A 115343-nucleotide genomic window follows, 5' to 3' on the forward strand; every position below is an offset into this window, starting at 1 on the left:
GTGGTAAGAACCTGAATGGTTTAAATGCTGTGGTCGAAAAGGCGAAGGCTTTAGTGAAAAAATAATTCTATAGATACAAGGGATGGATAAAGCAATACGCGATAAATATACGGCGGTAATAGGGTTGGAGGTTCACGCCCAACTTTTAACAAAAAGCAAGATCTATAATGCAGATGCTGCTGCTTATGGAAATTCTCCTAATACCAATGTTGGCGTAATCACACTCGCGCATCCCGGAGTATTACCAAAGCTCAATAAAAAGTCTATCGAGTATGCCATTAAGATGGGGCTTGCCTGCAATTGCGAGATTAGCAGATTTAATATATTCGATCGAAAGAATTACTTCTATCCGGACCTTCCGAAAGGCTACCAGTTAACACAGGACCGGACACCTATCTGCAAGGGAGGATACATTGCAATCAGTACAAGTAACGGCGAAAGAAACATCACACTAAACCGTATTCACATTGAAGAAGACGCAGGGAAATCAATCCATCTGGAAAATGAGAATGATACACTGGTAGATCTTAACCGTGCCGGAGTTCCATTAATTGAAATTGTTACGGAACCTTCCATCAGAAGTTCGGAAGAAGCATCGGCATTGCTTACTGAAATCAGAAAAATAGTTAGGTACTTAGAAATTTGTGATGGCAATATGGAGGAGGGTTCGCTTCGCTGTGATGCCAATGTTTCGGTCATGCTTAAAGATGCAAAGGAATATGGCAAGAAGGTTGAGGTTAAGAATATGAACTCAATCAGAAATGTTCAGCGGGCCATAGATTATGAAATAGAGCGACAAATTGAATTAATTGAAAGCGGCGCTAACATCACCTCCGAGACAAGGACGTTTGATGCGGGGAGTGGCAAGACTTATGGTATGCGGGAAAAGGAAGAACTTAACGATTATCGTTATTTTCCTGATCCTGATTTAAGTCCATTAGTGGTATCAGAAGAATGGTTAGCGAGTATAAAAGCATCTATGCCGGCTTTACCAAGAGAACTTGTTACAAAGTACGTAAAATCGTTTCACCTTCCTGAATATGACGCACAGGTGATAACGGATTCAAAAGATGTAGCACACTATTTTGAAGAAGCATGTCAATATACAGTAAACTATAAAGCAGTCTCTAACTGGGTAATGGGTACAGTGAAGTCGTATCTAAATGAAACTAATTCACTGGCGTCAGATTTACCAGTGAGCCCCAAAACGCTTGCTGAGGTGATAAATCTTATTGATGGTGGCAAGATTAGTTATACAATGGCTCAGCAAAGGCTGTTTCCGGCTTTATTAGAAAATAGTAATAAGGTCCCTATAACTTTGGCTCAGGAATTGAATATATTACAAGATAGCAGCGCAGATTCTATTTTGCCCATAGTGGAAGAAGTTATAAAGGAATTTCCGCTCAAGGTAGAAGAATTTAAGAACGGCAAAAAGGGAATTATAGCCATGTTTATGGGAGAGGTAATGAAAAGATCCAAGGGGAAAGCCGATCCAAAAGTTGCTAATGAATTACTTACAAAGAAGTTAAAAGAAGTACAATGATAGCTGAAAGTAAAAAGCAAAAAGTACAAAGCATTACTTTGTCTAAAGGTAAGCATAACATCGGAAAAGTATTGGATATAAAAGCTTTATGCTTCATGCTCTTAGCTTTATGCTTTTCATGCAATACCTCAGGAAAGGAAGAAAAAGATCTTCCTCAGGGTGCGTGGCAAGTAACAGTTAAAGGGAAAGTAGGATTTCCTCAGCAGCAAGGGCGCATCATAATCCAGGAGTTGAAGGAAGGAGCAACTGGCTGGCAGGACACAATTCAATTGAAAAGTAACTATACTTTTGCCAAGAAAATTACACTAACAGAACCTGGTTATTACCGATTAAACTTCTACGATAAGCAGGTAATGAACATTATACTTGATAGAACAGATATCGAGGTAGTTGTTGATGGTAATAATCCTCAGGGTTTTTATGAGGTTAAAGGTTCACCAGACCTTGACCTGATCAGACAGGTTCAGGATATGCTTGAAAAAGCAAACAACTCTCCGGACATAGCAAAACTAAATGAGGAGTTTACAGTTGCCGCCCAGAAACAGGACCAGGCGACCATGGGGCAGTTGCAGGAGAAATATCAGCAACTCATAAAAAAGGAACACGATAAGGTTGCTCAATTGCTTGAACAGAAAGCGCCATCACTCGCTGTAATAAACCTGCTTCAGAATAACACGCTTGATAAGGACAAATATTACCAGACGTATATTAATGTAGCGGATAAGCTTCGGAAAGCCTGGCCTAACTATACACAGTCAAAGAATTTTATTGCTTTTGTAGATAAAATGAAAGCTACTGCTATTGGGCAGCCAGCACCTGAAATTGCATTACCGAATCCTGAGGGGCAAATTGTAAAGCTTTCTTCCATGAAGGGAAAATATGTGCTTGTTGACTTTTGGGCAAAATGGTGTGGCCCATGCAGGCAGGAGAATCCAAATGTAGTGAGAGTGTATAACAAATATAAGGACAAAGGATTTACTGTTTTTGGAGTATCTCTTGATAGAAAAAAGGAAGACTGGGTTCAGGCAATTCAACAGGATGGATTAACCTGGACACATGTTTCCGATCTTAAATTCTGGCAATCTGAAGCCGCTAAGACTTATAACATAAGCGCAATACCGTTTTCACTTCTTGTAGATCCTGATGGTATAATTATAGATAAAAACCTTAGAGGAGCAGCCCTTGAGAAAAGGCTAGCCGAGGTATTAGATAAAAAATAGAAATGGTGTTACGATTATTTGCGCTTATTAGCTTTTGTTTTCTTATAGTTTCATGTGCAGTTCAGGAAAAGGCAGTAGATCCAGTAGGCATAACGTATTCAATGGATATGTTCTCCAGGTCTTCTACCTGTAAAGATTCGTCAAACTGTGCTAGGTACACGGTGAGTTATCCTGTTTTTGAAAACCTGGATTCTACAAACCAGCGCCTGATCAAATCAAAAATTGATGCTATTGTATCTATGGGAAACCCTGAGGCTAAGGGATGGACGATGGAGAAGATAGCAAATGAGTTTATAAAGGAATATGAAAATTTCTACAAACAAAGTCCTGACCTCACTGCTGGACCCTGGCATTACAAAGCCCAAATAGATGTAGAATCTTCTTTAGATACATTAATAAGTTTATCAGTAAAGGATGAATATTTTACCGGAGGTGCGCACGGCGGATCAGGAACATATTTTATTAACGTAAATCCAAAGGCAAAGAAGTATTTTACCCTTGATGATTTTTTCAAGCCTGGTTATCGTGATGCCCTTATAAAGGAAGGGGAGAAGCTGTTCAGAAAGGAAAGACAATTAGCGGATACAGCGAGTTATGTCAATAATGGTTTTGAGTTCGCAGATGATGTGTTTCAGCTTAATGAGAACTACGGCTTTACAGCCACGGGAATTACTTTTGTTTTTAATAACTATGAAGTTGCACCTTATGCAGCAGGGCCAACAACAATTGAGATTCCATATGATAGAATGAAAGACTGGTTCAAGTAAACCGGTCTTTCATCCACAGTTTTAAAGTTTATATTTTATTGGGATTACAAATCGTGTTCTAACGACCTGACCGTTTTGTTTCCCAGGTGTCCATTTAGGAAATGATTGTACTACGCGCAGTGCTTCTGCATCACACGCAGCATCAAAGCCTTTTGCAACTTGTGTCTCCGAAATGCCTCCATCTTTTTCTACAACAAAAGAGATGAAAGACGTACCCTCAATTCCTTTTGATTTTGCGCTTTCAGGATATCGCAGCGTTCCTTGCAGGAAAGAGACCATTGATTCAAACCCACCTGGATATTCGGGTACTTCATCAACCTTGGTAAAAATCTCATTTGACTCAGAAGTTGATTGCTCCGCGGTGCTATTGATGCCTGCGCCAGCATATTGAAGCATTGAAAAACTCCGTTGCTCTCCTTTATCAGTTATGGTAAATAACTCGATGTGAGTGGCTCTACCATATTTATTCTCAAGTTGTGTAAGCTTCTGGTTGGCGTTTTTATCATACTCTACAATAAATGTTTCGCCGGCATAGTTTTTCTTAAAAGTCTCAAACTTACTGGCAGCTTCAGCTGGTAAATTCTTACTGTCTTGATTTTCATTACCAAGCTGGTCCTGGCAGGCAATTACAAAAAATAACAATGGAATCATGAGCAAACATGCTGCTATTTTCCATATCTTGATATTCGATTTGATCGTTCTCATCATTTGAATTCGTTTAATAGTTAAAGAATTATTAAAGTGATTGCCGAGAGAAAGCCCGGCAGATTGTAAAGCAACCCTGGCCAGAAGGTTGCAGTACCTGTTCACATCCTGATTCTCAACAGCGCGCGCATCTGCCTCGAACTCATGAAGCTGAACAAAGATCTTTTTGTATGTATGTATAAATGGATTGAACCAAAAGCCAATTTTCAAGAGACTGAGAAGAAAAATATCAGCAGAGTGCCATTGCCGGGAGTGAATTTCTTCATGGCGAATGATTTGCTCTTTCTCCAAGTCACTAAGTGCTGACTTATTTCCTATTAAAATGAAATTGAAGAATGAAAAGGTTAACGTTGAGTGCGAATGTTCTAGAATTCTTAGATTTCCTTTCCGTCTAATTGCGTTACCAGCGTTCAATAGCCGGATGATTTTGACCACCTGAAAGAGAAAGAATAGCAACGAAATAACAACTCCTGTTATGTACAACATCCCAACCAACTGTATACTTTTTGTTTCTAAAAGTGCACTTACTGCGCTACCACTTTTCCCTAAATCTGTTATTACTACCTCAGGCAATAGATAAGAAGAGAAGGTGCCGATAGAAGGAACAATTTGAGAAGCGGTATTACTTTTAAAATGAAACAGCGGAAATGCTGTTGAAGCCAGCACACCTAAAAGCATGACAAGACGCACTACTGTGAAATTGGTCTCTTTCTTCAAAAGAAATTGGTAGAACAGCAGAAACAAAAGAAGACCCAGGTTGGCTTCAACAATATAATTAAGTAGTGTACTCATATTTAATTATTTAAAGCTTCACTTCTTTTCATTTTTAATTTCCGCGAGGAGTTTTTCAAGATCTTGTACATCTATCTCATTCTCTTTTGCGAAAAAGGAAACCAAACTTGGGAAGGACCCATTAAAGTATCCTTTTACAAGGTTGTTAAGGTAGAATTTGGTGTACTTCTCTTTTGAAATGACCGCGTAGTATTCGTGTGTTTTTCCATAAGCCTTATGATCAATAAAGCCTTTGGTCTCAAGTATCCTCACTATTGTTGAAACTGTATTATACGCAGGTTTTGGCTCTGGCATTTCTTCGATAATATCTTTTACAAAAGCTTTTTTCAGCTTCCATAAAATCTGCATCACCTGATCTTCAGCTTTCGTAAGTTCCTTTAAATCTTCCATGCTTTGCATTGAACCTGCCATCTCCTAATTATATAGTTATAAAACTAAATATTTAGTTCATCATATCAAAGGCGTTATGGAAATATTATTGAGCGACAATAACATTCTAGGTACCAAATTAGGCAGTTATAAAATCTGAATGGTTTTTATACCCTTGTCTTGCTCATGGGTAGTACAATGCACTGGTTAATAATAATATTAAAATTTAGAAGGAGCTTGTAAAGCTATAGGCAATAAGGTTTGCCCCCATACGTAATGCTTGCTGTCTTATTTCTTCGGGGTCATTGTGTATGCGCTGGTCTTCCCAGCCATTTCCCAGATCACATTCATAAGAGTAGAAGACAACCAACCGTCCCTGGTAAAACAAACCTAAGCCCTGCGCTGGTTTTCCATCGTGTTCATGGATCTTAGGCAGTCCTTTCGGGAAGTCAAACTTCTGGTGATAAACAGGGTGATCAAAAGGGATAGCGACCAGTTCGAGGTCAGGAAACACCTTTTTAAGTTCGATGCGAATAAACTTGTCCAAGCCATAATTGTCATCGATATGTAAAAAACCACCCCCTTGAAGATATTTTCTAAGGTTTTCAGCGTCGCCTTCAGAAAACACTACATTGCCGTGGCCGGTCATATATATATAAGGATAAAGAAATATATCTGAGCTTCCCACCTCTACAATATCCTCTTCTGGAAAGAGGCTCATGTTTAGTTCCTGATTACAGAATTTAATGAGGTTGGGCAACGCTGTTTTGTTTGCATACCAATCGCCACCGCCATTATATTTCAATTTGGCTATCTTGATACCCTTTTGAGCAAAAACGATATGGGTTGAAAAAAACAGTAATAACAGTATAGATCTCACAACATTAGTTCTCATCTCAGTTTCGCTTATCTCTTGTACTTTAAACAAATATATTCACTGACGGTTAAACCTTTGGGTTGATTCTCAATCTAAAGTAACGAAATACAAAAAACAACAGGTATGAACTCCAAATCCTATTTTAAGCGCTTATTCTTTATTTCGGCGTTATTCGTATCACTAATATCATGTAGAGAGGAAGAAGAACGGCTAACATTGCAAGATTCACAGACGATTTCAGAAGAATCTCTCGTGGATTCTTATTTTCAGGATGTGGATGATATCGCGCAGATTGTTATTGATGCTCCAACACAGCAACAACTGGGTGAGGGCAGGTCAGCAACTTCCATCAGTATTCATGATAATCGCTTTTTGTGTTCAGGAGTTGCAGTTACTCTGACGCAGGATGCATCATCTACACCTGAAATTCCAAAGGGAAATATTACTGTTGACTTTGGTGCTAACGGCTGTATTGATAACCGCGGAAATGTAAGGAAGGGGAAGTTGATTTTTGCTTATCACGGGAGAAGATTTGCGCCTGGGTCAACAGTGATAACAACTACTTCAAACTATAGCATTAATGATGTTAAACTTGAAGGAGTTAGAACATTAACCAATATTCAATCAAGCACGGAAACGGCACCGTCTTTCCGTGCTGTGCTTTCAGGTGGCAAGGCTACATTTACAGACGGATCTCTTGCTGAGCGAACTTCCGATATCACCTGGACTTGGGTTAGGGGAGCCAATCGGGTTGACGACTATCTCCTTGTAGACCAAAGTAGTAAGGCAGAGGGAAAAGCTAGATCAGGGAAACCATATTCTGTTGCATTATTAAGTCCATTAAAATACAAACGCTTTTGCGGAATAGCAGTGGAAGGAGAGAAACAAATTACCGTAGATAGGGATAAAAAAGTAAGCATTGATTATGGCGATGGCTCGTGCGATCGAATGATAGTACTCACTATAAATGGAGATTCTCGCGAAGTGGTTGTGAATTAAACTATTAGAAAAAAGATATAAAGCCTCGTTTAAGCGCGGCTTTTTTATTATCAGTGATTAATTTAGCACCTGATTCCTACTACATTTAAGCAATATGAAGCAGTACCTGGATTTGATGAAGGATATTCTTGAGAATGGCACAAAGAAGACAGATCGGACAGGTACAGGAACACTTTCTGTTTTTGGGAGACAACTACGGTTCGACCTTTCAAAAGGATTTCCGCTCGTTACTACGAAAAAACTTCATTTGCGCTCCATTATCTACGAGCTTTTGTGGTTCTTAAATGGGGATACTAATATTAAGTATCTCAATGATAATGGTGTTACAATCTGGGATGAATGGGCCAATGAGCATGGAGAGCTTGGCCCTGTATATGGCCACCAATGGAGAAGCTGGCCAGCACCTGATGGCCGGTCAATCGATCAAATCACCCAAGTATTAGATCAACTTCGGAAGAAGCCTGACTCACGCAGGCATATTGTAACAGCCTGGAATCCGTCAGAAGTTGATAAGATGGCACTGCCTCCATGTCATGCTATGTTCCAGTTTTATGTAGCGGATGGAAAATTGTCTTGTCAATTATATCAACGCAGCGCTGATTATTTCTTAGGAGTACCTTTTAATATAGCATCTTATGCTTTGATGACACATATGTTTGCTCAACAATGTGATTTGGAGCCAGGTGATTTTGTATGGACAGGCGGAGATGTGCATTTATATCTTAACCACATAGAGCAGGCCCAACTTCAGCTTACCAGAGAACCACACCCACTTCCCAAACTTAACATAAAAAGGAAGCCTGAATCTTTGTTTGAGTATTCTTTTCAAGATTTTGAAATCCTGAATTATCAGGCACATCCGTCCATTAAAGCTCCAATAGCAGTTTAGTACTTTCAATTATTATTTTTCATACTGCTTAAAAATTCTGTAACATTTCGATTTTTTTGTCGACAAATGAGATATTAAAATCAAATGGCAGAAAAAAGCAGCGTTTTTGATATGATTGGACCTGTAATGATAGGTCCTTCTAGCTCACATACCGCAGGTGTGGTGCGTATAGCAAGAACTGCATTACGAATTCTGGGAGGTAGGCCTGATGAGGCAGACATAATCTTCTATAACTCTTTTGCCAGAACGTATGAAGGCCATGGGAGTGACAGAGCCATAATAGCAGGCTTGCTTGATTTTAAAACCGATGATAAGCGTATTAAAGATTCTTTAGACATAGCTGCTCAGGAAGGATTAAAATACAAATTCAAGTCTATTGGCAATGCTTCGGCTCTTCATCCTAATACAATACGTCTTGTTCTTACAAGAGCGGAAAAGAAGGTTGAAGTACTGGGTGAAAGTAAAGGAGGGGGAGTAATAAATATAGCAGAGGTAAACGGATTTAAGGCAGATTTCAGTGCAAGTTTACATACGATCATTATTACCGCTGCAGATGTAAAAGGTAGCATTGCTTTCATTGCTGACGTGCTTGCCCACGATGATTGTAACATTGCGACAATGTCAGTTTCAAGAAAAGGTAAAAATGATCTGGCATGTTTAGTCATTGAGATGGATTCTGGAATAAAGCCTGTAACATTGGAGTATCTTCGGAGTCTTAGCTGGGTAAGAGACATTATTTACATACCTGATATTGATCGCTAATTATATTCATGAAAACAAAAACTCTGCTTTTATTAAGCTTTTCATTTATTGCTTTTAACACATTTTCTCAACAGGATTCTGTTAGCAATAACAATGTGTGGTCGTTAAAGCAATGTATTGATTATGCACTTGCCAATAACCTTAGTGTGAAGCGAAGCAATTATGATGTTGAGACTGCTTCTCTTAATTATAAGCAGGCAAAGTGGGCAATGATGCCAAACCTAAATGGTAGCATTTCCTATGGATATAACTGGGGGCGTTCTCTTAACCCTGTAACGTATGAGTTTACGACGCAGGAGTTAAATTCTATTAATCCTGGGGCATCTAGTTCTGTTACATTATTTAACGGTTTTAGAATACAGAATACAATTAAGCAGACTCAAAGAAGTTATCATGCATCAGAACAAGATCTAGCAAAGACAAAAAATGATGTTATGCTTAACATAACCTCTTACTACATAAATGTAATTTTTAATAAGGAGCAGCTAGAAAATGCGCGTTTTCAACTTGCATCGAGTCAATCGCAGCTTGACCGGGTTAAAAGGCAGGTTTCTGCAGGGGCGTTACCGCGGTCTGAAGAGTTAAATATCGACGCACAGGTAGCAACGAATGAGGTAAACGTTGCAAATCAGGAAAATGCTTTAGTGCTTTCATTATTACAATTGAAGCAGGCTCTGTTGCTGCCGGCATCAACCCCTCTTGATGTTCAACTGATTGAAATTGAGGTAGAGGATTTTGTATTGGATCAATCGCGCGATCAGATTTATGATTTGGCTCGTCAAATTATGCCAGAGATTAGGAGTGCAAATTTGCGGGTTGAAAGCTCTTACTATGCTGCAAAGGCGGCAAAGGGCAACTTATATCCTAGACTTAGCTTAAACGGGTCAATTAACAGTAACTACTCAAGCGCTTCAGATCGTCCAAGATTTATTCCTGATGGTGGAGATCCTATTCCAACGGTAGAACCCATTGGATTTATAGAGGGAACAAACACAAGAGTTGTAAGAAACTCATCCATTCCCTCGGGCACTATGGAGGATGGATATGGGAGAAGAGAACAGTTGAAGGACAATATATACAGATCGTTAGGCCTAAGTCTAACAATACCAATATTTAATGGATTTCAGGCGAGATACAACTGGCAGAGTACTGTAATCAATCGTGAAGTAGCAAAGATAGCTTATACTGAAGTTGAACAGGCACTAAGACAGAATGTGGAAACAGCGTATAACAATGCCGTTGCAGCATCAAAGACCTACAATGCTTCATTAAGACAAGTAGAGGCGCGTGAAGAGGCATTTCGTATGATGGAGCAGCGGATGAACGCAGGTGCAGCAAACTCCTTTGAGTATCAGGTGTCTCAAAATGATCTTTTTAGAGCTAAAAGTGATTTAACTCGAGCTAAATACGATCTTATTTTTAGAAAGAAACTACTTGACTTCTACCAAGGTAAACCACTAGAATATTAATATCCTTTAACACAAATGGCAAAGCAAACCCGTAAATCAAACAAAACGATCTACTGGCTCATTGGAGCTGTGGTCATTCTTCTGATCTTTATAGTTGTAGGTAAATCTGCCGGTTGGATTGGAAAACCTAAAGAGCTAGAGGTGGATCTGGCAAAAGCGAAACGCGCAACTATTATTGAAAAAGTAAGCGCATCAGGTACAGTACAACCGGTTACAGAAGTAAAAATAGCTCCCGAGGTTTCAGGTGAAATCATTGATCTTTTGGTGGAAGAAGGAGACTCTGTAACACGTGCGCAAACCCTGGTTAAGATTCGTCCTGATACATGGCAAAGTCAGCTTGAAAGGGCAGAGGCGGGACTAAGTCAGCAACGTGCTAATCTCGAGCAATCTGTTGCTTCCTTGGAAAGGGCAAAGGCTACTTTTATCCGCGCGGAACAGGATTTCAAGCGTCAGGAGAAGCTTTATAATGAGAAGGTTATCGCTGATGCAGACTGGCAGCTCGCAAAGCAGAACTATGAAATAGCGAAAAGCGATAGAGCATCTGCTGAACAAGCTGTTGAAGCTTCAAAGTATATTATAAGAAGCACGGAAGCGTCACTCAGAGAGGCGAGGGAAAACTATAGAAAGACATCAGTTGTCGCCCCCATGAATGGGATTGTTTCCAAGCTTATCGTGAGAAAGGGTGAACGTGTAGTAGGGACTGCGACGATGGCTGGAACTGAAATGTTAAGAATAGCTGATCTTAACCAAATGGAGATTAGGGTTAATGTAAATGAAAATGATATTGTTCGTGTATCTGTAGGCGATACGGCCATAATAGATGTGGATGCATATTCAAATGTAAATAAGCAATTTAAAGGTGTGGTAACACTTATTGCCAATACAGCAAAGGATAAACTTTCTGCTGATGCAATTACTGAATTCGAAGTAAGGATTCTGATTCTTAGAGATTCTTACGCAGATTTGATAAAAGAAGGAAATCGGTTCCCCTTTAGACCCGGGATGACAGCCAGTGTAGATATTATTACTACCAGAAAAGACAATGTCTTGTCTGTTCCCTTAGCGTCTGTTACAACACGTGGTGCTGATGGATCGAAGGCAGAGGGAGGTAATAATCAAGGTCCTCAACAAAACGGTCAGAATCAAGGTTCTCAACAAGAGAAGCAGGTAAAACAGGCCGATAAGGTGGTACTGTTTATAAATGACAAGGGAACGGCCAAAATGATTGAAGTTAAAACTGGAATTAGCGACTTTGATAATATCGAGATACTTTCAGGAATTAGTGACAGTACGGAAGTAGTTACCGGTCCATTCCTGGTGGTATCGAAACGGTTGAAAGATGGTGATAAAATTCGACCAGTTCAGAAGAAAGAAGAAAATAAACAGGAAACCGCATCGAAATAACATAGGGCCCTCTTATTTAGAGGGCTTTTTTATTATTATTGTTTTTTAAAAACAATAATATGGTTCTTCATCCGTGGCACGAGGTATCTACTGGAAAACAACCACCGCAGCATGTAAATGCTTTAATAGAAATCCCAAGAGGGTCTAAGGCAAAATATGAGATAGATAAGGAGAGCGGACTGTTAAAGTTGGACCGCGTTATTTATGCCTCTATGTATTATCCTTTAAATTACGGATTTATACCTCAAACTTTGGGAGAGGATCATGACCCTTTAGATATTGTAGTGTTAACACAGGTGTCGGTCGTCCCACTTTGTATCATCCCCTCAAAAGTTATCGGTGTAATGCAAATGATAGACAGGGGAGAGGCTGATGATAAAATAATTGCTGTAGCTGAACAAGATCCCAGTGTTAGCAATATCAACGATGTAGATGACCTGCCCCAATACCTACGCGACGAGCTCCAACACTTTTTCGAAAACTATAAAACACTTGAGAATAAAAAAGTGGTTATAGATAAGTTTCTTTCAAAGGATAAGGCCTACGAGATAATCAGTAATGGCATTGGTTACTATAGGCAGCATGGTAAACTGTCCTAAAGCAATATGAATATTGGTTTTGAAGCAAAAAGATTTTTTACGAACAGCACGGGACTTGGTAATTATAGCAGGTTTATTGTTGATGCGTTAAGCGTAAACAATGAGAACGATAATTTCTTTTTATATACCCCTTCAAATGTTCCTGGTAAAGCAAGTAAGGAAATACTTAATAGAAGAAATGTTAAAGTAGTTAGGCCTAGTTCTACTTATCAAATGTTTAAGGCAGGGAGCCTCTGGAGGACTTGGGGTATAAGCCAACATCCAACAATTGATTCTTTGAATGTATTCCATGGGCTAAGTCACGAGCTTCCTATAGGTCTTCCAGTTCATATTAAAAAAATTGTAACAGTTCATGATTTAATTTTTTTAAGATATCCTCAGTTCTATAGACAAATTGATATATGGATATACAAATCTAAACTTCTTCATGCTTGCAGGAATGCTGATAAAATAATAGCGGTTAGTAAACAAACAGCTTCAGATTTAATTGAATTTCTTCACGTAGATGAGAAGAAGATAGAAGTAGTTTACCAAGGATGTCATTCTAATTTTAAAAGAAAATTGTCAGCACAGGAAATTGAACAGGTTAAAATTAAACACCAATTACCAGCTGAATATATATTGAATGTTGGAACGGTAGAAGAAAGGAAGAATGTTCTTGTTTTGGTAAAAGCACTTGCGCAGATTCCTGAAAAATCACGTTTGCCGCTTATAATAATGGGCAAGCATACTCCATACTACCAGACAGTGGTTGAGGAGGCTGCAAAGTTAGGAGTGATTAAGAACATTAGATTTCTTAATAATATACCATTTGCAGACTTTCCAGCTATTTATCAGGGCGCGAAAGTTTTTGTTTACCCCTCTCTCTTTGAGGGTTTTGGGATTCCGCTGGTTGAAGCAATAGAGTCATGTGTACCTGTAATAACATCAGAAGGTTCATGTTTTATAGAAGCCGCAGGTCCTTCAGCTAAATATATCAATCCAAAGCGTTCAGATGAATTAAAGAAAACGCTGATGGAAGTACTGTCAGATGACACTCTGAGGGATCAGATGATTAAGGGTAGTACAGAATATATTCAAAAATTCCGACCTGAAGTTATTTCTTCCAATCTTATTAAAGCTTACAAAACTGCGTAAACGTTTACTTATTATCTCTAGTGACACCAATGATTAGTCAGTTTTCCATAATTATACCAACTTGGAATAATCTTCCTTATCTTAAATTATGTATTGAAAGCATAAGAAAGAATTCGTATCAGAAGCACCAAATCATTGTTTATGCTAATGAAGGTATCGATGGAACAATTGAGTGGATAAAAAATCAACGAGACATAGAATTTTTAAGTTCTGAAAAAAACGCAGGCATTTGTGTAGCGGTGAATTCCTGCCGAGCATTGGTTAAAGCTCCGTATATCGTTTACATGAATGATGATATGTATGTATGTCCTAATTGGGATTGGGAATTGCATAAGTCGATCGAAGAAATAGGACATGACCGTTTTATGTTGTCTTCTACCCTTATTGAGCCCCGAGCTGTAAAGAACTCGAATTATATTTCTATCGTAAAAGATTTTGGAGATAACACAAATAGTTTTAGAGAGGATGATTTATTAAAATCATATAATGAACTTCATAAAAATGATTGGTGTGGAGCATCGTGGCCTCCAAGTGTAGTTAGTACAAGGGTCTGGGATATAGTAGGAGGATATAGTATAGAGTTCTCCCCCGGGATGTATTCTGATCCTGATTTTTCTATGAAGCTTTGGAAGTATGGCGTACGTATTTTTAAAGGTATTGGAAAAAGCAAGGTCTATCATTTCCAATCTAAATCAACAGGGAAAGTAAAGAAAAACAACGGAAATGAGATGTTCCTTTTTAAATGGAGTATTAGTGCAAAAGTCTTTTACATCTATTTTCTGCAAATGGGAAAGGATTATCATGGCCCATTAAAAGACAATGTAAAAATCCCTTTTAATAAGCGGCTGGGGAATACTCTTAAAAGAACTTATCGAAATCTTGTCTTTAATTCTTCTTTATGACTTGTTCTAACTGGATTGAGTTTTTAGATCAGGTTTAAAGAGTATAGGCTCCTTTAAGTGTTTTTTTTGAAAAGGAATTGGAGATGATTGCACAAACCGGAAAATGCCAAAGGCTAGGAGATTGGTTTTTAGATAGGCAGGAAAAAGATTGATAAGCAGATGAATCGAACGACAAAGAAATTATTATGAAGCTTGCGGTTATTTTACCTCATACTAAATTATACGGTGGAGTAAAAAGGTTTTTTGAACTAGGAGATGTGTTTATTAAAAAGGGTCATGAATTTAAGGTTCTTACACCAGATGGTACTGGGCCTGTATGGTATAGTGGAACGATTCCGACATTATCTTTAAGCAGTGCTAAAGAAGAAGAGTTTGATGCAGTTTTCATTACAGAGACCCAATTTCTTGAAGTACTATCCCATTTTAAAACTAGACATCAAATTCTCTATTTTGTACGCCCATCTGATAAGCTAAGTATTCTTAAAAAATATCCTGATGTTAAAGTTTATGCTAATTCCACAAATGCTTTAGAAACAGCTAAGTCAAAATATCGTATAGATGCTTTTCCTGCCTTTGGAGGAATTAATACCGATACTTTCTTGCCTAAGGTACTAAAGAGTAAAGATAAAAGTGAGCCCATCGTAATTATGACGTATGGTCGTGTAGTTGAGAAAAAAAAGGGCACAAAGCTAGTCGTGAGGGCATGTGAAAGACTATATAGAAAAGGATATAACATAAAACTATTATTGTTTGATACACCGGTGAATGAAAAGGCTGAAAAGGCAATCAAGAAATTTAATACAATTGTTCCTTTTGATTTTGTTTTAAATCATCCGGTCAGTGATAATCTGCAACTCTATCATAAGGCAGATATCTTCGTCTCTGCGGAAAAAAAAGCTGGCCATTCTAATACATCAGCGGAAGCGATGGCTTCAGGAATACCGGTAATTGGAACAAATTCCGGAACAAAAGATTTCTTAATTCATAACGAAACAGGGTTAGTTATATCAAGATGGTCAAGGTGTATAGCTAAGGCAATTGCTACATTAATAAATGACTTTGAACTGAGACAAAAATTAGCAATAAGAGGTAGATCAAAAATTGAAGAATTTAGCTGGAGTGTGCTCGCCGAAAAAATATTAACTGAGCTAGCGAAATAAGATTAATCGTTGTGTTAACAGATGTAAATTATAACTGATTCAAATGAAAATTAGTGGTTTTACGATGGTAAGAAATGCTGCCAAACTTTATTATCCAATTAGGGCAGCTATTGAATCTATTCTTCCAATTTGTGATGAGTTTGTAGTTGCCTTGGGAGAAGGTGATGCCGATGATACAACGGAAGAAGAAATAAAAAAAATAAACTCTGATAAGGTTAAGATCATTAGAACTGTTTGGGATTTAAATAAGTATCCAAAAGGGATGGTTCACGCATATCAAACAGATATCGCAAAGCAAGCGTGTACAGGAGATTGGCTTTTCTATGTACAAAGTGATGAGGTTGTTCATGAACAATACTTACCTGTAATAAAAAAGAGATGTGAGGAGCTTCTTGATGATAAAGAAGTTGAAGGTTTGTTATTTAATTATAAGCACTTTTGGGGTGATTATAATCACTATATCGTTTCACATGCGTGGTACCCGAGAGAAATAAGAATAGTTCGTAATCTTCCTGAAATACACTCCTGGTGGTCTGCACAATCATTCAGGAGAATACCAAACTTTGATGGGCTGAATTACAGACAAAAAAAAGGAACATATAAGCTAAGAGTAGCATCTGTTGATGCATTTATCTACCATTATGGTTGGGTGCGTCCTCCTCAGTATATGCAAATAAAGCGGAAGGCATTTACCACCATACATAAAGGGAAAGCAAAGGCAGAAGATTTGTTTCAAAATCAAGAGGAGCTTTTTAATTACGGGGATCTTTCAAAAGTAGAGTATTTCAATGGGTCTCACCCTAGTGTATTAAAGGAATGGATGTCCAAATTCAATTGGCAAGAACAATTATATCCAATTCGTTCCGTTGAAGGAGTTAAGCATAAACATGAACGTTTAAGGTATAGACTACTTACATTTATTGAACAAAAGTTTTTACAAGGAAGATTGATTGGAGGTTTTAAAAACTACAAATTATTGAAACGCTAAAGTGCTATTCCTTCTTTTAAATTAACTGTTATTCAATGTATATAAAGAATTCAACGATACTGGTTACAGGTTCTTCTGGCTTTATTGGTTACCATTTGGCTGCCCGTCTACTTAAGGATAATCATATAGTCGGTCTTGATAATATGAATAATTATTATGATGAAGGCCTTAAAAGGTCTCGCCTTCGTCTCCTCGAAGAGGAAAGTAATTTTGAATTTTATGAGATGGATCTAGTAGATAAAGAAGCTTTAGATAAACTTTTTACAAGGTATAAATTTTCTTATGTAATTCATCTTGCAGCTCAAGCCGGTGTGAGATACTCGATTACTAATCCTTACGCCTATTTAAATAGTAACCTTAATGGTTTTTTAAATATAATTGAAGCTTGCAGGCACCATAAAGTTCTTCATCTCATTTTTGCATCATCAAGTTCTGTTTATGGAGCAAATAAGAGAATGCCTTTTTCTACTCATGATAATGTTGATCACCCTATTTCATTATATGCTGCTACAAAAAAATCAAATGAGCTCATAGCGCATACATATGCGTCACTATACAATTTACCAACAACAGGATTAAGGTTTTTTACAGTTTACGGTCCTTACGGACGGCCAGACATGGCTATGTTTCTTTTTACCAAAGCAATCCTAGAGGGTAAGCCAATTGATGTTTTTAACAATGGTAAGATGAAGCGTGACTTCACGTATGTTGATGATGTAATTGAAAGCATTACACGTTTAATCCCTAAAATACCAAAGCCCAATAAAGCGTGGAATGGTTTCTATCCGGATCCCGCTTCTAGCTTCGCTCCCTATAAAATATATAATGTGGGGAACAACAAACCTGTAGAACTCGGCAAGTTTATTGATGTTATTGAAGAAAAACTGGGTAAAAAGGCTATTAGAAATTTATTGCCTCTTCAAAGTGGCGACGTTTTAGAGACATATGCAGATGTTGACGAACTTATTGAAGAGGTAGACTTTAAACCTTCTACAAGTATTGAAGAAGGCATTGGAAAATTTATAGAGTGGTATTTAAAATATTATAATATAAACCCTTGAAGGTTAGGTGTATTAAATACAATTCCAACCGCTTTAGATTAAAATGTGTCAATAAGAATACATGAGAGAACGCATTTAGATGAATTATCAAGAAACCGTCAAATACTTGTGATTATTCTATGGGAGGTCCTACAAAGATTTCGGCTACAATAATCACATTTAATGAAGAAAGAAAGATTGAAAATTGTATTCAGTCCTTATTGGAAGTTGTAGATGAAATCGTTGTAGTGGACTCTTATTCAACCGATCGAACAGAAAATATCTGCTCAAAATACCCGGTTAGATTTATTAAACATGCTTTTGAAGGATATGTAGCACAAAAGAACTACGCAATGAATCAGGCATCTAATGACGTTATTCTTTCTCTTGATGCTGACGAACGACTTTCTGAAAAGCTAAAACAGTCGATTTTAATTGTTAAAAATAACTGGGATGCGCGGATTGATGGTTATGAGGTGAACAGGTTTAATAATTATTGCGGCCATTGGATAAGATTTTGTGGCTGGTATCCCGATCGTAAAATAAGGCTTTGGGATAGGAGGAAAGGCAGCTGGCAGGGGACTGATCCACATGATAAAGTGAAGATTAGTAAGGATAGGGTACAAAGGCTAAATGGTGATTTACTGCATTTTGCTTACTTTTCAGTTGATGAACATTTGAGACAAATGAGTAAATTTGCAGAAGTTGCTGCAAAAGCAAAGTTTAAAAAAGGAGTAAGGCCCATTTTTGTTATTCATGTCATTCTTAACCCTCTCTTCAAATTTTTCAAGAAATATATTCTACAACTGGGATTTTTGGATGGTTATTATGGATTTGTGTTTTGTGCGGCAGCTTCATCCTTGAATTTTTTTAAGTATTTACGGTTATATGAGTATCATCGGAGGGGGTTGCCCGAGTAGAAAAATAAAGAAATGAAAGTAGCAATTATTATCAGTACCTATAATTCTCCTCTTTGGCTTGAAAAAGTTTTGTGGGGGTATGCCTATCAAAATTTTAAGGATTTTTCTATTACTATAGCCGATGATGGCTCGGGACCTGAAACAAAGCAACTGATTAATCAAATGAGAGATATGACCGGCATGTCTATTGATCATGTTTGGCATGAACATAAAGGGTATCGAAGGCAGACTATTCTTAATAAGGCTATTATTGAAAGTAAAGCCGATTACCTGATATTTACGGACGGCGACTGTATTCCACGTGCGGATTTTGTGAAGGTACATATCGAGCAAGCCGAAAAGGGACGGTTTCTTTCAGGTGGGTATTGCAAAATATCCATGAAATTAAGTGAAACAATTGGAATTAAAGATGTACAAAGTCAACTCTGTTTTAATCTTTCCTGGTTAAAGTCTATTGATAAAGTAAAAGCTGCTCCATCAAGGAAATTGTGGGCCAAAGGAGGTATAGCTAATTTTTTAGACTATATAACACCAACAAAACCTACTTTCAATAATTGTAACTCTTCCGCCTGGAGAGAAGATATCCTCGCTGTCAAAGGTTATGATGAAAGAATGAAATATGGTGGCTCCGATAGGGAAATTGGAGAAAGACTTACAAACTATGGAGTTAAAGGGAAGCAGATTCGGCATAGAGCAATTGTTTTGCACCTCGATCACGAGAGAGGGTATAAAACTAAAGAGTCTATAGAAGCTAATTTAGCTATTAGAAAAAACACCAGGAAGAATAATATTACTGAAACTCCTTTCGGAATCAAGCAGCGTCAAAATACTGAAGAGCTTGTAACAACCGTTCAGGCCGAGAAAAATTCGGCACTACCAACTTTGTAGGTGCTGGTAAATTTTATGAACAGGTAATCCCATTACATTAAAGTAAGAGCCTGATATTTTTTCTATGGCTGTCATGCCTATCCAATCTTGGGCGCCATATGCCCCGGCTTTATCGAAGGGGTGGTAGTTATCTACATAATAAAGAATTTCACTTTCGCTAAGCGACCTGAACGTGACTTCTGTTGTATCATCAAAGCTTTCTTCTTTTTCTTTTGATAGGATGCAAACACCTGTTATTACCAGGTGTGTTCTTCCTGATAACTGCTTCAGCATTTCAATAGCTTCACTTCTGTCTTGAGGTTTATTAAGGATTCTATTGAAAAGAACCACGACAGTGTCGGCAGTGACCACTATTTCTTCATGGATTTTTAACCTGAAGTACTCCGCCTTTTTCATGGCGAGGAAACGTGCTACCTGATCTACCGGCATATCGGCAGGGAACGACTCATCTGAGTCTGGCTTTTCTATTGTAAACTCAAATCCTGATTCCTTCATGAGGTATTGCCTTCTCGGTGAAGTTGAGGCAAGGACAATGGGTCTGTTTATTTTTTTCATGATACTAGAAAGGCGAGTAGATAGGGCTTGTAAATTCTTCTTCTTTAATCGAACTATAAAGAAAACCACAAATAACTTTTGGATAGAAGTATGTGGACTTCTGAGGCATTGTGTAGCCGCTGTGACATACCTGCTTTACTTCTTCAATGGAAACTTCATTTGTGATTATCGCCATTTGGGCTTCATTTTGAATTACTTTCTTAAGACAATCTGAAAAGCTTCTATCGAAGCTTATATGTTCTGATTGACGTTGATCTTTTCCTGGAATCCCCAGCGCTTTCTCAATGATAAAGTAGTGCATTACAGTAAGATCGAGTCTTCTTACTTCTTTAGGAAACGGCCATCGTAATTTTTCTATGGCTTCCGGTTTTAATCGTACTTTATAAGCATTCTCTTTGAAGAGAAGTCCGAATGCCCATTGTTTACCTGCTATTGTTTCATTTAATATGGTACTATCATCTACGGGTTTAATTATAAAGTCTTCCTGTAGCCTATTAATAATTTCATCTTCATTGAAGGAAGGAAGACTGTTTATAAGACGATGTGTGGGTAGAATTCTCAGATCATCTGATTCTGTATTTGTGAAGTACATCAGATGATAGTTAAAACCTTCGTCACCTTTAGCGTCTTGACTTTTTTCAAGCATTCTTTTCCTATAAACAAGAGAGCTTTCATACCGATGATGCCCATCAGCAAGAATGATTGTTTTGTCCTGAATAAAATCAATAAAGCGAGTGATGGCATGTCCATCGTGTATTACAGCAAGAACGTCCCTTACTCCTTGGTAATCTTCTGTTTCGTAAATGGGTGCAAGGATGGCTTCATCCATATACTTCTCCAGCTCAAAGTTCTGATCGGAATAAAGGCCATGGGTAGGGCTGGAGTGAAATTGCGTTTTTTCAAGTAACGCGATTCTGTCGTTAACTGCCGTTGGTATGGTGTTCTCGTGGCGAAGGATTACATTTTCATTCCAGTCGTAAGCTTTAATATGACAGATGAAACCTTTTCGGCAATACTCCTTAGGTGATCCGCTCATTCTGAAGTATTGATAGTACACATATATCGCCGGCAATTTATCCTGAAGAATTATTCCATCTGCTTTCCAACGTTCTAATAATTCATAAGCGCGTTGTGATGGATCAGGCCCTTCAGGAACAGAGATATGTATACTGTTAAAATCGTTTTGATATAACGCTTTTCTCTGCTTGTCTGATACAACATCAAATAGGGGTGAAGTAAGATCTCCAATGTTTTTTGAAAGCTCACTATTGTAACGCCAAGCACGAATAGGTTTTATTTCTGCCATGTGATGTCTAATTCGAAAAAGGATTATGAATTAAGCCAACCTGTTTTTTCGCCATGAAGACACTGGCTGAATTTCTGGTTTCAAAACTTCTTCTTTCTTTGTTGATACCATTGAAGATGCAACGAGTGCTGCTATCATAGCCTCTTCCTTAACCTCTTCTTTTTCGAGTACTCCCGGCTTGAAATAGTTTTCTACAAAGCGCGTATCAAAATTGCCTGACCGAAAAGCATTGTGTTGCATAACAAACCGGCAGAAACCGAGAGTTGTCTCCAGACCTGTTATTTCGTATTCGTTTATGGCCCTTATCATCTTTTCGATGGCCGCCTCACGGCTCTCTGCATGACAGATTAGTTTGGCAATCATCGGATCGTAATAGAAAGGAATTTCCATGCCTTGCTCAAACCCATCGTCTACCCTTATACCATGGCCTTGTGGCCTTTTATATGTCTGAAGTTTTCCAATATCAGGCAGAAAGTTGTTGTTAGGATCTTCCGCATACACTCTTGCTTCAACAGCATGACCGTTTATCTTTAACTCCTCCTGTTTGAAAGGTATCTTTTCTCCTTCTGCTACTTTAATTTGGAGCTTTACCAGGTCTAATCCAGTAACACATTCAGTAACGGGGTGCTCCACCTGTAACCTTGTATTCATTTCCAGGAAGTAGAATTCGAGATTTTCGTCAAGGATGAATTCAACAGTACCGGCACCATAGTAGCCACACGACTTTGCCACATTAATGGCGGCTTCTCCCATTGCTTTTCTCTTCTCTGCAGTTAGAACAGAAGAGGGTGCTTCTTCTATTACTTTCTGATGTCTTCGTTGAATAGAACACTCGCGCTCAAAAAGATGAACAACGTTACCGTGCTTATCTCCGAAAATCTGAAACTCAATATGACGTGGTTTAGTAATGTATTTTTCAATAAACACAGAGCCATCACCAAAGGCAGAAGTAGCTTCACTTACCGCTCTTTCCATGTGTTCCTGAAAAGATGCTTCATCATTAACAATGCGCATCCCTTTGCCGCCACCACCGGCACTTGCTTTAATTAATACCGGATAGCCGATCTTTTTTGCAATGGCTTTCGCTTCATCAATATTTGTAATTGGCTCACTTGTTCCTGGTACGAGTGGCACATTAAATTTAGCAACTGCAGCTTTTGCAGCCAACTTGCTTCCCATTAATTCTATCGCGGGGGCTGAAGGACCAATGAATATTAATCCGGCTTCGTCTACCAGTTTTGCGAAATCTTCATTCTCAGAAAGAAAGCCATAGCCAGGATGGATGGCATCTGCTTTCGTAACCTTTGCTGCTTCAATGATCTTTTCCATTTTCAGGTAAGATTCTGAGGAAGGAGGAGGACCAATACAAATAGCCTCATCAGCATACCGAACATGAAGCGCTGATCTATCTGCCTCACTAAAAACGGCGACAGTTTTGATGCCCATTTCTTTGGCGGATCTCATAACGCGCAGTGCAATCTCTCCTCGATTAGCAACAAGTATTTTCTGTATTTTCGGCATGGCTCTAAGGTTACCTGCAATGCTAGCGATAATTTGCCTTGCTGCCAAGTAAGCTAAATGTTGTAAAAGAAAAATTCCTTGATACTTTTTTCTTTATTTTTGCGGGAATTAACAATTGAAACCTAGCAATGGTAGACTTATTTGACAAGCTGAAAATGGAAGCGGGCCCTTTGGCCAAATATTCTCATCTTCCTGATGACTATTTCTTTTTTCCTAAACTAGAAGGCGAAATCGGCCCTCGTATGAGGTTTAACGGGAAAGATGTATTGAACTGGAGCCTCAACAATTATCTCGGACTTGCTAATCATCCTGAAGTACGCAAGGCTGATGCCGATGCTGCTGCTAAGTATGGTATGGCAGTGCCAATGGGCGCGCGTATGATGTCAGGTAATTCAGTAAATCACTTGGAATTTGAGCGTCAGCTGGCAGATTTTGTTAAGAAGGAAGATGTTATGCTTCTTAACTTCGGATATCAAGGCGTAGTTTCAATTATTGATGCTTTGGTTGATCGTAAAGATGTTATTGTGTATGATGCAGAATCTCATGCCTGTATTATAGATGGTGTTCGCCTTCATATGGGTAAACGCTTTGTGTATACACACAATGACATGGATAGTCTTGAGAAGCAGCTTCAGCGTGCTACCAAACTAGCTGATGAAACAGGAGGTGGTATTCTTGTTATTACCGAAGGTGTTTTTGGAATGTCAGGAAAGCAGGGCGACCTAAAAGGCGTTTGTGAACTGAAGAAAAAATATAACTTCCGTCTGTTTGTTGATGATGCCCATGGTTTCGGGACAATGGGTAAAACAGGAGCTGGTACTGCTGAAGAACAGGGAGTGCAAGATCAGGTAGATCTTTACTTTTCAACATTTGCTAAGTCGATGGCAAGCATTGGTGCCTTTGTTGCGGGTGACAAGAGAATCTTGAAATATTTGCGTTATAGTGTAAGATCACAGATCTATGCTAAGAGCCTTCCTATGCCGTTAGTTATTGGGGGAATGAAACGTCTCGAACTACTTAAGTCAAAGCCTGAGCTACGTGAGAATCTTTGGAAGATTACCAACGCTGTTCAGAACGGTTTAAGAGAAAGAGGATTCACTTTAGGTAATACAACATCGCCAGTTACTCCGGTACTGTTTAAGGGAGGAGTAGGTGAAGCGGCTAACATGTCAATGGATCTTCGTGAGAACTACAATATATTCTGCTCTGTTGTTATCTATCCTGTTGTACCTAAGGATGTTATCATGTTCAGAATTATCCCTACGGCAGTGCATACACTTGCTGATGTAGAGGAGACATTAACAGCCTTTTCTAAGCTTAAAACCAAGCTTGATAGTGGTTTTTACAAAGAAGAAGTATTGGTATCAGTAACTAAAGGCGTTTAAAAAAAACGCCTTTTTGAGTTGTTTTTTGAGGTTTTTATTTAATTTGGCAAAGGAAAACTAATTTTTCAATTTAAAAACCTAATACAATGCAAAAATTTGAAGAGCTCAAAAACCTCATTGCTTCACTAGAAGGTGATGCGGACAAGTTTTATAACAAGGGCAATAGCGCTGCTGGTACCCGCGTAAGAAAGGGCATGCAGGACCTTAAAAACTTGGCTCAGGCAATCAGAGCGGAAGTACAAGAGCTTAAAAACAAGGCATCCTAAGCCTGCTTTCAAGTTTTTTAAAGCATAAAAAAAGGATAACCATTTATAGGTTATCCTTTTTTGTTTAGACCTTATGTTAATCCAGGCTAAACCCTTCTCTTTTACAGGAAGATTCTTAAACTGGATCCTTTAAATCCTTCTTATGGCTTATGACTAAGTATTATGGCTACATTGTACAGTCTCCCTGCACTCTTTCTACAGTCTCCCTGCAGTCTTTCACAGCCCTTAGATAATGAATTAGCAGAAAATAAAATTGGACGCTTACGGAAATTGAAGATACTAAACAGCCGTAAAAAACGGAAGTAGAACCTATCTAAATATTTATCGAAAAATGATTAAAAGAACCTTGTCTACTAAAAGATAAAAGACCGGTTCTCCTTAAACCATCGCGTTTGAAATCTTTTTGCTTAACGCAGATGAGGCCTTCGCCAACGGTAATCGTACAGCCGCAGAACAAATTTCCAGTTGAGACAAAAGCTCTTTAAGACCTACGGGATTCCCCTCTTCATACATCGGGCCATTCACTTCAAGCAGCTTAAACAATTCCTGACTTGCTTTGCCATAATCTCCTGAGAATGAGAAGTCTTTCATCTTTCTGAAAATTACCGGATAAGCATTAGCCAGAACAGAAATTACGCCCTTGCCGCCAATTGAGTAGATAGGTACAGTAAGCATATCATCTCCAGAAATCAGGAGGAAATCTTTCGGAGCATATTTTGCAATTCGCATGCATTGCTCCAGGTTTCCGGAAGCCTCTTTAATGCCGATAATGTTCTTGTGCTCCGCAAGACGCAGGGTAGTCTCAGCTGTGACATTTGATGCCGTTCTTCCTGGCACGTTATACAAAATAACAGGAACAGGAGAAGCATCAGCAATGGCTTTAAAATGCTGGTATATTCCTTCCTGTGATGGCTTGTTGTAATATGGGCTTACGGATAAAATAGCGGTTACTCCCCCTAAATCCGTTTCCTTCAGCGCATCAAGAATTTCCTGGGTATTGTTACCCCCCAATCCGTAAACAATGGGTAATGCCTTTGTGTTGTTTGCCTTAACAAATTGCAGTATTGATTTTTTTTCTTCTTTAGATACAGTAGCAGATTCACCGGTTGTGCCCATTACAACGTAATAATCAACACCTTTTGCTGTGTGGCTTAAAAGTTTCTTTAAACCTTTATAATCCACTTCAAGCTTTTCCGTAAAAGGAGTGATGAGTGCTACACCTGTTCCAAATAGTTTTTTCATTTCGGTAAATCAATAATTCTTTAAAATTGGGGTTCAAGTATAACTAAAAATCAGGTTTGTAAGTTGCTACTGATCAAGATAGTTAATGAGTTTAATGAAATAATCAGTTAACGCAGGGTGGTTGTATATTTATAAATGTCTTCAATTAAAGCCTTAAGTCCACCATCTTGTTTAATCATAAGTTCAAAGTATGGCTCACCGCCTTCAAAGAATTTACCTACCCTGCATTTGGCTTTACTTTTGGCTAAGAGGTGTAGGGTGAACGGATTTGGGGCAGCGTCTAAATACAATAAAAAGTCGAACGGTATTTGCGCAAATCTATTGGCACTTTCTGATATTATACTTCCCCAGAAGTTAAGATCTTTCTCAGAAAAACAATCAAATAAGAATTCGTGGTTAGACATATCCTTGCGCAGGAACGTCATCACCTTTACATGTTTACCATCCTGTTCAAGCTTTTTTACAAACTCCTTAATTTCGTCATGCCTCGACTTGTCTTCAGCTGTAAAGACTATACCGATCAGGTCAGCTTGCGGGTAGGGGATGGTTGAACGTGAAGCAAGCCGTTGTTTAAGAAGTCTTTTGGTTTTGAATTTCAGAAGGTTATGACGCATGATCAAAAGTAATAATTACTTAGCTATTGAGTAGTTTTTCAAAGTCGTTTTCGGTAATAATAGTAACACCGAGTTTCTCGGCCTTCTCTCTTTTTGAGGGCCCCATGTTGTCTCCTGCTAAAAGATAATCTAACTTCCCTGATACTGCAGATAAAACTCTTCCACCGTTCTTAAGGATAATATCTTTAAGTTGATCGCGGTCATATTTTTCAAAAGTGCCCGAAATTACAAAGGACTTGTTTCCTAATACGTCACTTTCTTTTTCAGGTTCTTTTTCGTCTGACTGAAAATTCAAGCCAGCTTGTTTTAACCTTTGAATCTCAAACTGATTTTCGGGCTTTTGAAAAAAGTCGAATACACTTTTAGCAATCTTCTCGCCAACTTCAGGTGCATTCATTAACTCTTCATAAGAAGCTTTAGCAAGTATATCGATGTTCTTGAAGTAACGAGCCAACTTCTCCGCAACTGTTTTTCCAACATAGCGTATTCCTATTGCAAACAGAACACTTTCAAAAGGTCTTTCTTTTGATGCGGCAATTCCATCTAATAAATTCTTGGCTGATTTATCTTTGAAACCTTCCAATCGTAACACATCCTCTTTTTTCAGATCATACAGATCGGCCGGTGTCTTTGCTAATCCCAGCGAGTAAAGCTGATCAATGGTGCGTTCGCCCAGTGATTCAATATCCATCGCCTTGCGTTGTATAAAGTGTTCTATTCTTCCTTTAATCTGCGGAGGGCAACCTGTAACATTGGGACAGTAGTAAGCCGCTTCACCTTCAATTCTGTATAGCTTAGAACCACATTCCGGGCACTTATCTATATACTTAATTACTTCGCAACTATCATCTCTTTTTGAAAGGTCTATACCAGTGACCTTTGGGATAATCTCGCCACCTTTTTCAACAAAAACATAATCACCAATTCTTAGGTCAAGCCTGGCAATTTCATTAGCGTTATGAAGCGATGCCCGCTTAACTGTAGTACCAGCGAGAAAGATTGGTTCTAACACTGCCACAGGAGTTACTGCACCTGTGCGGCCTACCTGGTAAGTAATGCCGTTAAGCCGGGTGCTCATACTCTGAGCCTTGTACTTATAGGCTATTGCCCATCGGGGACTTTTGGCTGTAAATCCTAATTGTTCTTGTTGTTCAATGCTGTTGATTTTAATAACGACGCCATCTGTTTCAAGCGGCAATTCTAGTCTTTTGAATTCCCATTCTTTAAGATAGTCTATAACATCCTGAATGGAACCGCATTTCTTGTATGTTGGAGATACATTGAACTTCCAGGACTCAAGTTTTTTTATACCTGATTCATGCGTATGGACATCAGGGTCTCCGAGAAGTGAGTAAACGTAACAGTCTAATTTGCGACGAGCGACTTCGCCAGAGTCTTGCATTTTAACTGTTCCGGCTGCTGTATTTCTAGCGTTGGCGTATCGCTCTTCACCAACATCTTCACGTTCTTTATTAAGCTTTGTAAAAACTTCTTTTGGAAGAAATACTTCACCACGTACTTCGAAGATTTCAGGTATGTCTTTGGCTTTGATCACCAAAGGAACATTTCTGATTGTTTTAACATTGGTAGTTACATCGTCGCCCCGAACACCATCACCCCGTGTAACCCCTCTTACGAGAACTCCCTTCTCATAGATGAGGCTCATTGAGACACCATCGAATTTTAATTCGCAGAAGTACTCATACTTTTCACCATCAAGACCTTTTGCTATACGCCTGTCAAACTCAATAAGGTCTTCTTCGCTATATGTATTTCCCAGCGATAACATGGGATAGCGATGCTGAACTGAGATGAACTCTTTTGTTATAGTTCCGCCAACACGTTGGGTGGGAGAGTCAGGCTGGATAAATTCAGGAAACTGTTTCTCAAGATTGATCAGTTTTTCGAGCAACTGATCAAATTCATAATCACTGATTTCTGTTTTATTTTTCTGATAGTATAAATCATTGTGATAATTTATTCTACCAGTTAATTCCTGAATTGCTAATCTGGCTTCTTCTGCTGTCATGTTCCAAATTTAAAAGCATAAAGTAAAAAAGCAGAAAGCCCAACGGACATTTTATTATGTTCCGTGTTGTACTTTCTGCTTTTGCCCTTAAGCCCTGATGAGGCTTTATTTTGTTTGGTTGTGGTAGGCCTGTAAGCCTTGACCAAGGTCAGCCTTGTTGTTCTTTCTTTCGATATCCGCAAGTCGGAGGGTTGAATCTATTTCAATAGTTTCAATTTCTGAGGCTTTGCGATTTATCTTTAAAGTATAGTTAGGGTTAACCCAAGGCCATGCTTCAAGGTCGTTTCTCTGGATCGATTTATCTTCGATCGGTTTACTTCCTAACGTTTCATTTAACGGGATGTAGAACAACTCTTTGCTTCCATCTTTATAGGTTACGAGTAAGTCGACTGGCATCGGAAACTCACCCAATCTTTCCAATGTAACGAACGTTCCGGTTCCATTTTCAATTACGTTTTTAATTCCGTAATCAATACGCTTTGTTGTATTCACTATGTAGTTTAAATACCACTTAAGTTGCATACCGGAAGTTTTTTCCATGATGCGAATGAAATCGTTAGGCTCAGGATGTTTAAACTTCCACGTATTATAATACCTGCGCATACCTTTATAGAAGTTCTCTGTACCAACAATGTATTTTAGTTGATGAAGCAGTACTGTTCCGAGGCTGTAAGCTGCAATACCATAGGCTCTGTTTGTTGTATAGTGGTCTGAGTGTTGACTGGCAGGCTCTTGCAAACCGCTTTTTATCAACGCGAAGTACCCGCCGTAGCTACCCATGTGAGGATTAGCTTCGTTAAACATATAGGCCATGGATTCATTGCTTGCAAAATCAGTAAAGCCTTCGTCAAGCCATGGATAAAGTGATTCGTTGGAAGCAAGCACGCCCTGGTACCAGCTGTGGGCTGCTTCGTGTGCTGTCACACCAACAAGACTACCCAAGCTGCGTTCTCCGGTAATTAGTGTACACATCGGATACTCCATGCCCCCATCACCACCTTGAATAATTGAATAAGTTTCGTAAGGATATTTACCGAAGGTGCGGTTCATGAAGTCGAAATGCTTGGCAGCATAGTCTTTTAACTTCGTCCAATTCTCAGTTGTTTTCTCTCCTGGTTGGTAAAAAAAGTGAAGCTCCGGACCGTTGGGTACCTGTATCTTTTCATGTTTGTAGTCAGGATCTGCGGCCCATGCAAAATCGTGAACATTTTTAGCAATAAAGTGCCAGGTAAGATCACCTTCTTGTCTGTTTACAGCTGATCCAGGTTTTTCATAACCGTGGCCAACTTTATCAGGATTCTGAAGTTTGCCTGTTCCACCAATAACAAAGGTTGGGTCGATTGTTATTTTAACATCAAAATCTCCCCAAACACCGTGAAATTCGCGGGCTACATACTGATAAGCATGCCATCCCTGAAAATCAAATTCAGCAATCTTGGGATACCATTGGGTCATAGAATAAGCAATACCTTCACGACTGTTTCTTCCGGATCTTCTGATCTGAATTGGTACTTGCGCCTCAAACTTCATGTCGAGAACAGTTTTTGCCCCGGGAAGAACAGGTTTATTTAAAGTTACTTCGAGAATGGTACCATTTGTCGAGTAGCTGATATCTTTACCATCCTGTTTCAGATTCTGGATGTGCTGATAACCGATCTCATCATCCTTCAATTTCGAAATTCTTTCGCCTACACGTGGATCAGGATCCATAATGTTCCTGGATCGGACATCCATCATGCTTCCGGGTTGAAAAGCATTGAAGTACAGATGATAGTAAACTTTGTTAAGTGTATCTTTTGAATTGTTGTAGTAGGTAAGTTTCTGCGAACCAGTGACCTTATGGGTCTTAACATCCAGTTTTACATCCATCACATACTCTGCGCGCTGCTGCCAACGGTCCTGGGCGTTTACAAAGCAAAATGCTAAGAGTAATAAACAAGTTAGACGTAATTTAATTTGGGTTTTGATAAGTAATGATTGGAAAATATTTACACACTTTAATTTAACAAAGGTTTTATTTGAAGAGCGGCAATCATTGATGACTTAAACTAACTTAGCGGTTATTGCGCTGCCTTCGTGCCGGCGTTTGCCCTTGTTGAATGCGCTTGAGGAGGAGCCGTTTAAAATCAGCTTCAGCGTGTCTTAGCTCAATAAGTTGTTGTTCAGTAATTACTTTAAGAAATCGTGCGGAATACTGCTTTTCAAGATCGAGTGCTTGCTGCCTTAATTCAAGGTTATCAGCAGGATTGTTTCGGATTTTTCGAAAGATACTCCTTCTCTTATCAGTAAATTCATTATACAAAGGCCAAAACTTTTCGGCCTGCTCTGGTGTAAGAGAAACTTTGTCTGTAATATAAGCAATGTGAGCCGCTCTTATTTTCTCGCGGACATTTACATCAACAGGTGCATGATCTTCCTGGAGATCCTCTTCTGTGTTTTGACCCAGCACAGGTATGGCCAGTAGTGCAAGTAAAAAAATCTTTAGCAGTGCCTTCATTTTTATAAGGTGTCTTGATTTAATTCATTTAAATCTTCGAGCATGAGATCATTAATCTGAAACTGAAAAGCTTCATTTTCTATTTCCTCTGCATCTGTATCGCTAAATTCTATGATAGCAAAAATTTCATCGCTGGATAATTCGGTTTCATCTAAGTATGAAATTAATTCTTCTGTAGAAACAGAGGCTAGCATTTCTTCCGGGCTAATGGTAGCAGGAGATGGTTTTAATAGAAAAATTATTAATGTAGCTATCGCCAACAATGGTACAGCATATTGTAATCGCCATCGCCAAAAGAAAGAAACATGATTGACACGAGGCGATATTATCTTGTCCTGAATTTTAGACGGAAGCTTTTCAAAATACCCTTCCGGTACTGCGAAAATTTGCTTTTTAGGTATGTCTTCCAGTTTTTTCATCTTCTATATTTTGACTATTTAAGCTAAACAAAGTTTAATTCCCTTGAAGATATTCTTCAATCTTCTTTACTGCGTGGTGATAACTTGCCTTTAAAGCCCCTACGCTTGTTTGTGTAATCTCTGCTATTTCCTCATAAGACAAGTCGTCAAAATATTTCATATTGAAAACAATACGTTGCTTATCGGGTAATTTAAGCAGTGCCTTTTGCAGTTTGAGCTGAATTTCATCGCTGGTAATGTGAGAACTACTATCAAGCTTTTGTGATAGTTCAGCGGCGACATCACCAATGGGAAGAAAAAACTTTCGTTTCTTACGTTGCAAAAAGCTGAGGCACTCATTTGTCGCTATCCGGTAGATCCAGGTATATAGTTGCGAGTCTTCCCGGAAGTTGTCAATGTATCTGAATATCTTGATAAAAATATCCTGTGTGATGTCGTCCGCGTCGTCGTGATCAATAACCATCTTACGCACAAGCCAATAAACCCTTTGCTGGTACTCTCGTACCAGAAGATTAAACCCGTAATTCTTAGTTTCGGGGTTTCGAAGCTTGGCTATTAAATCACTATCTTCCAAAAAGCTTGCAGGGCTAAAACCGGAAGTTAGACATTAAAAAGTTATTGAGGTTTAATGACTGAATCAGCATTAAGTAATTATTTGTTAACCCTGAAACGCGGCGAGTGAGTCTACAAGGAGCTCATACTGTTCTTTTGAATGTGCGGGAAAATTCGCGAATCTTAATTGCGTCTTCTTAGAAGATCCGTAACCATCACCAGGCTGCAATCCCTTCTCCAATAAGAACTTTGTCAGTTTCTCCGTATGGTTTTGGCAATCAGCAACAATAACCGTTTTGGATTGAGCATTCTTGTCTTTTACAAAAGGGGAGAGGAGTGCATGCTGTTCTAATGCATGATACAAGATGGCCGCTTTATAGTCTGTTTCTCTGCGTATTGTATCAATTCCTTTTCTAAGAAAATCCTGTATAATTTTATTTAGAAGATATATACCTAAAACATTCGGAGTTTCAGGTGTCTGATTTTTAGCTGCATTAGCGACTAAGGTTGGTATGTTGTGATAAGAACCAATAGAAATTCCTTTTTTTAAAAGAGCTTCAGCCTTTTCAATACAATGCTGGTTTACAATCCAGACACCTAGACCGGCAGGTAAGCCAAAACCTTTTTGAACTGAAAAAAACACACTATCTATTTTGGAAAAATCAAATTGAGGATAAGGCATAGACGACACCACATCTACCACTACCAGCGCCTGTTTATTCTTTTCTTTGAATTGATTAATAAATTCTATCGGTAGTACAACACCGGTACTGGTTTCATTATGCGTAACGGCAATTAATTCTGTGTTATCCTGTACCGAAATCTCTCCGGTAAATCCTTCTCCTTCTTTTGCTTCTAGTTTTTCAGCTTTTTTATTTAACTGAATTGCTATTTCGTGAAATCTTTTTGAGAAAGATCCGTTTATAAGATGAAAAGATTTTTCTGCAACAAGATTCTGGATGATTCTTTCCCATACTTCTGTAGCTGACGAGGTAAAGAAAATGTAAAAGTTATCCGGAATACTAAGCAATTGTCGCAAGCCGTCAGTTGTTTCTTTACTGATCTGTTCAAATTGTTTACTTCTATGAGAGATAGAAGGAATGCCTTCTTTGAAGGCTTGGCGTGCATGATCGCTCACTGTAAAGTAGAGCTGCGAAGGGCCAGGAGTAAAATTTGTATGGATCATAATTGACGTTGCAAAAGTAAAATTTGCTTACGTAAAAAATACATTTTTCACAAGATTGAAGTGAAATAGTGTTTTGTCTATGTTCGCGATAGAATTCCACTTGGATTTGGGACACGTTTGCTGAACCTAACACTTTAAACAATACCGAGTGAAGCTTACGATCAAAACCAGGCCTCACCCCGACTTGTCGGGGCCTCGCCCAAAAAGCAGGATAACAGAAGAAGGTTGCGATTGATAGCAGCTCAAAACTTGTCTTTTATGGGGTTCAGAAACACCTCACCAAATCCAGTGGTTTTTTAATTTAATTCAACAGATGCCCGCAAAACTTGCAGTAAGTGGCATCAACATCGTGGCCTTCTCTAAAGCAATTCGGACAAACCTGTCCTGATATTTTCTCCGTGTTTTTTAATTGAATCATTTCTGCAGAAACAATTCCTGTAGGTACTGCTATAATGCCGTAGCCTAAAATCATTATGAAAGATGCGACGGTTTGTCCTAAAGAGGTTTGTGGCGCTATATCGCCATAACCAACAGTGGTCATAGTTACAATAGCCCAATAAATGCTTCTCGGTATACTTGTAAACCCGTGTTCTGGGCCTTCAATAATGAACATTACAGTACCTGTAATGATAACAGAAGTTAATACAGTGAATAGGAATACAATTATCTTATGTTGACTGGCCTTTAGTGCTCTTATTAAATTCTGTCCTTCTCCAACGTAGCGCGGGAGTTTTAGAATTCTGAATATGCGCAGAAGTCTGATGCTCCTGATAACCATCAAAGAGTGGGCACTTGCAAATATTAGTGCGAGGTAAGTCGGGAGGATCGACAGCAAATCAACAATGCCAAAGAAGCTGAGTACGTACTTTTTTTTGTTGAGAACAGTCCATAGCCTTGCAAGGTATTCAAGGGTGAAAATAAGGGTAAAGCACCATTCAGTTATTCTAAACCAAAAGCCGTATTGCTCTCTTAACGGTTCAACGCTTTCGAGAATAATAACTATTACGCTTGATACAATACAAATAAGCAGGGCAATGTCAAACGTTCTACCCGCAGGTGTATCTGCTTCGAATACAGTTTCGTAAACTTTGAGGCGTAATCCGGAAAGCTTTTCTTTTGAATTCACTTCCTAATATAAGACTCTGAACTTAATTGTATTCTCAATTGAACGTAATTGTTTGATGACATCCTTATTGTATTCTTTATTAATGTCTGTAATTACGTATCCTATTGTCTCGTTGGTTTTCAGATATTGACCTACAATATTAATTCCATTGTCAGCAAGGACTTTATTTATCTTGGCCAGAATGCCAGGTACATTATGGTGAAGGTGAATGAGACGATGTGCGTTTTCAAGTTTAGGTAACGTAATATTAGGGAAGTTGACACTGTTTGATGTACTACCAGTGTTAATGTAATCCATTATTTTGGAAGGCACAAAGTTCCCTATGTTCTCCTGCGCCTCTAAGGTGCTGCCGCCAATATGCGGAGTAATGATTGTATTTGGTAAGCCTCTTAGTTCTGATTGGAACTCTTCGTCATTACTTACTGGTTCATAAGGGAAGACGTCGATGGCGCATCCTGCAACTTTACCGCTTAATATGTTTTCGCGAAGTGCTTGTATATCGACCACGTGCCCACGACTTAAGTTGATGAATATCACACCTCGCTTCATTAAACCAAATTCTCTTGAGCTGATAAGATTTGCATTCGATGCCCGACCATCAACATGCAACGAAACTACGTCTGCCTGTTTCAATACTTCGTCCATGCTTTTGCATTGTACGGCATTACCGAGGGAAAGTTTTTCTTCAGCATCGTAGTAAAGAACTTTCATTCCAATTGCTTCTGCAATAACAGAAAGTTGGGTGCCGATATTTCCATAGCCAATCAACCCCAATTTTTTACCGCGGATTTCGAAGCTTCCTTTTGCGGATTTATCCCATACGCCCTGGTGCATTTTTGCAGATTTATCAACGATGTTGCGCATAAGCATGATCATTTCAGCAACTGCCAGTTCTACAACTGAGCGCGTGTTGCTGAAAGGAGCATTAAATACAGCTACACCTTTTGCAGTAGCGGCTTTCAAATCAATTTGGTTTGTTCCGATGCAAAAGGCACCAATTACCATTAACCGATTTGCATGTTCCAAAACTTTGGCAGTGACCTGCGTTTTAGAACGTATGCCTAGAACAGAAACGTTTTTAATCTTTTGGATCAGTTCTTCCTCAGTCATTGCGGCGTGATAGGATTCGACGTTGAAACCTTCTGCCTTGAGTAGTGCTACAGCAACGGGATGAACATTTTCCAGAAGAAGAACATTAATTCTGTTCTTCGGATAAGAGATGGCAGTATTGAGTTTATTCAGGTATAAGAATTCATCAAGACTAGGTGTAATGTGATCGGCCTTATCAATGATATTCTCTCTTTCTACATTCTCAGTAAACGCATAGAACTTATTTGCTAAGCCAGCGTGTTTGATCTCATAATCTGTATACCCATCACCGATTACGTAAACATCACCAGGAAGACTCAGTTTTTTTAATTGCTCAACTTTACCATTATTGGCCGAAAGCGGATTATCAGTATCGAAGCCTATTACTTTGCCATCACTTCCAAACCGGAACTCATTAGCGAGAATATTTTCGGCCTTAATGCCAAATTCAGTTACAATGGGTTCAATAAACTCACGAAAACCATTGGAGATAATGTAAATGTTATCCGCATAGGTTTGAAAGAAGTCCTTGTTGCGCTTGAATGATTCAGAAACCTTTCCTTTTAATTCACTTACTAATGCTGGAAGGTGAGATTGAGAAGGAGCAAGTAGATTAAGTCTTTTTTCTAAAGACTCCCGAAAGGAGATAGAACCATTCATTCCCATGTTTGTAATTTCATGGATCTGTTTTTTTCGTTCTTCTTTTTCAGGGTGATCTTTCAGTGAAATGTCTGCAAGGACGTCAAAAGCTTCAACTTTGGTAAAGGTACTGTCGAAATCGATGACGAAATACTTATTTAATTTCATGCGCTGGTTGTAAAGCGCAAAGCTAAAATTGATTTATCATTATAAGATAGAAAAGACAGTATTTTTCTTTCAAAAATTATACTCCTAACGATTGATAGTTCAAATAGTTAGCTCGATACATTAACGTAATTTTTAAAGAAGTCGCTGGTATACTTTCTTATCATATCTCTTACTTTTCTGAATTCATTCATTACCTGCTCCTCAGTTCCGGTTGCTTTGGCAGGATCTGGAAAATTATGGTGGAAAGTTTTGACCTTAGCAGGGAAGTACGGACAGTTCTCTTTGGCATTGTCGCATACGGTTAATACAAAATCGAATTCAAGGTTCTTATATTCATTTACGTTGTTGGATGTGTGATGTGATATATCAATACCATCTTCCTTCATTATAGCAATAGCACGAGGGTTTACACCATGCGTTTCAATACCTGCGCTATAAACTTCCAGGTTGGCGTCACCAAAGAAATTAAGATAACCGTGAGCTATCTGGCTTCTGCAGGAGTTGCCAGTACATAAAACAAGGATCTTCTTTTTCATAGTAGTTAACAGTTATAGACCATTGCAATAGCGCTTGCAGGGCAAACGTGAGAGAACTCAGATGATACCTTTACTTCCGAAGGAACCTCGTCCCGGTTGATACTTGTAAAACCTTTCTTTGAGAAGAAACCTTGCGCAGTTTCGGTAAGCAGATAAATGGCTTTTAATTTTCTTTTATTTGCTTCATTCATCAAATATTCAGTGATGGTAGAGCCAACAGATTTGCCTCGGATTCCCAATTTCACGGATAGTGAACGCAGTAGTGCATACGGAGAGTAGATTTCAAGCGCGCCTGTGCCCACAAGTGAATCTCCTTCGTAATATCCCACGAGTAAATCTTTTTTGAAATTAAGATCGTCAGCAGGAAGGCTAGAGGATTTTAATAATGTTCTGAATTCTTCAAAACTCTTTTCATCATTAATGATCTTGTACACCAATTGCATATGCTTCAAGTTTTACATCTGAAATATGTAAAATAAAAAAAGGATGGTCAAATAGGCCATCCTCTTTTTATCGTAGTTTGAATTGACAATTATTTTTTGCGCTTCAATACTTTTTCAACTGATGCTACAATATTTTCGGTGCTTAATCCATATTTTTTCAGTAGTTGTGTTGGTGTTCCACTTTCTCCAAAAGAATCGTTTACCGCAACCATTTCAATAGGAGTAGGGCGGAATCTGCTAAGTACCTGCGCAACACTGTCGCCAAGACCACCGTTCATCTGATGCTCTTCAGCAGTTACAACACAACCTGTTTTTTCAACAGAGGTAAGTATAGCTTCAACATCCAACGGTTTAATGGTATGGATATTAATTACCTCGGCACTGATTCCTTTTTCGGCCAATATTGCTTCTGCTTCAATTGCGAACCAAACTAAATGACCACAGGCAAAAATGGTAACATCTTTACCTTCAATCATTTTATCTGCTTTACCAATAGTGAATGGTCTACCTGTAGTAAAGATCGGCCAGCTTGGTCTCCCAAAACGTAAGTAAGTTGGGCCAACATGGTCTCCTAAAGCGAGTGTTGCCACGCGTGTTTGTTCATAGTCACATGGCACGATAACTGTCATACCCGGCAGCATTTTCATCATTCCAATGTCCTCGAGGATCTGGTGGGTAGCACCATCTTCACCTAGTGTTAAGCCAGCGTGAGAAGCACAGATCTTAACGTTTTTGTCAGAATAAGCAATAGATTGACGAATTTGGTCATAGACACGACCTGTAGAGAAGTTTGCGAAGGTTCCTGTGAAAGGTATCTTTCCTCCTATGGTCATTCCGGCAGCCATTCCCATCATGTTTGCTTCAGCAATGCCGACCTGGTAGAAGCGCTCAGGAAAATCTTTCTTAAAGGCGTCCATTTTAAGAGAGCCAGTAAGGTCAGCACATAGCGCAACTACATTTGGGTTTTTCTTACCTAGTTCATGCAAACCTGCACCAAAGCCAGAACGTGTATCTTTTTTTTCTGTGAATGAGAACTTCATCATGGTAATTAGAATTGAAAAAAATGCTTCGCGAAAGTCGTAAAATAATTCTGTTTTGCCAGCACCTTTCCGAGAATCTGTTAATGTTTGTTAAAATTTAATAAATCCCCCAATTGGTTTCAAACCCTTTAAAAACAGGGCCGTAATGGTTGTTAAACGAAACAACCCCATGAAAGAACCAGCACACAACAACCGCAATCTTTGGATACTCTTTCTGATTTGCCTATTGATAGCCCTAATACCCTGGGTCGTTTTATCTCTCGCATAAAGCGTAAACTACCTGCCTCTTTTTGTCAGGTCTTCCGTTTTCAAGGAGATCAACCTCCCAATAGGCTTTCCGTTTTTGTAGGTTATTACCCTGAAATTGTCGGCTCCATCTGGGTAAACCAGAGGACCTTTTGTATATGCGGGGGAATATTTGCCAGGGATGGTATTATCTACGGTGTAATGGATCGTTAATCCTTCTACTTCTGTTGAAAGCTCAATTGTAAGTTGAGTACCTTTCTTTTTTACATTGATGATTGGGTCATATAAACTTGTTGAATAGTTGATGTTTGCAAAATCAAACCTTTTAAAATGATCTTCTACTTTGGGAATAAAGTTGCTCCAGTTCTTTCTGTATTTAGGCGACCATAGGGATTCAGAGACTGCAAATGCCCTTGGATAGGTCATGTATTCAACCTGATGGGTAGTTGGTATCTGTTCCGTCCAGAGGTTGCCCTGACCGCCCAATATAAATGTTGAATCAACACCTGCAGGAAGTGGTTCATGTGCATATGTATCTTTTAACCTTGCATAGTTATAGATAGGGGGTTCAATAGAAGGTTCGCCTTGCCCCATATCCAGGTAGTACATTGGATTAGGGCTCATTACTACCTGGTGTTTCTGATGAGCAGCCTCAATACCACCCTTTGTACCACGCCAGCTCATTACAGCTGCACCAGGAGCCAGACCTCCTTCAAGTATCTCATCCCAGCCAATAACTTTTTTGTTTTTGTCCATGATAAGTTTTGTTAACCGCTTTGTGAAGTAGCTCTGTAGCTCTTCGGCATTTTTTATCTTGTTGGCTTTCATGAAGGCAGTAACTTTAGGATCTTTCTCCCAATAGCCTTTATAGCATTCGTCTCCTCCAATGTGAATGAACTCAAATGGGAATAGTGTAGCTACTTCAGTAAAAACTTTGTCAAGAAATTTATAAACGTTCTCGTCAGCCGGGTTAAGGGTATTATCAATATGCATTGTAAATTTTCCATTGCCATGCCAGGTAGAGAACTTGCTACCAGGGTTTACTTTTATTGTTGTATCTTTTGTTACGCAAAGTTCCGGATAAGCTGCCAATGCTGCCATGCTATGACCGGGTACATCTATTTCCGGGAGAATTTCTATATAACGCTCCTTTGCATATTGCACTACTTCTTTAATATCATCCTGTGTATAAAAGCCGCCTTCAGTAGGTTTTTCTCCCGGTTTGGGAGGTTCATTTGTTCCGAAATGTCCTACACGAGGTACGCGCCAGGCACCTACAGAAGTAAGTCTTGGAAGGGCTTTGATCTCAACTCTCCATCCTTGGTCGTCAGTTAAATGCCAGTGAAAGCGGTTAAATTTATAGCGCGCCATCTGATCAATATAATTCTTCACGTATTCTTTTGGAAAGAAGTGCCGACTAACATCAAGCATAATTCCTCGCCAGGAGAAACGTGGGTAATCAACAATGGATACAAGGGGAATTTGCCAACTTACATTGCTTACTTTCTGTTTGCTTTCGATCTCATCAGGTAATAATTGAACCAGTGTTTGAAGACCATAGAAGATACCAGTGGCATTGTTTGCCTTGATGGTGATAAGGTTTGATGTGGCATCAAGGGTATAGCCTTCCTGGCCAATAATAGTTTCAGGCTTTTGATTAATTATTAGTTGAATACCTGCGTTACCACTGTTTGCAGTAGACAATGTTAAACCTGAAGCAGTTTGTAACTTTTCTATAAACATACGGGCGCTACGTGTCACTTCCGGCTCGCCTCCTGGAATTATGAGGGCAGTTTTACTATTAAACACGAAGGTGCCCGGATTTTTCTTTAGCTGCACTGGTTCAGGAATGACAGATATGTCCTGAGAAAAGATAGGGTTACAAATGCAGAGTAATACGATGATTACAACATAACGTCCCGATAGTTTCATTTACTGTGTGTTTATGGGTTATAAGTAAAGTTAATATTAAGAAGCAGTTGCCGGCAATCATAATTATTACTGCGTTATAAACAAAATAAGTGGCCGGTGGGGCCACTTATTTATAGGTCTTGATATATCTCTTCGTAGTAGTTTTTATACTACAGCCAACTCATGTGATTCTTTCTTAACAAGTGATTTGATACCACGGATAGGAATTAACACCCATGAAGGACGGTTGTTCAGCTCATAGTTTAATTCGTAGATGGCTTTCTCCAAGAGGAATGTAGTCAATAGTGTTTCAAGATCTTCTCGTTCTTTCGGTACGAAAGGTCTTCCCTGAACTGTTTCTAGGTAAGATTGCATGAAGAACTGACTCATGTAGTGATACCATTGCTCGGCAAAAGGCATTAACTTACTGATGTCTTCCTGACGGATCTGGTTATCAAGGAATAAACTTGCATATGCAGCATAGTGATACGAACGTAACATGCCGGCTACATCCCGAAGTGCGGAGCGTTTCAGACGTCTCTCACTGTAACTCCTTGCTGGTTCTCCTTCAAAATCTGTGATAATAAAATCTTTACCTGTAAAGAGCACCTGCCCAAGGTGATAGTCACCGTGTATTCTTATCTTGGCTACATCAATCTTTTTCTTGTAGATATTCTTCAGGGTATTTAGGATGTCCTCTTTCATATCGAGTATTTCTTTAGCTTCCTGCTGAATTTCTTCAGGCAGTTTGCTAAGGTTTCGGCTCAAGTTCTGAAATGTTCCTCTCACCAAAGATTGCAATCCTGAATACAGTGATCGCTGATAGTGTAATGAGTAAGGCTCAGGTTTAAAATCAGGATGATCATTATTGGAAGCAAGTGCAATATGCATTTCGCCTGTTCTTTGCCCAAGTAAACGCGTGCGTTCTACCACCGGACCTTCGAGCAGATGCTTCATCTGTTCGGGAGTATCTTCATAGATAATAGGATCTAAAATATTCCCTTTTGTATCTGTAGTTATGTTAAGTTCTCCGCCGGTGAGAATTCTTTCATTATAATCATCAAGGCGGTCAAGCATATAAGCCCATGCATCGCCATTACTTTCTACCATTTGTTGCATCATCCCTAATACCATAGTTCCATTGTCCAGCTTCCATTCTATGGAACCTACAAAGCCGGGAATGTGATCAAACTTTGCATGCTCAGTAAGGAAGTGAGAAATTTCCAGGTCTGGGTTGATAGCCTTGTCTACCTTCCTGTATAACTTGAGGAAGTAACAGTTATCATAAATAATGGAAGTGTTACTTTGTTCTGCAGACAACACACGCGCCTTTATCTTATCATGATCTCGCACGTATTCTTCAAGTTTCGCGTTACCTTTAAATTGTATGAAGTTTCCTTTTGCTTGTGCTGCCATGTTCTGAATGATTGCAAGCTGCAGGTCGAGGCCATACAAGGCATCATAGAGAACACCCTCTTCTTCACCAACTTTCAACCTCGAAAGCACAGATTGCGGACAAGATTCACGTATCTTGTATGCAAATTGTTCTTTACCAAAAGACACAGGCAGCTGATAAGTATCTGGCAGACCACTTTGGTATGTAACTTCAATCATGAGTAATATCGCATGGTTGTCATTGAGCGGTATGCTTGTATGATCAATAATCTGGATATTCTCAATATTCCTGCTTTTGCCGCCGAACCATCGCATTCGCATCATGTAGCTTGGCAGAATTTTACTTTCAAGCGTATCGATAAGTCTTTTGCTTAATACTCCATTCCAGGTGTCTAATTCAAACATCGGTAATGAGTCTGCAATTATTACATCCTGACTTACCTTGTTCAATATAAACCACTGGCACTCGTTACCACCCATGGTGAAAAAGTAAGGAGTGTCAGCTTTAATGCTAGGGAATTTATTTTTACTGAATACCTCTACAGGAACATAACCCTTAAATTCATTTAAATCTAACTCAACCGGTTGGGTATATCTTGAAAGGTTTACAATAACCAGCATGGTTTCATCTTCATACGTGCGGGTAAAAGCAAGAATCTTTGGATTTTCGCTCTGTATAAACTTCATGTCACCACGACTTAATGACTTATATTGCTTGCGTTTGTTTATCATGCGTTTCATCCACCACAATAGGGACGATGTGTTCTTGCTTTGAAGATCAACATTCACTGATTCGTAGTGGTATTCAGGATCAAGAATGATAGGCAGATACAAGCGGTGAGGGTTGGATTCAGAGAAGCCCGCATTTCTATCTGCAGACCATTGCATTGGTGTGCGTACACCATCACGATCGCCTAAATAGAAGTTGTCGCCCATGCCTATCTCATCACCGTAATAGATTACCGGAGTACCAGGCATTGAAAACAGCAGGTAATTCAGCAGCTCAATCTTTTTCCTGTTATTACCCATTAAAGGCGCAAGCCTGTGACGGATACCAAGGTTAATACGTGCGCGTGGATCTTTTACATACACTTTGTACATGTAGTCGCGTTCTTCGTCAGTAACCATTTCAAGTGTCAACTCATCGTGATTGCGGAGAAACATTGCCCACTGGCATGTTTCCGGAATAGGAGGAGTTTGATCAAAGATATCGGTTATTGGGTAGCGATCTTCTGTCTGTAAGGCCATAAACATTCTTGGCATTACAGGAAAGTGATAGTTCATGTGGCATTCATCGCCGTGGCCAAAGTAAGAAGCAGAATCTTCAGGCCACATGTTAGCCTCTGCAAGAAGGAGCGTTCCCGGAAATTTTTCATCAACGTACTTTCTTAACTTTTTAAGAAAGGCATGTGTTTCAGGAAGGTTTTCTCCATTGGTTCCTTCGCGTTCAAACAGGTATGGAACTGCATCAAGCCTGAAACCATCTACACCAAGATTACACCAATAGTCTATTATCTTAAATACTTCTTCCTGTACTAAAGGATTGTCATAGTTAAGATCTGGTTGATGGTGAAAGAAGCGGTGCCAGTAGTATTGTTGTGCTACAGGGTCCCATGCCCAGTTAGAGGTCTCGAAATCCTGAAAGATGATACGTACATCTTTAAATTGATTTGGATCATCAGTCCATACATAATACTCCCTTTCCGGCGATCCTTTTGGTGCTTTACGTGCGCGCTGAAACCACGGGTGTTGATCAGAGGTGTGGTTAATAACCAACTCTGTAATTACCTTGAGATTTCTTTTATGTGCTTCGTTGAGAAAATTCTGAAACTGTTGAATATCTCCGTACGAGGGGTTTATATTGTAGTAATCAGCAATATCATAGCCATCATCTTTTAATGGTGATGGATAGAAGGGCAGAAGCCATATTGCCGTTATCCCCAAATCCTGGAGGTAATCAAGTTTCTCCATTAATCCTTTAAAGTCACCGATACCATCACCATTACCATCGCGAAACGCTTTGATGTGAAGTTCATATATCACTGCATCCTTATACCAATGCAACCTGCTATCTAGTGCTGACGCGCTTTCTCCCATACCCGTTTTTATTAACTTGGACTTTTGAAATTCAGTTTTGATAATTTCGAACGAATGAGCAGTAAAAAGAATATGCCGTGTATTTAAATAGCATCAGAGTGATTGGGAAGTGCCAGGAGAGGTTCTCCTGGTATTCTTGGGTCGGAACACTGCTAACCGCACTTTACAAAGGCGAAATGCGGTCTGCGCACGTAACCTAATGCTATTATAATGCTATTATGTTGATTATTTGCTCGTTATGAGCTCTTGACAAAAAAGGTTGCCAAAAAAAATCAGTATTAGACCTGAAATGGTAAAGACCTTTTTTGATTTCTGTCCAGGTGCCAGGAAATTAAAGGATACTTTTTACCATTAGTGAGGGGGTTTAATTTGTATTTGCTTTTTGGTTTTACTTAAGTTTAAAATTAAAATAGAATATATATGCCCGAATTACCCGACCTTCAGGTTTTCAGCCGAAATCTTACGAAACTTCTTGTTGGCAAGGAAGTAAAGACTGTTAATGTTCCTAATGCCAAGAAGTTAAATGTATCTGCTAATGAGCTAAAAAAAAGTATTTCAGGCAGTAAGGTGTCAAAAGTATATAGAGAAGGAAAGGAACTTCAGATTGCTTTTGATAATGATCAGGTGCTTGCACTGCACCTCATGTTGAGGGGTAAGCTTCATTTCTTTGAGGGTAAGAATACGCAAAAGTCTATAGTGATAGAGTTGCTATTTACTGATGATACGGGTTTGGCTATGTCTGATTTTCAAGGACAAGCCACACCAACATTAAATCCCGAAAAAAGGGATACGGTAGATGCGCTTGACGTTAATGTTACTTTTCTAAAAGAAACATTGAACAACTCCAAAGCCGCTATCAAGAATCTGCTGCTTGATCAGTATGTGATTAGAGGTATCGGAAATGCATATGTAGATGAAATTTTATGGGAAGCCAGAATATCGCCATTCTCTATATCTAATAAGATTCCTGATGAACAAATTAAAGCATTGGCGAAAGCAATTAAAGCGGTGTTGACCGATGCAGAAAAAGCCATCTTGAAATCACATCCTGATATTATAAGCGGTGAGGTCAGAGACTTTTTGCAGATACACAATTCAAAGAAAACACACAGCCCAACAGGAGGAGAAATTCTTATTAAGGAAGGAGGAGGAAGAAAAACTTATTATACCGAGGAACAGGAGCTTTTTAAATAGGGTGGTGTAAGAGTATTTCCATTTTAGAACGATTGAGGGGAGACATAAGAGAAACGTTTTTCTCCATCTCCTTGCTCTGTTAGCACTTTACCGATTCTTTAAAAAGTAAGTAAGACTAACTTCATGAGTTAGGCTGAAATTAATGGCAGAATTGAGGACTTATATAAGCGATTATAACGCTATTTCAGTAGGCCATTGGTCAAAAGATTATGATGTGGAATAGGAGTATTGAGGTAAGCGTTTATAATTGGTTTAACATTTTCTTATTGATTTAATGCCTTTAGTCTGACCACTTGCCAGCGACAGCCGTATTTTTGGTCAGATTGGTACAATTTTTTTCCTGCTGCTTACAATCCTTATGAAAATCCATTCTCCTCAAACTGGCAAAAAAGGATTGAATGGTCATACCATTCTATTCCTATCGCTTCCCAAGCACGATGGACATTACACATCTACGCCCTGGCAGATTGCGGCACAACTTGCGAAGCAGAACAAGGTTATTTTTGTAGATCATCCGTTTACCTTTGTTGATCTGCTTACAGGCTTTTTTAAGCCTGGAATTAAAAAAAGATTCAAGGCCTTTTTTGGAAGTAAGTCTTTTACAAAGAACGATGTTCACGTTATTCTTACTCCATTTGTCTGGCCCGTTAACTTTTTACCAAAGGGAAAACTTTATGATTTCTTTTCCTATTTAAATCACAGAATCCTGGCATCACGGGTAAATGGGTATCTGCGAAAGCATAGTATTGATTCTGTTATATATGTAAATTCATTTAATTTTTATTTTCCTGCTCTTCACCGTTACCTTAAGACATCTGTTGTTTTGGATGTCTATCATTGTATTGATCCAATGGTGAAAGCATTTACAGTTAAGCACGGCCAGTATTTGCAGCAGGAGGCGGCACAGGAGGCTGATCTTATTATTTCAACAGCACCATCACTGCAAAAATCGTTCATGGATAGAGGTTTCCAGAAGAGTTATCTTGTTCCTAACGCAGCAAACTTTGAGTTGTTCAATAAGGCTGTTACCGACAAGACTATTTATAAAAAGCTTGATGGAATTGAAGGTAAGGTAATGGGCTACCTTGGGAATATTGAGCGCAGAACTGATTTTGAATTATTAAGACGAGTGCTTGACCAATTGCCCGAATGGCAGCTGGTATTGGCTGGTCCTGTAGAACGACAATATGTTCCTGTGGAAATATTTGAGCACAAAAGAATTCATTTTATAGGTCCTGTGCCACATGAAGAAGCGCCATCAGTAGTAAGGCGGTTTGATGTAGCGTTAATACCATTTAAATGCGATGAAGTAAGTCAGGGTATCTATCCGCTTAAGTTATTTGAATATATGGCGGCAGGCAAGCCTGTTGTTTCTACTAACTTTAATCCTGATGTACTCTCAGAACTGAATGAAGTTGTTCATGTAGCAGAAACAGAGGAACAGTTTGCTGATTTTGTTTTGCTCGCCTACGCGACTGATTCACAAGAAAAAATGGAGAAACGTATACAGATTGCTGCTCAGAATACATGGGAGCAGCGGGCGCAACTTTTTAGCAGCTATCTTATTAAAGAATTAGACCTTAACCACCGGCTACCTTATGTCGCTTAAAGAGAAAATTAAAAGCAATCCCAAACTTAAGAAGTTTGTTCTTTCTGTAATATTTCGACGCAAGCCGTATGGATCTCGCGTTATGTGGTATATATGGCTGTGGTTAATCTTTCCTAAGTATTTTCGCCGTGGAATAAGCTGGCGGTCCCGCTTGGATTTGGTGCCGTTCAATAAGTTCTCCATCGGTAAATACTCGCGCATAGAAGAGAACGTGGTAATCAACAACGGCATGGGTGATGTAATCATTAAAGATGAGGTACATACAGGAATAGGATGTATTATCATTGGCCCCGTTACATTGCATAAACATGTTGGACTTTCTCAGTATGTACGCGTATTGGGGATGCATCATGGCAACGACGCAGATGTTCCTCATCATTATCAACCTTGTACAAAGGCTCCCATAATTATGGAAGAAGATGCGTGGATAGGAACAGGGTCTGTTATTATGGGAAAGAAAAATGGCGAACCACTTGTATTGGGAAAATACTGCAGGGTAGGAGCAAACTCCGTTGTAATGGATGATGTACCCCCATATTCAATAGTAGTGGGCAGCCCCGCTAAGGTTGTTCGTGTCTGGGATTTCGAAACAAGGAAATGGGTGAAACCTGTTAATAAACAGCAAGAGAAAAGAACTGATCAATCCGATTCTGATTTAATTGATCTGATTCCTGAAATCCCTGCCTTTTCTAAAGCTTAACAGTGTTTATGTCTTTTAATTTCTCCATGGAACTGCTTTGAAGTGAAGCAAAATCAAAGAGCGTAGGATCAAAGAGATGGGATGGTGAAACATTAGAAATTGCATTGAACATAATTTCAACGCGATCGGGATATTGCTCTTCCCATTGGGAGATCATCTTTTTAACAATATTGCGCTGCAGATTAGGCTGTGAGCCGCATAAGTTACAAGGAATGATCGGAAACTCCCTATAGGAAGCATACTTCATAATTTCCTTTTCCCTTGTATTTGCTAAAGGACGAATGACAATATGTTTTTTATCATCCGTTAAAAACTTAGCAGGCATAGCTTCCAGCTTTCCGCTAAAGAATAGATTCAGGAAGAAAGTTTCAAGCACGTCATCTTTATGATGTCCCAAAGCAATTTTTGTAGCACCTAATTCTTCGGCAATCGAATATAAATTTCCCCTTCTCAACCTCGAACACATACTGCACATGGTTTTACCAGCTGGTGTTTTTTCGATAACAACACTGTACGTATCCTTCTCGTAAATTTTAAAGGGAATATTGTTGGAAGAAAGGTATTCAGGAAGAATATGTTCCGGGAAGTCCGGCTGTTTCTGATCAAGATTAACAGCTATTAAGCGAAAGGGAATTGCTTTTTGCATATTTAGGAGAACATCAAGCATGGTATAGCTATCTTTTCCTCCGGATAAACAAACCATTACCAGGTCATCCGCATCAATAAGTTTGAAGTTGTTGTTAAGCTCCCACGCCTGTTTTCTGATTTTGCGTGTAATCTTTTCAAATTCCTGATCCATATACAAAGAAGCTTCAAATATACGGAGTTTACAGGTGTTTAAAACAAGCCTTTGAAATTCTATCTTTCTATCTTTCACCGTTAAACAGAGCGATAAAATGAACGAAACCAAGGTATTTAGTATAGAGTTAACTGCCAGACCATCAGACATTGATGAGCTGGGACATGTAAATAATGTAGTGTATGTACGATGGGTACAAGAAATGGCAACAGCACATTGGATGACCATTGCTTCCGGCGAGTTGAAGCGGAAATATTCGTGGGTAGTGCTAAGGCATGAGATCGATTATAAGGCACCAGTATTTTTAAATGACAAAGTAATAGGAACAACCTGGGTTGGTGAACATCAAGGTGCTAAGTTTGTAAGATTCGTACGCCTGTCTCTGAATGGGAAAGTTGCAGCTGAAGCAAAGACAATCTGGTGCCTTCTCGATTCATCTACTTTCCGTCCGCTTCGAATACCCACTGACGTATTGGAAATTTTATAATTTATTAACCCGCTTTTAACAATGTATTCATTCTTTCGGGCATGCTTTTTTTGTTAATCAACACAGTAGATATCGCACATGGTTAAGAGTTACGAGAAAATTATTTCTGATTTGTTCAGAAGCAAAGACAAAGGAAATGTCATATCCTTAAAGGTTAAGGGCATTGAGAAAGCAATCTTAACTTGTGTTAATGAAGTGAAGGCAAACAGGATTATTGTACTCAATCCCGTATCAGTATATGGTGCGCCTCTGGAAGAAAATGTATTCCACCTTGAAGATATAGAAAACTTAAGAGTGTATAGCGCGCGCTACTCAGATCCAGTCTACGTTCGTATCAGAGAACTTAAAAACAACATTGATGAAATAAGACGTAGCTTGCGTTGGTAAAATATCGATTACCTTATCTCCAATATAGTCTCTTCTGTCTAATCAATACTTCAATCGCATATTGCACTAGCCTTCCTGGGCTAATACTCTTAAATTAAAATTGTATCAGATTCTTTAGGTAACATCCATATTTACCGTGCCCCGCGTCTCGCAACACCAGTCAGCTTGCTGGCATAATAATGCTATATACTGATGCATGGCATTGAAAGAATATAAGAAGAAACGTTCATTTAGTTCTACTCCTGAGCCTACCGGAGGGAAACCTACTGATAATCAATTACAATTTGTTATACAAAAGCATGATGCTTCAAGGCTTCATTACGATTTCAGGCTTGAAATGAAGGGTGTTTTGAAAAGCTGGGCGGTACCGAAGGGGCCTTCTCTTAATCCGTCAGATAAGCGTCTTGCTATGTTGGTTGAAGACCATCCTTTTGATTATAAGAACTTCGAAGGCATTATTCCCGAGGGAAATTATGGTGCCGGTACGGTCATCATCTGGGATGAAGGTACTTTTGAGTCACTGGAGGATGTGAACACGAAGGAGGAGCATGAAAAGATTTTATTGAAAGGGTTTCATGCGGGGCAAATCAAATTTCGGATGCATGGTAAGAAATTGAAGGGCGAGTTTGTTCTTGTAAAAACTCCAAAACGTGCCGATAATGCCTGGCTCCTTATTAAACATCGCGATGAATTTGCGTCAGAAGAAGATATCACTGCAGAAGACCGATCAGTTAGATCAGGTAAGACGATAGAAGATATGGGTGCTGATGTAAATGCGCTTGAATGGAAGAGCAATCGTGCTGCTTCTACGTCAACCAGAAATAAAGCCAAGAAAAAATTGACACCCGTTAATAGGCAGAGAAGTACATTAAAAAAAAAGACAAGTCAGCAACAAGTAGAAGAACCTCAGGAGGAGGTAAGTAAAATTCTTGACTCACTAAATAAAAGTAATACGAAGATGCCGCAGGATATTAAACCCATGCTGGCTACTCTTGTAAACAAGCCGGCTGACGACAATGGCTGGATGTATGAAGTGAAATGGGATGGTTACCGCGCCCTTGCTTATGTGGGAGACGAGATCGAGATCAAATCCAGGAACAATAAATCCTTTAACGAAAAATTCTATCCGATCTTTAATGCACTTAAAGATTGGAACATGAAAGCGGTGGTAGACGGCGAAATTGTAGTGATGAACAATAAAGGGTTTCCTGATTTCGGAGCATTACAAACCTGGAGAAGCGAAGCTGACGGCGAACTCGTTTACTTTTTATTTGACTTGCTGTGGCTCAATGGTGTTAATTTGATTGACGCACCTTTTAAAGTTAGGCGTAGATTGCTTGAATTAATATCACCCAAAAATGGAATTATTAAACTCAGTGAAAACTTTGCTATTTCAGGAAGTGAATTTTTTGCTTTAGCTGATAAGATGGGGCTTGAGGGTATTGTTGCAAAAAAAGAAGATAGCCTTTATTTGCCGGATGTTCGTTCTAAAGAATGGTTAAAAATAAAAACCAGTAAACAGCAAGAGGTAATAATTGCCGGATATACCAGGAATGAAAATACAACAAAGCTATTTAGTGCTTTACTCCTGGGCTTGTATGAAAATGGAAAATTAGTTTTTGTTGGACCAGTGGGAACGGGTTTTACAACGAAGATGCAGGAGGAAATCCTCAAAAAATTAAAACCTCTCGAGACTTCAGTATGTCCTTTCGAGGAGGTACCGGAGTACAATAAACCTTCCAGGTTTAGGCCCAATCCTCCAATGGCCGAGGTGACATGGGTGAAGCCAGAGGTTGTTGCTGAGGTTACCTACAGAACTTTGGCAAGCGATGGTTCTTTCCGTCATCCCTCATTCAAGGGACTTCGGGAAGATAAGTCTGCTAAAGATATTGTTAGAGAAGAAAGAATACCTGTGGCACCAGCATTGGAGGAGAGTGAAACAAGGGTATTGAAAGGGAAGGGCTTAGGCAAATCAAAGAAAGGTGAGCGAAAAACATTATTAAATCCGAAGGACGAAACACAAGTCAGGATAATTGAAGGGCATGAATTGAAGTTTCCCAATCTCAGTAAAGTGTATTGGCCAGACGAAGGCTATACCAAGCGAGACATGCTTAATTATTACTACCAGGTAGCACCTTATATGTTACCTTATTTTAAAGACCGGCCTCAAACACTGAACCGTTTCCCTAATGGAATTAAGGGGAAAAGTTTTTATCAAAAAGATGTAACAGGAAAAGTACCGGATTGGATAGAAAAGTATAAGTATTATAGCGAAGCAGACCAGCGTGAGAAAAACTTTCTCGTTTGTTCAAATGAAGCCAGCCTCTTATATATCGCTTCATTAGGATGTATAGAAATGAATCCCTGGAGTAGCCGGACCCAACATCCTGATCATCCGGATTGGTGTATCATAGACCTCGACCCTGATAAGAATTCTTTTGAACAGGTCATACAAGTAGCACAGGTTACTAAACAGGTACTGGATGCTATCGGCGTGCCTTCGTACTGTAAGACTTCCGGCTCTACAGGACTTCATATTTACATACCATTTGGAGCAAAGTATACTTATGAAGACTCTAAGGAGTTTGGCCGTGCGGTGACAAGGATTATACAAAAGCAACTTCCCAGGTTTACAAGCGTCGAGCGGCTCACTTCCAACAGAAAGGGAATGATATACCTCGACTTCTTACAAAACAGGCCCCAGGCTACTGTTGCAGGGCCTTATTCCCTTAGACCTAAACCGGGGGCTCCGGTATCTATGCCATTGCATTGGGAAGAGGTAAAGAAGGGACTTCAGATCACTGACTTCAATATCAGCAATGCAGTAGCGCGTTTAAGAGAACACGGCGATATTTTTAAGCCTGTAATAGGTGAGGGAATAGATCTGGCGAAAGCGCTTAAAAGATTGAAAGATGTATTCTAAAAATAGGGATGTGACGTCGACTTTTTTATACGTAAAACTCGAACTGAAAATCTGTTTCGCTATCTTTCTCTTGTATAGGGCGCATAGCCACGATATTTGCTGAATTGTAAGCCTTGATGAATTCTATACGACTGATTCGTAATTTGCTTTGCCCCGGTTTGATTTTATGATACTGCATCCTTCCTGATTTATCAGCAGTAGCTGTGTAAACCCATTCACAATGTATTGGAATAGGAGAAGGGATGTAACGCATAACAAAAAATTATAACAAACTTTCTAAAGTGGTATGTAGCGTATTCTCTAAGTTTGGGAATAGGTGCTACTTTGTTGTAGCGTTGAAATTTATATGCAATAATACACAAAATGTAAAATAATAGCATAGCGTATAGCGACAATTTAAATAGGCCAGATACGCGTGTAGGTTCAAGAATTAATTTCTGTGTTTCGGCGATGCAAGGTAATCTATATGGAGCCATAAAACATAAAACCCTCGGACGTCTTCCGAGGGTTATTATTTACCTAACCTATACCTGAAGGTTGACTGTTAGTAGTCAAAAAATGTAGGATAAAAAGTGTGCCACTTAAGGTTTAACATCATATGCAATTTCTTAGCATTATTAAGTGTCGCTAATATTTTAAACAACGATCTTAATACGAAGAAGAGAAGTACAAATAAATTGTAAAGGGAAAAATATTGGATGGCAGTTTAATTATTGGAGAACAGAATACTCAGAATACCACCGGAAGTATGAAAATATAAAACCCTCGGACGTCTTCCGAGGGTTATTATTTACCTAACCTATACCTGAAGGTTGACTGTTAGTAGTCAAGAGAAATAAGTTAAAAAAGCATGCCATTTATAGCAAGCTAATGACATAGGAGTATTCAGGAGTTCTTGGTAATGATGCTTGATATGTCTATAGACAATGAAAATATAAATAGTAATGTTTGTCTCCTTGCAAGAGAGATACTGGGATGATCTGCTGTTTTCCAGACGAATTTGTCGTTGAAGGAATGGTGTTAAAAACAAAACTCCCGGACGGCTTCCGGGAGTTATTATTTACCTAACCTATACCTGAAGGTTGACTGTTAGTAGTCTATTATGTTACTTAAAAAAGCGTACCTTATTCAAGCGTTATCGCGTTTATGTTCTCGTAGCTGAACGTGAAAAGGATCGTCATATAAAGTTCTCATCAGATGAACCTTCACGATCTCGCTCAGTAGAATTTCCGGCTCTGGAATTCTGATACCAAGTAAATCTGTTTCTTTAAGTACCACTATCTTATCATTTTTAATATCAATGATATCTTCGACAGCGGTCATAACCATAGAAGGACCTATGGATAGGGCATTAATACCTATTACATTTCCATTCTCAAGGCTTTGAGTAAGTACTTTAAGAATCTCTTCGGTCGATGTAACGTAGCTTAAGCTTGATTCAGAGTTTAATTCCATTAATGTCTTTCAGCGAGATGATGATAAAAAGTGGATAAAACCCAGGATCTGTTCAATGCTGTAGAACCTGATACGCATCCAATTTTTTGATTTCGAAAAAGTTGTGCCTAACCCGATGAAATGAAAATAGCCCCTGAAAGCACTCAGGGGCTTGACGTTATAATTAAAGCCAACAAACAGATTAAAGTTCGTTAGAAATGAATTCCCTGAACATCTTCCAGGGAATTCAAATAGGAAACGTAATACCTTATCTATTGATAAAGAGTGAAAATCAAGGTAAAAAACTCATGCCATACCGGCTGTAAAACTAAACATCGATTTAGGAAAGCCTATAAAAAACGAAAACCCCGCATTCGAAAATGCGGGGTTTTTCCCTCCTTGACTTTCCCACTTACTACTATATTTTTAGGAAGGTGATTTTTAAAAAATATTCCCCGGACGGCTTCCGGGGAAATTTATTCCATATCCTAACCTTTTAAACCCCACTAGTTATTATGAATATGGCTATAGCATAGTATTTAAAAACTGTGCCTGGGAAAATCTACTTGGAAAACGGGGAAAACTGCGGTTTCGTTCATCAGAGGTATGAAAAATTTTCCCAATTCAACTGCTTACTTCGGGTTCGCGCTCTCAAAGGCTGAGTAATCATAGATCAGAATAGCATTCATCTGCCAACAGTAGTGTTTCTGTGGTATTTCACTGTAGATTCAATGATTCTTCTGAAAAAAGCCCTTTTTCAGTAAGTTGATAGAGGAATGGCAGAAGAATGGCAGAAGCAATACTGATGCTACTCCGATCCTTAATGAATCTTCGTAGCATCACAGTCGCTAGGGGTGAAATATTGAAATTGGTTTGGGTTTACCTTAGGTGGTAGGGAAAGTTACCCACTTACACATTAAAATCAATATCTAAAGTCTCGGTATATACTTTTTAACATGTTGATCGTAAGGGTGTTAAAGTTAATAAAGTATACTATGAAAAGACTTTTTGTTCAGTTTTTTATAATTATAGGCTTGTTACTAGTTGATTCGTGCGCAAAGAATCCGGTTACAGGAAAGCGGGATTTTATGCTTATGTCAGAGGGACAGGAGGTGGCCATGGGGCAGCAGTCAGATCCTGAGATTATTGCTTACATGGGGTTATATGAGGATCCTCGATTGCAGCGATTTATTGATGAAAAGGGTCAACAGATGGTTGCTGTTTCTCATCGTAAGAATTTAAAATATCAATTCAAGATAGTGGATTCTCCTATTGTAAATGCTTTTGCTGTACCTGGAGGTTATGTCTATTTTACCCGAGGCATCATGGCGCATTTTAATAACGAAGCAGAATTTGCAGGAGTACTGGGGCACGAAATAGGGCACATCACAGCAAGACATTCAGCAAAGCAATACAGCAATGCAATGTTAGGACAGGTAGGACTGGTTGCAGGAGCTGTAATATCGCCTGAGTTTGCTCAGATGGCTGATGTAGCTCAGCAGGGTTTGAGCCTGCTTTTCCTAAAATTTGGAAGAGATGCAGAGAGTCAATCCGATAAGTTGGGAGTAGAATATTCAACGAAAATCGGATATGATGCAAAAGAAATGGCATCGTTTTTCAGCACCCTCGACCGGCTGAGCAAGGTTTCAGGAGCGGAAGAAATACCAACATTTTTGTCAACCCATCCCGATCCGGCAGATCGTGAAGAAAAGGTCGGTAAGCAGGCTGCTAATTGGCAGAAGCAAGTGGATGCATCTACGCTTAAGGTGAACCGTGATAGCTATTTAAAAATGATTGATGGAATTGTTTACGGTGAAGATCCTAAGCAAGGTTTTATTGAGAATAATCATTTCTATCACCCAGTGTTGAAATTTCAATTTCCAATTCCTGCCGGCTGGAAAGTTGAAAATACACCACAACAAGTCCAAATGGCAGATAGCGAAGGCAAGGCTGTAATGATGTTAAGTCTTGCCAAACCTAATACACTTGAGGCAGCAGGCCAATCATTGTTAGAGCAATATCAGCTCACACTGGTAGAATCTAAACGAGATGAAGTTAATGGATTAAATGCTTTTATAATGATTGCAGATCAGAAGGCGCAAGACCAGCAACAAGCTACTGTAAGAACAATGATTTATTTGATTGAATACAATGGTAGTATTTATACAACCATCGGCGCTTCAGCCATAACTGATTTCAATACCTATTTTGATACTTTTCAAAATACGATGCGAAACTTCAGGCAATTAACAGATTCAGAAAAACTGAGCCGCCAACCCGAGCGTGTGAGGATAAAGACAGTGCAACAAAACGCTACCTTGAATCAGGTATTCAATTCGTTCAATGTTCCTGAAAAAAGAAGGGAGGAGCTAGCAGTGCTGAATGGAATGAAATTAGAGGACAGGGTAAACAAGGGTATGCTTATCAAAGTTGTTGAAAGAGACAATGGTAGTATATCTGTAAGGCGATAAGTGCATGTCACTTATTCAGCAGTTAAAATTATTAAAAACTAAATGAATTAGATAATGGAGATTACAATAATAGTTCTCATAGTTGCGATATTAGGATTTTTCTTATGGAGAAGTTTTAATAACAATAAAGATTCTCAGGAAGGTCCGAGGGGATCGAATAATCCAAACCCAAATGCACCGACATCCGACAAGAGACTGTGAGGGTTTGCCGATCATGAAAAGAGATAAGTAAAAAACAAAACTTATCCATAAACGCTTGTTGCTCGGGTGACTTTAGCAGTTATACAAGTAACAGGCGTTTATATATTCATATAATTACGGATTCCTCAGTTCTGTCTTTTGCGCGATATTTAATAATGATCTTTCCTGTTTTAAGAACAATTAACCCACCAATCACAGTCATAAACATGATGATGACCATTGGTGTAGGGGTACCATTATGAAAGGCACTAACCAGTGCAGTGGTAATACCGCCCATTGTCATTCTCAGTGCACCAACTAGTGATGCAGCACTACCTGCATTTTTAACAAAAGGGGCAAGAGAGAGCGCTGTTGTATTGGCATTGATTACTCCATTAGGAGAAACAAACAGGGCGATCATAGCAATTAACCCTATTTTATCCCACCAGTTAAAGAAAGTTCCGGTGATTAATACTATACCTACTATGGTTTGAAAGATCAACGCACCGTTTACAACTTGTTCACTTTTAAACCTCCTTAACAGGATGTGATTAAGCTGAGTGCAGCCAATCATTACACCTCCTATAATGGCGAAGATCCATCCGTATTCCTGTTCTGTAGTATGGTAAAAGTTGATGAACACGTCAGATGAGCCAGCTATGTAGGCGAACGGAGCAGATGTTGCTAAGCCACCCGTTACGCAATAGATTAGAAATTGCTTTTCTTTGATTACACTAATAAAATTGTTAATAACGGGTTTCGGCTTCAGAGACATTGTTTTGTCTCCCTTTCTTCCATCCTCTAAAACAAAATAGCTTAACAGCAAGATAACTAACGCTACCAGTGCAAGGGTAATAAATACAGCATGCCAGCCGAAGGAAGTAGTAATAAAACCGCCAACAGTAGGAGCAATCATAGGGGAAACTGCTACAACCAACGTCATCCAGGAAAATACATTTGCTGTTCTTTGAACCGGAAATAAGTCGCGCACCAATGTTTGAGCAGCCACCATACCGGCACATCCTCCAAGTGCCTGAAATAAACGCATTGTTATAAGCGATTCTACAGAAGCGGTAAGAGCACAAGCGAGGGATGCAATAATGTAAACAGCAAGACCAGTATATAGAGGAAGCTTACGACCAAACTTGTCAAGCAAAGGGCCATACAACAACTGGCCGCCTGCAATGCCTATAAAGTAACTTGTAAGTGATAGCTGAACATTTGCAATGGAGGTAGAAAGATCTTTGGCTATAGCCGGAAATCCGGGCAGATACATATCAATTGAGAACGGGCTTATGGTAGATAGCGAGCCAAGAATTAGTATGGTGATTGCTTGTTGTTTTTGTTTCATATTTTATATACGGCATGTACAATTATGCCAAACAAACCTGCCTTGTTTTACGGGGCGGCAAATATAGTTCATACCAAATTTTCATTGATCGGGTTCCATTATTATTTATTTTTATGTGAGTGGTGAAATTATCTTAGATATACTAATTCAATATATATTTGCTGGCGCATTAAAACGCATAAATTCTAAACACAATCCTGTAAATTTTATGAAACAACTAGTTGTATTGTCTTGCGTATTGGCAATGGTGATCAGCGCTTGCCAAACCCAAAAGCAAAATGCAGAGGAAACAGAAGTTAAAGACTCAGTTGGCGCAGCTCCAGTAAAACTGACTTTGAAGTGGGAGACTGACACCGTATTGACGACATGCGAATCTGTTCTCTATGATAGAGAGCGTGACGTTCTATACGCTGCAAATATTAATGGTGTACCAGATAATAAAGACGGTAACGGATTTATTTCTAAGGTATCACTTGAAGGAAAAGTGACAGAAGCGCAATGGGTAAAAGGACTTAACGCGCCAAAAGGTATGGGGCTCTTTAATTCTAAATTGTATGTAGCCGATATAGACCGTGTAGTCGAAATTGATGTTACATCAGGAAAGGTTACCAATACTTTTGCCGTAGAAGGAGCTAAGTTTTTAAATGATGTTACTGTAGACAGTACCGGACGTGTATATGTTAGTGACACAGGAGCAGGTAACATTGTTGTAATTGAGAACGGCAAACTTTCTAAATGGCTTGAAAATGTAGAGGCGCCTAATGGACTATTAGCTGAAGGTAATAAACTTTTAATGCTTTCTTTCGCGGCAAAAACCTTTAATACTATTGATGTAGCAAGCAAGCAGGTTACAAAACAAGCTGATGGCATTTCAAATGCAGATGGAATCGAGGCACTAGGAGATGGTGGTTATCTTGTTTCAAGCTGGGATGGTGAGATCACGCATGTGGGCGCTGACTTCAAGACTACAAGCGTGCTAACGCTAAGAGCAGATTCAGTAAATTCAGCAGATATTGAATATATCCAGGACAAAAATCTACTCCTCGTTCCTACATTCTTCAAGAATACTGTAAGAGCATACGAGGTAAGTAAATAGGATAAGCGCAAAACCTTTTAAAGTAAAAAAGCTTCCAGATTGGAAGCTTTTTTACTTTAAAGAACTCATTTCTAATTTGTTCTTATAGTTTTTTTAACGGTAATCTATTCAGATTCTTTTGCTTTAAGTTTATACACTTCTTTATCGATTCTGTATAATCCACCAGCATCAGTACCAATAATATCGTAAATCTCAAGGCACCTTCTGGCCTGTTGCTCTTCCTCAAGTTGCTCATCAAGATACCACTGTAAGAACCGCGCAGTTTGAAAATCCTTTACTTTATAGCAGTGATCAGAAATTCTGTTAAAGTTAGTTGTGATTGCAATTTCAGCTTCAAGGGATTTAACAAAAACATCGCGTAAGCCTTCAAAAGAGCGTTCAATTTTTGTAACATCAGGAGATACAGGAAGACCACCTGCATCTGCAACGTAGTGAAACAGCTTAAGCATGTGCTCGCGCTCTTCATCAGATTGTTTTTTGAAAAAATATCCGGATCCGTTGAGGCCCTGTGCGTAACACCATGCAGCCATTGACAAATAGGTAGCTGATGAGTGCGCTTCCATGGCAATTTGCTCATTAAGCAAATCTATAACTGAATCCTGTAAAGATGTTTTAAGTCTGATAACTGAAGTATTCATAATCTTTTATTTCTAATAACAGGTATTAAAATGTTATACCTAAAATTAGTAAATGCCGATTAGGATACTAAAAACAGATGGAAGAAATGCGTAATTTGAAATGAGTCTAAAATTAGTCAGCGAAGCGTATTCCCTTTCTGAAAAGGAGGTCTTCAAGTTTCAGCTGAAACATCTGCTTTTCAAAAAGCGACCTGAATCTAATGAACTCTTGTAGGTTAAGGGTTACAGTCTTTCCGCATCCTGTTAAAGGAATACGTACAAAATCATAGCAGGAATCTGTGTTCAGGAGGTATTCTTCAACGTTTTTCCCCACAAGAAAGCTAAACGTCTGAAGAAATTCACATACGTTTTGTTCGATAAGTTGACTCTCAACCTGAAGTTGAAATTTACCTTTTTTCCGATTAAGGCTGATTGAAAGTTCCTTTACGAGTTGCTGTTCCAAATACTCCCTGCTTAAATAACGAGGTAAATATAAGCTTATTTAGATTTAATACAGATAGTGCGACAGTAAAAAAACTGTAAAATTTATCCAGAAACGGCTTTAGGGCATTCCGGGCAGCTTTATTCCTGCCGCCTGAAGGTCATTTATTAGCTTTTGCTGAAGCACAAATTTGAGGTCGTAGTATTTAAGTGCATCTATCCAAACCTGAACAGTCATTTTGAAACCATCAGGATCAAGGGTAGATACCCCAACAACTATTTTGCTGTTAGTTGTTTTATTGGGAAAAGAGGTAATGGAATCGAGGAGAAGTTTTTTAATTTTTTCTATGTCATAAGCATAGGAGAATTTTAGTTCGATATCTAGGCGTCGCGATCCTTGCCGGCTAATGTTTACGATTACTTCATTTGATAACTTACTGTTGGGAATAATAACAGAGCGATTATCTGCGGTTGTAATGATGGTATAAAAGATCTCTATGGATTCAACAATACCGTCATGGCCCTGGGCAATAATATTATCTCCGACTTTAAAAGGCTTGAGTAATAAGATAAGTACCCCGCCTGTAAAATTTTGTAATGTGCCAGAGAGCGCCAAACCTGCAGCAACACCAAGAGAAGTAACGATAGCAGTAAAAATAGTTAACCGCACGCTCAAGAGCTGAAGAACGATAAGTAATAGCAGAATTTGTAAAAGCGTGATCACCAGGCTTTGTAGAAATGGTCTTAGTGAAGAAGATATTTCTTTTCTCTCCATCGCTCTATAGAGCCATTTTTTTATCACCCTGATCATCCATTGCCCGGTGAAGAAAACAACAATTGCAATAATAATAGAAGGCGCGTATAGCTCTACCCAGTGCAATGCGATATCGTAAAATTTTGATAAGTTCATTTTCTGCAAATATGCTTGCGCAAATAAAATCATCTTTGTTCAAAAAGAGACGTGCTCACAGCATAAAAATCTGAAGCACTTAAAGAATTATACGGATGAAGTTGAAATGTTCAGCCAAAGTATTTTTACCTACGTACTTTAAGGAGACATTCTTAAACCAGTTTTGATTTTCTCAAATCAGGAACTCATAACGGTATAACTATGCTAAATTCGATGAAATTTACTGTTATCCGTTCTGGCACAGAAATCAATGATGTGTAAACAAATGTTTATATATGTCGACCACGGTGATAGGAATTTTTGCAGACGATAAGGTAGAGAAATACATTTTTGAAAAAGCAATGGAGAAGTATGAACACAAAATAGAATTTTATGTGTTTAGTACGCCGGAAGAAGGACTGATGAGAGCCAAGGAAATTCATTTTGATGTTGTTTTTATAGAAATACATTATTGGGGAGAAACGTTTGGAGGTTTTTCCATCTTAACTGAACTGAAAAAGGTATTAAACAAGCCTACAATAGCAGTAGGAATGACATCTCTTATGCAAGAGGGTGATCTTGAAAAAATGATAAACGCAGGATTTCATCTATGTATAGAAAAGCCTCTCGCTTTTGAGTCTATAGGAGCGTTTGCAAGTAAATGAGTGATCAGCGGAAACGCTATTCTTAAATTCTTGCAGAAATAGTACCTGTCTATTTTTAATTCCGATAAGTTTATTATTTTGGTACAATGGAGCAAACTGTACTATTGACCAAACCCCGTGTATTTTTAATAGTATTGTTTTTATTTTTCACGCCAAAAGTTCTGGCTCAAAAATACCGGTTTGAAAGGGGAGAAGTATCTTTTGTTTCAAACGCGGAGCTTGAGCAGATAAAGGCTAAAACAGGACAAATACAGGGGTTATTAGATCCTGTTACTAATCAATTTGCTTTTACTGTAGATATTAGATCTTTTAAAGGTTTTAACAGCGAACTTCAAAGAGAGCACTTTAATGAGAAATACATGGAAAGTGAACGGTACCCCAAGGCTAAGTTTTCCGGTAAGATCATAGAGACAATTGACTTTAGTGAGAACAAAATCCATGAGGTTAGAGCAAAGGGTGAATTAGACATACACGGACAAAAGCAAACTCGGATCATTAAGACAAAATTTATTCTTGAAAATGGAAAGGCTAGGATTGAATCAACTTTTCTGGTTCCGCTTTCAGACCATAACATCACCATTCCTAGTATAGTAAAGCAAAAGATAGCTTCAGAGATAGAAGTTAGCATTTGGGGTACTTTGTCTCTTCAATAGCATATGCGGAAATTTTATATTCTCCTTGTTCTTCTCTTCAATACCATCGTCTCTTTCTGTCAGTTACCCTTTTTTCAACAATATCATTTAAAGAAGAAAAATGAAACATTAAATGTAAATGCAATTCTGCAAGACAGCGAAGGCGTGATGTGGATTGGGACTACTGAAGGACTATTTCAATTTGATACCAGAAGAAGATACCATTATTCCTTAAATGATAGTCTTGCCAATTTAAACGTTACTGCACTTGCTGAAGACAATGAGGGAAGAATATGGATAGGGCATCAAGATGGTAGTATATCAGTCTTTTCACAGGGGAGATTTGAGAAATTTGAACCGTATGAGGGAGTTCCAACTGAAGCAATTTCTGATATATTGTTTGATTCGAAAGGTACCATGTGGCTTGGTACAAGAAATGACGGGCTCTACTACTATCAGAATAAGCGATTATTCAGGCTTGATGAAGAAGAGGGAATGCCTGACCTTTTTATCTATAATATAGATGAAGATAGCGAAGGCAACATCTGGGCAGGAACGGACAGAGGCATCGTAAAGTGCACATTTAAGGATAAGAGGGTAATGGTTACTACGTTTTCCCAGGCCAGTGGCAGCTTGCCAGACAATATTGTTACTCACGTTGTCAGAGGAGTTTATCCTTACTTATTTATGAGTACAGATAGCCAGGGTATTCTTTCGTTTAATACTGTAACAGGCGAATCAAAGCTTATTTCACCTTCGTGGTCTTATGGATCGATAAATGATTTTGTTGTCTCTGGACATAACATCTGGATATCTTCTTCGGAGGGTTTAGTAGTGGTTGACTATGTTATCAATAACACCAAGGTTTATAGACCTGGTGTAAAGTTTAACTTAGGAATGATAAATGTTTTGGGAAGTGATTTCGAGGGTAACATTTGGGTAGGTACAAAGACAGGACTTTTCAGAATTCCTGGTGATGAAATTGAATTTATCCGAGATTTTACTCCTGAAATAGAACAAGATATTCTTGCGGTTACTGAGGACCATGAAAAACAGTTGTGGTTTTCGAACAAGCAGGGTTTATTTAAAAGGGAACAGGATTTAAAGGGAAAGGTTAAGTATATTAATCTTTTAGCAAATACCAGGTATAGTAAATATCAGGTGATAAGCCTTTATACTGATACTCGCGGTAAAATTTGGGCCGGTTTTTATGGCGAAGGGGTTCTTATGATTGATCCCGTGTCTTTACAAATCACACATATTGAAAATGAACTCCGGAATGGAAATGTATTGAGTATAACCGGAAAAGGAGATGAAGTTTGGCTAGCTACGCTTGGCGGAGTAACACAAATACAATACTCAGGTAACGGTCTTAAGTTCGAAAATTATAGTATCAAAAACGGTTTAGCTTCTGATTTTATCTATAAAGTTTTTATAGATAGTAAGAACAGGAAATGGTTTGGAACAGATGGAAGGGGAGTTTGTATGTTTGATGGTTCAGCTTTCCATCGATTTGAGCGAGGACTTCCATCCAAAGTTGTTTATGATATTACTGAGGATTCTAGTGGTGCTGTTTATGCTAATGTACAGGGAAATGGTATCTATCGCCTTGATGTTAATAAAAAAAAGTTCTTTTCGGTTAAAGCTTTAACATTGCGAGATCACAATGTGCAATGTTTGGCCACAGACAAGAATGGTCATTTAATGATGATGCATGATTTGGGAATTGATGTTTTTCGTCCGAATAAGTTAAATCTATATTCTATTGGTGAAGAGAAAGGCTTAAGGGAAAAGTTTCCTGCATTAAACGCGTGGAATAGAACGTTGTCTGGCGACCTTTTGTATGCTACCAGTGATGGCATTGTTAAGTATCACGCAACGACCGATACTGTTCCTTCTGCACCTAAACCATTACTTATATCTTTAAAAATTCTGGATAAGTTAATTGATGTTAAAAACAAGCATGTTTTTTCTTACAATGAAAATAACCTGATATTTAATATTTTTGCAATATGGTATAAAAATCCTGAAGCTGTCCAATTTCAATATATGCTCGAAAATTATGACAACAATTGGATAGCAACACGTGATCAAAGTATTACTTATTCCCGAATCCCTCCCGGAAATTATGTGTTTCGTTTAAGGGCATCAGCGACCGAAGACTTTACGGAAGCAAAAGAGATAACATATGCTTTTGTGATTGATTCTCCTTTTTGGAAAACACCTCCTTTCTTTATGTTATGTTTCGTAGCATTGCTTATCAGTGGCTATGCATTTATTAAATTCAGAGAAAGAAAACTGCGATATGATAACCTTATCCTGGAGGCAAAGGTCCAACGGCGAACGTTAGAGATTCAGAGGCAATCGGAAGAAATACAGGCGCAGAATGAGGAGATATTGGCGCAGGCAGAGGAGATTAATGGAATTAATGAGAACCTTGAGCAGATTGTAAGAGAACGTACTGCCGACCTAGAGCGTAAGACCCAAGCACTCGAAGAATACGCTTTTATCAATGCACACAAACTTAGAAGTCCGGTAGCAAGTATCCTCGGACTAGCAAACCTTCTATCAAAAACAAAGCTCGATGATGAAGGCCTTGAGATAAATCGACGACTAACACAAAAAACAGAGGAACTAGATACGATTGTTCGATCCATTACTAAAGCATTAGAGAAAGGAGATGGCCACTTCCTGCTTTAGTACATGTCCTCAGGTTAGACCTAACTTTCCAACAACAAACTTTGAATAGGCTTGCTTAATGAATCATGGTGTGTACTGAGACACAAATTTATTGTTCATGGGTATAATCAATATGGCCGTTGATGTCCCAATGTTTCTCTACGGCTTTAAAGATAAAAGATTTACCCCTGGCACTTATTCATTTTGAACCAAGAAGATTTATGCTTATTTATGAAAAAATGATATATCATAAATATGTTACGATTTACTCGATCCTTTAAAACTTTAATCCTCGCGATAGGTTTTTTTTGTTTTGTTTCATGCAGTAATACATCTACTGTATCCGAAAACGCTAAGGTGGCGTTCGAAAGCGTTATTCCTAAACCAGTAAGCTCAAGCATTACAAACAAAGCGTTTACATTTTCGAAAGAGACTTCAATAGTAGTATCAGATAACGCAGAGACGTTGGCAATAGCCAATGAGTTTGCTCAGTTTATAAAACGAGCATCAGGGTTGGAAGTACCTGTAACTACCACAAAAGGTGAAGAAGCTACTTCTCACGCTATATACCTCACCGTTGGGGGAGACGATCAACAACTTGGTAACGAAGGTTATGAAGTTACCATCACAGAAGAACGTATTCATGCCAAGGCAAATAGTCCAGCTGGAATATTTTATGCTGTTCAGACTCTAAGACAAATGTTGCCGCCAGCAGTTGAAGGTAAAACGCAACGGAATACTAAGTTGGAAATAGTTACGGGAGTTGTCAAGGATTATCCTCTTTATGGGTGGCGTGGCTCTATGCTTGATGTGGCGAGGCATTTCTTCTCGGTAGAAGATGTGAAAAGATATATAGATTTGATCAGTTATTATAAGATGAATGTATTGCATCTGCATCTAAGCGATGATCAGGGATGGAGGATAGAAATTAAGTCGTGGCCGAAGTTAACGGAAGTTGGAGGTAGTACGCAGGTTGGTGGAGGTAAAGGCGGGTTTTACACTCAGGATCAATATAAGGATATTGTAGCCTATGCTAAGAGCAGGTTTGTGACTATTGTACCAGAAATTGATATGCCTGGGCATATTAACGCGGCGCTTGCGTCTTATGCAGAACTGAATGCCGGCCCTCCGATTAAACGTGAAGCAGGAGCAAATGAAAGTCCGGTACAAGCGTCGCAGGAGGTTAAACCTAAGCCTGTAGCAGGACAGTTATATACTGGAATTGAAGTTGGCTTTAGCACCCTTCATTTGAAGAAAGATGCTACGTTTAAATTTGTGAACGACGTAATACGTGAGCTTGCAGAAATTACACCTGGTCAATATCTGCATATAGGTGGCGATGAAGCCGCAGTTACCAAGAAAGAAGATTATATTCAATTTATTAATCGATTTAAAGAAATTGTTAGCGCCAATGGAAAGAAAATGATTGGTTGGGAAGAAGTTGCACAGGGTGAAATCGATTCGACAACTATAGTACAATATTGGCATTCGGAGAAGTATGCAAAACAAGCCGTGGATAAAGGTGCGAAAATCATTTTTTCTCCGTCGACAAAAACTTATCTGGATATGCAGTATGATTCTACAAGTCGTATAGGACTACACTGGGCAGCTTATATCGAAGCTGATTCTGCCTATATTTGGGATCCAGCAAGGCTTGTTGAAGGAATATCAAAAGATCAAATCTTAGGTGTTGAAGCGCCGCTTTGGACTGAAACAGTTGTTACAATGGACGATATTGAATATCTGGTTTTTCCAAGATTACCAGGAGTAGCCGAAATAGGGTGGTCTCAGCAGACTGTTAGGAACTGGGATGAGTACAGGAACCGCGTTGCACGTCATCAAGAACGATGGAAGGCTATGGATATAGATTATTATCAATCGCCGAAAATTCCTGCTGCAAATACTGATATTGCCGAGAAGAATTAATGAACATGTATTATTAATTCGTTTTAAAGAGCCTCATTCTGACATCAGACCGCGGCTCTTTAATTTTTTAACATAGTATCTAGGGTATAGTGATCTTTTTGTTGAGAGGATCATAATAAAGGGAGACTAAATTCTGCCATTTGGCAATTTAACTAATTCGAATAAGTTAGGCTTAGAAGGGAAATGAGAGGGTCGGTTTTAAAACTTACTTATACAGCCTCACCTTTATCAACGGCAACTTCGCTATTCTCTGCTGGATTTTTCTTATCTACATAGGCCCAAATTCCTAATGCTATTGCCAAAATTATAATTGCTTTGCCTCCTAATTTGTCCCATAGTCCGACAGGGTTTGATGGAAGAGCGATTTTATGAGTTTCTGCAAGCTCTTTTAGTTCATCTTCGGAAATATCAAAATACACATCCTTATCTTTGATTATAAGCGCGTACTGTCCTTCATAATTCCAGATTGGCAGCCATACAAACCAAAGTTGTTTGTAGACATAGCCAAGGTCAGCATAAGCGTTATATTCTTTTGAATAAAAACTTGCGCTGTCGGGAAGATCAGCGACTTTCGTGATATACATACAATCGCTACAATATGGTACTCTTATTCGCGGAGCAGCATCTACTGAATAGAATACTAAAGTCAACATAATTGCAATAAAAATTCTTCTCATAATTAGTGGGATTTTTAATAATTATAATGCAAGAATAGCTAAATGATTAATTGTACTTTTTAATACTTTGCTAACAGCAGGATTTTCTTTTTAAATGAAAAATCAAGTAAAATTTGAAGAGATTTATTACTCTATAATTTCAGGATAAAATAACTCTGCATAGGTCGACGTCCTCTTAGAATGCCAATCACTATTTTCTTCAATTTGCGGGGAGTCGTGTCAAATATCTATTGTTATTTGTAAGTTATTTAGACAGTAATCTAGGCTTGAATAACTTTTATGGAAGCGTTTCACCTGTTCGCTAAGTAGTCAGAAAAAGTTATTTCTTATCTTCATTTATTACACAACCAAAGCTTATGAAGAAAACTTTACTGTCAATTGCAGTCATGGTTATGACTGTTCTATTGGGCTTTGCCCAACAAAAAAATTACTGGACCAAATCAGGCGAACCGCCTGTTGAGGACCAATTGCCTTCTTCCAGGTCCAAGCCAGCAGACTATCAAACATTTGAACTGGACTTATCGGTTTTCAAACAAGACTTAAGGCAAGCACGTGCAAGAGGAGTACAAAGTTCAAGGGCAGACATCGTGATGACTTTTCCCAATCCTGAAGGAAACCTTGAGCGGTTTACTGTTGTTGAAGCTTCTGTTTTGCATCCTGACCTTTCAGCTAAATATCCTGGAATAAAATCATACGCTGGTCAAGGTATTGATGATCCAACATCAACAATACGATTTAGTATTTCTGACCAGACAGGATTTCATGGAATGATCCTTACCTCACAACGTAGCTCATTTTTTATAGATCCATATTCTAAGGATAAGAAGATTTACACGGTTTACAACAGGGCGAATATGGGGAGTAGAGCATCTGATTTTCAGTGTTTCACTGAAGCGGGTAATATGACTTCATCACTGAGGGATAATTCGTCTGGCAGAACCAACGACAAGAAGTTAAGAAAATACAGATTAGCGCTTTCATGTAATGCAGAATATGGAAACATCTTTGCCGGAAGTACGGGTACGGATGCTCAGAAGAAAGCTAACATTCTCGCTCAAATGAATGTTACCATGACCCGTGTTAATGGTGTGTACGAGAAGGACCTTGCGATTACCATGGAGATTGTTCCCAATAATGACGTTATTATATATTACGGTAGCACAAGTGCAGATCCATGGAATGGAGAATTCAACGCGAAAACGCAGCAGGTAATTGATTCTCAAATTGGAAACGCCAATTATGATATTGGCCACAATTTCAATACCTCAGGAGGTGGTAATGCAGGTTGTATAGGCTGTGTTTGTACAGCAGGAAGTAAGGGGAGTGGTTATACTGGCAGGCCAAATCCAACTGGAGATGCTTTTGATATTGACTATGTCGCTCACGAGATGGGTCATCAGTTTGGAGGATATCATGTACAAAGTAATTTATCGTGCAGAAGCGGAAGTGGTACCACGGAGGTGGAACCCGGAAGCGGAAGCTCAATTATGGGTTACGCGGGTATCTGTGCTGCAAATGTTCAGAGTAATAGTGATGCTTATTTTGCTTATGTGAATATTCGTGATATTTCAGCAAATGTTCAAAGCGGACCAAGCTCGGGCTGTGCCCAGGTGGTAAACCTTGCTAATAATCCTCCTACTTGCAATGCTGGTACTGATTACACTATTCCTAAATCTACGGCATTTGTTCTACGTGGCCAAGGTTCTGATCCAGATGGCGATGTGCTTACCTATACATGGGAACAGAACGATCCAGGAGATCCCAATTCAAATGCCGCTCCTTCGCCTACCAGGACCGTTGGTCCTATGTTCAGGTCAAGACCTGGTACATCTTCTCCTGATCGTTATTTTCCAAAAATCAGCGACGTTGTAGCAAATAATCTTTCTCCTACATGGGAGGTAATTCCATCTGTTGCACGAACCCTAAACTTTTCCCTGACTGTACGTGATATTAAGGCGGGTGGCGGACAAACCTCGGATGATTTAATGCGAGTTACAGTCAACGGAACAGCAGGGCCTTTCACTGTAAGTGCGCCTAATACCGCGGTAAGTTGGGCTGTAGGGTCTTCGCAGACCGTGACATGGAATGTTGCAAGCACAAACACTGCTCCTGTAAATTGTAGCAATGTGAACATCCTGCTGTCTACCGATGGGGGTTTTACTTATCCCGTTACACTGGTCTCCAATACTCCTAATGATGGATCTGAAGCTATTGTAGTACCTAACAATGTAGGCACAACATGTCGTGTTAAAGTAGAAGCTGCAGATAATATATTTTATGATATTTCCAATGCAAACTTTACCGTTACCGGTGGAGGTGCTACATGTACGGCTACAGTACCCACCGGCTTAGAAGCTACCGGAATTACAGCTTCTGGCGTCGCACTTAATTGGAATGCAGTTTCAGGTGCGACCTATGATATTCAATACCGCCTTGCAGGAACAACAACATGGACAGCACTTGCTGCGAGTACAAATACTATAACATTGTCAGGTCTTGCTGCATCTACTCAATATGAAGCCCAGGTAAGGAGCAAGTGCCCAACCACTACATCTGCGTTTAGTGCCTCTATAACATTCGCTACAACTTCTTCATCTGCGAACTACTGTGCATCAAAAGGCAACAACGTGACGGACGAATATATTGGCAGAGTACAGTTAGGTACCATTAACAATTCCAGTGGAGCGAATGGAGGGTATGGAGACTTTGCAAGCCTTTCTACTGATCTTTCTATAGGTGCTGCTTATACCATTACCATTACACCAACATGGCCTGGTACAACTTACAATGAAGGTTATGGTGTATGGATTGATTATAACAAAGATGGAGATTTTACGGATACAGGTGAACAGCTCTTTACAAGAACTGCCTCTAAAACTACACCGATAACCGGAACCTTTACAGTGCCTTCTACAGCCACATCAGGATCTACGAGAATGCGGGTCTCAATGAAGTATAATGCTGTACCTACCTCGTGCGAAACGTTTAGCTATGGCGAAGTTGAGGATTATACAGTGAATATTACCAGTGGTGGCAGTAGTGGCCCTTCATGTACTAATGTAACTCTTACACTTAAGCTTGATAACTATCCTGAAGAAACAAGCTGGTCTATCAAAAATTTAAGCGGTGCTACCGTAGCATCGGGAGGTGCTTATGGGTCTTCACCTGATGGAAGTACAATAACAGCTACAAATTGCCTTCCAGCTGGCTGTTATACTTTTACCATTAACGATAGCTATGGCGATGGTATCTGTTGTACCTACGGTAATGGTTCATATGTATTAAATGATGCTTCAGGTACAACGCTCGTATCTGGCAGTTCATTTACAACTTCTGCAACACATAATTTCTGTGTCGGCGGAGCAGCCAAGGAAGCAAGGGGCGAAGCTCCTATTGTTATGGCGTCTGAAGAGATACCTTCCACGATTGTCTATCCTAATCCTGTAAAAGATGAATTAAAAATCATATTGAAACATGGTGCTGTAATTCGTTCGATTAAAATCGCGACAATAAAAGGCTCTTTATTGCAAATGAAGAGTGGTGACAGGAAGGAAGTTAACGTTTCGGAACTTCCGTCGGGCATGTACATCCTTTCTATTGATACCAATAAAGGTTTGATCAATGAGAAGTTTGTAAAGGAATGAAAATCAATATCTAAAATAGAAGGGCAGGTAAAGCTGTCTTTCTATTTTTTAAAGTGTAAGTCTAGCTAATGTAGTAAAAATACAGTAAGACTTTTAGGGCCATGCGCTCCTAATACAAGAGATTGTTCTATGTCGGCGGTTTTTGACGGTCCTGCTATAAAAGTCCCAAAATTATATTGTTCTGCATCTGTTAAATAATAGGCTTCATGTAAAGTCGGTACAATCTTGATTGCAGGGACAATAAGAATAAGGTTCTCGCAAATAAATGGCAATGCTCTGTCCAGCATGGCATTTTCAGTTAGCCAAACTGCTCCGTTTTCTGCCACACCAAACTTTCCTTCAAGAATAGCTATTTGAATGTGCTTAAAGTCATGCGGGGAGACTACGGATTGCTGAAGAACCTTGGTGTAAGGTAATTGTGACACTGATGAAATAATGTGTTGTACATTTGGAAACGTCTTTTCGATAAACTGTTTTACTTCTCCTAAAGATTGAATCTCAAGTACAGCACCTCCAATACTTACCAATACATTTTTAAATTTTTCAAGTGCGTTTGCGGGTTCGGTATGCTTTATCTCAGATGGCCCCTCAGTGTATACTGGTTGATTCTTCTTAACGGTCTGTAGTATGCGGTCTCGACTGGTCATTAATGTTGTTTGTTTTTTTGATACCAAGATCTAAATGATTCTTTTGGTGGGATAGGCATTTCTCTTTGCTTATACCATGGGTTAAAATTATTATTAACAATAAACGGAAGATATGTTAGAATTTTTCGTCCAATCCATCCTGATAATGTGAACAGCAAAGGATTTGATAAAATAAGTTCCATAAAATTCATGCTTACTTTTTTCTTCGTACTCACGTATCCATTTCTAACAATTTCCTGGCGCCATTTATACAACTGATTGTGAATATCAATTTTTACCGGGCAAACATTAGAGCAAGAACCACATAATGTTGAGGCGAAGGGAAGATCGCTATTTTTCTTAATGTCCCAGGCAGGGGCTAGAATTGATCCAATAGGTCCAGCTATAGCAGTGTGGTAGCTGTGTCCGCCACTTCTTCTATAAACAGGACAAGTATTAAAACAAGCCCCGCATCTGATACATTTAAGAGCATTTCTGAAATCGTCACTTGCCAGACGTTTACTTCTTCCGTTATCCAATAATACAATATGCATCTCCTGCCCGACGCGAGGTTTTCTAAAATGACTTGAGTATGTAGTTATTGGTTGTCCTGTGGCACTTCTTGCCAGTAGCCTTAAGAAAACGGCAAGGTCTTTTCTTTTCGGGATTATTTTTTCTATTCCCATACAAGCTATGTGAACATCAGCAAGGTGAGCACCAAGGTCAGCGTTTCCTTCATTAGTACAAACCACAAACTCACCTGTTTCTGCTACTGCAAAGTTTACTCCTGTTATTGCTACCTTACTGGTTAAGAAATGTTCTCTTAAATGTACACGGGCGGCATGTGTGAGAAACTGGGGATCGGCATTACCCTCAGGAGTTCTAAGGTGCTTATGAAATAGCACTCCAATTTCTTCCTTTTTCCAATGGATGCAAGGTAGTACAATGTGACTTGGTGGTTCATTGGCCAATTGTACAATCCGTTCCCCTAAATCTGTATCGACAACCTCAATGCCATGTTGCTCGAGGAATTTATTCAAGTGACATTCCTCTGTAAGCATTGATTTACTCTTTACTATCTTATTGACATGATACTTCTTAAGAATTGATTGAACAATGGCATTATGTTCTTCTGGTGTTTCCGCCCAATGAATGATAACTCCATTTTCTTTTGCTTTTCTTTCAAATTCAAGGAGGTAGTCATACAGATTAGCAAGAACGTGATTTTTAATATGGGAGGCATGTTCTCTTAATTGCTCCCACTCTGGAATTTGCCATGCAGCCTTATCGCGTTTCTCTCGTATAAACCAAAGGGTCTTGTCATGCCAGTTTACCCGTTTTTCATCTTTATTAAAGTCTTCTGCAAGTGAAGCATGGTCTCTTTCTATGTTTAATTCAGACATCTAACCTGCAATTAAAATTTCAGCAATATGTATAACCTGTACATTACTTTTTTGCCTTTTCAAAATTCCCTCCAGGTGCATAAGACATGACATGTCATTTCCTGTAATGTACTCTGCGTTATGAATCAGATGATCAGCCACCCGATCTTTACCCATTTTTACGGATACCGCTTCCTCAGCGACGCAAAATGTTCCGCCAAATCCACAGCATTCATCTTTTCGATCTAAAGCAACCAATTCAAGTCCCTTTACTTTTTTTAAAAGATGTTCAGTTTTAGAAAAGGAAGGAGCCACTAACTCGCTCATTTGCGACAGATGAAGGCCACGTTGCCCGTGGCAACTTTGATGCAACCCTACGCGGTAAGGGAATGAGGCACTAAGGTTTTCTATTTTAAGTACGTCTGTTAAAAATTCAGTTAGCTCAAAAATCTTGTTTTTTATATTTTCAGACTCCTGCTCTCTACCTTTAAAATGTAAATGATCCTTAATATGTAAAACGCAACTTCCACTTGGAGAAACCACATAATCATATTCTTCAAAACTATTAATAAAGTTGAGATTACAACCCGACGTTAAACTTTCAAACCCAGAATTTGCCATTGGCTGACCACAACAAGTTTGTGCTAAAGGAAAATGAACATTCAAACGTAATTTTTCGAGTAACTGCAAAGTAGCAATAGCTACCTGCGGGTAAAATTGATCAACATAACAGGGTATGAAAAGGCCAATTTTCATTTTCTTTATTAAGGTTTAGCGTGCGCTGTATGCCTGGTTTGTTTCTACCGTTAGGAAAATTGAACGTAGCATTATGTGGGTTAAATCTACTAAGAATGTTACACAAACGTATTGTCAACTAATTAAACAATTGGTCGATTTATTTTTATAGTAGTATATTTCTATTACTAAATTGAAATCTATGGGCCTTGCTGCATTTAAAGCGCTAAGTACTCTCTGCCTTCTGGTTTTAATCTTTCGTGTTTCAGGTCAAATCCATGACATTAGATTTCATCACATTAATGTTGATGACGGCTTACCCAGTAATACCGTTAACTCAGTTATAACCGATAGCCGAGGTTTTATTTGGATAGCCTCAGAAAATGGCGTTAGCAGATTTGATGGATATTCCTTTACTAATTTTCGTGCGAAGGAAAGCGATTCTTTAACGATCAGCAGTAACATCACCTACGTTGTTTTTGAAGACAGGCAGGAAAGACTCTGGCTTGGTTCCCAAAATGGATTGGATTTATATAATAGAAATCTCGACCGGTTTGACAAACATTTTTTTAGCAATTTTCCTGTTAGGGCTATTTATCAGGATAGCAGAAATAATCTATGGATTGGATGCGACGATGGGCTGTATCTGTACAATGAAGCCGATGGGTCTTTCTCTAAAATGTATCATGAAATGTTTGATACCGGGGGCGTTGTGTACAATACAATTCCATCCATCATTGAAGACAGGAATGGTAAATTATGGATAGGAACCAGTAATGGCGTATGTGTACTCGACACAAGAAAGGGAACTTACAAACAATATCTTCATGAGCCGGGTAAAAAGGGTTCATTAACCGAAAACAACGTGAGGAAGATAGTTGAGGATCAAAAAGGTAGAATCTGGATAGCGACATACGGGGGAGGCTTAAATTTATTCCAACCTGGCTCAGAGACTTTTAAGGTCTACAAACATGAAATCAGAGATGATAACAGTATTTCAACAGATTTGTTGCCTACGTTATGGGCTGACGATGATGGCACATTATGGATTGGAACTGATGGAAAAGGGATAGATATATTTAATCCGGATACGGAAATTTTCCACCATGTTATTCATTCACCTTATAATTCGCGTAGCCTGAACAACAATGTTATCCGGTCAATTAGCTCTGATAAAAGGGGCGGAGTTTGGGTTGGTACCTACAATGGCGGAATCAATTTCTTTAATCAAAATGCTGAAGTCTTTTTTCACTATCGGGTTCCCACTATTAACGGAAACAGTTCCGTTACATCTTTTGCTGAAGAACCCAATGGAAATATCTGGATTGGTACTGATGGAGGAGGATTAAGTTACTTTAACAGGGCTACCGGACAGTTCACCAATTTCTATCATGATGAGAAGAACAAAAACAGTTTAAGCGACAATAGAATAATTTCTTTGCAGATTGATGAAAATAACGAGCTATGGATTGGAACATATCTCGGCGGATTATGTAGATACAGCCCTAAAACAAAGAAGTTTACACGTTATTGTAAAGGAGACGGCTCTGGCATTAGTGATAATGTGATCTGGGCATTGCTTATTGACAGTGATAAGCGAGTGTGGGCAGGTACAAATGAAGGGTTAAACCTTTATCATTCCAAAACGAATTCCTTTTCTTCTCTTAACATCAATAATTCTAATCTAAGTAATAACATGGTCCGTTGCCTCTTTGAAGATGACAAGAAACGTCTTTGGGTAGGTACACAACGAGGTTTAAATATTTTGGAAAAGGGACATGCTCACTTTGCTGTGATAACAAGCGATAACACAAAAGAAGACAATTTGAGTAACGACTGGATAAGAACAATACACAGTGATAGGAATAAAAATATCTGGATAGGAACCTTTGCCGGAGGAATCAATCTTTATGATGAAATGACTAAGTCGTTCCTTTCGTTGGGAGAGAAAAATGGATTGCCTGACAATATGGTATCTGCGATTCAGGCAGATGAAAGCAATAACTTATGGATAAGCACCGGTCGTGGACTGGCTTATCTCGATACGAAGAACAGAACATTTAGGAATTACAATACAATCGGTGGACTTCAGGATTATCAATATAATATTAATGCAAGTTATGTTACCAATAGAGGTGAATTTCTCTTTGGTGGTAATAACGGGTTTACATTATTTGTTCCTGAAGTTATCAAGGGTATAAAAAGTAACAAATATCCGCCACGTGTTGCAATTACATCAATGCGGATCTTTAACAGAGAAGTTAATGCGGGTGAAGCTAGATCACCCTTGACGAAACAAATTAACGAAACGGAAAATATTGTACTCGATTATGATCAGAATGTAATAACATTTGATTTTTCTGCACTGAACTTCATTCAGCCGGAGCGAAATCAATACGCCTACAAACTCGCGGGATTTGAAAAGGATTGGAACTTCATCGACAATAAACGTTCTGCTACATACACTAACCTTGAACCTGGATCTTATACTTTCTCAGTAATGGCATCGAATAACGATGGTATTTGGAACGAGGAAGGACGCAATTTGAAAATTAAAATACTACCTCCTTTCTGGGGAACATGGTGGTTTAAGACATTGATGGCGGTAGTTTGCATGATTACTGCTTTGGTGGTACTAAACATTGTGCGAAACAGGATTAAGGAAAAAATAAGAATTAATAAGATTATAGCTGAACTTGAATTAAAAGCGCTAATAGCGCAGATGAACCCACATTTTATTTTCAATTGCCTTACTTCTATCCAGGAGTTAATAGCGGTACAAAGACAGGATGAAGCAATGCACTATTTAAACCAGTTTTCAAGGTTATTACGTACAGTGTTACAATCTTCCGAGAAGAATTATATTCTTCTTGATGAAGAAATCACGCTTCTTGAACTTTACCTTGAATTAGAATCGATGCGCTTTGATAAGCAGTTTCACTATCAGTTCATTGTTGATGAATCAATCGAAACCGAAGATGTAATCGTTCCTACATTCCTATTACAACCCTTCATTGAAAATGCCTTATGGCATGGGCTGATGAATAAGAGCGGGGAACGTAATCTTGTTGTTTCCTTTATGCTTGACAAAGATCAGGCGTTAATATGCAAGGTGCGTGATAACGGAATAGGTAGGGAACAAGCTGCAAAGAATAAAAGGAATAGTATAAAGTACTATCCGTCCATGGGTATCAAGATCATTCGAGACAGGATAACGGTATTGAAGCAACAAAACGATGGCTTTGATTTAAAGATCATCGATGAAACAGATCCGTCAGGAGATGCGGCAGGAACTACAGTTGTAGTAAGAATTCCGAGGGATCTTGGCGAAGCAAGAGACCGGGAAAGAACTGACTTTACAAATGATGCTCTTCAGGTCACGGTAAAGCGAGCAACAGCGTAGTTCGTGCTTTAATTTTAATCCTCCAGGTTAAGTTAATTGTCGCTAAGTTCATCTGCTTGTCGCTAATTACATACTTTGCAATCGGTTTAAACTGTAAGTATCTTGTTTTTTCTTAAATTGAATCCAGCCAGAAAAGTTGGTTGCTAAAGCTCGCCCTTTTCTTGTTTAAGTTACTACATATTTCCATCCCTCTCTGGTACGTGTAGAACAAGCTTGTGTTGCCACATCCATTTGTTGCGTATATGATCAGAGCATTAATTGTAGATGATGAAAGCAAGGCGATTAACTTGCTGAAGATTACCATGGAAAGGAATTTTCCTGGTCAATTCCTGTTGGAAACTGCACAAGGAGGGGAAGATGGACTTAACAAACTAAATTCGTTTAAGCCAGATCTTCTGTTTTTAGACATCGAAATGCCGAGTATGAGTGGCTTCGACCTTTTGGCAGCTAAACATGACGTTGATTGTAAGGTGATCTTTACGACAGCTTATAATAATTATGCAATAAGAGCGATTCGATACAACGCTTTAGACTACCTGCTAAAGCCAATTAGCCCCGTAGAACTTAAGGAGGCTGTGCATCGTTTCCAGGAACAACAAAGTAAAAGTGAGGTTTATCAAAGACAACTCGAAAACTTTTTTCATAGCCAGGAAAAGAACCTTGCGATAACAACCTACGATGGTGTTGTTTTTCTGGAAGTAGATAAAATACTAAGGTGTGAAGCAGACATGAACTATACCAAGTTCTTTCTTGATGGGAGTAAAACATTTGTATCCTCAAAAACATTAAAGGAGTATGAGGATCTACTTACCGTCCACAGCAACTTTCTTCGTGTCCACCGATCTCATCTCGTAAACTTTAACTATGTTGTGAAGTTCAAGCATGAGGGATTACTTCTCCTGAAAGATACAACCTGTGTGCCTGTTTCAAGGAGAAAGAAGGAGGACGTAATCAAGTACTTCAGCCATTCAAAGTAGAAAATTAGTTTACAATTTCTTGTTCGCCGTCATTGTATGATTAAAGTGTCATACACAGCAACCGATTTGTCTTTTTTTAGCTATACCGTTCAATAACTACAGGTCGCCATTCAATAACTACTTTTTTAAAGTTGCGTCAGAATCACAATTTTTAAATAAGCAACGGGAAGATACGTATTCACAGTTGCAACATTCGATTTAATTTTTACCTAATCCCTATGATTTACTTTACCACGAATAGAACATGCTACAGCTTGTTTCATCTTAAATTCAGAGCACTGATTATCATTGGATTTATTATTTTTAGCTCTGTTATTACGCGGGCCCAGGTTAACACCGGAGGCAACGCAACAACAGCCAATCATAAGAAACAGGTAATAGGTTATCTCACCAATTGGGATGCATGGAAGGCTGCCAACGCAGGATTACCAGCACAAGGAGTATTAAACCACCTTAACATTGATTATGGAAAATATACGATCCTTAACTACTCCTTCTTTGGTGTAGCCAGCGACGGTTCGTTACACAGCGGTGATTTGAGAAATAAGAACATTTATCAGGCAGGTGCAACTCAAGCTCCAGGTGACATCTTTTATGTTGATCCCTATAGCAGTTGGGATTTGCACCTTCTTTTTGGTGAACTCGAACTTATTCAACATTTAAATGCAGAGGCTGTAGCAAAAGCTACCGCACAAGGGTTTCAGGTTCAGGAGAATGGTTCTACTTGGTCGCATCCAGCCTGGGGATTATTTAATAAGTCGCTGCCAGTGCCTATCCATAAGCCTGGGGGAGCCCCTGGTGTTCTAGAACTGGCTCATTCAAAAGGCGTAAAAGTAATTGCATCGATTGGTGGATGGAGTATGTGTAAACATTTTCCGGAGATGGCCGCTGATCCTGTTAAGAGACAGCGATTCATCAACGATTGCGTAAAGCTTATCAACACGGGTTTCGATGGCATTGATCTCGACTGGGAGTTTCCAGGCCCTTATGCAGGGATGAACTTTACGGGAACGCAAGGCGACTTCGCTAATTTTAGCACACTTGTCCAGGAGATCAGAAATGCCATTGGTCCTAATAAGCTGATCACGGCAGCCATGTCTGCTGACCCGGTTAAACTACAAGGGTTTGAATGGAACAAGATCAGTAATACCATGAACTACTTTAATATCATGACCTATGATTTTAATGGTGGATGGTCTAACAAGGCAGGTCATAATGCACCGCTTTATAACTATGATGGTGCTGAAGCTCCGACGTTTAACTGGAAAAGTACTTACGATGCTCTTGTTTCTTATGGTGTCCCTAAGAATAAGATCAATATGGGAAGTCCATTCTATGGTCGAGGTGTAGTAACTTCTTCGACTGCAACACTAAATGGAGCAACTACCAAAAGGCAAGAAACAGTCCAGCCTGATGGTCCTATCCAAACATGCGCCGATTATACCAATTGGCCGAGGGATGTATACGATGGAACGCCAAACTATTTCTATATTAAACAGGTAGCATTAGGTTCAGGCAGCGGGTGGACCAGGAGTTGGGATAATCAGGCTAAGGTACCTTACCTTACCAAAGGTAATTTCTTCTTAAGTTATGATGATGAAGAGTCGATAGGACATAAAGCACAATTTATTGTCGATAACGAATTAGCAGGTACAATCATCTGGACTGTTTTTGGTGATTTGGAAGTGAGTGGTTCACCGACTCAGTTCGGAACAAAATTGATAAGGTATCCAACCGTAAAATCGGTTCTTGTAAACAAGATCAATGAAGTGTTTGCCGGAGGAAGCACAGGTCTTCCAACAGTAATCATTACTTCACCTGCTAACGGAACTACCGTTGCAACGGGATCAAATGTAACTATCAATGCGACGGCATCTGATCCTGGTGGGAGTATTACCCAAGTTGAATTTTTACTAAATGGTACAAAAGTAGGAGAGGATGCATCATCTCCCTATAGTTTCACTATCAATAACATTGCTGTAGGATCGCATATCATAACAGCAAGGGCTATTGATAATGCAAATAACACTGCGACTTCATCCGTAACCATCACTGCAGGAAGTAATCAACCACCTATCGTGTCTATTACTGCACCATCCAATGGCGCTGTGTTTACGGCTCCCGCTTCTATCACAATAACAGCAAATGCTACTGATAATGGAAGTGTTACAAAAGTCGAATTCTTTCAAGGAAGCACTAAACTGGGAGAAGATACTTCGTCTCCATATTCTTTTACATGGTCCAATGTTCAGCAGGGTAGTTATACATTAACAGCAAAGGCAACCGATAATGAGTCTGCTACCACAACTTCCGCAGTGATAACAGTTACCGTTAATCAGGCTACAGGAGGCACATGCAGCGGATTAACACAGTACGTTAACGGCTCCAACTATGCGGCAGGCGCACAGGTACAGCACAATAGTAAAAAATATGAGTGTAAGGTAGGGGGTTGGTGTTCACTGGGAGGTGCTTACGAACCTGGAGTAGGATGGGCATGGGGCGACGCATGGACCGATCTAGGTTCCTGTTCTGGTGGAAGTAATGCTAATCCTTCAGTAGCGATTACATCTCCTACTAACAATGCATCATTCAATGCGTCAGCTACTGTGATGCTGAATGCCACCGCTACTGATAGTGATGGAACTATTACCAAAGTTGAATTCTACCAGGGTTCAACAAAGTTAGGAGAAGACACTTTTTCACCTTATAGCTTTACGTGGTCAAATGTTGCGGCAGGGTCATACGCGTTAAAGGCAGTAGCCATAGATAATGCTGGTGGTGTAGGAAGTTCTGCGATTGTGAACATTACAGTGAATGGAAATGCTGCGCCATCAGTTAGTATCAGTTCTCCTGCTAACAACGCTACATTTACTGCTCCTGCATCCATAACGATAACCGCTTCCGCTTCTGATGTTAAAGGAAGTATTACGAAAGTAGAATTCTATAACGGTGCTACAAAGTTGGGTGAAGATACATCGTCTCCATATTCATATTCATGGACTAACGTGGGAGCAGATACTTATAATCTCACGGCCAGAGCTACAGATAATGATGGTCTGACTTCCACGTCTTCTACTGTGACAATATCAGTAAATGCAGGCGGAGGTTGTAATAATCCACAGTATGTAGAAAACGGAGGTTATGTAGCAGGAAGCAAAGTGAGTAATGTATCAAACACTTACGAATGCAAGGGCTATCCGTATACCGGTTGGTGTAATGGTCCTGCATGGGCTTATGCACCAGGCACAGGCACATATTGGCAGGATGCATGGATACTTGTTGGAGCTTGTGCTTCTGCCAGAGTAAAGACAGCAGATGTAAACACTATAACCGAAGAAGAGGCTGATCTTGAACTTTCAGGAGATGAAGATGGTCTAAGCCTTTATCCTAACCCAGGTAATGCAGGAGAAAAGAATAAAGTGACATTTCATTTTAAGGATAAAGCTAACGAAGTAAAAGTGATCCTGCGGGATATCAATGGTTCAATTGTGTTTGAAAAACCTTTTACAGGAGTGAAACAAAAGTTAACCGTTGAATTCCCTTCAGTAACCAATGGCTTGTATATCATCCGGGTACAAGGACTAAACAAAAGCTGGGTGAAAAAATATATCGTCAACTAAGTAAACATTAACGCTATGAGAAAATTCTATACTTCTATTCGAAAGCTAAGACGAGGGGCACTATTTGTTGCGCTTGTCTTTCTTCAGATAATTTCGATTGACTCCTTCTCGCAATTTAAGGTTGTGGGATACATGCCCTCTTGGTCAGGTACGGCAGCGGAAATTCAGTACAGTAAGCTGACGCACATCAACTACTCTTTTATCAGACCAACAACTACAGGTGGACTTACCGCTGTTGATCAGCCAGGTAAACTACAGGATATTGTTTCACGAGCTCATGCTGTAGGAACGAAAGTAGGTATCGCAGTTGGCGGCTGGAGCGATCTGAATAACCAGGACTTTCAGTCAATGGCTGCCAATGCGTCCTATCGATCGAATTTCATAAATAACCTGATTAGTCTGATCAACCAGTATCAGCTTGACGGTGTTGACATAGACTGGGAATATCCTGTTGATGGACAAGATCCTGCGAACTTCTCGACACTGATGACTGAGCTCGGAAATGCAATGCATTCACGCGGCAAGTTTCTTACTGCAGCTGTTTCTGCTCAGGGTTATTATGCCAATGGTGTGCAGAGCGCAGTATTTAACGCAGTAGACTTTTTGAACATTATGGTGTATGATGGTGGTAATGGTGCCGATCATGCTCCGTATAGCTATGCCGTATCATCTCTTGATTATTGGGCAGGAAGAGGTTTGCCTGCATCGAAAGCTGTTCTCGGTATGCCTTTCTATGCCAGGCCTAGCTGGAAATCTTTCAGGACACTTGTAAACGAAGGAGCGAATCCGAATTCTGATACTTACAATGGTGATTACTATAATGGTATTACGACCATTAAAGCCAAGACCAATCTTGCCTTTGACAGGAATATTGGCGGTGTTATGTTTTGGGAAATATCCCAGGATGCCATAGGGCAGTATTCACTTGTTTCCGCTATTAAAGAAGTGGTAGATCAACGAACAGGAGGAAATCCACAAACACAGAGTCCTTATGGAGGAACAGTAAGAACCATACCAGGAACAATAGAAGCTGAACATTACGATCTTGGTGGGCAAGGTGTTGCTTACAACGATCTTTCGTCGGGTAATTCCGGTAGTGCCTTCCGTTCTGACAATGTAGATATTGAAGCTTCTACCGATACAGGAGGTGGATATAATGTTGGATGGGTACAAGCTGGAGAGTGGTTGGAGTACACGGTAAACGTACAAACAGCAGGTGTTTACTCACTGCAAGTAAGAGTTGCTGCAACATCAGCAGGAAAGACATTCCATATTGAGATGAATGGAGCTAACATTTCCGGAACGATTACTGTACCCAATACTGGTGACTGGCAGGCATGGCAAACAGTAACTGTAAATACTACATCATTGACTACAGGTCAGAAGGTGATGCGGATTGTTATGGATAGTGGTGACTTTAACATTAACAAAGTTACATTCTCGAATAGCTCTAATCCTGCTCCTTCTGTAAACATTACTTCACCTGCCAATGGTGCCTCATTTACAGCTCCGGCATCCATCACCATAAATGCCAACGCTTCTGATAACGGGTCTGTTTCTAAAGTCGAATTCTTCCAGGAAGGAACAAAACTAGGTGAGGACACTTCGTCTCCGTACTCTTTCACATGGACAAATGTTGCTGCCGGAAGCTATAGCATTACTGCAAGAGCAACTGACAACCAAAATGCAACAACTACTTCTGCTGCAGTTTCAGTTACCGTAACCGGTGGGAATACGGGTGGTGGCTGTTCAAATGTTGCTCAGTATGTTGAGAACGGAGGTTATGTAGCAGGAAGCAGAGTTAAGAATGCTGGAAGTGAATATGAATGTAAACCTTATCCATACAATGGATGGTGTAATGGCGCAGCATGGGCTTACGCTCCTGGTACAGGTAGCTACTGGCAGGATGCATGGACTTTAATAGGAACATGTTCTTCTGCAAGAATTGCTTCGAATAATACCGCTGAAGTTTTCTCAGAAGTTTCTTTTGATGAAGATGTTAAAGGATTATCAATTTATCCTAATCCTGGTAACCCTAAACATCCAACGGTTACACTTCAGTTTGAAAAAGAGCCGGGTTCAGTTAGGGTAGGTTTAAAGGATGTAAATGGTGTACAAGTGATGAGCTCCGAATTTCTGAATATAAAATCGAAATCGTTGGATGTACAACTTCCAAATAATCTTCCTCAAGGATTATACCTGATTCGTGTAAATACGGCTGATAAAGCTTGGGTTAAGAAATACCTGATTAAATAGAAGCCATGAGAAGAAGGAGCTTGTTCTCCTTCTCTCATTTTTTAAAAGTTCATTCACAAACCTTAAACTATGAAAGTTAAACATTTACTCATTTTATATTTCATGCTTGTCGCGTTTGGTGCGAGCGCGCAGTATACCTTTCCCTCGTGTTGGACGCCATGGACACCGAATCCATCTGGATACCAGGGAGGAACAGAAGTATCGCACAAGAATGGTAACTATAGGGCTAACTGGTATAGCAATACAGAGCCAGGAACAGACGGCTCGTGGGCATTGATCAGCAAGTGTGGTGATGGTGGTATCGGACCTGATTACACAGGTCCTCAACGTATTGTTGCATACTTGCCTTATTGGGTACCTGACTTCGACTATACAACTTTTGATCCTGCTGCGGCTACGCACATTCATATTGCTTTCAACTTGTTCAAGCAGAATAACAACAACTTTAATAGCGATAACTTTGCTTCGGTAGCGTGGGGTGAATTCCATAACAGGAAAGTTGACTCAATTCTCTTTGACTTGAACGTGCTTAGCAGAGCAAAAGCTAAGGGAGTGAAAGTACAGGTAGCGATTGGTGGTGCTACTGACTTTGCCTTTCTATGGCTGTTGACCAAGTACTATAATAATGATGCTAAGCTTGAAGAGATTGCCAACTTCATTACGAATTATGTAAATACAAAAGGTATCGATGGTGTTGACCTTGACCTTGAGTGCTGGTGGCCTGATGCTACCATTGCAGGAACGACAGAGCAAGGTGGACGTGTGCGTGGTGACAAGTGGGGTGGGCCTGACCAGGGACCTCACCCTGCAGGTTTAGGATTAACAAGACTTGCACAAAAGCTGAGAGCGAAAATGCCAAACAAGGTAATCTCTGCTGCGGTATTTGGTACTTCGTATTATGGAAATAATTATGATGATGGTATAGCACAATATCTTGACTGGCTGGGGTTAATGACCTATGACTTTACAGGATCGTGGAATACATCTCCTGTAGGACCTCATTCTGCATTGTATAAAGTACCCCTTGGGGCATACCAGGGGCAAACTGCCGATAATCCTATCTATTCAGCGCAGGATGCACTTGAGTATTGGATGGGTATGGCGCCTGCGGCATGGAACCACGATGGAGGATTTAATGTGCCTAAGGCAAAGCTTGCGATAGGTGTGCCGTTATACGGATATGATCTTTCGACTCGAAAGCCTGATAATGCCAACGGATTTGTAGCGCTGAAATGGAAAGAGATTCTTGCTGCCTATCCTAACGCTGCAACTTCCTTTGATCCGATTGATACACGGCAACTTGGTGGCTATATTGGAGCTAACAACAAGAAGATATACTATGAGACACCAAAAGGTGCTGCCGAGAAGATTAAGTATACAAAGCAGTATGGACACCAGGGTGTGATTGTATGGGAGTTTACAGGTGATGTTCCGTTGAATAATTCCAATAGTATACTTAAAGCAATTAATGATGCTGCAGGGACATCTGTGAATCCACCGCCAACGGTGAGCATTACTTCACCTGCTAATAATGCTTCGTTTACACCAAATACAAATATTGCTATTACTGCCAATGCATCTGATAATGGTTCAGTGACTAAAGTTGAATTCTTTAATGGGTCAACCAAACTTGGAGAGGATACATCTGCGCCTTACAGTTATACATGGAGTAATGTGCCTGCAGGTTCTTATGCACTTACTGCGAAAGCTACTGATAATCTGAATGCGTCATCGACATCTGCTGTGGTGAATATTACGGTTGGAAATGCATCGCCTACTGTAAGTATTACGTCTCCTGCCAATAATACGACATTCACAACGGGTTCTGCTGTTACAATAAGTGCAACAGCAACTGATGCTGATGGAAGTATATCAAAAATTGAGTTCTTTCAAGGCACTTCAAAACTTGGAGAAGATGCATCATCACCTTATTCTTTTACATGGGCAAATGTACCGGCTGGCTCGTATTCTCTTACTGCAAAAGCTACGGATAACGGTGGGGCCACCGGAACTTCTTCTGCTATAAACATAACGGTAGGCAACGCTAACACGCCACCGGTAACAAGCATTACGTCTCCTGCTAATAATACCAGTTTCACAGCTCCTGCATCAATAACTATTAGTGCGACGGCATCTGATCCGGGAGGAAGTGTAGCCAAAGTCGAGTTCTTTAATGGTGCTACCAAACTTGGAGAGGACACTTCTTCGCCATACTCATTTGTCTGGAGCAATGTTGGCACAGGAAGTTATCAGCTTACGACCAGAGCTACAGACAACCTTGGATTAACAGCAACGTCATCGGTAGTTAATGTTGTTGTGAATGGCGGTAGTACTTGTAACTCACCTCAATATGTTGAGAATGGTGGCTACGTTGCGGGATCTAGAGTTCAGAATGCTGGTAGTACGTATGAGTGTAAGCCATTCCCTTTTACAGGATGGTGTAATGGCGCAGCATGGGCTTATGGTCCTGGTACGGGTATGTATTGGCAGGATGCGTGGATATTGGTAGGACCTTGCGCAGCAGCGGGCCGATCAAGATCAGATGAGAGTGAAGTAGTGACATTCTCTTCTTCAGAAGAATTGATTATTGATGAAGATGGTTTGTCGATGTATCCGAATCCTGGTAAGCATGGTGTTGCTCAATCTATTACGTTGACATTTGCTGACAAACCTGATCATGTGAGGGTAGGTATGCAGAATATGAATGGTAGTGAGACATTCCAGAGCTTGCATGACAAGATAGAGAGCAACAGTGTAGTTGTTAAATTACCTGCGTTGTCGCAGGGGATCTACTTTATTCGGGTGCAGACCAAGAATAAATCGTGGATAAGAAAGTATTTAGTGAAGGAATAATCCTGTAACCTTTTAATAAAGTGAGAGGGGATCGTTTACGGTCCTCTTTTTTTTGTGCTGTTATACATCACTTTGGGTTTGTTAGTCAACGCTATTTGAGAGTTTTTGCTAAGAGGCCAGTGATGAAGTCCTAATTCAGGTATCATACTTCTTTGTGTGTATGTGTTTACATCCTTTTCTTTTGCATGCCCAAAAGAAAAGGACCAAAAGAAAAGGGCACCACGAACACCGAATTTCTTACGCGCGCTAACCGCTGCCATTGCGCTTGCCCAGAAATTCCGCGCTGTTCGTGGACGTCAGCCGCACCGTTACTAATTTGTTTCATCTTGGGTTTGTTAGTCATTGCTATTTGAGAGCTACTTCCAAGATGTAAGGCACAAGTGAGCCAGGCCTATTCTTATGCACAAGACTTGGACCAGTGAAGGTTTATTAATTATATCTATTTGGGAGTTCTTTCTGATTTGAGGCACAAGTGAGCCAGGCTCATTCTTGCGCACAACACTTGCGACAGTGAACATTTTGTTGAACATGCTTCGTCCTTTGTGTGGCAAGGACGGTATAGGCTGCTTGCGTTAGCGATTGCAGCGGAAACCGAAGTGGCATGAGAGTCGGCCTGTTGAAGCAAAGAGCGCGGCCCCGCTTGGGTTAGGCATGTGTGATGGCTAAGCGGGGAAACGCCCAATTAATGAATTTGTATTTTGTCCGGGCTTGGTCGTTTATTCTGATTGGTTTTTGGCTGTGTTCTCCACTCCTGGTGTACTCGTGCTGCACTTGTTTCGGTTTTGAGGGGGTATGGGGATTAACCAAAATTTTTTGGGTGTTGGGAGGTTTTGACAGTATTTGTCAAACGTCGACCCTATTTTGGTTTTAAAAATTATTGATATGGCACTTGTTAGAGAAAATGACCTTACGGAAGGACTAAGCGGAAAGTTTGGAAGTAAAATGGCTTTCAAGCAGTTGCGCGGGAAAACAATTGTAGCGCGAAGGGCGAAGCCTACGACGAAGGAGAGTCAGTTGCAGAAAGATAACAGGGCGAGGTTCAGGCTGGCAACGCAGTATGCGAAGGCGATGATGTTGGACCCAGAGCGAAAAGCTTATTATTGGCGGAGGGCAAGAAAGTTGAAATTGCCAAACGCATATACTGCTGCGATTGCTGATTATATGCGTAAGCCAAGGATTGATGAAGTAAAGGTGAGCGTTGAGGGAAAATCAGTGGCGGTTCACGTGCGGACTTCTAAGGAAGATTTTAAGATGCGGTCGATTAACGTGGCGGCGTTGGATGAGGGTGGTGTTGTAGAAGAGAAGCGTGTTGATGGTTTTAAAGAGTTGAGTTGCAGGTTTGCAAATGAGCGCGGCTTGATTGTAAAGGTGTTGGTTGTTGCTGCGGATGAGGCAGGCAATGTTGTGATGAAGGAGGTAGTGGTTGCCCGCTGATGACAAAGGTGGTGTTGTACACTTGTGCGACCAGCGGGTACCCTGTTGGTTATTTTAATACTTCCTTTACTTCACCGCAGGTGAGCATCTTATTACCAAAATAGGGATTGCGTATTTGCTTTTGATCGCTCAGCCAATAGGCTCCTTCGTTGTTAAACGCCATGGGGCAATATTCATAAAATGCTTCTTTGCCACCGAGACCAAAGGCTTTGATGCTTTTGTACATGTTATCGCTTAGGGTGCTAAAGGATTTTCTTTGTGCTTCGATATCAGATGTTGCCTGAATTTCTTTAAGTGATGTTTGGATAGGAGTGAGGTAGGCCATCCAATCGTTATGGGCAGCACCGGTTACCAGTTTCATGTCTACTTTGCTAACGGCTTCAGTTGTTGTGGTTGCTTTATCTTTTACTTTGTCAGCGTCGGAGGAGACAAAGGCGTCTTTGAGTTCGACATAGGAAGTAAAGACTTCAGCAAGTTGTTGCTGGAAATTTTCGTCAACCTGAAATTGAGGTGCGGTTGCTTCTTCGGGTGCTGTTGAGCCAGAGGCATGTTGGTGGTTGTCATGGTCATGCGACTCAGTTGAAGCATCTTCTTTTTTGTTGCCTGAGCAATTGGTTAGAAATGCAAATGCAGTGGCGGAGAAGAGTAGTGAAAGGAGAATTGATTTTGTTTTCATACTTTTTTATTGTTTAAGGTTAATGTTAATGGTTCGATGTTCTGGGTTCTGGGTTGTTGTTTAAAGTTTAAGGTTACATGTTTAAGGTTGGTTGAAGGTTGCAGGTTTAATGTTTAAGGTTAGTGATGGTGTGTTTGGTCTGTGCCTTTCTTCAATATAATTTCTGAATATAAGAGATAGGCGCCGGATATGGCTACGGTATCGCCTTCGTTTATGCCTTCGGTAATTTCTACCTGGTCGAAATTCTCTATTCCTGTTTTTACCATTCTTGGTGCAAAGGTATTATTACCGGTTTGAATATAAACATGTGCGCCTTTGGCATTTCGTATAACAGCATCTACAGGTAAGGCCACTGCTTCTTTTGAAGAGTGTGTGAGAAAAACCTGAACCTGCTGGCCCGGCTTAAATACCAGCTCTGGATTTTCGATGATGGCTCTCATGATGGTGATCTGTGAATTTGACCGGTACTCGGGGCTTAAAAAAGTAATTGTGGCTTCTGTTGTATTGGCACTTTCGCCTGCTGTACTGACTTTCACGTTGTCGCCAGTTTTTACTAATGATAATTCGTTGGGGTAAAGTTCTGCTTCTACCCATAATGTTTTTAAATCTTCAAGATTATATAGGAGTTGTCCCTCGGCTACATATTGTCCCTCAGCAACATTGATGGATGTAACTACGCCGGATGAAGGTGCAAGGAATGTGATGTTGGGTTTTACTGTGTTTCTGCTAATGAGATTAATCTGATTTTTGGTGAGTCCGTAAAGGATGAGTTTACGTTCTGCTGCATCAAGAAATGATTTGTATCGCTTTTCGTTGTTGCCTAATGTTTCGTATTGTTCTTTTGCCAGGAGGTATTCTTGTTGTAGCGTTAACAGTTCTTCACTGTAGATGACGTATAGCGGTTCGCCTTTTTTAACGGGTTGACCGGTTTCTTTGACGTAGAGTTTTTCGATGCGCCCGGCAGCACGACTGCTTACCGCTTGAGTTTGTTCTTCGTTGGTGGTAAGTCTACCGTTAAGAACTACGGTTTGACCTACGGTTTTTTTAGTTACCTGTTGTGTTGTGATGTTGGCAAGTTTTACCTGCGTTTCGGTGAGCATGAGGTCTGTGGAGTTTTCGACTGGGTGGGTACTTGAAACAGGGTTATGTTCTGCATGATCATTAACTTCGTTTTCCTTTGTGCAAGCAACAAACAAAAGTAAACCGAATATGTATGGGAAAGTAGGTTTCATTTTACTTGGCGGTTTTGATAAAGCTTTCACTATCTATTAAGTATTGCGCGTTCTTTGCTATCTCATCGGATGAAGCGAGGCCTTTAACTACTTCAACTGATCTTTCTGACAAAGCACCGATGGTTACTGCTTTTGGTTTCAGGGTGCCACGTTCTTTTATGAATACGATCTTCTCTGTTCCAAGATCGAGCACTGATTCTTTTGGTACCCACAATGATTCTTGTGGTGGTAGTGTTATCTGGGCAGTGATCAGTTGGCCAATGTGAAGGTTGTTTCTGTTGCTATAAACACGAACTTTAACAAAGTCCTGACCTTCGTTGAAGAAAGGTTGTATGAAATCGACAGAAGCATTTTCTTTATTACCCTCGCCTAAATCGAGCAGGAGTTTGTCGCCTTTTTTAATTGATGTTGCCTGTGATGCAGGGAGATCTAATTCAATACGCAACGCTTGTGGATTTACAATGCGGAACAACGTCTCACCTGCAGTGATATAGTTACCTTCTCTGATGACTGCTGTTGCTGAGGCATTGCTAGTTGAAGCAGATGCTGTGTTGGCGGCTGTTGCTCCCATGCCGTCTACCATTCCTCCTGAAGATTGTGATGATGTATTTGAAGAAGGCACAGTTTGTTCCGTAATTACGAAACCATCGTAAGGGCTATAGATGCCAAAGGTGTTGCTTACTTCTTCTTTCTTTATAAGAGTGTTGATCTGTGATGTATTTAATCCAAGAAGTGAAAGCTTGCGTTTTGCTGCATCAATGACCACTTTATTCTCCGGATCATTTTCAAGAAGAAATATTAATTCCCGTTGCCCTGTTATGAGTTCGGGGCTGTAGATCTCTGCAATTTTTTGTCCTTTGGCGACAGGTTGATAAGCGTACTTCAAAAAGACTTTTTCTAGTCGACCGCCTACACGAGCAGGTATGGTAAAGATATTTTTTGTGTCGTATGTAACTATGCCTTGCGCTCTAACGGTAACAGGCATAGACTTGTATTCACCCTTTACTGTTTCGATAGAAGCAACAACTATTTCATTTGGTGATTTGATTAGCTTTGACAGATCTTCTGTGATCTTGACTTCTTCGCCCGGACGCGCCTTTCTCACCAGATCCATACCACAAACAGGGCATGTGCTTGGCCTATCAGCAACAACGGAGGGGTGCATGGGACAGGTATACGTGTCGTGGTTATGCGATGTGTCTTTGCTTTCGCATGTCACTAAGAGTATAATAAAGAAACAAGAAACAAGAAGCCCGTAACTTGTAACCAGTAACTTGAAATTATTTTTCGATTTCCTTTTCATAGCTTACGATCATCAGGTAATATTCTTCAAGTTTATTGAGGTGTTCCATTTGTGCCATATTGAGTGCTTCCCATGCGTCGATAACCATTGGTAGTTGCTCACGGTTTTCTTCGTATGCGAGCATCACTGTCTGGTAGTTCTTTCGCAGTGCCGGAATTATCTTTGTCTCATAGTTGTCGAGCTGTTGTTTCATACGCACCATTTGCCTTGCCATGCCTGTGAGCATGCCTTTTGTTTCAATCAGTATTGCTTCACGGCCTTTCTTCATGGCTTCGACGTCGTATTGCATACCCTTTACTTCAGCACGATACATCTTTGATGACCATGGAGCAATGGGAATAGAGACCATGGCCATTGCTGTAAACTGTTTAGGCATGTTTCCGATAGGTTGCATATGATCGAAACGGATTTTAAAATCGGGCTTAGCCTGGAACTTTTGCAGTTGCTGATTTAACAGCATGACTTCAATGGTTTCATCTATTTGTTTAATATCACTTCGTTGCTCTCTTAGGGCAGTTGTATCGTTAAGCAGTTGATCTGGTTCAAAGCGGACAACACTAGCTGTATCAACCATAATTGAATCAGTAGAATGTATATTGAGTAAAGCTTTAAGCCGGTAGCTTTTATTTTCAATGTCAGACTGTGTCATCAAAAGCATGTTCTGAATCTCACTCAATCTGCCCTCAGCCTTGTAGATGTTACCCAGGCTACCCTGATTGTATGGATACCTGATTTGCGCAAGCTTTAACATCAGGTTCATGATTCTTGTATTCTCCTGAAGTACTTTAACTTTCTTTTCTGCTACAAGCCATTGGTAATAGTAAGTCTTTGCTTCTGAACGTAGATTGTTGTAGCGGATGGCACGTCCTTGCTTTTCGACATCAGCACGCGATTGTAAGTAATCCTTGTTGGCATTAAGCTTTGAAGGATTAGGAATTTCCTGCTCTATTGAAAACATCCATGATCCTTTGTCGCGTTCATCCATGATCTGCTGGTTAGGATATGGCGTCATGAAGGTTCCTGCGCCTACCATAGGAGCCATCCAGCTTTTTGCTCCAGCTGAATATTCAGTTAATGCCTTTACCTTATTGTCATATTCCTGCAGCATGGGATTTCGTTTGTCGATCATGGCGAGGACAGAGTCTAACGGAAGTACCTGACTGAAGGCGGGAGGTGTTAGTAGGAAGCAGAAGGCAGAAAGCAAAAAGCGGATAACAAATATGTTTAGAAGTTTAATGTTTAATGTTAGAGGTTTAAGGTTTAAGGTTAAAGTTTTAAAGGTTAAAGTTGTTAAAGATTGAAGGTTGAACCTTGGAACCTGAACCTTGGAACCTGGAGCTTTGGATGTTTTAATGCTTAACTTCATACACTTCGAGTTTTCCGAATTTTCTTAATTCATATTCTTTTGTCATTAGAAAGATGAGCGGTGTCACCAACAGGATATGTGTTGATGATGTTAATACGCCGCCTATCATGGGAAGTACAATAGGTTGCATCACATCACTACCGACACCGGTTGACCATAGCACGGGGATGAGTCCGAATAAGGCAACGCATACTGTCATGAGTTTAGGGCGAAGTCGCTTTGCTGCCCCAGCAATAACATACTCTCTCAGTTCTTCTCTCGATATTGTTTCACGTGAGTTGCCCCGCAGTTTTACGAGTTGCTGCATCGCATCGTTCAAATAAATAACCATGACAACACCGGTCTCTACAGCAATTCCAAACAAGGCGATGAATCCGACAGCTACGGCTACCGATAAGTTAGCTCCGAAGAAATAAACCATGTAAGCACCGCCAATAAGGGCAAAGGGAACAGTAATGAGACTGAAGAAAGCTTCACGGACTGACCTAAATGCGAGGTAAAGCGAAATGAAAATAATAAGCAGTACGACAGGAAGAATGATCATTAACGTTTGCTTACCACGAATAAGGTTTTCGTACTGACCACTCCACTCGAGGTAATAGCCATTATGTAAAGCGCCCATTTCCCTACCAAGCTTGTCTATCGCATCTTTTACTGTACTTCCAAGATCTCGGTCGCGTACATTGAACAATACAGCACCACGTAACATGGCATTCTCAGAAGAGATCATAGGAGGACCATCCTCAAACTTTATATCGGCAACGGCAGACAAGGGAATGGTGCATAATGTTTGTGTAGTAACCGGGATTCTTTTCATCTGCTCTATGCTGTTACGGTAATCCTGTGCGAGCCTAACACTGATGGTAAACCGTTGTCTCCCTTCTATTGTTTGGCCTATCGGTGTACCGCCAATAGCAGATTCAACAATCATGTTAACATCATCGACCGTTAATCCATACCTTCCCAAAGCATCGCGATTAATATCTATGGTAAGGTACTTTCCTCCTGTTATGGGATCTACATATAGGTCTTTAATACCTTCAATGCCACTAAGCGCTTTTTTAATTCTCTCGGAAAGCACAGCAATACTATCAAGGTTTTGTCCGTAGACCTTGACACCAACATCGGTACGAATGCCAGTAGCCAGCATGTTAATTCTGTTTATTATGGGTTGTGTCCATCCGTTAACAACACCGGGTATTTGCATTTTGGCATCCAGCTCATTGATGATCTCCTTTTTGGTTATTCCATCACGCCATTGTGATTTTGGCTTAAGCATGATGATTGTTTCAATCATGCTGATAGGAGAGTTGTCGGTGGCTGTACTTGCTCTCCCTGCTTTCCCTAAAACCTTATCTACTTCAGGAACAGATTTAATGATCTTATCCTGCACCTGAAGAATTCTTTTGACTTCTTCATTGGAGACATCGGGCAATGTAACAGGCATAAATAAAATAGATTGCTCATCTAACGGAGGCATGAATTCACTCCCCAGACTCATAAGTAAAGGGATGCTGATAATGAGGGCAAGGATGTTGATGCCTATGGTGGTCTTCCTCCACTCCATGCATTTTCTGATGATCGGCTCGTAGATGCGCTCAAGGAAACGGTTTATTGGATTCTTATGCTCATGTGTAAATTTCCCTTTCATAAAGAAGGAGATAATAACAGGAGCGAGGGTAACAACGAGCACCGCATCTACCAGCATAATGAAAGTCTTGGTATATGCTAAGGGATGGAATAATTTTCCTTCCTGACCTGTAAGCATAAACACAGGAAGGAACGACGTGATGATAATAATAGTCGAATAGAAAACTCCCCGCGAGACCTGCTTGGAAGATTTCTCTATGATATCAAGTCGTTCTTGTTCAGGAATAGGTTTATATGATTTATCTTTTTTAAACATGTTCTTTATTTAAAATTCGGTGCTTGAAAGTTGAGACTTGAAATTGTTTATCTTTAATTCAACTTTCATTAAGTTCTTCAAATCGCGTAGCTAAGTTCTTGTAAGCATTTTCAGCCATAATGATTCCGTTGTCAACAATGACCCCTATTGCCAGTGCTATTCCGGTTAATGACATGATGTTGGACGTGATACCAAATGCATTAAGAAGTATAAAACTGCTGGCAATGGTAATTGGTATTTGAATTATGATACTGAGTGCGCTTCGCCAATGGAACAAAAAGATAATGACCACGAGAGAGACTACAATCATTTCTTCAATGAGTGTTGTTTTAATAGAAGAAACAGATTCCTGGATTAATTCGCTGCGGTCATAGATAATGTTGAACTTTACACCTTGCGGGAAACCTTTGGCTACTTCTTCCATTTTCTTTTTTACAGTAGTAATGACTTCATCAGCATTTTCGCCATAACGCATCACTACAATACCACCAACAACTTCACCTTCTCCGTCTTTGTCAAAGATTCCTAGTCTTGATTCACCCGTCATTTGTACAGAGCCCAAGTCGCGTATTCTAACCGGAGTTGTGTTAACTGTTTTTACAGCAATGTTCTCGATCTCTTCAATAGATTTTAAGTAGCCTGTTGTTTTGATGATGTAGCCGATATCGCTCATTTCGAATTTACGCCCGCCAGCTTCGTTGTTGTTCGTACGAATAGACTGGATGACCTGCTGTGTTGATAGGCCGTAGTAGTTAAGCTTGTTGGGGTTTAATGTTACCTGATATTGTTTCTGAAAACCACCGAACGAGGCGATCTCGCTCACGCCCTGAACATTCTGCAAGGCAAACTTCACATACCAGTCCTGGATTGCGCGTTGTTCTCCCAGATCCATTCCAGGTGCATCTAATGTATACCACAAGATATGGCCAACGCCAGTACCATCCGGACCCAGCGTAGGGGTGACGCCGTTTGGTAGTAAGCGCGACGCATAATTCAAGCGTTCCAGTACGCGTTCACGAGCCCAATAGATTTCAGTGTAGTCATTAAAGATTACATACACGAAACTCATCCCGAACATGGAGGTGCCACGAACATATTTTACTTGTGGTAGACCTTGCAGGTTAGTGACCAAGGGATATGTTACCTGGTCTTCTATAATTTGTGGGCTGCGTCCCATCCATTCGGTAAAAACAATAACCTGGTTTTCGGAGAGGTCAGGTATCGCATCTATTTTGCTTACTTTTACTGAGTAGATGCCCCATGCAAATAATCCGGCAGCGACTAATAGTACAAGGAATCTGTTTCTCAACGAGAAAGAAATTAAGCTTTCAATCATGGCTGTAAATAAAAAATGTAAGTAAGGAAAAGGTATTCGCTAAGGACAAAGCGATTACAGGAAGAGTTGGATTAACTCTTCAAAAAGAAAGAGAAGAAATCAAATAAGAAAAACCTGATGCTCGATGATTATATCGGCACTTCGCAGGGGAGGATCGTAATTGTAATATCTGGTCTGTGCTATGGGCGCAAGTGGAATTACTTCTGCAATAAACGTAAGCGGTTTTTCAACATCAATAGAAACGGGAGCTTCAAAATTAAGGAGTACTTTTGAGCCCTTGAAATCATTTGAATTGTGAATGATGGCTTCATCCTCGCAACAGGCTGCTTTTAACTGACGATGACATGGAGGTAAGCTCTTTTCCATATCGCACTGCTCTGCCTTGGTGAACAGTGCTACATTCTGAATATTACCACCACAGTAATGAATGCCTACCATAAAGCTGGTAGAAGAAATCAATACCAGGAGAATCAGAATAGTGCTTAATATGGTTTTTAACAAGGCCATTACAATTCAAATGTAACGGATTTTTAGAAAATTGAATTTATACTTTAATAGTATTTGGTTGCAAAATTCCTCTCAATCCAGATGTTAGTTCAAAAATGGCCAAACGAATGAGTCAAATTTAAATTGGAATCACATGCATTGGGCGTTAAATGGAGTAACTTTAGATTAATTACCATCTTTTTATAGGCTTGTTCCTGTTATTCGTCCTCCTGAAGTTGAAATACACCTGAGATATAAGGGCCTGTCGCAAATAAGCCGTTAGGTTGTCGTATTTGCACCCCATGTAAATTATCGCGTTCGTGTATGTTTGTAATATCAAACGGAACATAAAGGAAACTATAAACCCAAAAGGAAACTATTATGGAAACTATTGAAAAAACCGTTATTACAGTAAGCGCAACAGTTAAAGCTCCTGTAGAAAAAGTTTGGAGATACTGGAATGAACCCCAGCACATTACCCAGTGGTGCCAAGCTTCAAGTGATTGGCATGCGCCATATGCTGAAAATGATTTAAAAGTAGGGGGAAAGTTTAAAACAACGATGGCCGCGAAAGACGGAAGTTTCAGCTTTGATTTTGGTGGCGTTTATACTAAGGTTGAATTGCATAAAGCAATTGAATATACAATGGAAGATGGAAGGAAAGTACAAATAGAATTTTTAGCCGACGGAAATGAAACGAAAGTTATTGAAAAGTTTGACGCGGAGAACACCCATCCGGCCGACATGCAGCGCGAGGGTTGGCAGGCCATCCTCAACAGCTTTAAAAATCATACTGAAGCAAATTAAGACGAGCTCTTTAGTTATCAGTTAATGCGGAATTTAGAAAACGGGAGTGAATGAACTCCCGTTTTTTTTATTGTAATTGTTGCTTCCCAGACTTCATAATCAACTTAACGAACCCCAGAGCTTTCAAATTGTTGTAGTATGAATGAAGAGGCTCCATTTATGTATACTGCATTATCTTTTTAAAAGGAATGAATTTAGAGCGATATCAAATTGAGGCAAGCCTCGATTTATTGGATTATGAATTTACCAGCAATGGTCCGAAGGGTGAGATTAGAAAAATAGTCAGATTTTCGAAGATGGAGGTTGCGGATGCAAGCCTTGAAATCTATAATCTGGCTTTTGGTGATTATAATGTAGAACAAAACAAGATTGATGATTTGATTGTTACGGATAACAAAGATTCTCAACGTGTTTTAGCAACAGTTGCGGCAGCAATTATTGCATTTACGAATGAATATCCGGAAAAACTTATATTTATACAGGGGAGTACAGCAGTTCGTATGAGATATTACAGGATGGGTATCTCTTCAAATTTAAAGGGAATAGAAGAAATATTTGAAATTTGGGGCTTTTTTGACGATCAATGGGAGCTTTTTAAACGTAATAGGATCTACGATGCCTTATTGGTAAAACGTAAATAATTTGTATTTTTAAGCATAGGAAACAGCAATTATGGCAATAGAGACAGTAAAGGAGGAAATAAAGAAGAGTGGTGAAAAGAATGTTGTAATTAATAGAGCTATTAAAAGCCGGGCTAATGATCCTTTTTTTGTTAAAAAAGCAAAAGAGGCAGAAGCATTTTTAGAACAACATGGCTTACCACAGGCTTACGTTAAGTAAACTGATCATATGAAAGACTATCAAGGGTAACGGTCGGTTTACACTTGAAATCTTTAGTGCCAATCGGGGATTAGCTATTTGCAGAATTTACTTCTCAGCTTTTCGTCAATCTTCATCCCCAACAGCTCTGCCTGACTAAAATCTGCGCAAGCTTCTGCGTTCTTCTTTAGTTTTATTTTTGCCATGCCCCGGTTGTAAAAAGCGAGTGGGTAATCCGGCCAGTAAATAAGAGCAACTGTATAGTCTTCTATGGCATCATTGTACCGCTCAAGCTTCAATAAGACATTTCCCCGGTTTAGCCATGCCTTCGCGTAATTTTCTTTCAAATCAATTGCTTTTGTATAATCAGAGAAAGCGCGTGTATAATCTTTCAGCTTTTCATGTGTTAAGCCTCTTCCCAACCATATTTCAACATTGGTACTGTCTATAGAAAGAGCATGGTTATAATCCTCCAAAGCTCCTTTAAAATATCCGCCTTCATATCTTTGTTGTGCTCTTTCGAGGTAAGGCAATAACATGGTAGAGTCTTCTTTAATGGTAAGTGTTAACCGATCTTCAAGTGAAAGTTGTTGTTTCTTCTTTTCCAATAGTGCCTGACGGTTATGTTTAGCCAAAACATGGTTCGGATTTAAGCCCAAAGCTCTATCATAATCAACTATGGCAGTAGAATCATTAATGCTCTCTTTTGCAAGTCCACGGTTAACGTAAAAGTCGGGCTGCCTAGGATCAAGTCTTATGGCAGTATCAAATCTGACAATTGCATCTTTAAACTTCTTCTCCTTAAATTTGATTAAGCCCAGGTAATTATAAACATAAGGATTGTGACCTTGTTGTGTGGTCGTCATCATCGGGTTCTTTTCATCCACGGACATATTCTGTCTGAAGAAAATTGAATTTGTTTCAGGAGAGGTAAGTGTAAGCATTCTTTTAAAGTCTTCTTCTGATTGGCCCAGGAACCCAAGTTTATATCTTAATACAGCACGGCTCATCAGTATATCTGGATTGTCAGGGAATTTTTCAAGGTAGATGCTGTAATCTGTTAAAGCTCCCTGTAAATCGTTTGTAAGTTCCCGTGCGGGTGCTCGCAGAACATAAGCCTCCATGTATCCAGGATTTATTGTGAGGCACTCATTAAGCAGGATGATGGCATCCTCTACCTTCCCTTGATTATAAGCGGCCTCAGCTTCTTCATACAGTTGGTATGGCTTCTTTGGCTTAGTTTGGGCGATACTTGTCAGAAATATTAACTGTAAAAAGAATATGATTAAAGTATACTTCATTTTAGGAGGTGCGAACCGAATTTACACGCATTCATTCTAAAATTAGGAAACAAATTACGAATGAACCGACGATTGAGATAATGTTTATAACCTAACGAATGACTATTGTTAAAAGTGTAGTAGGGGAGGATTGATAAAAATAATAGTACCGGCATTCTTTTTTAACCGCGGTGATGTACCAACATTTTTATTGTCGTGTCCATAGCATTGTCGAGGTATGAACATGGATTGAAGTGTTGTTATTTAAAAGTTTAATCGGCTTTTGAAAACTTTAAGGTTTTCAATAACTTAGTACCGCCAGGTTAATTTTTTAATCTAAATATATTTTTATGCGAGCGATCTGGAGAGGACATATCCAATTTTCACTTGTTACCATCCCCGTAAGGATTTACAATGCCATTGACGCAGGACAAAGCATTAGTTTTAATCTTCTTTCAAAAGAAGAACACAATCCTGTGAGTTATGAGAAGAAAGATAAGGTAACAGGAAAAACATTAAAAAGTGAAGATATAGTAAAGGGCTATCAGTACGAACCTGGTCAATATGTTATCATTGATCAAGAGGACTTTGACAAAGTGAAGCTGAAAAGTGAAAAGATCATTGAAATTCAAGGATTTGTAGATACTTCAGAAGTAAGTCCTTCATTGTTTGAAGCGCCATACTATATCGGCCCTGATGGTGATGTTGCGGCTAAGACTTATGCATTGCTAGCAGAAACATTAAAGCAAAGCAATAAGGTTGGCGTTGGTAAAGTAGTGCTCAGAGACAGAGAAACACCACTTCTGCTTGCGCCGCATGAAAAGGGAATAGTTATGTACCGGCTTCGTTACCCTAACGAAGTAAGGGATATAAATGAAGTACCTCTTCTGTCGGAGGCAAAAGCAGATAAAGAGCAGCTGAAACTTGCAAAGACATTGCTTGACTCAATGACTGTGAAGTTCACAGATATCGAGATGAGAGACAGATATACAGAGAAGCTTAAAGAAATAATTGAAGCTAAAGTTGTAGGTAAAGAAGTTGTGGTTGTAGAAGAGGAGGCACCTAAGGTGGTGGATATAATGACTGCGCTTAAGGCAAGTATAGACGCTGCTAAAAAGAAACCTATGGAAAAAGCTAAAGGCGAAACTGCTAAAAAGGCGAAAGCAGAAAAGCCTGCAAAAGCGAAACGTAAGGCTAGTGCCTAGCAGAACTAATTAGAGCAAATTACTGTTGTTTAGGTTGCATTTCTTTCGCAAAGACAAGGGAAGAAACAAGGTTATCTGTTTGTTATTATTTGCGGCAGAAATAGTTGACTAATGTTGGGAAACGTTAATTTTGTGATATGGCTAAGGTGGTTCAGTTTCCTGTTAATCCTGCTCCGGAGAAATTCGGGCTTCAACGTGCACGTAAGAAGAAATGCAAAGAGCCATCTAAACAAGGACAGTTAAATCTTTTCAGCAATGGCCGTGTTATAAAGCTCAATAAGCTCACAGCTTTTGAAGAAGCACTTTTAATTGATGAGCAGGGCGACAAGAAAACAGCGCGTATTCTGTACCAGAAAGCAATAGAAGCAGAGGATTGTATTGCTGATTGTTTTTGCAATCTCGGTATTATCGATTCTCAGGAGGGTAATTACCCGAAGGCTATTGATTCGTTTACTCAAGCTTTAAAGCATAATCCCAGACATTATGAAGCGCATTATAACCTGGCGAATTTGTATGCCGAAGTTGGTAATTATGCTTTAGCAAAATTGCATTACGAAATTGCTATTGAACTTGAGCCTTCTTTCCCTAATAGCTACTATAATCTTGGCTTAAGTCTTGCTCTCATGAAATTATACGACGAAGCCGTAAAGGTTCTTTCCACCTACTGTGAACTTACACCGGATGAAGAGCATCAACAGATAAGTGATCTTATATTTAAGCTTTCTACAATGACCAGTAGGTAAACAGGAAGAGAATCATTCGGTAAGCTTCCAGTGCAAGAAATAATCCAAGTAAGCCAAGTACTACCTTAAAGATCAGCTTAAAACCAGTTTGCCCGTAGAAAGTACGTCCAGCTCCGAATAAGAAATAAACATTGGTAAGAATAAAGATGATGGTGAGTGTTCTGTCATCAAGGTATTTCTCCCATCCTAGGTGTGTCCAATGGATAAGCTTATTTATAACTATTAATACCAGTGAAAGGAAGATGGCATTCATGGCAAGATTAAAAGTGGCCAGTTCTACCGCCAATGTAATGTGGTCGGTAAAATACTTGTTCTTTTTTCTGTATATAACATTGAAAGGCAAAGATGCCAGTACAACAAATACAATGATCAGAAGTTTAGCAAGACTTGTTGTTTTATCGTTATACATTAAAGAATATCCCTGGTAGGTATAGCCCTCGGCAAGAATCTTTTCGTTGACCAGTTTCCTAACCCAGGCACTGTGTGTTCTTAAGTACATCTGCGTTTTGAGCGACGTGTTGAAAAGCTGTAGAAGCGGGAAGAGAAAATAAATGAGGTTTAGTACAAAGAAGAGTTGAAGCGGTTTCAAGTAGTTTACCCTTCTACCTTCAATAAACTCCCTCGAAAGGAACCCCGGGTTAGAGATAACATGCCAAAGTGATTTAATGAACTTGTTGTCAGAAAAAGTAAGCGTAAGGGCTATGTTATTCAAAAAGCTTCTGAAGCTTTTGTCTTTTGGCTCAAGCACCTTTTCGCCACATTCATTACAATAAGCTCCTGTAAAAATATTTGAGCAGCTCTTGCAACAATGCTCCTGCAGGTCAGTAAGTTCTATTAAATTATCCATTGAAACTTAAAGATAAACAGCCGGTTTATCAAAAGTTAAGCGCTTTTAATACTTTTCTTGCACGGCTAATAAATGCGGGTTTGGCGTAAGGAAGGTTGTCTTCAATGAGAACCTTTAATTCATTTTTCAACTCAGGGTTTTCTTTAGTGATATTGAAAAGGACGGTCATTGCAAAACAGCGTATAGCTACAGGCTCTTTTTTGTTTTGTAGGAATAGAAAGCAGATGTTGGCAATTGAACCTTGAAATGATGTTGGAATATCAACAAACTGAAGAAGCCTTAAGGTGTTTCTCTTTACTGCATCGTGAAGTTCCGAGTTCTCCAGATGTTTGATCAAGGTGCGTAAATGAGGCTTAACAAGTAAAGGATTATTCTCTACTGAATAAGAGAGGGGCCATGAAGCACGCTGAGTAACAGTATACGGTCCTTCAAGAAAGAGATCTACCAGTTGTTTAAATCTATCTTTATCACTTCCAATATAAGATACAATCTTATCCACCCGATTTCGCGATCGCGTTCTCAGAAGTTCCTTCTTCAAGTCCATCGTAAAAGTATCCGAATTAGATTTTAGGAGACAGCATGAATGCGACGATGAAGGAAAGAATCGAGACTACAAATCCGAACATGAAAACATTGTAAGCGATGCGTAAGAACTTATACTTTTTAGCAAGTACAATTCCAAGGAAGTAAATGTCTTTAATTAAACTGCCATATAAATAATCAGCATCTTTCATCATCTCCTTCATACTCCATTCATAGTCCTCAACTTTCATTCCGTGGAAATTTCCGAAGAACAACAGGTTGGTGCGCTTGTTCTTTATATCCTCGCGCGTAAACCGTCCTGAAGAAATATTGGGTCTTGTGGCCAAGATTGCAAAAACTGTAGTAGCAAGACAGACAGTAATAAGCATAATAGTAGGTACAATGAGTCTTGGGTTTTCTTCAAGTTTGCGTACCAGCACGGAGACAACAACTGAAAGAATAATGGAGTTAATAGTAATCAGTATGTTGGACTTGTTATCAGCCATTTGGCTCAACATAAGATGATTCTGGGAGGTTGTTCTGAACATAGTCTCAATGCCACGGTCTGGCTTGAGAAGCTTCTCTTTTTCAAGTTTTGCCTTAAGCTTTACGACTTCATCTTCAAGTTTGTGAAATTTCTTTTCTGTGAACTCTGGTTTAACCAACTTCCGAAGTTTCTTGATGTTTTTCTTTTTTCCCTGTTGGAGAATCTCCTGACCATAAGGCGTATGATAGCGGTGGTTCTCCATGAAACTTAAGTTAGAATGTACCCACTCTGCCTCGTTCATTACTTTATGGCCGGAATGCTCCCATTCTTTTCGAAGGTTCTCAGCTTTTGCAGTACATTGTTCTGTTGACAGATGATACAAGTCGGCATCACATAGGACCTTGCTGACAAGCGTTTTAGGTTGTTGAGGCATTTTGGTAGCCATAATAGCCTCCGTTACCTCAGTTATTTTCTTTTGTGAGGCGCCCCATTCCTGAAGAAGTTCTTTACTTTTAAGAGCAGCATTCATTTCATGATTTTCCTGACCGGAAACATAGCCAATATCATGAAGCCATGCTGCTATTATTACTGATTCAAGCTCATCATCATTAAGGGAAGTCTGCCTTCCAATTTCTTCAGCAGCCCTTACTACCTCACGAGTATGACTGATATTGTGAAAGGCGCGATTTTCAAAGGATCTGTCGTTAAAAACATATTCTGCGAATTCCCTTGCTTTAATGATAAATTCCGTTTCCATAGATTGTTAAAGGTAGGAATTTTCCCGATTCCTGGTTCTTGCCCTTATCCTACATCAATTTTTTAAATTCTTTCTTTAGATAATCGCCAATATTATTATACTGCATTTAAATATGATGCTAGAGGCGACATACAAATGAAACAAACGATATCAGCAATTGTTTTATTATTTATAACAAACATTATTTACGCGCAGGAGCGCCAGGTAAGCAATTCCATTTTTCTTGTTGGGGACGCAGGAGAACCATATATAGCCTCAAGCCCAATTGGGAAGTACTTGCGTTCGCAGATCTTAGAAAGAGGAGAGAGGGCCATTGTGCTTTATCTTGGAGATAATATATATCCTAAAGGCTTACCACCAGAAGGCCATAAATTGCGAGCGGAAGGAGAGCATATTTTAGAAACGCAGGTCTCGTGGGTAAGAGACACCAAGGCAAGAGGCATTTTTGTACCAGGAAATCACGATTGGCAACATTGGGGGAGGAAGGGACAAGAATACATTAGAAATCAACAAAAATGGCTCGATTCGTTAAAAGATGAACATATCACTTTGTTGCCAAAAGACGGATGTCCAGGCCCAATTGAAATACCCATTAATTCTACCACCATTCTTGTTATCATGGATACTCAATGGTTTTTACACCAATGGGATAAACCTGGCGAAGAGAGCTCTTGTGATTGCAAAACGTCAGAAGAAGTACTAAGCCAGTTGCATGACATCTTTGCGAGAAACAAATCAAAAAGAGTTATAGTAGCAGGTCATCATCCTATTTATACTTATGGCGAGCATGGGGGAGTGTTTACATGGAAATCACATATTTTTCCTTTAACTGACTTCTCGTCGAAATTATACATTCCAATGCCTGTTATTGGCTCTATCTATCCATTATATAGGAAATGGTTTGGTCATGTACAGGATACACCAAATCCTATTTATAAACAATTCAGTAATGGCGTTGAAGATATTATGGCGGAGTTTCCGGGCAGCGTGTATGTGAGTGGGCATGAGCACGCCCTTGAATATATTTATAAGGATAGCACGCATTTTATCGTAAGTGGATCAGGAGCCAAAGTTGAGTACGTCAAGAAGAAAGGTTATGCAAGATTTGCGAAACCTTTGAGAGGTTTTGTAAGATTAGATATACTAACAAATGGAGAAATAGAAGTACATTTTCTCGAGGTAAATGAAGATACTGCAATAGAGAAGGAAGTTTTTTATGATAAAATATCTTTCAATAAAACTCTTGAAGACATAGCTTCGGAGAACATTGATTTTACTGGTAAAATTGTGAAAGTGAAAGCAAGCTCGCTATATGACAAAGCTGGCAAGGGTAAGCGCAAGCTTTTGGGAGAGAATTATCGCAAGGAATGGGGGCAGGAGATAGAAGTACCAGTTTTTGATATAGGAAAAGAAAAGAATGGTTTAAAGATAGTACAACGTGGAGGGGGTCAGCAGACATTATCACTGAGATTGGCAGATTCAACAGGAAGAGAGTATGTTTTGCGTTCAATAGAAAAGTATCCTGAGAACGCAGTGCCTGAGGTTCTAAGAAAAACTTTTGCACAAGATCTGGTACAAGATCAAATCTCAGCGTCACATCCCTATGCAGCTTTAGTTATTCCACCTTTGGCCGATGCAGTAGGTATTTACCATACCAACCCAAAACTTGTTTACATACCTGATGATCCACGATTCAAAGAATATCAATCTTTGTTTGGTAATACGCTCGCACTGTTTGAAGAGCGCCCAGATGACGATTGGTCTGATGCTTCTTACTTTGGTAACTCTGAAAAGATCATTAGCACTACTAAAGTACTTGAAAAGCTTGCAGCCGATAATGACAACCAGGTAGATGAAAAATTTGTACTTAAATCAAGATTGTTTGATATCATTATAGGTGATTGGGACAGGCATGATGACCAATGGAGATGGGCTACAATAAAGGGTAAAAAAGGAGATTCTTACAGACCGATCCCAAGAGACAGAGATCAAACCTTCTTTGTAAATGAAGGAAAGATAACCAAAATATGGAGCAGGAAATGGGCGTTGCCAAAATTTGAAGGATTTGATGAGCACGTTGATTGGACACCCGGGTTATCTTTTAACGCCAGGTATTTCGATAGAACTTTTTTAACTGAGCTAACCAGAGAAGATTGGCTTGAAGTTGCAAGGGATTTAAAAACAGCATTAACAGACGAAGCAATAGAAGCTGCCATTAAAAAATGGCCTCATCAAATCTACTCGCTGCATGGAGAGAAAATAGTTAAAGCACTTAAGCGGAGAAGAGATGATGTGGAGAAATATGCCTTATCTCTCTATGAGTTTTTATCACAAGGTGTAGATATAGTTGGATCGGACAAACGCGAATTATTTGAAATAAAAAGAATGCCAAATGGTGATGCTGATGTTAAAGTATTTAAACTTAGCAGAGAAGGAGAGAAAGGGAAGCAACTCTACTCGAGGCTCTTCAAATACAAGGAAACTAAAGAAATAAGATTATACGGCTTAAGTGGCGATGACCTTTTTAATATCAATGGGAAGGCTAATAGAACCATTTTAACAAGGGTAATTGGTGGCGATGGTACTGATACAATTAGCGATAGGTCTTCTGTACGGGGCAAGAAAACATTGTTTTATGATTTAGAAAACCAGGGCAAGATTATAGAACAGAAAGAGGTAAGAGATTTAACATCTGTAAACCCTGAGGTAAATTTTTATGATCGTAAATTATTTAACTATGACAGACTAGCACCATTGGTATATGGGAATTATAATCCGGATGAAGGTCTTTTTATCGGAGGCGGTTTTATTTTTATAAAGAACGGCTTTAGGAAACTTCCATTTGCAACAAGACATCTTGTGCTTGCAAGCGTGGCGCCGCAGACATTCTCATTTAATTTTAGATACGCTGTTAAATTCACAGAGCTTTTAGGTAAATGGAATCTGGAAGTTGATGCTAACTTGAGGTCTCCTAATTACGTCAATAACTTTTTTGGGTTTGGTAATGAGAGCAAATTCAATAGGAATATTGAGAAGACACCAGGCATATCAGTTAATCATGCTATTCAATATTATCGTTATCGTTTTGAAGAGTTTACATTGGAGACTGCTGTTTCTCGAAAACTTGGTGATGTTGCGACATTGAAAATAGGGCCCGCGTTGCAACGTATTGAAATGGAGGAACCGGAAGATGATGAAGACAGGTTCATAGAAGAGTATGCAGAAACTTTAAATTACGGGTTGTTTGAAGAATATCGTTCTTATGCCGGATTAAGCTGGCAGGTGGCGGTTGACAGACGAAACAGTCCATTATTTACTACACGAGGCCTACAATGGATACTTTCCGGTAGGAATATGACAGGACTGAATAACGGAAGTAATTCTTTTTCTTATTATGAAAGTACACTTAGTTTTTATCATTCCTTTAGACTACCTGCCCGAGTAACTTTTGCTCTTAGGGTCGGTGGTGGTACTAACACTGGAAATTATGAGTTTTATCAGGCACAAATTCTGGATGGTAAAACGGAGATGAGGGGCTATCGCAAAACAAGGTTCTATGGTGATAGTAAACTTTACTCTAACCTTGAGATGCGTATGAAATTGCTGAGTTTCAGATCTTACCTTTTTCCTGCAAGTCTTGGTATACTCGGTTTCTTTGATACCGGCCGTGTATGGTATAAAAATGCGGATGGCGTAGATTCTTCAGCACTAGATGGAAAGTCAGATTTATGGCATAGGGGTTTTGGAGGAGGGGTGTGGTTTACGCCTTATAATCTTGCAGTAGTTTCCGCTGAAGCAGGGCATTCAAAAGATGGAACGCTGCTATATATCCGGTTAGGGTTTCTGTTTTAAACTTTTTTTAAAGAAGGTTTTGTTGTGGATTGAAAGAGAAGCGTGCATAATACTGCCACGACTGAATTGAAATGTACAAGGTAGAAAGGAGCTGAATTATTCTACAATTAAAGGCGAGTAATTTGTAAATGTTTTGAATTGCCGTTGTGAATAGCAGTAATAATAAAGCGTCTGTCGAAAGAATACGAGGCTTTAACCCGATGGTATATTGATGGTCCAGAATTTTTTAAAGATGGGGGGACATGTGAAGTATGCAGAAATCAGTGGAAAAAATTCTCAGTACAATCCGACAATTTGCAGATCAAGTTTATGAACGAGCGAAGCCGCTTTTAAATCCGATTGCCAGAAAAGCTAACTCGTTTATTGAATACTACGAAAACCATCCTAAAGCAAGGCTTTGGACGTTACTAGTAGTGCTTCCTTTAATTACTTTTTTCATTCTAATATTTATCGTATTGAAAGATACCCCAGGAAAAAAGGAGCTTCGTACTATCAAAAATCCGTTAGCTTCTGAAGTTTATACTGCAGACAGTGTTCTTATAGGACGATACTTTATTCAAGATAGAACACAAGTAAAGTATGAAGATATTTCTCCTCTTGTAATTGATGCTCTTATTGCCACCGAGGATGTGCGTTTTTTTCAGCATCACGGTATTGATTATGTTTCGCTGGGCCGCGTGCTGGTGAAGTCAATCCTTCTTCAAGACGAATCTGCTGGAGGTGGAAGCACGATTACTCAGCAATTGGCCAAGAACTTATATCCAAGAAAAGAGTATCTGTTTCTTTCTATGCTTATAAACAAGTTACGTGAAGCTGTAATTGCCCGGCGTCTTGAAAGCATCTACTCCAAAAAAGACATTATCACTTTGTATTTAAATACAATTCCTTTCGGTGACAACACTTTTGGTATTCAGGCTGCCTCCAAGCGGTTCTTTTCTACTGATGCAAAAAAACTTTCACTGGATCAGGCTGCAGTTCTGATAGGTATGCTGAAAGCAACACATTATTATAATCCAAGAATATTTCCTAAGAATGCTTTGTCTAGAAGAAATGTAGTATTAGCGCAGATGAGTAAGTATAGAAAGCTTCCAACGGAAAAAGCTGACTCATTGAAGAGACTTCCTTTGGGCACGAAGTACAGCCAAGTAGTTGTTAAACATGAGCTAGCCCCTTACTTTCGCGAGTACTTAAAACAGGAATTGCAGAAATGGTGTGCTAAAAATACAAAGTCTGATGGTACTCCTTATGATCTATATACTGATGGATTGAAAATTTATACAACCATAGACTCAAAACTTCAGGAGTATGCTGAGAAAGCAGTAACAAAGCAAATGGTTGAAGTTCAAAAACAATTTATTGATCATTTGGAGGGAGATGCTCCATGGCAAGACAGGGAAGAAGTGGTGATGGATGCTGTGCGGAGAACTGCAAGGTATAAAAAGCTTAAAGAGGAAGGCATGTCTGAAGCTGCTATTCTTCAGGTAATGAGTAAACGTGTTCCTACAAAACTATTTACATGGGAAGGGGAGAAGGAGGTCAAGATGAGCCAACTTGATTCAATTCGACATCACCTTCAATTTTTAAATGCCGGCTTTTTAGCGATGGAACCTTCATCAGGCGAGGTTAAAGCTTGGGTAGGGGGTATATCACATGATTTTTATAAGTATGATCATGTAAAGGCGTCAACTAAACGGCAAGTCGGATCAATATTTAAACCTATTGTTTGCGCGGTGGCTATAGAGCAGGGAATCTCACCCTGCGAGTTGATTTCTGCCGGTCAGGAAACTTACATTGATGATGAAGGCCAGGAATGGACGCCCAGAAATGCGCAGTATGATTACGATGTGCAATATTCTATGAGAGGTGCGTTAGCTTATTCTGTAAATACCGTATCGGTCAAGTTAATTCAACGTGCTGGTATTAATAACACCATAAGGATGTCAAGGAATATGGGGATTCACAGTGATATTCCCGATGTACCCTCTATTGCGCTTGGATCATCGTCAATCTCGTTAATGGAAATGACGGCAGCATATGCTTGTCTGACAAACGAAGGAGTATCCAGTTATCCATATTTCATAACATCCATTACCGACAGAGAGGGTAATCGCTTTGATGATTTTAAACCAAAAATATCAGGAAAACGGGCAATGTCGAAAGAGACAGCGCAACTGGTCAGGCATATGCTCCAAACTGTTGTTAATGAAGGCACGGCGTCACGCCTTCGCTGGAAATACGGCGTGTATAATGACATAGCAGGAAAAACAGGTACTACACAAGCAAATGCAGATGGATGGTTTATGGCCATGACACCCAATCTTGTAATCGGTACATGGGTGGGAGCTGATGATCCCAGGATTAGATTTAAGCAAACGAATCTTGGCCAAGGCTCTAATACCGCATTGCCCATGGTCGCTTACTTCCTCAAGGAAGTAAACCAAAATCCAAATTATAAAAGTATATCACAAGCACGTTTCTCCTCTTTGGATTATTCACTTAGAAGTAAACTAAACTGCGACCTTTATGAATTTAATGATACATTATGGCAACAGGTTGAGCGTACTGTGCATCAAAGAGATTCAATAATTCAAAGAGACACTGCTGCAACGCTCCCACCAGAGACATTTCTCCAAACGTTATATAAGCGTAAAAAACGAATTATACTGGCTAGTGAGTTGCAGGCTGCAAACATCACAGCTGATAATGGTGATGGAGGGCGTTAAGTACGCAGTTATTCTAGGGTGGTTGCATGAAGTTTTGAAAACTAGTATTATTCGAAAAATATCAGTTGGAATTCATGGCTTCAGACGCAAAATCACTAAAAGTAGGAACACCATTTAAATCTTCTTCAATAAAAGTAATGCTTTTAGGTTCGGGAGAGCTTGGAAAAGAAGTAGTTATAGAATTCCAACGTTATGGTGTTGAGGTGATAGCAGTCGATAAGTATGACAATGCACCTGCAATGCAGGTAGCGCACCGATCTTACACAATCTCAATGCTTGACAAAGAGGCATTACGTTCTCTTATCGAAAAAGAAAATCCGGATTATATAGTACCAGAGGTAGAAGCTATACACACTGATACTTTAGTGGAACTTGAAAAAGAAGGCTTTGCAGTTATTCCTTCAGCGAATGCTACCCGTCTTACTATGAACAGGGAAGGGATACGCACTCTGGCAGCAGAACAATTACAACTTCGAACATCTCCCTATAAGTTTGCTGCAACGAAAGAAGAGTTTATGATGGCAGTAAGCACAATTGGAATTCCATGTGTAGTAAAGCCGATTATGAGTTCTTCCGGTAAGGGACAAAGCGTAATTAAAACCAGAGAGGATATCGACTTCGCATGGAAGTATGCCCAAGAAGGTGGAAGAAGCGGAAGTGGGCATGTTATTATAGAAGGATTTATTGATTTTGATTATGAAATAACACTTTTGACTATTAAGCACAAATACGGGGTGTCATTTTGCGAACCGATAGGTCATAGGCAGGAGCATGGAGATTACCAGGAGTCATGGCAACCACATCCTATGCCCCTAAAAGCGCTAGAGGATGCTAAGACTATAGCAGAAAAGGTTGTAAATGCGTTGGGAGGGACAGGGATTTTTGGGGTTGAATTTTTTGTAAAAGGAGAAATGGTCTACTTTAGCGAGCTTTCACCAAGACCTCATGATACGGGGATGGTTACAATGATTTCTCAAGATCTATCTGAATTTGCACTTCATGTAAGGGCGATCCTTGGTTTACCGATTCCAAACATTGTTCAGCATGGGCCTTCAGCATCAAGTGTAATCCTTGTCAAGGGAACATCTCAAAACATTACCTTCTCAGGATTAGAGGATGCACTTTCTGAGCCGGACACGCAAATAAGATTATTTGGCAAACCTGAAGTTAATGGAGAAAGAAGAATGGGTGTTTGCCTTGCAAGAGGAAAGTCTATAGAAGAAGCAAGAGAGAAGGCAAATAACGCAGCTAAACAAATTAAGTATACTTTATAACTACATGTTAACGATCACGAGGAGAATCAGAAAATTGACATTCCTGTTTTCGTTGTAAATAGTTCCAGTGCCTTCATTCCTACAATTGAATTACCTTTAGGATTAAGTTCCGGACTCCATACTGCAACCGAAAGTTTCCCAGGTATTACGGCTACAATTCCACCTCCAACACCACTTTTGCCAGGTAGTCCTACACGAAAGGCAAATTCCCCGGCTTCATCATAAAAACCACACGTCATCATCACTGCGTTTAAACGTTTAGCCTGGCTTACCGTTAACAATCTTTCACCTGAGGAAGGCAGTATGCCATGATTCGAAAAGTATAGCATTGCTTTTGCAAGGTCAATACAACTCATAGCAATTGAGCAATGATGGAAATAAACGTCTAGAACATCATCGACATTATTAACAATGTTTTGATGGCTCTTCATAAAGTTGACTAGTGAGGCATTACGGTAACCGTGTGCTTTTTCGGAGTCAACAACAACTTGATCGTAGTGTATATAATCATTCCTGGAAATCGTTTTTAAAAAATTGAGTACATATGCTTTTGGATCTTTTTCATCGGAAATGAGGATGTCTGTGATAACAAGGGCTCCAGCATTAATAAAGGGATTTCTTGGAATTCCCTTTTCATATTCAAGTTGAACTAACGAGTTAAAAGACGTTCCAGACGGTTCTATACCTACTCTTTTCCAAAGAGCATCGCCATGTTTACGAAAGACAAGACTTAAGGTAAAAACTTTAGATATACTCTGAATGCTGAACGCCTCTTGTGCATCACCAAAGTGAAAGCATTCTCCTTCCACCGTGGCGATGGCAATTCCAAATTTTTTTGGATCTATTCGTTCTAATGCCGGGATATAGTCAGCAACCTTACCTTTTCCAAAATAAGGTTGCACCTCAGTAAAGATCTCTTCTAAAATTTTCCTGTAAGTCAAGTAACTAAAGCTACCCTTTCTTTACTTCTTTGGCCCACATGTCTTTCAAAGTAACAGTCCGATTAAAGACTAGCTTTCCGTCTTTTGAATCAGGGTCAAGACAGAAATATCCTTTCCTTAAAAACTGATAGCGTTCTTCTCCTTTAGCTTTTAGTAATTCTGGTTCTGCGTATACTTTAGGTACTACCAGTAAGGAGTCAGGATTAATATGCTCTTTAAAGTCACCTTCTGCCTGGCTTAGATCTTCGGCTTTAAACAACCTGTCATACAACCGGGTCTCTATTGTTACTGCATGTTGCGCACTCACCCAATGTAGTGTTCCTTTTACGGAAATGCCTGACGTATCTGAACCGCTTCGGCTTTCAGGAATATAAGTACAGTGAAGTTCTGTAATTCCGCCATTAGCATCTTTAACGAAACTATCGCATCTGATAATATAGGCATATTTAAGGCGAACCATTTGTCCTGGCGCAAGGCGGAAGAATTTCTTTGGTGCTACCTCCATAAAATCCTCCTGTTCAATATATAGCTCACGGCTAAAAGGTATCTCTCTTGATCCTGAATTCTCATCTTCCGGGTTGTTTTCCCCCGAAAGTATTTCCGTCTTTCCTTCAGGATAATTTGTAATCACAATTTTTAGTGGATCAAACACAGCCATCCTGCGTAAGGCTATTTTATTTAAATGTTCTCTCACGCAAAATTCAAGCAAACCCACATCAATAAGGTTTTCACGCTTTGCTACCCCTATTTTGTCACAGAACTCTCTGATACTTTCCGGAGTATAGCCACGACGTCTTACAGCGCTGATAGTCGGCATTCGTGGGTCATCCCATCCGCTGACGTGGTTCTCATTTACCAACTGCAGCAGTTTGCGTTTACTCATAACCGTATAGGTCATATTCAACCTCGCAAATTCATATTGTCTTGAAGGGTATATTTCCAGTTTCTCAATGAACCATTCATACAATTCACGATGAGGTATAAACTCAAGCGTGCAAATGCTGTGTGTAATCTTTTCAATTGCGTCACTTTGGCCGTGAGCAAAATCATACATAGGGTAGATACACCACTTGTCACCAGTGCGATGATGATGAGCATGTTTAATCCGGTATAAAATAGGATCACGCATGTGCATATTTTGATGCCCCATGTCAATCTTGGCCCGCAGCACTTTTTCCCCGTCCTTATATTTGCCCGCTTTCATTTCTTCGAAAAGTTTCACATTTTCATCAACTGTTCTCGATCGGAAGGGACTATTTTTACCTGGCTGTGTAGGAGTGCCTTTTTGTTCTGCTATTTCCTCGCTTGTACTATCATCAACATAAGCCAAATCCTTTTTAATGAGCTTTACGGCAAATTCATACAGCTGATTGAAGTAATCTGATGCATATAATTCGTTTTTCCATTGGAAGCCCAGCCATTTCACATCGTTCTTGATGCTTTCTACGTACTCTGTATCTTCTGTAATAGGGTTAGTGTCATCAAATCGCAGATTTGTATAGCCTCCATACTTTAAGGCTAATCCAAAATTAAGGCAGATACTTTTCGCATGTCCCATATGGAGGTAACCATTGGGTTCCGGCGGAAATCGCGTAACTATACTTTTATGTTTTCCAGAGGAGAGATCATTTTCTACAATCTCTTCAAGGAAGTTCAAGCTTTTTTCTTCTATCATCTTGTACCAGTCGTAAAAATGTAAAGGTAAAAATGGTTTTAAACCGGTGAAAATTACACCTGTTTTTCTCAAAAACAAAAGCTATGCAGATGACGGAATAAAGAAAGGTTTAGTATCTCTTGATGATATTATTAATGGGAATGCAGATTCCAATGCTCCACGTGGTTGAATCCTTCTTGATGATTGGCTCATATTTATTCAAGACAGCTTTCACCTCATCGAGTTTTAATAATTCCTTTTCATCAGAAATTACAAAATTTGAATTTACTTCATAATATGTTATGAAAGAAGATGGAGTAAACTTCACTCCTGTGGTGTTCAACTTCACTTGCTTCATCATGCTAATGGGTGGTATAGGTTGCAGCAGTATGGCTGCTGTTCTTTTTTTGATATAATCAAAGATAATATATAAAAATCACGAGATACCATACATTTCAATTAAAATTTAATGAACTAAGTATTACCCTAATACAAAGCGATATTGCCGCTATTACCAATAGCCAGCGGCTGAATACTTAATGTTTATTCAGCGGCAGCCTGGAATTCTTACTGGCATTTGATTTTACGCTATTCGCTAAAATATCAATGTAGAATAATGGAATTAGGACTTCAGGTAGCATATCTATTTATCATCGCTATACCAATTGCATGTATAGCATGGACAGTAACACATGAAGAAGTTTTTCGTGAGCCGCGCGAATTTTGTGTAAAGGCTAGTCGAGAAGGTGAAACATTATTGAAAAGGAAGTTCTTTTATCTATTCACTTGCGAGTATTGCTTCAGTCACTACGTTACAATCTTCTTTCTAATTGTTACCAGGTTTACTTTACTATATGACGACTGGCGGGGCTATCTTATTGGAGGTTTTGCTCTTGTATGGGTTGCAAATATTTATATGAGTCTTTACGCGTTTATACGTGTGGATTTGAAAAAGGAAAGAATAAAAACAAAGCTTCAAGAGAAGAGAGTAAACGAAAATACTGTAGGTAAATCCGTAACCAAAGAAAAGATTATTCCGGTCCATCACTAAATTTTATTCTCTATCTTCGCCTCCTTCATGGAGAATAGAAAGCACTATGCAGCTGCAATTGCTGCCTTTGTAATATGGGGATTCTTTTCAATCCCGTTAAGAGCTCTTAAAGGCTTTTATCCGGGTGAAATACTTTACTTCAGGATATTAACCTCTTTTTTTATTCTTGCGGCCATCATTTTCTTTTTAAGAAGACAACATATAAAGAAAGACTTTACCTACCTTCAATCTTTTCAAAAAAACAAACGGCTTAGAATCATAGCGCTTACATTGGCAGGAGGTGCTTTACTTTCTGTT

Annotated in this window: 93 protein-coding genes (1 of these 93 running past the window's edge); 47 read left to right on the forward strand and 46 right to left on the reverse strand. The window is 39.4% G+C overall.

Annotated features, from left to right (window positions below; genetic code table 11):
• Window positions 1-82: 82 nt before the first annotated feature.
• The 3 genes from gatB to KK060_RS00015 are packed head-to-tail and all read left to right on the forward strand — an operon-like array spanning window position 83 to window position 3530.
• Window positions 83-1543 carry an Asp-tRNA(Asn)/Glu-tRNA(Gln) amidotransferase subunit GatB gene (gene gatB / locus KK060_RS00005; RefSeq protein WP_254151339.1) on the forward strand — a complete coding sequence of 487 codons (1461 nt, stop codon included), beginning with the start codon at window positions 83-85 and terminating at the stop codon, window positions 1541-1543.
• A complete protein-coding gene (locus KK060_RS00010; protein ID WP_254151340.1) occupies window positions 1540-2763 on the forward strand; it encodes a TlpA family protein disulfide reductase in 1224 nt (407 codons plus the stop codon). Before gatB ends, KK060_RS00010 begins: the two co-directional genes overlap by 4 nt.
• Before the next feature lie 2 nt (window positions 2764-2765).
• Window positions 2766-3530, forward strand: coding sequence for a DUF3298 and DUF4163 domain-containing protein (locus KK060_RS00015; protein WP_254151341.1), 765 nt, complete (start codon window positions 2766-2768; stop codon window positions 3528-3530).
• A 21-nt stretch (window positions 3531-3551) separates the two neighbouring features.
• On the opposite strand, the gene KK060_RS00020 is transcribed toward KK060_RS00015, so the two are convergent.
• The 3 genes from KK060_RS00020 to KK060_RS00030 form a co-directional block, all read right to left on the reverse strand.
• On the reverse strand, window positions 3552-5027 hold the full coding sequence (locus tag KK060_RS00020; protein ID WP_254151342.1) for a M56 family metallopeptidase: 1476 nt from the start codon (window positions 5025-5027) through the stop codon (window positions 3552-3554).
• Window positions 5028-5045: 18 nt separating this feature from the next.
• Window positions 5046-5438, reverse strand: a complete 393-nt coding sequence (locus KK060_RS00025; RefSeq protein WP_254151343.1) for a BlaI/MecI/CopY family transcriptional regulator — start codon at window positions 5436-5438, stop codon at window positions 5046-5048.
• A gap of 184 nt (window positions 5439-5622) precedes the next feature.
• A complete protein-coding gene (locus tag KK060_RS00030; protein ID WP_254151344.1) occupies window positions 5623-6291 on the reverse strand; it encodes a DUF4159 domain-containing protein in 669 nt (222 codons plus the stop codon).
• A 105-nt stretch (window positions 6292-6396) separates the two neighbouring features.
• Here KK060_RS00030 and KK060_RS00035 point away from each other — a divergent pair, with 105 nt between their 5' ends.
• From KK060_RS00035 to KK060_RS00095, 13 genes are all read left to right on the forward strand, one after another.
• Window positions 6397-7272 (forward strand): hypothetical protein, encoded by an 876-nt coding sequence (locus KK060_RS00035; RefSeq protein ID WP_254151345.1) that lies wholly within the window; start codon window positions 6397-6399, stop codon window positions 7270-7272.
• 94 nt (window positions 7273-7366) lie between these two features.
• A complete protein-coding gene (gene thyA, locus KK060_RS00040) occupies window positions 7367-8161 on the forward strand; it encodes a thymidylate synthase (RefSeq protein WP_254151346.1) in 795 nt (264 codons plus the stop codon).
• Window positions 8162-8245: 84 nt separating this feature from the next.
• Window positions 8246-8923 (forward strand): L-serine ammonia-lyase, iron-sulfur-dependent subunit beta, encoded by a 678-nt coding sequence (gene sdaAB / locus KK060_RS00045; protein ID WP_254151347.1) that lies wholly within the window; start codon window positions 8246-8248, stop codon window positions 8921-8923.
• 8 nt (window positions 8924-8931) lie between these two features.
• The gene (locus tag KK060_RS00050) at window positions 8932-10392 is read left to right on the forward strand and encodes a TolC family protein (RefSeq protein WP_254151348.1); all 1461 of its coding nucleotides are present in this window, start codon (window positions 8932-8934) and stop codon (window positions 10390-10392) included.
• 15 nt (window positions 10393-10407) lie between these two features.
• A complete protein-coding gene (locus KK060_RS00055; protein ID WP_254151349.1) occupies window positions 10408-11796 on the forward strand; it encodes an efflux RND transporter periplasmic adaptor subunit in 1389 nt (462 codons plus the stop codon).
• Window positions 11797-11855: 59 nt separating this feature from the next.
• The gene (locus KK060_RS00060; RefSeq protein WP_254151350.1) at window positions 11856-12395 is read left to right on the forward strand and encodes an inorganic diphosphatase; all 540 of its coding nucleotides are present in this window, start codon (window positions 11856-11858) and stop codon (window positions 12393-12395) included.
• Window positions 12396-12401: 6 nt separating this feature from the next.
• Window positions 12402-13532 (forward strand): glycosyltransferase family 4 protein, encoded by a 1131-nt coding sequence (locus tag KK060_RS00065; RefSeq protein ID WP_254151351.1) that lies wholly within the window; start codon window positions 12402-12404, stop codon window positions 13530-13532.
• Between the two features lie 29 nt (window positions 13533-13561).
• Window positions 13562-14434: a glycosyltransferase family 2 protein gene (locus KK060_RS00070; protein ID WP_254151352.1), complete on the forward strand. Its 873-nt coding sequence runs from the start codon at window positions 13562-13564 to the stop codon at window positions 14432-14434.
• Window positions 14435-14619: 185 nt separating this feature from the next.
• Window positions 14620-15594 (forward strand): glycosyltransferase family 4 protein, encoded by a 975-nt coding sequence (locus tag KK060_RS00075; RefSeq protein ID WP_254151353.1) that lies wholly within the window; start codon window positions 14620-14622, stop codon window positions 15592-15594.
• Window positions 15595-15637: 43 nt separating this feature from the next.
• Complete coding sequence (locus KK060_RS00080) at window positions 15638-16582, forward strand: glycosyltransferase family protein (RefSeq protein WP_254151354.1); 945 nt, start codon at window positions 15638-15640, stop codon at window positions 16580-16582.
• 35 nt (window positions 16583-16617) lie between these two features.
• On the forward strand, window positions 16618-17643 hold the full coding sequence (locus KK060_RS00085; RefSeq protein WP_302179979.1) for an NAD-dependent epimerase: 1026 nt from the start codon (window positions 16618-16620) through the stop codon (window positions 17641-17643).
• A gap of 119 nt (window positions 17644-17762) precedes the next feature.
• Window positions 17763-18542, forward strand: a complete 780-nt coding sequence (locus tag KK060_RS00090; protein ID WP_254151355.1) for a glycosyltransferase family 2 protein — start codon at window positions 17763-17765, stop codon at window positions 18540-18542.
• A gap of 12 nt (window positions 18543-18554) precedes the next feature.
• Window positions 18555-19430 carry a glycosyltransferase family 2 protein gene (locus KK060_RS00095; RefSeq protein ID WP_254151356.1) on the forward strand — a complete coding sequence of 292 codons (876 nt, stop codon included), beginning with the start codon at window positions 18555-18557 and terminating at the stop codon, window positions 19428-19430.
• Here KK060_RS00095 and KK060_RS00100 read toward each other — a convergent pair.
• The 3 genes from KK060_RS00100 to accC are packed head-to-tail and all read right to left on the reverse strand — an operon-like array spanning window position 19416 to window position 22812.
• The gene (locus KK060_RS00100) at window positions 19416-19985 is read right to left on the reverse strand and encodes a Maf family nucleotide pyrophosphatase (RefSeq protein WP_254151357.1); all 570 of its coding nucleotides are present in this window, start codon (window positions 19983-19985) and stop codon (window positions 19416-19418) included. The genes KK060_RS00095 and KK060_RS00100 overlap by 15 nt on opposite strands.
• 4 nt (window positions 19986-19989) lie before the next feature.
• A complete protein-coding gene (locus KK060_RS00105; RefSeq protein WP_254151358.1) occupies window positions 19990-21291 on the reverse strand; it encodes a DUF1015 domain-containing protein in 1302 nt (433 codons plus the stop codon).
• A 30-nt stretch (window positions 21292-21321) separates the two neighbouring features.
• On the reverse strand, window positions 21322-22812 hold the full coding sequence (gene accC / locus KK060_RS00110) for an acetyl-CoA carboxylase biotin carboxylase subunit (RefSeq protein WP_254151359.1): 1491 nt from the start codon (window positions 22810-22812) through the stop codon (window positions 21322-21324).
• 128 nt (window positions 22813-22940) lie between these two features.
• On the opposite strand from accC, the gene KK060_RS00115 reads away from it, so the two are divergent.
• Together KK060_RS00115 and KK060_RS00120 are read left to right on the forward strand one after the other, a co-directional pair.
• On the forward strand, window positions 22941-24197 hold the full coding sequence (locus tag KK060_RS00115; protein ID WP_254151360.1) for an aminotransferase class I/II-fold pyridoxal phosphate-dependent enzyme: 1257 nt from the start codon (window positions 22941-22943) through the stop codon (window positions 24195-24197).
• An 86-nt stretch (window positions 24198-24283) separates the two neighbouring features.
• Window positions 24284-24463 (forward strand): BF3379 family histone-like protein, encoded by a 180-nt coding sequence (locus tag KK060_RS00120; protein ID WP_254151361.1) that lies wholly within the window; start codon window positions 24284-24286, stop codon window positions 24461-24463.
• A gap of 378 nt (window positions 24464-24841) precedes the next feature.
• Here KK060_RS00120 and dapA read toward each other — a convergent pair whose 3' ends face one another.
• From dapA to treS, 15 genes are all read right to left on the reverse strand, one after another.
• A complete protein-coding gene (gene dapA / locus KK060_RS00125; RefSeq protein WP_254151362.1) occupies window positions 24842-25705 on the reverse strand; it encodes a 4-hydroxy-tetrahydrodipicolinate synthase in 864 nt (287 codons plus the stop codon).
• A gap of 107 nt (window positions 25706-25812) precedes the next feature.
• Window positions 25813-26319 carry a DUF6913 domain-containing protein gene (locus KK060_RS00130; protein WP_254151363.1) on the reverse strand — a complete coding sequence of 169 codons (507 nt, stop codon included), beginning with the start codon at window positions 26317-26319 and terminating at the stop codon, window positions 25813-25815.
• Between the two features lie 19 nt (window positions 26320-26338).
• Window positions 26339-28348, reverse strand: a complete 2010-nt coding sequence (ligA, locus tag KK060_RS00135; protein WP_254151364.1) for an NAD-dependent DNA ligase LigA — start codon at window positions 28346-28348, stop codon at window positions 26339-26341.
• Between the two features lie 105 nt (window positions 28349-28453).
• Window positions 28454-30217: a M1 family metallopeptidase gene (locus KK060_RS00140; protein WP_254151365.1), complete on the reverse strand. Its 1764-nt coding sequence runs from the start codon at window positions 30215-30217 to the stop codon at window positions 28454-28456.
• 184 nt (window positions 30218-30401) lie between these two features.
• Window positions 30402-30845 (reverse strand): hypothetical protein, encoded by a 444-nt coding sequence (locus KK060_RS00145; protein WP_254151366.1) that lies wholly within the window; start codon window positions 30843-30845, stop codon window positions 30402-30404.
• A gap of 2 nt (window positions 30846-30847) precedes the next feature.
• A complete protein-coding gene (locus tag KK060_RS00150) occupies window positions 30848-31264 on the reverse strand; it encodes a hypothetical protein (protein ID WP_254151367.1) in 417 nt (138 codons plus the stop codon).
• A 34-nt stretch (window positions 31265-31298) separates the two neighbouring features.
• Window positions 31299-31838, reverse strand: coding sequence for an RNA polymerase sigma factor (locus KK060_RS00155; RefSeq protein ID WP_254151368.1), 540 nt, complete (start codon window positions 31836-31838; stop codon window positions 31299-31301).
• An 84-nt stretch (window positions 31839-31922) separates the two neighbouring features.
• Window positions 31923-33002, reverse strand: coding sequence for an aminotransferase class V-fold PLP-dependent enzyme (locus KK060_RS00160; RefSeq protein ID WP_254151369.1), 1080 nt, complete (start codon window positions 33000-33002; stop codon window positions 31923-31925).
• 301 nt (window positions 33003-33303) lie between these two features.
• Window positions 33304-34128: an ion transporter gene (locus tag KK060_RS00165; RefSeq protein ID WP_254151370.1), complete on the reverse strand. Its 825-nt coding sequence runs from the start codon at window positions 34126-34128 to the stop codon at window positions 33304-33306.
• Window positions 34129-34131: 3 nt separating this feature from the next.
• Complete coding sequence (gene serA, locus KK060_RS00170) at window positions 34132-36024, reverse strand: phosphoglycerate dehydrogenase (protein WP_254151371.1); 1893 nt, start codon at window positions 36022-36024, stop codon at window positions 34132-34134.
• A 107-nt stretch (window positions 36025-36131) separates the two neighbouring features.
• On the reverse strand, window positions 36132-36560 hold the full coding sequence (locus tag KK060_RS00175) for an arsenate reductase ArsC (RefSeq protein WP_254151372.1): 429 nt from the start codon (window positions 36558-36560) through the stop codon (window positions 36132-36134).
• Between the two features lie 5 nt (window positions 36561-36565).
• Window positions 36566-37003, reverse strand: a complete 438-nt coding sequence (gene arsN2, locus KK060_RS00180; protein ID WP_254151373.1) for an arsenic resistance N-acetyltransferase ArsN2 — start codon at window positions 37001-37003, stop codon at window positions 36566-36568.
• Window positions 37004-37092: 89 nt separating this feature from the next.
• Window positions 37093-38046 carry a transketolase family protein gene (locus KK060_RS00185; RefSeq protein WP_254151374.1) on the reverse strand — a complete coding sequence of 318 codons (954 nt, stop codon included), beginning with the start codon at window positions 38044-38046 and terminating at the stop codon, window positions 37093-37095.
• 273 nt (window positions 38047-38319) lie between these two features.
• On the reverse strand, window positions 38320-40221 hold the full coding sequence (locus KK060_RS00190; RefSeq protein WP_254151375.1) for a beta-N-acetylhexosaminidase: 1902 nt from the start codon (window positions 40219-40221) through the stop codon (window positions 38320-38322).
• Between the two features lie 144 nt (window positions 40222-40365).
• Window positions 40366-43692, reverse strand: a complete 3327-nt coding sequence (treS, locus tag KK060_RS00195) for a maltose alpha-D-glucosyltransferase (RefSeq protein WP_254151376.1) — start codon at window positions 43690-43692, stop codon at window positions 40366-40368.
• Window positions 43693-44112: 420 nt separating this feature from the next.
• Here treS and KK060_RS00200 point away from each other — a divergent pair, with 420 nt between their 5' ends.
• The 3 genes from KK060_RS00200 (at window position 44113) to KK060_RS00210 (ending at window position 47195) form a co-directional block, all read left to right on the forward strand.
• On the forward strand, window positions 44113-44886 hold the full coding sequence (locus KK060_RS00200) for a DNA-formamidopyrimidine glycosylase family protein (protein ID WP_254151377.1): 774 nt from the start codon (window positions 44113-44115) through the stop codon (window positions 44884-44886).
• Window positions 44887-45244: 358 nt separating this feature from the next.
• Window positions 45245-46495, forward strand: coding sequence for a glycosyltransferase (locus tag KK060_RS00205; protein WP_254151378.1), 1251 nt, complete (start codon window positions 45245-45247; stop codon window positions 46493-46495).
• Window positions 46485-47195 (forward strand): acyltransferase, encoded by a 711-nt coding sequence (locus tag KK060_RS00210; protein ID WP_254151379.1) that lies wholly within the window; start codon window positions 46485-46487, stop codon window positions 47193-47195. Before KK060_RS00205 ends, KK060_RS00210 begins: the two co-directional genes overlap by 11 nt.
• On the opposite strand, the gene ttcA is transcribed toward KK060_RS00210, so the two are convergent.
• Window positions 47185-47994, reverse strand: a complete 810-nt coding sequence (gene ttcA, locus KK060_RS00215; protein ID WP_254151380.1) for a tRNA 2-thiocytidine(32) synthetase TtcA — start codon at window positions 47992-47994, stop codon at window positions 47185-47187. The two genes, KK060_RS00210 and ttcA, sit on opposite strands and share 11 nt — an antisense overlap.
• A gap of 97 nt (window positions 47995-48091) precedes the next feature.
• Between ttcA and KK060_RS00220 the strand changes: the two genes are divergently transcribed.
• The 3 genes from KK060_RS00220 to ligD all read left to right on the forward strand — a co-directional run bounded on the left by KK060_RS00220 (window position 48092) and on the right by ligD (window position 51791).
• Window positions 48092-48481: an acyl-CoA thioesterase gene (locus KK060_RS00220; protein ID WP_254151381.1), complete on the forward strand. Its 390-nt coding sequence runs from the start codon at window positions 48092-48094 to the stop codon at window positions 48479-48481.
• A 78-nt stretch (window positions 48482-48559) separates the two neighbouring features.
• Window positions 48560-48868, forward strand: a complete 309-nt coding sequence (locus KK060_RS00225; RefSeq protein ID WP_254151382.1) for a hypothetical protein — start codon at window positions 48560-48562, stop codon at window positions 48866-48868.
• A 196-nt stretch (window positions 48869-49064) separates the two neighbouring features.
• Complete coding sequence (ligD, locus tag KK060_RS00230; RefSeq protein WP_254151383.1) at window positions 49065-51791, forward strand: DNA ligase D; 2727 nt, start codon at window positions 49065-49067, stop codon at window positions 51789-51791.
• Between the two features lie 25 nt (window positions 51792-51816).
• On the opposite strand, the gene KK060_RS00235 is transcribed toward ligD, so the two are convergent.
• Together KK060_RS00235 and KK060_RS00240 are read right to left on the reverse strand one after the other, a co-directional pair.
• A complete protein-coding gene (locus KK060_RS00235) occupies window positions 51817-52044 on the reverse strand; it encodes a hypothetical protein (RefSeq protein WP_254151384.1) in 228 nt (75 codons plus the stop codon).
• 875 nt (window positions 52045-52919) lie between these two features.
• On the reverse strand, window positions 52920-53246 hold the full coding sequence (locus KK060_RS00240; protein ID WP_254151385.1) for a hypothetical protein: 327 nt from the start codon (window positions 53244-53246) through the stop codon (window positions 52920-52922).
• Window positions 53247-54220: 974 nt separating this feature from the next.
• Between KK060_RS00240 and KK060_RS00245 the strand changes: the two genes are divergently transcribed.
• Window positions 54221-55696 carry a M48 family metalloprotease gene (locus tag KK060_RS00245; RefSeq protein WP_254151386.1) on the forward strand — a complete coding sequence of 492 codons (1476 nt, stop codon included), beginning with the start codon at window positions 54221-54223 and terminating at the stop codon, window positions 55694-55696.
• Window positions 55697-56003: 307 nt separating this feature from the next.
• On the opposite strand, the gene KK060_RS00250 is transcribed toward KK060_RS00245, so the two are convergent.
• Window positions 56004-57227 (reverse strand): multidrug effflux MFS transporter, encoded by a 1224-nt coding sequence (locus tag KK060_RS00250; protein ID WP_254151387.1) that lies wholly within the window; start codon window positions 57225-57227, stop codon window positions 56004-56006.
• Window positions 57228-57435: 208 nt separating this feature from the next.
• Here KK060_RS00250 and KK060_RS00255 point away from each other — a divergent pair, with 208 nt between their 5' ends.
• Entirely contained in the window at window positions 57436-58323 is an 888-nt protein-coding gene (locus tag KK060_RS00255) for an SMP-30/gluconolactonase/LRE family protein (protein ID WP_254151388.1), read from the forward strand.
• Window positions 58324-58427: 104 nt separating this feature from the next.
• On the opposite strand, the gene KK060_RS00260 is transcribed toward KK060_RS00255, so the two are convergent.
• From KK060_RS00260 to KK060_RS00270, 3 genes are all read right to left on the reverse strand, one after another.
• Window positions 58428-58961: a ferritin gene (locus KK060_RS00260; protein WP_254151389.1), complete on the reverse strand. Its 534-nt coding sequence runs from the start codon at window positions 58959-58961 to the stop codon at window positions 58428-58430.
• A gap of 112 nt (window positions 58962-59073) precedes the next feature.
• Window positions 59074-59403, reverse strand: coding sequence for a hypothetical protein (locus KK060_RS00265; RefSeq protein ID WP_254151390.1), 330 nt, complete (start codon window positions 59401-59403; stop codon window positions 59074-59076).
• A gap of 99 nt (window positions 59404-59502) precedes the next feature.
• On the reverse strand, window positions 59503-60291 hold the full coding sequence (locus KK060_RS00270; protein ID WP_254151391.1) for a mechanosensitive ion channel family protein: 789 nt from the start codon (window positions 60289-60291) through the stop codon (window positions 59503-59505).
• Window positions 60292-60566: 275 nt separating this feature from the next.
• Here KK060_RS00270 and KK060_RS00275 point away from each other — a divergent pair, with 275 nt between their 5' ends.
• From KK060_RS00275 to KK060_RS00290, 4 genes are all read left to right on the forward strand, one after another.
• A complete protein-coding gene (locus tag KK060_RS00275) occupies window positions 60567-60935 on the forward strand; it encodes a response regulator (RefSeq protein WP_254151392.1) in 369 nt (122 codons plus the stop codon).
• Between the two features lie 86 nt (window positions 60936-61021).
• Window positions 61022-61588, forward strand: coding sequence for a YceI family protein (locus tag KK060_RS00280; RefSeq protein ID WP_254151393.1), 567 nt, complete (start codon window positions 61022-61024; stop codon window positions 61586-61588).
• A gap of 3 nt (window positions 61589-61591) precedes the next feature.
• A complete protein-coding gene (locus tag KK060_RS00285) occupies window positions 61592-64267 on the forward strand; it encodes a ligand-binding sensor domain-containing protein (RefSeq protein WP_254151394.1) in 2676 nt (891 codons plus the stop codon).
• Window positions 64268-64501: 234 nt separating this feature from the next.
• On the forward strand, window positions 64502-66172 hold the full coding sequence (locus tag KK060_RS00290) for a beta-N-acetylhexosaminidase (protein ID WP_254151395.1): 1671 nt from the start codon (window positions 64502-64504) through the stop codon (window positions 66170-66172).
• 209 nt (window positions 66173-66381) lie between these two features.
• Here KK060_RS00290 and KK060_RS00295 read toward each other — a convergent pair whose 3' ends face one another.
• Window positions 66382-66849, reverse strand: a complete 468-nt coding sequence (locus KK060_RS00295) for a hypothetical protein (RefSeq protein ID WP_254151396.1) — start codon at window positions 66847-66849, stop codon at window positions 66382-66384.
• A 356-nt stretch (window positions 66850-67205) separates the two neighbouring features.
• Between KK060_RS00295 and KK060_RS00300 the strand changes: the two genes are divergently transcribed.
• Window positions 67206-70493 carry a zinc-dependent metalloprotease family protein gene (locus KK060_RS00300; protein WP_254151397.1) on the forward strand — a complete coding sequence of 1096 codons (3288 nt, stop codon included), beginning with the start codon at window positions 67206-67208 and terminating at the stop codon, window positions 70491-70493.
• Between the two features lie 65 nt (window positions 70494-70558).
• Here the strand turns inward: KK060_RS00300 and KK060_RS00305 are convergent, their stop codons facing one another.
• The 3 genes from KK060_RS00305 to KK060_RS00315 are packed head-to-tail and all read right to left on the reverse strand — an operon-like array spanning window position 70559 to window position 73257.
• Window positions 70559-71140: a LutC/YkgG family protein gene (locus KK060_RS00305; protein WP_254151398.1), complete on the reverse strand. Its 582-nt coding sequence runs from the start codon at window positions 71138-71140 to the stop codon at window positions 70559-70561.
• Window positions 71140-72522 carry a lactate utilization protein B gene (locus KK060_RS00310; protein WP_254151399.1) on the reverse strand — a complete coding sequence of 461 codons (1383 nt, stop codon included), beginning with the start codon at window positions 72520-72522 and terminating at the stop codon, window positions 71140-71142. Before KK060_RS00310 ends, KK060_RS00305 begins: the two co-directional genes overlap by 1 nt.
• On the reverse strand, window positions 72523-73257 hold the full coding sequence (locus KK060_RS00315; protein WP_254151400.1) for a (Fe-S)-binding protein: 735 nt from the start codon (window positions 73255-73257) through the stop codon (window positions 72523-72525). It lies immediately after the preceding gene.
• Window positions 73258-73438: 181 nt separating this feature from the next.
• On the opposite strand from KK060_RS00315, the gene KK060_RS00320 reads away from it, so the two are divergent.
• From KK060_RS00320 to KK060_RS00345, 6 genes are all read left to right on the forward strand, one after another.
• Entirely contained in the window at window positions 73439-76639 is a 3201-nt protein-coding gene (locus tag KK060_RS00320; RefSeq protein WP_254151401.1) for a ligand-binding sensor domain-containing protein, read from the forward strand.
• Window positions 76640-76881: 242 nt separating this feature from the next.
• Window positions 76882-77616, forward strand: coding sequence for a LytR/AlgR family response regulator transcription factor (locus tag KK060_RS00325; RefSeq protein WP_254151402.1), 735 nt, complete (start codon window positions 76882-76884; stop codon window positions 77614-77616).
• A gap of 218 nt (window positions 77617-77834) precedes the next feature.
• Window positions 77835-81236 (forward strand): Ig-like domain-containing protein, encoded by a 3402-nt coding sequence (locus KK060_RS00330; protein WP_254151403.1) that lies wholly within the window; start codon window positions 77835-77837, stop codon window positions 81234-81236.
• A gap of 15 nt (window positions 81237-81251) precedes the next feature.
• Window positions 81252-83492, forward strand: coding sequence for a glycosyl hydrolase family 18 protein (locus KK060_RS00335; protein WP_254151404.1), 2241 nt, complete (start codon window positions 81252-81254; stop codon window positions 83490-83492).
• Between the two features lie 69 nt (window positions 83493-83561).
• Window positions 83562-86345, forward strand: coding sequence for an Ig-like domain-containing protein (locus KK060_RS00340; protein WP_254151405.1), 2784 nt, complete (start codon window positions 83562-83564; stop codon window positions 86343-86345).
• An 882-nt stretch (window positions 86346-87227) separates the two neighbouring features.
• Window positions 87228-87779, forward strand: coding sequence for a hypothetical protein (locus tag KK060_RS00345; protein WP_254151406.1), 552 nt, complete (start codon window positions 87228-87230; stop codon window positions 87777-87779).
• A gap of 49 nt (window positions 87780-87828) precedes the next feature.
• Here KK060_RS00345 and KK060_RS00350 read toward each other — a convergent pair whose 3' ends face one another.
• The 7 genes from KK060_RS00350 to KK060_RS00380 form a co-directional block, all read right to left on the reverse strand.
• On the reverse strand, window positions 87829-88455 hold the full coding sequence (locus KK060_RS00350) for a DUF3347 domain-containing protein (RefSeq protein ID WP_254151407.1): 627 nt from the start codon (window positions 88453-88455) through the stop codon (window positions 87829-87831).
• Window positions 88456-88574: 119 nt separating this feature from the next.
• On the reverse strand, window positions 88575-89687 hold the full coding sequence (locus KK060_RS00355; RefSeq protein ID WP_254151408.1) for an efflux RND transporter periplasmic adaptor subunit: 1113 nt from the start codon (window positions 89685-89687) through the stop codon (window positions 88575-88577).
• A 1-nt stretch (window position 89688) separates the two neighbouring features.
• A complete protein-coding gene (locus KK060_RS00360) occupies window positions 89689-90990 on the reverse strand; it encodes a heavy metal-binding domain-containing protein (protein ID WP_254151409.1) in 1302 nt (433 codons plus the stop codon).
• On the reverse strand, window positions 90968-92119 hold the full coding sequence (locus tag KK060_RS00365; RefSeq protein WP_254151410.1) for a TolC family protein: 1152 nt from the start codon (window positions 92117-92119) through the stop codon (window positions 90968-90970). The genes KK060_RS00360 and KK060_RS00365 overlap by 23 nt, the downstream gene beginning before the upstream one ends.
• Before the next feature lie 220 nt (window positions 92120-92339).
• Window positions 92340-94262: an efflux RND transporter permease subunit gene (locus KK060_RS00370; RefSeq protein WP_254151411.1), complete on the reverse strand. Its 1923-nt coding sequence runs from the start codon at window positions 94260-94262 to the stop codon at window positions 92340-92342.
• A gap of 58 nt (window positions 94263-94320) precedes the next feature.
• Window positions 94321-95598 (reverse strand): efflux RND transporter permease subunit, encoded by a 1278-nt coding sequence (locus KK060_RS00375; RefSeq protein ID WP_254151412.1) that lies wholly within the window; start codon window positions 95596-95598, stop codon window positions 94321-94323.
• 99 nt (window positions 95599-95697) lie between these two features.
• Entirely contained in the window at window positions 95698-96105 is a 408-nt protein-coding gene (locus KK060_RS00380; RefSeq protein WP_254151413.1) for an HYC_CC_PP family protein, read from the reverse strand.
• A 360-nt stretch (window positions 96106-96465) separates the two neighbouring features.
• Between KK060_RS00380 and KK060_RS00385 the strand changes: the two genes are divergently transcribed.
• From KK060_RS00385 to KK060_RS00395, 3 genes are all read left to right on the forward strand, one after another.
• Entirely contained in the window at window positions 96466-96891 is a 426-nt protein-coding gene (locus KK060_RS00385) for an SRPBCC family protein (protein ID WP_254151414.1), read from the forward strand.
• Between the two features lie 188 nt (window positions 96892-97079).
• A complete protein-coding gene (locus tag KK060_RS00390) occupies window positions 97080-97532 on the forward strand; it encodes a DUF6934 family protein (RefSeq protein ID WP_254151415.1) in 453 nt (150 codons plus the stop codon).
• 31 nt (window positions 97533-97563) lie between these two features.
• On the forward strand, window positions 97564-97731 hold the full coding sequence (locus KK060_RS00395) for a hypothetical protein (RefSeq protein WP_254151416.1): 168 nt from the start codon (window positions 97564-97566) through the stop codon (window positions 97729-97731).
• 74 nt (window positions 97732-97805) lie between these two features.
• Here the strand turns inward: KK060_RS00395 and KK060_RS00400 are convergent, their stop codons facing one another.
• Window positions 97806-99011: a tetratricopeptide repeat protein gene (locus KK060_RS00400; RefSeq protein ID WP_254151417.1), complete on the reverse strand. Its 1206-nt coding sequence runs from the start codon at window positions 99009-99011 to the stop codon at window positions 97806-97808.
• A gap of 329 nt (window positions 99012-99340) precedes the next feature.
• Between KK060_RS00400 and ku the strand changes: the two genes are divergently transcribed.
• Window positions 99341-100195, forward strand: coding sequence for a non-homologous end joining protein Ku (ku, locus tag KK060_RS00405; protein ID WP_254151418.1), 855 nt, complete (start codon window positions 99341-99343; stop codon window positions 100193-100195).
• Window positions 100196-100332: 137 nt separating this feature from the next.
• Window positions 100333-100938, forward strand: coding sequence for a tetratricopeptide repeat protein (locus tag KK060_RS00410; protein WP_254151419.1), 606 nt, complete (start codon window positions 100333-100335; stop codon window positions 100936-100938).
• On the opposite strand, the gene KK060_RS00415 is transcribed toward KK060_RS00410, so the two are convergent.
• From KK060_RS00415 to KK060_RS00425, 3 genes are read right to left on the reverse strand one after another with little or no spacing between them, the layout of a single operon-like run.
• Window positions 100919-101785 (reverse strand): DUF3667 domain-containing protein, encoded by an 867-nt coding sequence (locus KK060_RS00415; RefSeq protein ID WP_254151420.1) that lies wholly within the window; start codon window positions 101783-101785, stop codon window positions 100919-100921. The genes KK060_RS00410 and KK060_RS00415 overlap by 20 nt on opposite strands.
• Window positions 101786-101813: 28 nt before the next feature.
• The gene (locus KK060_RS00420) at window positions 101814-102329 is read right to left on the reverse strand and encodes a HEAT-like fold family protein (RefSeq protein ID WP_254151421.1); all 516 of its coding nucleotides are present in this window, start codon (window positions 102327-102329) and stop codon (window positions 101814-101816) included.
• Window positions 102330-102345: 16 nt separating this feature from the next.
• Entirely contained in the window at window positions 102346-103551 is a 1206-nt protein-coding gene (locus KK060_RS00425) for a Pycsar system effector family protein (protein WP_254151422.1), read from the reverse strand.
• Between the two features lie 135 nt (window positions 103552-103686).
• Here KK060_RS00425 and KK060_RS00430 point away from each other — a divergent pair, with 135 nt between their 5' ends.
• The 3 genes from KK060_RS00430 (at window position 103687) to purT (ending at window position 111400) form a co-directional block, all read left to right on the forward strand.
• Entirely contained in the window at window positions 103687-107403 is a 3717-nt protein-coding gene (locus KK060_RS00430) for a BamA/TamA family outer membrane protein (RefSeq protein ID WP_254151423.1), read from the forward strand.
• 251 nt (window positions 107404-107654) lie between these two features.
• The gene (locus KK060_RS00435; protein WP_254151424.1) at window positions 107655-110126 is read left to right on the forward strand and encodes a transglycosylase domain-containing protein; all 2472 of its coding nucleotides are present in this window, start codon (window positions 107655-107657) and stop codon (window positions 110124-110126) included.
• 74 nt (window positions 110127-110200) lie between these two features.
• Window positions 110201-111400, forward strand: a complete 1200-nt coding sequence (gene purT / locus KK060_RS00440) for a formate-dependent phosphoribosylglycinamide formyltransferase (protein ID WP_254151425.1) — start codon at window positions 110201-110203, stop codon at window positions 111398-111400.
• A 26-nt stretch (window positions 111401-111426) separates the two neighbouring features.
• Here the strand turns inward: purT and KK060_RS00445 are convergent, their stop codons facing one another.
• From KK060_RS00445 to KK060_RS00455, 3 genes are all read right to left on the reverse strand, one after another.
• Window positions 111427-112341, reverse strand: coding sequence for a glutaminase (locus KK060_RS00445; protein ID WP_254151426.1), 915 nt, complete (start codon window positions 112339-112341; stop codon window positions 111427-111429).
• Window positions 112342-112351: 10 nt separating this feature from the next.
• Window positions 112352-114016, reverse strand: a complete 1665-nt coding sequence (locus KK060_RS00450) for a glutamine--tRNA ligase/YqeY domain fusion protein (RefSeq protein WP_254151427.1) — start codon at window positions 114014-114016, stop codon at window positions 112352-112354.
• 109 nt (window positions 114017-114125) lie between these two features.
• Window positions 114126-114356 carry a hypothetical protein gene (locus KK060_RS00455; protein WP_254151428.1) on the reverse strand — a complete coding sequence of 77 codons (231 nt, stop codon included), beginning with the start codon at window positions 114354-114356 and terminating at the stop codon, window positions 114126-114128.
• 255 nt (window positions 114357-114611) lie between these two features.
• Here KK060_RS00455 and KK060_RS00460 point away from each other — a divergent pair, with 255 nt between their 5' ends.
• Window positions 114612-115046 (forward strand): hypothetical protein, encoded by a 435-nt coding sequence (locus KK060_RS00460; protein WP_254151429.1) that lies wholly within the window; start codon window positions 114612-114614, stop codon window positions 115044-115046.
• Window positions 115047-115073: 27 nt separating this feature from the next.
• Window positions 115074-115343 carry the 5' portion of an EamA family transporter gene (locus KK060_RS00465; protein ID WP_254151430.1) on the forward strand. 627 nt of this gene lie beyond the right edge of the window, so the window shows 270 of its 897 coding nt (coding positions 1-270); its start codon is at window positions 115074-115076; its stop codon lies off the right edge, out of view.

Origin of the sequence: Chryseosolibacter indicum, assembly GCF_018598585.1 — a bacterium.
GTDB classification, from domain to species: Bacteria; Bacteroidota; Bacteroidia; order Cytophagales; family Cyclobacteriaceae; genus Chryseosolibacter; species Chryseosolibacter indicus.

Coding starts and splice junctions, on each gene's coding strand:
- ligD (WP_254151383.1), top strand. CDS start 49,065: ATGGCATTGAAAGAATATAAGAAGAAACGTTCATTTAGTTCTACTCCT.
- KK060_RS00205 (WP_254151378.1), top strand. CDS start 45,245: ATGAAAATCCATTCTCCTCAAACTGGCAAAAAAGGATTGAATGGTCAT.
- KK060_RS00370 (WP_254151411.1), bottom strand. CDS start 94,262: ATGTTTAAAAAAGATAAATCATATAAACCTATTCCTGAACAAGAACGA.
- KK060_RS00240 (WP_254151385.1), bottom strand. CDS start 53,246: ATGGAATTAAACTCTGAATCAAGCTTAAGCTACGTTACATCGACCGAA.
- KK060_RS00390 (WP_254151415.1), top strand. CDS start 97,080: ATGAATTTAGAGCGATATCAAATTGAGGCAAGCCTCGATTTATTGGAT.
- KK060_RS00080 (WP_254151354.1), top strand. CDS start 15,638: ATGAAAATTAGTGGTTTTACGATGGTAAGAAATGCTGCCAAACTTTAT.
- KK060_RS00365 (WP_254151410.1), bottom strand. CDS start 92,119: ATGATCGACAAACGAAATCCCATGCTGCAGGAATATGACAATAAGGTA.
- sdaAB (WP_254151347.1), top strand. CDS start 8,246: ATGGCAGAAAAAAGCAGCGTTTTTGATATGATTGGACCTGTAATGATA.
- KK060_RS00345 (WP_254151406.1), top strand. CDS start 87,228: ATGGCACTTGTTAGAGAAAATGACCTTACGGAAGGACTAAGCGGAAAG.
- purT (WP_254151425.1), top strand. CDS start 110,201: ATGGCTTCAGACGCAAAATCACTAAAAGTAGGAACACCATTTAAATCT.
- KK060_RS00335 (WP_254151404.1), top strand. CDS start 81,252: ATGAGAAAATTCTATACTTCTATTCGAAAGCTAAGACGAGGGGCACTA.
- KK060_RS00325 (WP_254151402.1), top strand. CDS start 76,882: ATGATCAGAGCATTAATTGTAGATGATGAAAGCAAGGCGATTAACTTG.
- treS (WP_254151376.1), bottom strand. CDS start 43,692: ATGGGAGAAAGCGCGTCAGCACTAGATAGCAGGTTGCATTGGTATAAG.
- KK060_RS00200 (WP_254151377.1), top strand. CDS start 44,113: ATGCCCGAATTACCCGACCTTCAGGTTTTCAGCCGAAATCTTACGAAA.
- KK060_RS00425 (WP_254151422.1), bottom strand. CDS start 103,551: ATGGAAACGGAATTTATCATTAAAGCAAGGGAATTCGCAGAATATGTT.
- KK060_RS00455 (WP_254151428.1), bottom strand. CDS start 114,356: ATGATGAAGCAAGTGAAGTTGAACACCACAGGAGTGAAGTTTACTCCA.
- KK060_RS00150 (WP_254151367.1), bottom strand. CDS start 31,264: ATGAAAAAACTGGAAGACATACCTAAAAAGCAAATTTTCGCAGTACCG.
- KK060_RS00400 (WP_254151417.1), bottom strand. CDS start 99,011: ATGAAGTATACTTTAATCATATTCTTTTTACAGTTAATATTTCTGACA.
- KK060_RS00395 (WP_254151416.1), top strand. CDS start 97,564: ATGGCAATAGAGACAGTAAAGGAGGAAATAAAGAAGAGTGGTGAAAAG.
- serA (WP_254151371.1), bottom strand. CDS start 36,024: ATGAAATTAAATAAGTATTTCGTCATCGATTTCGACAGTACCTTTACC.
- KK060_RS00315 (WP_254151400.1), bottom strand. CDS start 73,257: ATGAAAATTGGCCTTTTCATACCCTGTTATGTTGATCAATTTTACCCG.
- KK060_RS00105 (WP_254151358.1), bottom strand. CDS start 21,291: ATGGCAGAAATAAAACCTATTCGTGCTTGGCGTTACAATAGTGAGCTT.
- KK060_RS00275 (WP_254151392.1), top strand. CDS start 60,567: ATGTCGACCACGGTGATAGGAATTTTTGCAGACGATAAGGTAGAGAAA.
- KK060_RS00145 (WP_254151366.1), bottom strand. CDS start 30,845: ATGAAGGCACTGCTAAAGATTTTTTTACTTGCACTACTGGCCATACCT.
- KK060_RS00060 (WP_254151350.1), top strand. CDS start 11,856: ATGGTTCTTCATCCGTGGCACGAGGTATCTACTGGAAAACAACCACCG.
- KK060_RS00115 (WP_254151360.1), top strand. CDS start 22,941: ATGGTAGACTTATTTGACAAGCTGAAAATGGAAGCGGGCCCTTTGGCC.
- KK060_RS00130 (WP_254151363.1), bottom strand. CDS start 26,319: ATGCGTCATAACCTTCTGAAATTCAAAACCAAAAGACTTCTTAAACAA.
- KK060_RS00100 (WP_254151357.1), bottom strand. CDS start 19,985: ATGAAAAAAATAAACAGACCCATTGTCCTTGCCTCAACTTCACCGAGA.
- KK060_RS00050 (WP_254151348.1), top strand. CDS start 8,932: ATGAAAACAAAAACTCTGCTTTTATTAAGCTTTTCATTTATTGCTTTT.
- ku (WP_254151418.1), top strand. CDS start 99,341: ATGCGAGCGATCTGGAGAGGACATATCCAATTTTCACTTGTTACCATC.
- KK060_RS00020 (WP_254151342.1), bottom strand. CDS start 5,027: ATGAGTACACTACTTAATTATATTGTTGAAGCCAACCTGGGTCTTCTT.
- thyA (WP_254151346.1), top strand. CDS start 7,367: ATGAAGCAGTACCTGGATTTGATGAAGGATATTCTTGAGAATGGCACA.
- dapA (WP_254151362.1), bottom strand. CDS start 25,705: ATGAAAAAACTATTTGGAACAGGTGTAGCACTCATCACTCCTTTTACG.
- KK060_RS00140 (WP_254151365.1), bottom strand. CDS start 30,217: ATGGATGTAAAACTGGATGTTAAGACCCATAAGGTCACTGGTTCGCAG.
- KK060_RS00410 (WP_254151419.1), top strand. CDS start 100,333: ATGGCTAAGGTGGTTCAGTTTCCTGTTAATCCTGCTCCGGAGAAATTC.
- KK060_RS00450 (WP_254151427.1), bottom strand. CDS start 114,016: ATGATAGAAGAAAAAAGCTTGAACTTCCTTGAAGAGATTGTAGAAAAT.
- KK060_RS00175 (WP_254151372.1), bottom strand. CDS start 36,560: ATGAAAAAGAAGATCCTTGTTTTATGTACTGGCAACTCCTGCAGAAGC.
- KK060_RS00075 (WP_254151353.1), top strand. CDS start 14,620: ATGAAGCTTGCGGTTATTTTACCTCATACTAAATTATACGGTGGAGTA.
- KK060_RS00255 (WP_254151388.1), top strand. CDS start 57,436: ATGAAACAACTAGTTGTATTGTCTTGCGTATTGGCAATGGTGATCAGC.
- KK060_RS00305 (WP_254151398.1), bottom strand. CDS start 71,140: ATGACCAGTCGAGACCGCATACTACAGACCGTTAAGAAGAATCAACCA.
- KK060_RS00235 (WP_254151384.1), bottom strand. CDS start 52,044: ATGCGTTACATCCCTTCTCCTATTCCAATACATTGTGAATGGGTTTAC.
- KK060_RS00340 (WP_254151405.1), top strand. CDS start 83,562: ATGAAAGTTAAACATTTACTCATTTTATATTTCATGCTTGTCGCGTTT.
- arsN2 (WP_254151373.1), bottom strand. CDS start 37,003: ATGCAATTGGTGTACAAGATCATTAATGATGAAAAGAGTTTTGAAGAA.
- KK060_RS00095 (WP_254151356.1), top strand. CDS start 18,555: ATGAAAGTAGCAATTATTATCAGTACCTATAATTCTCCTCTTTGGCTT.
- KK060_RS00055 (WP_254151349.1), top strand. CDS start 10,408: ATGGCAAAGCAAACCCGTAAATCAAACAAAACGATCTACTGGCTCATT.
- KK060_RS00380 (WP_254151413.1), bottom strand. CDS start 96,105: ATGGCCTTGTTAAAAACCATATTAAGCACTATTCTGATTCTCCTGGTA.
- KK060_RS00220 (WP_254151381.1), top strand. CDS start 48,092: ATGAACGAAACCAAGGTATTTAGTATAGAGTTAACTGCCAGACCATCA.
- KK060_RS00300 (WP_254151397.1), top strand. CDS start 67,206: ATGAAGAAAACTTTACTGTCAATTGCAGTCATGGTTATGACTGTTCTA.
- KK060_RS00270 (WP_254151391.1), bottom strand. CDS start 60,291: ATGAACTTATCAAAATTTTACGATATCGCATTGCACTGGGTAGAGCTA.
- KK060_RS00190 (WP_254151375.1), bottom strand. CDS start 40,221: ATGAAACTATCGGGACGTTATGTTGTAATCATCGTATTACTCTGCATT.
- ttcA (WP_254151380.1), bottom strand. CDS start 47,994: ATGGATCAGGAATTTGAAAAGATTACACGCAAAATCAGAAAACAGGCG.
- KK060_RS00070 (WP_254151352.1), top strand. CDS start 13,562: ATGATTAGTCAGTTTTCCATAATTATACCAACTTGGAATAATCTTCCT.
- KK060_RS00415 (WP_254151420.1), bottom strand. CDS start 101,785: ATGGATAATTTAATAGAACTTACTGACCTGCAGGAGCATTGTTGCAAG.
- KK060_RS00280 (WP_254151393.1), top strand. CDS start 61,022: ATGGAGCAAACTGTACTATTGACCAAACCCCGTGTATTTTTAATAGTA.
- KK060_RS00435 (WP_254151424.1), top strand. CDS start 107,655: ATGCAGAAATCAGTGGAAAAAATTCTCAGTACAATCCGACAATTTGCA.
- KK060_RS00285 (WP_254151394.1), top strand. CDS start 61,592: ATGCGGAAATTTTATATTCTCCTTGTTCTTCTCTTCAATACCATCGTC.
- KK060_RS00120 (WP_254151361.1), top strand. CDS start 24,284: ATGCAAAAATTTGAAGAGCTCAAAAACCTCATTGCTTCACTAGAAGGT.
- ligA (WP_254151364.1), bottom strand. CDS start 28,348: ATGACAGCAGAAGAAGCCAGATTAGCAATTCAGGAATTAACTGGTAGA.
- gatB (WP_254151339.1), top strand. CDS start 83: ATGGATAAAGCAATACGCGATAAATATACGGCGGTAATAGGGTTGGAG.
- KK060_RS00065 (WP_254151351.1), top strand. CDS start 12,402: ATGAATATTGGTTTTGAAGCAAAAAGATTTTTTACGAACAGCACGGGA.
- KK060_RS00010 (WP_254151340.1), top strand. CDS start 1,540: ATGATAGCTGAAAGTAAAAAGCAAAAAGTACAAAGCATTACTTTGTCT.
- KK060_RS00295 (WP_254151396.1), bottom strand. CDS start 66,849: ATGAGAAGAATTTTTATTGCAATTATGTTGACTTTAGTATTCTATTCA.
- KK060_RS00375 (WP_254151412.1), bottom strand. CDS start 95,598: ATGATTGAAAGCTTAATTTCTTTCTCGTTGAGAAACAGATTCCTTGTA.
- KK060_RS00290 (WP_254151395.1), top strand. CDS start 64,502: ATGTTACGATTTACTCGATCCTTTAAAACTTTAATCCTCGCGATAGGT.
- KK060_RS00185 (WP_254151374.1), bottom strand. CDS start 38,046: ATGATGAAGTTCTCATTCACAGAAAAAAAAGATACACGTTCTGGCTTT.
- KK060_RS00460 (WP_254151429.1), top strand. CDS start 114,612: ATGGAATTAGGACTTCAGGTAGCATATCTATTTATCATCGCTATACCA.
- KK060_RS00035 (WP_254151345.1), top strand. CDS start 6,397: ATGAACTCCAAATCCTATTTTAAGCGCTTATTCTTTATTTCGGCGTTA.
- KK060_RS00350 (WP_254151407.1), bottom strand. CDS start 88,455: ATGAAAACAAAATCAATTCTCCTTTCACTACTCTTCTCCGCCACTGCA.
- KK060_RS00430 (WP_254151423.1), top strand. CDS start 103,687: ATGAAACAAACGATATCAGCAATTGTTTTATTATTTATAACAAACATT.
- KK060_RS00015 (WP_254151341.1), top strand. CDS start 2,766: ATGGTGTTACGATTATTTGCGCTTATTAGCTTTTGTTTTCTTATAGTT.
- accC (WP_254151359.1), bottom strand. CDS start 22,812: ATGCCGAAAATACAGAAAATACTTGTTGCTAATCGAGGAGAGATTGCA.
- KK060_RS00385 (WP_254151414.1), top strand. CDS start 96,466: ATGGAAACTATTGAAAAAACCGTTATTACAGTAAGCGCAACAGTTAAA.
- KK060_RS00160 (WP_254151369.1), bottom strand. CDS start 33,002: ATGATCCATACAAATTTTACTCCTGGCCCTTCGCAGCTCTACTTTACA.
- KK060_RS00420 (WP_254151421.1), bottom strand. CDS start 102,329: ATGGACTTGAAGAAGGAACTTCTGAGAACGCGATCGCGAAATCGGGTG.
- KK060_RS00310 (WP_254151399.1), bottom strand. CDS start 72,522: ATGTCTGAATTAAACATAGAAAGAGACCATGCTTCACTTGCAGAAGAC.
- KK060_RS00260 (WP_254151389.1), bottom strand. CDS start 58,961: ATGAATACTTCAGTTATCAGACTTAAAACATCTTTACAGGATTCAGTT.
- KK060_RS00245 (WP_254151386.1), top strand. CDS start 54,221: ATGAAAAGACTTTTTGTTCAGTTTTTTATAATTATAGGCTTGTTACTA.
- KK060_RS00330 (WP_254151403.1), top strand. CDS start 77,835: ATGATTTACTTTACCACGAATAGAACATGCTACAGCTTGTTTCATCTT.
- KK060_RS00320 (WP_254151401.1), top strand. CDS start 73,439: ATGGGCCTTGCTGCATTTAAAGCGCTAAGTACTCTCTGCCTTCTGGTT.
- KK060_RS00355 (WP_254151408.1), bottom strand. CDS start 89,687: ATGAAACCTACTTTCCCATACATATTCGGTTTACTTTTGTTTGTTGCT.
- KK060_RS00250 (WP_254151387.1), bottom strand. CDS start 57,227: ATGAAACAAAAACAACAAGCAATCACCATACTAATTCTTGGCTCGCTA.
- KK060_RS00085 (WP_302179979.1), top strand. CDS start 16,618: ATGTATATAAAGAATTCAACGATACTGGTTACAGGTTCTTCTGGCTTT.
- KK060_RS00225 (WP_254151382.1), top strand. CDS start 48,560: ATGGTTAAGAGTTACGAGAAAATTATTTCTGATTTGTTCAGAAGCAAA.
- KK060_RS00090 (WP_254151355.1), top strand. CDS start 17,763: ATGGGAGGTCCTACAAAGATTTCGGCTACAATAATCACATTTAATGAA.
- KK060_RS00360 (WP_254151409.1), bottom strand. CDS start 90,990: ATGAAAAGGAAATCGAAAAATAATTTCAAGTTACTGGTTACAAGTTAC.
- KK060_RS00030 (WP_254151344.1), bottom strand. CDS start 6,291: ATGAGAACTAATGTTGTGAGATCTATACTGTTATTACTGTTTTTTTCA.
- KK060_RS00210 (WP_254151379.1), top strand. CDS start 46,485: ATGTCGCTTAAAGAGAAAATTAAAAGCAATCCCAAACTTAAGAAGTTT.
- KK060_RS00025 (WP_254151343.1), bottom strand. CDS start 5,438: ATGGCAGGTTCAATGCAAAGCATGGAAGATTTAAAGGAACTTACGAAA.